The sequence below is a fragment of the Castellaniella sp. genome (assembly GCF_034675845.1).
In the GTDB taxonomy this organism is placed as follows: Bacteria; Pseudomonadota; Gammaproteobacteria; order Burkholderiales; family Burkholderiaceae_B; genus Castellaniella.
Window position 1 is genome coordinate 1,496,944 of the sequence record NZ_JAUCCU010000001.1, and the last position, 113,684, is coordinate 1,610,627.

115 protein-coding genes, 4 tRNA genes and 5 pseudogenes (2 of these 124 only partly in view) are annotated in these 113,684 nt (G+C 58.1%); 43 read left to right on the forward strand and 81 right to left on the reverse strand.

Annotated elements, in window-relative coordinates:
- The 28 genes and pseudogenes from VDP81_RS07195 to tatC all read left to right on the forward strand — a co-directional run.
- Positions 1-1,170, forward strand: the 3' end of a protein-coding gene (locus tag VDP81_RS07195) for an amino acid adenylation domain-containing protein (RefSeq protein ID WP_323011930.1). Its footprint begins 2,814 nt before the window's first position; only the last 1,170 of its 3,984 coding nucleotides appear in the window; its start codon lies off the left edge, out of view; its stop codon occupies positions 1,168-1,170.
- 26 nt (positions 1,171-1,196) lie between these two features.
- Positions 1,197-2,309, forward strand: a complete 1,113-nt coding sequence (locus VDP81_RS07200) for a YncE family protein (RefSeq protein ID WP_323011931.1) — start codon at positions 1,197-1,199, stop codon at positions 2,307-2,309.
- A 2-nt stretch (positions 2,310-2,311) separates the two neighbouring features.
- Positions 2,312-3,478, forward strand: a complete 1,167-nt coding sequence (locus VDP81_RS07205) for an isochorismate synthase (RefSeq protein ID WP_322995705.1) — start codon at positions 2,312-2,314, stop codon at positions 3,476-3,478.
- A complete protein-coding gene (locus VDP81_RS07210; protein WP_323011932.1) occupies positions 3,475-4,110 on the forward strand; it encodes an isochorismatase family protein in 636 nt (211 codons plus the stop codon). Before VDP81_RS07205 ends, VDP81_RS07210 begins: the two co-directional genes overlap by 4 nt.
- Positions 4,111-4,143: 33 nt before the next feature.
- On the forward strand, positions 4,144-4,959 hold the full coding sequence (gene dhbA, locus VDP81_RS07215; RefSeq protein ID WP_323011933.1) for a 2,3-dihydro-2,3-dihydroxybenzoate dehydrogenase: 816 nt from the start codon (positions 4,144-4,146) through the stop codon (positions 4,957-4,959).
- 275 nt (positions 4,960-5,234) lie between these two features.
- Positions 5,235-9,932, forward strand: coding sequence for a glutamate synthase-related protein (locus VDP81_RS07220; protein ID WP_323011934.1), 4,698 nt, complete (start codon positions 5,235-5,237; stop codon positions 9,930-9,932).
- Between the two features lie 11 nt (positions 9,933-9,943).
- On the forward strand, positions 9,944-11,407 hold the full coding sequence (locus VDP81_RS07225; protein ID WP_322995709.1) for a glutamate synthase subunit beta: 1,464 nt from the start codon (positions 9,944-9,946) through the stop codon (positions 11,405-11,407).
- A 68-nt stretch (positions 11,408-11,475) separates the two neighbouring features.
- Complete coding sequence (locus VDP81_RS07230; protein ID WP_323011935.1) at positions 11,476-12,297, forward strand: ABC transporter ATP-binding protein; 822 nt, start codon at positions 11,476-11,478, stop codon at positions 12,295-12,297.
- Positions 12,294-13,082: a lipid asymmetry maintenance ABC transporter permease subunit MlaE gene (gene mlaE, locus VDP81_RS07235; RefSeq protein ID WP_322995711.1), complete on the forward strand. Its 789-nt coding sequence runs from the start codon at positions 12,294-12,296 to the stop codon at positions 13,080-13,082. Before VDP81_RS07230 ends, mlaE begins: the two co-directional genes overlap by 4 nt.
- Positions 13,083-13,124: 42 nt before the next feature.
- Positions 13,125-13,607 (forward strand): outer membrane lipid asymmetry maintenance protein MlaD, encoded by a 483-nt coding sequence (mlaD, locus tag VDP81_RS07240; RefSeq protein ID WP_323011936.1) that lies wholly within the window; start codon positions 13,125-13,127, stop codon positions 13,605-13,607.
- Positions 13,608-13,668: 61 nt separating this feature from the next.
- Complete coding sequence (locus VDP81_RS07245) at positions 13,669-14,505, forward strand: VacJ family lipoprotein (RefSeq protein WP_323011937.1); 837 nt, start codon at positions 13,669-13,671, stop codon at positions 14,503-14,505.
- Between the two features lie 44 nt (positions 14,506-14,549).
- The gene (locus tag VDP81_RS07250) at positions 14,550-15,200 is read left to right on the forward strand and encodes an ABC transporter substrate-binding protein (protein WP_323011938.1); all 651 of its coding nucleotides are present in this window, start codon (positions 14,550-14,552) and stop codon (positions 15,198-15,200) included.
- 50 nt (positions 15,201-15,250) lie between these two features.
- Positions 15,251-16,042, forward strand: coding sequence for an ABC transporter ATP-binding protein (locus VDP81_RS07255; RefSeq protein ID WP_322995715.1), 792 nt, complete (start codon positions 15,251-15,253; stop codon positions 16,040-16,042).
- A gap of 29 nt (positions 16,043-16,071) precedes the next feature.
- Entirely contained in the window at positions 16,072-16,830 is a 759-nt protein-coding gene (locus tag VDP81_RS07260) for an ABC transporter permease (protein ID WP_322996413.1), read from the forward strand.
- Positions 16,831-16,838: 8 nt separating this feature from the next.
- Positions 16,839-17,090 carry a BolA family protein gene (locus VDP81_RS07265; RefSeq protein WP_323011939.1) on the forward strand — a complete coding sequence of 84 codons (252 nt, stop codon included), beginning with the start codon at positions 16,839-16,841 and terminating at the stop codon, positions 17,088-17,090.
- On the forward strand, positions 17,083-18,336 hold the full coding sequence (gene murA, locus VDP81_RS07270; protein ID WP_323011940.1) for a UDP-N-acetylglucosamine 1-carboxyvinyltransferase: 1,254 nt from the start codon (positions 17,083-17,085) through the stop codon (positions 18,334-18,336). The genes VDP81_RS07265 and murA overlap by 8 nt, the downstream gene beginning before the upstream one ends.
- A gap of 10 nt (positions 18,337-18,346) precedes the next feature.
- On the forward strand, positions 18,347-19,018 hold the full coding sequence (hisG, locus tag VDP81_RS07275) for an ATP phosphoribosyltransferase (protein WP_322995718.1): 672 nt from the start codon (positions 18,347-18,349) through the stop codon (positions 19,016-19,018).
- Positions 19,019-19,054: 36 nt separating this feature from the next.
- Positions 19,055-20,372, forward strand: a pseudogene (gene hisD / locus VDP81_RS07280) (histidinol dehydrogenase).
- A gap of 30 nt (positions 20,373-20,402) precedes the next feature.
- A complete protein-coding gene (gene hisB / locus VDP81_RS07285; protein ID WP_322995720.1) occupies positions 20,403-20,990 on the forward strand; it encodes an imidazoleglycerol-phosphate dehydratase HisB in 588 nt (195 codons plus the stop codon).
- 42 nt (positions 20,991-21,032) lie between these two features.
- Positions 21,033-21,674 carry an imidazole glycerol phosphate synthase subunit HisH gene (hisH, locus tag VDP81_RS07290; RefSeq protein WP_323011941.1) on the forward strand — a complete coding sequence of 214 codons (642 nt, stop codon included), beginning with the start codon at positions 21,033-21,035 and terminating at the stop codon, positions 21,672-21,674.
- Positions 21,675-21,724: 50 nt separating this feature from the next.
- A complete protein-coding gene (gene hisA / locus VDP81_RS07295; RefSeq protein ID WP_322995722.1) occupies positions 21,725-22,504 on the forward strand; it encodes a 1-(5-phosphoribosyl)-5-[(5-phosphoribosylamino)methylideneamino]imidazole-4-carboxamide isomerase in 780 nt (259 codons plus the stop codon).
- Positions 22,501-23,301, forward strand: a complete 801-nt coding sequence (hisF, locus tag VDP81_RS07300; protein WP_322995723.1) for an imidazole glycerol phosphate synthase subunit HisF — start codon at positions 22,501-22,503, stop codon at positions 23,299-23,301. The genes hisA and hisF overlap by 4 nt, the downstream gene beginning before the upstream one ends.
- Positions 23,298-23,735: a phosphoribosyl-AMP cyclohydrolase gene (hisI, locus tag VDP81_RS07305; RefSeq protein ID WP_323011942.1), complete on the forward strand. Its 438-nt coding sequence runs from the start codon at positions 23,298-23,300 to the stop codon at positions 23,733-23,735. The genes hisF and hisI overlap by 4 nt, the downstream gene beginning before the upstream one ends.
- Before the next feature lie 51 nt (positions 23,736-23,786).
- Entirely contained in the window at positions 23,787-24,140 is a 354-nt protein-coding gene (locus VDP81_RS07310) for a phosphoribosyl-ATP diphosphatase (protein ID WP_322995725.1), read from the forward strand.
- A 147-nt stretch (positions 24,141-24,287) separates the two neighbouring features.
- Positions 24,288-24,656, forward strand: coding sequence for a histidine triad nucleotide-binding protein (locus VDP81_RS07315; RefSeq protein ID WP_322995726.1), 369 nt, complete (start codon positions 24,288-24,290; stop codon positions 24,654-24,656).
- Positions 24,657-24,665: 9 nt separating this feature from the next.
- Positions 24,666-24,899 (forward strand): Sec-independent protein translocase subunit TatA, encoded by a 234-nt coding sequence (gene tatA, locus VDP81_RS07320; RefSeq protein WP_322995727.1) that lies wholly within the window; start codon positions 24,666-24,668, stop codon positions 24,897-24,899.
- 26 nt (positions 24,900-24,925) lie between these two features.
- Positions 24,926-25,441, forward strand: coding sequence for a Sec-independent protein translocase protein TatB (gene tatB / locus VDP81_RS07325; RefSeq protein WP_323011943.1), 516 nt, complete (start codon positions 24,926-24,928; stop codon positions 25,439-25,441).
- A gap of 8 nt (positions 25,442-25,449) precedes the next feature.
- Positions 25,450-26,256 (forward strand): twin-arginine translocase subunit TatC, encoded by an 807-nt coding sequence (gene tatC, locus VDP81_RS07330; protein WP_322995729.1) that lies wholly within the window; start codon positions 25,450-25,452, stop codon positions 26,254-26,256.
- A 20-nt stretch (positions 26,257-26,276) separates the two neighbouring features.
- Here the strand turns inward: tatC and dsbD are convergent, their stop codons facing one another.
- The 21 genes from dsbD to VDP81_RS07435 all read right to left on the reverse strand — a co-directional run bounded on the left by dsbD (position 26,277) and on the right by VDP81_RS07435 (position 39,720).
- Positions 26,277-28,283, reverse strand: coding sequence for a protein-disulfide reductase DsbD (dsbD, locus tag VDP81_RS07335; RefSeq protein WP_323011944.1), 2,007 nt, complete (start codon positions 28,281-28,283; stop codon positions 26,277-26,279).
- A gap of 113 nt (positions 28,284-28,396) precedes the next feature.
- Complete coding sequence (gene cutA, locus VDP81_RS07340; RefSeq protein WP_322995731.1) at positions 28,397-28,792, reverse strand: divalent-cation tolerance protein CutA; 396 nt, start codon at positions 28,790-28,792, stop codon at positions 28,397-28,399.
- A 119-nt stretch (positions 28,793-28,911) separates the two neighbouring features.
- Positions 28,912-29,292 carry a 50S ribosomal protein L17 gene (rplQ, locus tag VDP81_RS07345; protein WP_323011945.1) on the reverse strand — a complete coding sequence of 127 codons (381 nt, stop codon included), beginning with the start codon at positions 29,290-29,292 and terminating at the stop codon, positions 28,912-28,914.
- A 143-nt stretch (positions 29,293-29,435) separates the two neighbouring features.
- The gene (locus tag VDP81_RS07350; protein ID WP_322995733.1) at positions 29,436-30,434 is read right to left on the reverse strand and encodes a DNA-directed RNA polymerase subunit alpha; all 999 of its coding nucleotides are present in this window, start codon (positions 30,432-30,434) and stop codon (positions 29,436-29,438) included.
- Between the two features lie 175 nt (positions 30,435-30,609).
- Complete coding sequence (rpsD, locus tag VDP81_RS07355; RefSeq protein ID WP_322995734.1) at positions 30,610-31,233, reverse strand: 30S ribosomal protein S4; 624 nt, start codon at positions 31,231-31,233, stop codon at positions 30,610-30,612.
- Between the two features lie 10 nt (positions 31,234-31,243).
- On the reverse strand, positions 31,244-31,642 hold the full coding sequence (gene rpsK, locus VDP81_RS07360; RefSeq protein WP_322995735.1) for a 30S ribosomal protein S11: 399 nt from the start codon (positions 31,640-31,642) through the stop codon (positions 31,244-31,246).
- Positions 31,643-31,654: 12 nt separating this feature from the next.
- Complete coding sequence (gene rpsM / locus VDP81_RS07365; protein WP_322995736.1) at positions 31,655-32,020, reverse strand: 30S ribosomal protein S13; 366 nt, start codon at positions 32,018-32,020, stop codon at positions 31,655-31,657.
- A gap of 33 nt (positions 32,021-32,053) precedes the next feature.
- Complete coding sequence (rpmJ, locus tag VDP81_RS07370) at positions 32,054-32,167, reverse strand: 50S ribosomal protein L36 (protein WP_003805360.1); 114 nt, start codon at positions 32,165-32,167, stop codon at positions 32,054-32,056.
- A gap of 28 nt (positions 32,168-32,195) precedes the next feature.
- On the reverse strand, positions 32,196-32,414 hold the full coding sequence (gene infA / locus VDP81_RS07375; protein ID WP_043678924.1) for a translation initiation factor IF-1: 219 nt from the start codon (positions 32,412-32,414) through the stop codon (positions 32,196-32,198).
- A gap of 6 nt (positions 32,415-32,420) precedes the next feature.
- On the reverse strand, positions 32,421-33,743 hold the full coding sequence (gene secY, locus VDP81_RS07380; RefSeq protein ID WP_322995737.1) for a preprotein translocase subunit SecY: 1,323 nt from the start codon (positions 33,741-33,743) through the stop codon (positions 32,421-32,423).
- Positions 33,744-33,752: 9 nt separating this feature from the next.
- On the reverse strand, positions 33,753-34,193 hold the full coding sequence (rplO, locus tag VDP81_RS07385) for a 50S ribosomal protein L15 (RefSeq protein WP_323011946.1): 441 nt from the start codon (positions 34,191-34,193) through the stop codon (positions 33,753-33,755).
- Between the two features lie 14 nt (positions 34,194-34,207).
- Positions 34,208-34,393, reverse strand: coding sequence for a 50S ribosomal protein L30 (gene rpmD, locus VDP81_RS07390; RefSeq protein WP_043678932.1), 186 nt, complete (start codon positions 34,391-34,393; stop codon positions 34,208-34,210).
- Positions 34,394-34,396: 3 nt separating this feature from the next.
- Complete coding sequence (gene rpsE / locus VDP81_RS07395) at positions 34,397-34,918, reverse strand: 30S ribosomal protein S5 (protein WP_323011947.1); 522 nt, start codon at positions 34,916-34,918, stop codon at positions 34,397-34,399.
- A 9-nt stretch (positions 34,919-34,927) separates the two neighbouring features.
- Positions 34,928-35,293, reverse strand: a complete 366-nt coding sequence (rplR, locus tag VDP81_RS07400; RefSeq protein WP_322995741.1) for a 50S ribosomal protein L18 — start codon at positions 35,291-35,293, stop codon at positions 34,928-34,930.
- A gap of 21 nt (positions 35,294-35,314) precedes the next feature.
- The gene (rplF, locus tag VDP81_RS07405) at positions 35,315-35,848 is read right to left on the reverse strand and encodes a 50S ribosomal protein L6 (RefSeq protein WP_322995742.1); all 534 of its coding nucleotides are present in this window, start codon (positions 35,846-35,848) and stop codon (positions 35,315-35,317) included.
- A gap of 14 nt (positions 35,849-35,862) precedes the next feature.
- Entirely contained in the window at positions 35,863-36,258 is a 396-nt protein-coding gene (gene rpsH, locus VDP81_RS07410; protein WP_322995743.1) for a 30S ribosomal protein S8, read from the reverse strand.
- An 11-nt stretch (positions 36,259-36,269) separates the two neighbouring features.
- On the reverse strand, positions 36,270-36,575 hold the full coding sequence (rpsN, locus tag VDP81_RS07415) for a 30S ribosomal protein S14 (protein ID WP_322995744.1): 306 nt from the start codon (positions 36,573-36,575) through the stop codon (positions 36,270-36,272).
- Positions 36,576-36,584: 9 nt separating this feature from the next.
- Positions 36,585-37,124 carry a 50S ribosomal protein L5 gene (rplE, locus tag VDP81_RS07420; RefSeq protein ID WP_322995745.1) on the reverse strand — a complete coding sequence of 180 codons (540 nt, stop codon included), beginning with the start codon at positions 37,122-37,124 and terminating at the stop codon, positions 36,585-36,587.
- 10 nt (positions 37,125-37,134) lie between these two features.
- Positions 37,135-37,455 (reverse strand): 50S ribosomal protein L24, encoded by a 321-nt coding sequence (gene rplX / locus VDP81_RS07425; RefSeq protein WP_322995746.1) that lies wholly within the window; start codon positions 37,453-37,455, stop codon positions 37,135-37,137.
- Positions 37,456-37,465: 10 nt separating this feature from the next.
- On the reverse strand, positions 37,466-37,834 hold the full coding sequence (gene rplN / locus VDP81_RS07430; protein ID WP_322995747.1) for a 50S ribosomal protein L14: 369 nt from the start codon (positions 37,832-37,834) through the stop codon (positions 37,466-37,468).
- Between the two features lie 335 nt (positions 37,835-38,169).
- Positions 38,170-39,720 (reverse strand): EAL domain-containing protein, encoded by a 1,551-nt coding sequence (locus tag VDP81_RS07435; RefSeq protein WP_322995748.1) that lies wholly within the window; start codon positions 39,718-39,720, stop codon positions 38,170-38,172.
- Between the two features lie 231 nt (positions 39,721-39,951).
- Here VDP81_RS07435 and VDP81_RS07440 point away from each other — a divergent pair, with 231 nt between their 5' ends.
- The 4 genes from VDP81_RS07440 to VDP81_RS07455 all read left to right on the forward strand — a co-directional run bounded on the left by VDP81_RS07440 (position 39,952) and on the right by VDP81_RS07455 (position 44,631).
- Positions 39,952-40,710 (forward strand): TetR/AcrR family transcriptional regulator, encoded by a 759-nt coding sequence (locus VDP81_RS07440; RefSeq protein ID WP_322995749.1) that lies wholly within the window; start codon positions 39,952-39,954, stop codon positions 40,708-40,710.
- 173 nt (positions 40,711-40,883) lie between these two features.
- Positions 40,884-42,224, forward strand: a complete 1,341-nt coding sequence (locus VDP81_RS07445; RefSeq protein ID WP_323011948.1) for an OmpP1/FadL family transporter — start codon at positions 40,884-40,886, stop codon at positions 42,222-42,224.
- Positions 42,225-42,312: 88 nt separating this feature from the next.
- The gene (locus VDP81_RS07450; protein WP_322995751.1) at positions 42,313-42,939 is read left to right on the forward strand and encodes a chalcone isomerase family protein; all 627 of its coding nucleotides are present in this window, start codon (positions 42,313-42,315) and stop codon (positions 42,937-42,939) included.
- A gap of 30 nt (positions 42,940-42,969) precedes the next feature.
- Positions 42,970-44,631 carry an AMP-binding protein gene (locus VDP81_RS07455; RefSeq protein ID WP_322995752.1) on the forward strand — a complete coding sequence of 554 codons (1,662 nt, stop codon included), beginning with the start codon at positions 42,970-42,972 and terminating at the stop codon, positions 44,629-44,631.
- A gap of 1 nt (position 44,632) precedes the next feature.
- Here VDP81_RS07455 and VDP81_RS07460 read toward each other — a convergent pair whose 3' ends face one another.
- The 18 genes and pseudogenes from VDP81_RS07460 to rpsL form a co-directional block, all read right to left on the reverse strand.
- Positions 44,633-45,043, reverse strand: a complete 411-nt coding sequence (locus VDP81_RS07460; RefSeq protein ID WP_322995753.1) for a ribonucleotide reductase subunit alpha — start codon at positions 45,041-45,043, stop codon at positions 44,633-44,635.
- Positions 45,044-45,058: 15 nt separating this feature from the next.
- The gene (locus tag VDP81_RS07465) at positions 45,059-45,322 is read right to left on the reverse strand and encodes a zf-TFIIB domain-containing protein (protein ID WP_322995754.1); all 264 of its coding nucleotides are present in this window, start codon (positions 45,320-45,322) and stop codon (positions 45,059-45,061) included.
- 65 nt (positions 45,323-45,387) lie between these two features.
- A complete protein-coding gene (gene ggt, locus VDP81_RS07470; RefSeq protein WP_323011949.1) occupies positions 45,388-47,157 on the reverse strand; it encodes a gamma-glutamyltransferase in 1,770 nt (589 codons plus the stop codon).
- Positions 47,158-47,427: 270 nt separating this feature from the next.
- Positions 47,428-47,709, reverse strand: coding sequence for a 30S ribosomal protein S17 (rpsQ, locus tag VDP81_RS07475; RefSeq protein WP_322995756.1), 282 nt, complete (start codon positions 47,707-47,709; stop codon positions 47,428-47,430).
- Between the two features lies 1 nt (position 47,710).
- Entirely contained in the window at positions 47,711-47,902 is a 192-nt protein-coding gene (rpmC, locus tag VDP81_RS07480; protein ID WP_066454649.1) for a 50S ribosomal protein L29, read from the reverse strand.
- 11 nt (positions 47,903-47,913) lie between these two features.
- Complete coding sequence (rplP, locus tag VDP81_RS07485) at positions 47,914-48,330, reverse strand: 50S ribosomal protein L16 (RefSeq protein WP_322995757.1); 417 nt, start codon at positions 48,328-48,330, stop codon at positions 47,914-47,916.
- Between the two features lie 2 nt (positions 48,331-48,332).
- A complete protein-coding gene (rpsC, locus tag VDP81_RS07490; RefSeq protein ID WP_322995758.1) occupies positions 48,333-49,118 on the reverse strand; it encodes a 30S ribosomal protein S3 in 786 nt (261 codons plus the stop codon).
- A 9-nt stretch (positions 49,119-49,127) separates the two neighbouring features.
- Positions 49,128-49,457, reverse strand: a complete 330-nt coding sequence (gene rplV, locus VDP81_RS07495) for a 50S ribosomal protein L22 (protein ID WP_322995759.1) — start codon at positions 49,455-49,457, stop codon at positions 49,128-49,130.
- A 3-nt stretch (positions 49,458-49,460) separates the two neighbouring features.
- A pseudogene (gene rpsS, locus VDP81_RS07500) lies at positions 49,461-49,737 on the reverse strand (30S ribosomal protein S19).
- A gap of 12 nt (positions 49,738-49,749) precedes the next feature.
- A complete protein-coding gene (gene rplB, locus VDP81_RS07505) occupies positions 49,750-50,577 on the reverse strand; it encodes a 50S ribosomal protein L2 (RefSeq protein WP_322995760.1) in 828 nt (275 codons plus the stop codon).
- Entirely contained in the window at positions 50,578-50,874 is a 297-nt protein-coding gene (gene rplW, locus VDP81_RS07510) for a 50S ribosomal protein L23 (protein WP_322995761.1), read from the reverse strand. It lies immediately after the preceding gene.
- The gene (rplD, locus tag VDP81_RS07515) at positions 50,871-51,494 is read right to left on the reverse strand and encodes a 50S ribosomal protein L4 (protein ID WP_322995762.1); all 624 of its coding nucleotides are present in this window, start codon (positions 51,492-51,494) and stop codon (positions 50,871-50,873) included. The genes rplW and rplD overlap by 4 nt, the downstream gene beginning before the upstream one ends.
- 2 nt (positions 51,495-51,496) lie before the next feature.
- Positions 51,497-52,186, reverse strand: coding sequence for a 50S ribosomal protein L3 (gene rplC, locus VDP81_RS07520; protein WP_322995763.1), 690 nt, complete (start codon positions 52,184-52,186; stop codon positions 51,497-51,499).
- A 294-nt stretch (positions 52,187-52,480) separates the two neighbouring features.
- Positions 52,481-52,792 (reverse strand): 30S ribosomal protein S10, encoded by a 312-nt coding sequence (gene rpsJ / locus VDP81_RS07525; RefSeq protein WP_013743964.1) that lies wholly within the window; start codon positions 52,790-52,792, stop codon positions 52,481-52,483.
- Between the two features lie 55 nt (positions 52,793-52,847).
- A complete protein-coding gene (tuf, locus tag VDP81_RS07530; RefSeq protein WP_322995764.1) occupies positions 52,848-54,038 on the reverse strand; it encodes an elongation factor Tu in 1,191 nt (396 codons plus the stop codon).
- Positions 54,039-54,105: 67 nt separating this feature from the next.
- Positions 54,106-56,208, reverse strand: a complete 2,103-nt coding sequence (gene fusA / locus VDP81_RS07535; protein WP_323011950.1) for an elongation factor G — start codon at positions 56,206-56,208, stop codon at positions 54,106-54,108.
- Between the two features lie 30 nt (positions 56,209-56,238).
- A complete protein-coding gene (gene rpsG, locus VDP81_RS07540; RefSeq protein ID WP_322995766.1) occupies positions 56,239-56,709 on the reverse strand; it encodes a 30S ribosomal protein S7 in 471 nt (156 codons plus the stop codon).
- 147 nt (positions 56,710-56,856) lie between these two features.
- Complete coding sequence (gene rpsL, locus VDP81_RS07545; RefSeq protein WP_322995767.1) at positions 56,857-57,231, reverse strand: 30S ribosomal protein S12; 375 nt, start codon at positions 57,229-57,231, stop codon at positions 56,857-56,859.
- 416 nt (positions 57,232-57,647) lie between these two features.
- On the opposite strand from rpsL, the gene aroQ reads away from it, so the two are divergent.
- Complete coding sequence (gene aroQ / locus VDP81_RS07550; RefSeq protein ID WP_323011951.1) at positions 57,648-58,094, forward strand: type II 3-dehydroquinate dehydratase; 447 nt, start codon at positions 57,648-57,650, stop codon at positions 58,092-58,094.
- On the opposite strand, the gene aroE is transcribed toward aroQ, so the two are convergent.
- The 19 genes from aroE to VDP81_RS07645 all read right to left on the reverse strand — a co-directional run bounded on the left by aroE (position 58,066) and on the right by VDP81_RS07645 (position 77,655).
- Positions 58,066-58,872, reverse strand: a complete 807-nt coding sequence (gene aroE / locus VDP81_RS07555; RefSeq protein ID WP_323011952.1) for a shikimate dehydrogenase — start codon at positions 58,870-58,872, stop codon at positions 58,066-58,068. The two genes, aroQ and aroE, sit on opposite strands and share 29 nt — an antisense overlap.
- A 171-nt stretch (positions 58,873-59,043) precedes the next feature.
- Positions 59,044-63,300: a DNA-directed RNA polymerase subunit beta' gene (rpoC, locus tag VDP81_RS07560; protein ID WP_323011953.1), complete on the reverse strand. Its 4,257-nt coding sequence runs from the start codon at positions 63,298-63,300 to the stop codon at positions 59,044-59,046.
- Entirely contained in the window at positions 63,300-67,403 is a 4,104-nt protein-coding gene (gene rpoB, locus VDP81_RS07565) for a DNA-directed RNA polymerase subunit beta (protein ID WP_322995771.1), read from the reverse strand. The genes rpoC and rpoB overlap by 1 nt, the downstream gene beginning before the upstream one ends.
- 203 nt (positions 67,404-67,606) lie before the next feature.
- A complete protein-coding gene (gene rplL / locus VDP81_RS07570; RefSeq protein WP_322995772.1) occupies positions 67,607-67,981 on the reverse strand; it encodes a 50S ribosomal protein L7/L12 in 375 nt (124 codons plus the stop codon).
- A 73-nt stretch (positions 67,982-68,054) separates the two neighbouring features.
- Positions 68,055-68,579: a 50S ribosomal protein L10 gene (gene rplJ / locus VDP81_RS07575; protein WP_322995773.1), complete on the reverse strand. Its 525-nt coding sequence runs from the start codon at positions 68,577-68,579 to the stop codon at positions 68,055-68,057.
- A gap of 218 nt (positions 68,580-68,797) precedes the next feature.
- A complete protein-coding gene (gene rplA, locus VDP81_RS07580; protein WP_322995774.1) occupies positions 68,798-69,499 on the reverse strand; it encodes a 50S ribosomal protein L1 in 702 nt (233 codons plus the stop codon).
- Between the two features lie 2 nt (positions 69,500-69,501).
- The gene (gene rplK / locus VDP81_RS07585) at positions 69,502-69,936 is read right to left on the reverse strand and encodes a 50S ribosomal protein L11 (RefSeq protein ID WP_322995775.1); all 435 of its coding nucleotides are present in this window, start codon (positions 69,934-69,936) and stop codon (positions 69,502-69,504) included.
- A 140-nt stretch (positions 69,937-70,076) separates the two neighbouring features.
- Positions 70,077-70,610: a transcription termination/antitermination protein NusG gene (gene nusG, locus VDP81_RS07590; RefSeq protein ID WP_322995776.1), complete on the reverse strand. Its 534-nt coding sequence runs from the start codon at positions 70,608-70,610 to the stop codon at positions 70,077-70,079.
- 14 nt (positions 70,611-70,624) lie between these two features.
- Positions 70,625-71,005, reverse strand: a complete 381-nt coding sequence (secE, locus tag VDP81_RS07595) for a preprotein translocase subunit SecE (RefSeq protein WP_323011954.1) — start codon at positions 71,003-71,005, stop codon at positions 70,625-70,627.
- Between the two features lie 40 nt (positions 71,006-71,045).
- Positions 71,046-71,121 (reverse strand) — tRNA-Trp (locus VDP81_RS07600).
- A gap of 83 nt (positions 71,122-71,204) precedes the next feature.
- A complete protein-coding gene (tuf, locus tag VDP81_RS07605) occupies positions 71,205-72,395 on the reverse strand; it encodes an elongation factor Tu (protein WP_322995764.1) in 1,191 nt (396 codons plus the stop codon).
- Positions 72,396-72,438: 43 nt separating this feature from the next.
- A tRNA-Thr gene (locus VDP81_RS07610) sits at positions 72,439-72,513 on the reverse strand.
- A 33-nt stretch (positions 72,514-72,546) separates the two neighbouring features.
- Positions 72,547-72,620: transfer RNA gene (locus tag VDP81_RS07615), tRNA-Gly, on the reverse strand.
- A 52-nt stretch (positions 72,621-72,672) separates the two neighbouring features.
- Positions 72,673-72,759, reverse strand: a tRNA-Tyr gene (locus VDP81_RS07620).
- A gap of 56 nt (positions 72,760-72,815) precedes the next feature.
- A complete protein-coding gene (locus tag VDP81_RS07625; protein WP_323011955.1) occupies positions 72,816-73,748 on the reverse strand; it encodes a ParB/RepB/Spo0J family partition protein in 933 nt (310 codons plus the stop codon).
- A gap of 33 nt (positions 73,749-73,781) precedes the next feature.
- Positions 73,782-74,594, reverse strand: coding sequence for a ParA family protein (locus VDP81_RS07630; protein ID WP_323011956.1), 813 nt, complete (start codon positions 74,592-74,594; stop codon positions 73,782-73,784).
- Positions 74,581-75,261, reverse strand: coding sequence for a 16S rRNA (guanine(527)-N(7))-methyltransferase RsmG (gene rsmG / locus VDP81_RS07635; RefSeq protein WP_323011957.1), 681 nt, complete (start codon positions 75,259-75,261; stop codon positions 74,581-74,583). The genes VDP81_RS07630 and rsmG overlap by 14 nt, the downstream gene beginning before the upstream one ends.
- Positions 75,258-77,174, reverse strand: coding sequence for a tRNA uridine-5-carboxymethylaminomethyl(34) synthesis enzyme MnmG (gene mnmG, locus VDP81_RS07640; protein WP_322996414.1), 1,917 nt, complete (start codon positions 77,172-77,174; stop codon positions 75,258-75,260). Before mnmG ends, rsmG begins: the two co-directional genes overlap by 4 nt.
- A gap of 274 nt (positions 77,175-77,448) precedes the next feature.
- On the reverse strand, positions 77,449-77,655 hold the full coding sequence (locus VDP81_RS07645) for a cold-shock protein (protein WP_322995781.1): 207 nt from the start codon (positions 77,653-77,655) through the stop codon (positions 77,449-77,451).
- A gap of 222 nt (positions 77,656-77,877) precedes the next feature.
- Between VDP81_RS07645 and VDP81_RS07650 the strand changes: the two genes are divergently transcribed.
- Positions 77,878-79,095, forward strand: a complete 1,218-nt coding sequence (locus VDP81_RS07650) for a methionine aminotransferase (RefSeq protein ID WP_323011958.1) — start codon at positions 77,878-77,880, stop codon at positions 79,093-79,095.
- Positions 79,096-79,748: 653 nt separating this feature from the next.
- Here the strand turns inward: VDP81_RS07650 and VDP81_RS07655 are convergent.
- Positions 79,749-80,798, reverse strand: coding sequence for a metallophosphoesterase (locus tag VDP81_RS07655; RefSeq protein WP_322995783.1), 1,050 nt, complete (start codon positions 80,796-80,798; stop codon positions 79,749-79,751).
- A gap of 70 nt (positions 80,799-80,868) precedes the next feature.
- Between VDP81_RS07655 and VDP81_RS07660 the strand changes: the two genes are divergently transcribed.
- Positions 80,869-81,492: a Fic/DOC family protein gene (locus tag VDP81_RS07660; RefSeq protein WP_322995784.1), complete on the forward strand. Its 624-nt coding sequence runs from the start codon at positions 80,869-80,871 to the stop codon at positions 81,490-81,492.
- Positions 81,493-81,506: 14 nt separating this feature from the next.
- Here VDP81_RS07660 and VDP81_RS07665 read toward each other — a convergent pair whose 3' ends face one another.
- The gene (locus tag VDP81_RS07665) at positions 81,507-81,701 is read right to left on the reverse strand and encodes a hypothetical protein (RefSeq protein WP_322995785.1); all 195 of its coding nucleotides are present in this window, start codon (positions 81,699-81,701) and stop codon (positions 81,507-81,509) included.
- A 132-nt stretch (positions 81,702-81,833) separates the two neighbouring features.
- Between VDP81_RS07665 and VDP81_RS07670 the strand changes: the two genes are divergently transcribed.
- Entirely contained in the window at positions 81,834-82,499 is a 666-nt protein-coding gene (locus VDP81_RS07670) for a class I SAM-dependent methyltransferase (RefSeq protein WP_322995786.1), read from the forward strand.
- A 94-nt stretch (positions 82,500-82,593) separates the two neighbouring features.
- Here the strand turns inward: VDP81_RS07670 and VDP81_RS07675 are convergent, their stop codons facing one another.
- From VDP81_RS07675 to VDP81_RS07690, 4 genes and pseudogenes are all read right to left on the reverse strand, one after another.
- Positions 82,594-83,202, reverse strand: coding sequence for a PIN domain-containing protein (locus VDP81_RS07675; protein WP_323011959.1), 609 nt, complete (start codon positions 83,200-83,202; stop codon positions 82,594-82,596).
- A 12-nt stretch (positions 83,203-83,214) separates the two neighbouring features.
- Positions 83,215-84,367, reverse strand: a pseudogene (locus VDP81_RS07680) (MFS transporter).
- 301 nt (positions 84,368-84,668) lie between these two features.
- Positions 84,669-84,878, reverse strand: coding sequence for a cold shock domain-containing protein (locus VDP81_RS07685; protein ID WP_323011960.1), 210 nt, complete (start codon positions 84,876-84,878; stop codon positions 84,669-84,671).
- A complete protein-coding gene (locus tag VDP81_RS07690) occupies positions 84,871-86,040 on the reverse strand; it encodes a reverse transcriptase family protein (protein ID WP_323011961.1) in 1,170 nt (389 codons plus the stop codon). The genes VDP81_RS07685 and VDP81_RS07690 overlap by 8 nt, the downstream gene beginning before the upstream one ends.
- 745 nt (positions 86,041-86,785) lie before the next feature.
- On the opposite strand from VDP81_RS07690, the gene VDP81_RS07695 reads away from it, so the two are divergent.
- From VDP81_RS07695 to VDP81_RS07705, 3 genes are read left to right on the forward strand one after another with little or no spacing between them, the layout of a single operon-like run.
- Positions 86,786-86,944, forward strand: coding sequence for a hypothetical protein (locus VDP81_RS07695; protein ID WP_323011962.1), 159 nt, complete (start codon positions 86,786-86,788; stop codon positions 86,942-86,944).
- Entirely contained in the window at positions 86,941-87,147 is a 207-nt protein-coding gene (locus VDP81_RS07700; protein WP_323011963.1) for a hypothetical protein, read from the forward strand. Before VDP81_RS07695 ends, VDP81_RS07700 begins: the two co-directional genes overlap by 4 nt.
- A complete protein-coding gene (locus VDP81_RS07705) occupies positions 87,144-87,317 on the forward strand; it encodes a hypothetical protein (protein ID WP_323011964.1) in 174 nt (57 codons plus the stop codon). The genes VDP81_RS07700 and VDP81_RS07705 overlap by 4 nt, the downstream gene beginning before the upstream one ends.
- 188 nt (positions 87,318-87,505) lie before the next feature.
- Here VDP81_RS07705 and VDP81_RS07710 read toward each other — a convergent pair whose 3' ends face one another.
- From VDP81_RS07710 to dnaA, 17 genes and pseudogenes are all read right to left on the reverse strand, one after another.
- Positions 87,506-88,498, reverse strand: coding sequence for a hypothetical protein (locus VDP81_RS07710; RefSeq protein WP_323011965.1), 993 nt, complete (start codon positions 88,496-88,498; stop codon positions 87,506-87,508).
- Positions 88,485-90,968, reverse strand: a complete 2,484-nt coding sequence (locus VDP81_RS07715) for a hypothetical protein (RefSeq protein WP_323011966.1) — start codon at positions 90,966-90,968, stop codon at positions 88,485-88,487. Before VDP81_RS07715 ends, VDP81_RS07710 begins: the two co-directional genes overlap by 14 nt.
- A 203-nt stretch (positions 90,969-91,171) precedes the next feature.
- Positions 91,172-92,065 (reverse strand): DUF2971 domain-containing protein, encoded by an 894-nt coding sequence (locus VDP81_RS07720; protein WP_323011967.1) that lies wholly within the window; start codon positions 92,063-92,065, stop codon positions 91,172-91,174.
- Positions 92,066-92,134: 69 nt separating this feature from the next.
- Entirely contained in the window at positions 92,135-92,785 is a 651-nt protein-coding gene (locus VDP81_RS07725; RefSeq protein WP_323011968.1) for a hypothetical protein, read from the reverse strand.
- Positions 92,782-94,098, reverse strand: coding sequence for a GIY-YIG nuclease family protein (locus VDP81_RS07730; protein ID WP_323011969.1), 1,317 nt, complete (start codon positions 94,096-94,098; stop codon positions 92,782-92,784). Before VDP81_RS07730 ends, VDP81_RS07725 begins: the two co-directional genes overlap by 4 nt.
- A gap of 12 nt (positions 94,099-94,110) precedes the next feature.
- The gene (locus tag VDP81_RS07735; RefSeq protein ID WP_323011970.1) at positions 94,111-96,186 is read right to left on the reverse strand and encodes an ATP-dependent helicase; all 2,076 of its coding nucleotides are present in this window, start codon (positions 96,184-96,186) and stop codon (positions 94,111-94,113) included.
- A 1-nt stretch (position 96,187) separates the two neighbouring features.
- Complete coding sequence (locus VDP81_RS07740) at positions 96,188-98,929, reverse strand: DNA methyltransferase (RefSeq protein ID WP_323011971.1); 2,742 nt, start codon at positions 98,927-98,929, stop codon at positions 96,188-96,190.
- A 126-nt stretch (positions 98,930-99,055) separates the two neighbouring features.
- Positions 99,056-100,843, reverse strand: coding sequence for a TniQ family protein (locus VDP81_RS07745; RefSeq protein WP_323011972.1), 1,788 nt, complete (start codon positions 100,841-100,843; stop codon positions 99,056-99,058).
- Positions 100,830-101,267 (reverse strand): hypothetical protein, encoded by a 438-nt coding sequence (locus tag VDP81_RS07750; protein WP_323011973.1) that lies wholly within the window; start codon positions 101,265-101,267, stop codon positions 100,830-100,832. The genes VDP81_RS07745 and VDP81_RS07750 overlap by 14 nt, the downstream gene beginning before the upstream one ends.
- Positions 101,268-101,849: 582 nt before the next feature.
- Positions 101,850-102,254: pseudogene (locus VDP81_RS15345) on the reverse strand (TniQ family protein); the annotation flags it as partial.
- Positions 102,251-103,189, reverse strand: a complete 939-nt coding sequence (locus VDP81_RS07755) for a TniB family NTP-binding protein (RefSeq protein ID WP_323011974.1) — start codon at positions 103,187-103,189, stop codon at positions 102,251-102,253. The pseudogene VDP81_RS15345 and the gene VDP81_RS07755, both read right to left, overlap by 4 nt.
- Positions 103,189-105,171, reverse strand: a complete 1,983-nt coding sequence (locus VDP81_RS07760) for a Mu transposase C-terminal domain-containing protein (RefSeq protein ID WP_323011975.1) — start codon at positions 105,169-105,171, stop codon at positions 103,189-103,191. The genes VDP81_RS07755 and VDP81_RS07760 overlap by 1 nt, the downstream gene beginning before the upstream one ends.
- Positions 105,134-105,817 carry a TnsA endonuclease N-terminal domain-containing protein gene (locus VDP81_RS07765; RefSeq protein WP_323011976.1) on the reverse strand — a complete coding sequence of 228 codons (684 nt, stop codon included), beginning with the start codon at positions 105,815-105,817 and terminating at the stop codon, positions 105,134-105,136. Before VDP81_RS07765 ends, VDP81_RS07760 begins: the two co-directional genes overlap by 38 nt.
- Before the next feature lie 226 nt (positions 105,818-106,043).
- Entirely contained in the window at positions 106,044-106,307 is a 264-nt protein-coding gene (locus VDP81_RS07770; protein ID WP_323011977.1) for a helix-turn-helix domain-containing protein, read from the reverse strand.
- 483 nt (positions 106,308-106,790) lie between these two features.
- Positions 106,791-109,245 (reverse strand): annotated as a pseudogene (gene gyrB / locus VDP81_RS07775) (DNA topoisomerase (ATP-hydrolyzing) subunit B).
- A 37-nt stretch (positions 109,246-109,282) separates the two neighbouring features.
- The gene (gene dnaN, locus VDP81_RS07780; protein ID WP_322995793.1) at positions 109,283-110,392 is read right to left on the reverse strand and encodes a DNA polymerase III subunit beta; all 1,110 of its coding nucleotides are present in this window, start codon (positions 110,390-110,392) and stop codon (positions 109,283-109,285) included.
- A gap of 6 nt (positions 110,393-110,398) precedes the next feature.
- On the reverse strand, positions 110,399-111,805 hold the full coding sequence (dnaA, locus tag VDP81_RS07785) for a chromosomal replication initiator protein DnaA (RefSeq protein WP_322995794.1): 1,407 nt from the start codon (positions 111,803-111,805) through the stop codon (positions 110,399-110,401).
- 237 nt (positions 111,806-112,042) lie between these two features.
- Here dnaA and rpmH point away from each other — a divergent pair, with 237 nt between their 5' ends.
- The 4 genes from rpmH to yidC all read left to right on the forward strand — a co-directional run.
- Positions 112,043-112,177 carry a 50S ribosomal protein L34 gene (rpmH, locus tag VDP81_RS07790; RefSeq protein WP_043679136.1) on the forward strand — a complete coding sequence of 45 codons (135 nt, stop codon included), beginning with the start codon at positions 112,043-112,045 and terminating at the stop codon, positions 112,175-112,177.
- A 47-nt stretch (positions 112,178-112,224) separates the two neighbouring features.
- Positions 112,225-112,584, forward strand: coding sequence for a ribonuclease P protein component (locus tag VDP81_RS07795; protein ID WP_322995795.1), 360 nt, complete (start codon positions 112,225-112,227; stop codon positions 112,582-112,584).
- Complete coding sequence (gene yidD, locus VDP81_RS07800; RefSeq protein WP_322996415.1) at positions 112,581-112,823, forward strand: membrane protein insertion efficiency factor YidD; 243 nt, start codon at positions 112,581-112,583, stop codon at positions 112,821-112,823. The genes VDP81_RS07795 and yidD overlap by 4 nt, the downstream gene beginning before the upstream one ends.
- Positions 112,824-112,919: 96 nt before the next feature.
- On the forward strand, positions 112,920-113,684 hold the 5' end (the start) of the coding sequence (gene yidC, locus VDP81_RS07805; RefSeq protein ID WP_323011978.1) for a membrane protein insertase YidC. 951 nt of this gene lie beyond the right edge of the window; only the first 765 of its 1,716 coding nucleotides appear in the window; it begins with the start codon at positions 112,920-112,922; its stop codon lies beyond the right edge, outside the window.

A 113,684-nucleotide genomic window follows, 5' to 3' on the forward strand; every position in this document is an offset into this window, starting at 1 on the left:
ATGGTGCCCAGTGCCTGGGTGCAATTGCCTGCGCTGCCCACCACCGCCAACGGCAAGCTGGACCGCAAGGCCCTGCCGCGCCCGGCATTCAGCCACCGCGACCACGGCCATGCCCCGCGTACGCCCACCGAGCACCGCGTTGCCCAGGCCTTCCAGGCCGTCCTGGGTCTGGACAATATCCCCGCCATCGAAGATGACTTCTTTGCCCTGGGCGGCCATTCACTGCTGGCGGCGCGCCTCGCGCTACAGCTGCGCGACCCCTGGGAGGTCTCCCTGGGCACAATTTTCCAGCATCCCACCGTCAGCCGCCTGGCCCGCCATCTGGATGCCCAGGCCGACTGCACGGCAGACGCGACCCAAGCGGGCTTTGGCCCGATAGTCACGCTGCGCGAGGCCCCCGGCCTGCCAGCCCTGTTCTGCCTCCACCCGGCAGGCGGCTTGTCCTGGTGTTATGGCGCACTGGCGCGCGCCCTGTCCCCGGCTCGCAGCGTGCATGGCATTCAGGCGCCCGCCCTGGCGGGCCAGCCTACCCCAGACAGCCTGACGGAACTGGCCAGCCACTACGCCGATCTGATGCTTGCCCTGCAAGCGGACGGTCCCTATCACCTGGCAGGCTGGTCCGTCGGCGGTATTCTGGCGCAAGCCATTGCGGTTGAACTGCAGCAACGCGGACACGCCGTCGGGGTGCTTGCCCTGTTGGATGCCTATCCCAGCGAGGTCTGGCGTGATCGCCCCGAGCCCGCCGCAGACGATCTTTACAAGGCCCTGCTGCACATTGCCGGGGCTGACCCACAGGCCTTGCCGCACACACACCTGAATCGTGCCGGCGTGATTGGTTTTCTGCGCAGCAAAGGCCACCCGCTGGGCGAGCTGTCCGATATCCGTCTGGATGCGGTTTTCGATACGGTCGGCCACACCAATCAGCTCGTGCGCCGCCACTGGCAGCTTCACTATGACGGTCCGGCGCTGCACTTCCAGGCCGCGCTGGATCACAGCGACACGGGCCTGGACCCGCAGGCCTGGCAGCCCCATGTGACCAGCCTGGCGATTCATGCCATTCCCGCCACCCACGCCAGCCTGCCCGGTGCCGATGCCATCGCCCGGATCGCCCCGATCCTGAATACCTGTCTGGTGGCTGCCGATACGGCAATCAAGCCCGCCATCCACTAATTCCCCCCAAGAAAAAAGGAATCCACATGAAGCCCACCCCGGCCCAAGGCCGCCTGTACGCACGCAGCGCAAAATTCATCTGCGCCAGCGCCATCCTGGGATTGGCCGCTGGCTGCGCAACACAGCCACCCAGCGCCTCGGCCACCGCGCCCGCCGCCCCGACATGGACCTTTGTCGCCCAAGCCACCGACCTGCTGCCGGGCGTCTACCAAAGCGCCTATAGCACCAAGACCGGGCAACTCTATATCACCAGCGCGGTCGGCCGCCCGCCCGTGCGCGAGTCCCATCTGATGGCTTTCGATCCCGCCACCCAGCGCCTCGGCACCCAGGTCAGCCCTGCGGCACAAGCCAGCAAACAAGATGGCCAGTTGCAGGCCGTCTACGGCATTGCCGTGGACGATTTGCATGGACAGGTCTGGACCACCAATACCCGCAGCGGCTCAGTGGCGGTCTACGCGCAAAACAGTCTGGCTCTGACCAAGCAGTTCCCGGACAACGCCACCCCGCATGCGCGTGATGTCGTGGTGGATACCGCCCAGCAGCGCGCCTACGTGTCCTCACCCGCCAGCGATCTGATTTCCGTGTTTGACACCACCACGCTGACCCCCTTGCCCAGCATCCCCCTGAAAGGCGTCGGCGAAACGCCAAAACCCATGAGTCTGGCCCTGGATAGCGCCCACCAACGACTGTATAGCGTCAGCCTGAACACCGCCGAAGTCTTTGTCATTGACACGGCGACGGGCAAACAGATCGCCAGCCATCCCATCCCGAATGCCCAGGGCGGAGCGGGTATTGCCGTCGATAACCAGGCGCAGCAGCTATACGTCGCGGCCCAGAAATCCGGCAACCTCAGCATCATGGATGCCTTGAACGGCCAGATCCTGCACCAGATTCCCACCGGGGCAGGCGCCCTGAATGTCGCCTTCGACCCGGTCAAGCGTCTGGCCTATGTCGCCAATCGCAGTGCGGGCACGGTCACGGTGGTCAATACCGCAGGCGTGATTCAGGCGCAGATCGACACCGGCTCCTTTCCCAATCACATCACCATGACACCAGACGGCACGGCTTGGGCCTTGGTGAAGAAAAACAAAGACGATCCCCGCCTGGACCGCATTGTCCGCATCGAGGCCCGCCGCTAATCATGGATATGCTGACACGCATTCAGCCCAAGCAGGCCGACCGGCCCTGCCCAGATCCTGACTTTCTTCCGGGGGACAGCCTGTTCGCTTCTCGGGAGGGGGTTTTTCACGGACGCGGCTGCCTGCTGCACACGGAGCCACTGGGCGATATCAGCCGCCAGGCGACCAGCCTGCTGGCCCAGGCAGCGGACACCCAGGCGGCGCCTGTGCTACTGGGTCTGCTGCCCTATGACCCAGCCCAGCCGGCGCAACTGCGCATCCCCCGGACAATCCACTGCCCCCACCCACCCACCCAAGCATCATCCGCCACGCCCCCGGCCCGCGTTCTGCAGGCCCGCGAATACCCCTCCCGCACACAATACGAACAGGGAGTGCGCGATGCCCTGCGGCGCTTGGACCAAGAATCTGCCTTGCGCAAGCTGGTGCTGTCCCGCACGCTGCAACTGAGGCTGGCGCAGGACATCGACCTGCACACGGTCATCCAGCGCCTGTGGCAGCGCAATCCACACGGCTACACCTACGCCATGCCACTGGGCGACGATCAGCATTACTTTATCGGGGCCAGCCCTGAACTGCTGATCCAGCGCCACGGCCGCCGGATCACCGTGCACCCGCTGGCGGGCACCGCTGCCCGTCACGCAGATCCGCAGGCTGACGCCGACAGCGCCCAGGCCCTGTTGGATTCCCCGAAAGACCTGCACGAACACGCCATCGTGGTCGAGGCCATCGACACGATCCTGCGCCCCTTGTGCCGCCATCTGAACATTCCCGCCCGACCCAGCCTGACCTCCACGACCCGACTATGGCATCTGGGTACGCCTATCCAGGGCGAGCTGGCCGATCCTGGCATCACCGCCCTGGACCTGGCCATTGCCCTGCATCCCACCCCGGCGGTCTGCGGCCTGCCGACCGCCGACGCACGCCGGGCCATTGCCGATATTGAGCCCTTCGAACGCGGCTATTTCGCCGGCGCCGTCGGCTGGTGCAATGCCCAGGGTGATGGTGTCTGGTCAGTGGCGATCCGCTGCGTCCAGAGCGCAGGTCGCGACCTGACTCTCTATGCCGGCGCAGGCATCGTGCCCGGCTCGGTGCCCGAACAAGAACGTATTGAAACCGGAAATAAGCTGCGCACCATCCTGGATGCGCTAGGGATCGAGTTCACGCCATGAGCATCCCCAGCCTGCCCTCTTATCCCATGCCAGACCAGCCGGTGAACAATCGGGTCAATTGGTCGCTTGAGCGCGCCCGGACTGCCCTGCTGATCCACGACATGCAGGATTATTTTCTGGGTAAATTCGATACCACCCAAGCGCCCATTCCGGAGCTGCTCAGTACCATCACGCGGCTGCGCGCACGCTGCCATACGTTGGGTATCCCGGTGTTCTACACCGCCCAGCCGCCCGTGCAGCCCGCCGCCGACCGTGCCTTGTTGAACGATTTCTGGGGACCTGGCTTGACCGACCCAGCGCAGCAAGCGGGCGCCGGGGTGGTGTCCCCGCTGACCCCTGGCCCGCAAGACACAGTACTGACCAAATGGCGCTACAGCGCCTTCCAGCGCTCTGATTTTCGCCAACAACTGGAAAACCAGGGGCGCGATCAGTTGCTGATTACCGGCGTCTACGCCCATATTGGCTGTCTCAGCACCGCCCTGGAGGCCTTTATGCAGGACATCCAACCCTTTCTGGTCCTGGACGCCTGCGCCGACTTCAGCCTGGACGACCATCAGATGGCTGTCCGCCATGTATCGCGCTGCTGCGGCATGAGCCTGACCACCGCTGAAACCCTTCAATCCCTGGCCTGACACGGCCCCTCTCTCTGGCCAACGCAATCTCTGATGAATACTGCTCTCGATTTCCAAGATCGCCACATCCTGGTCACTGGCGCGGCCAGCGGCATCGGTGCCGCCGTGGCTCGCCAGTTGCTGGTTCGGGGTGCCCGCGTTTCCGCAGTCGACCTCGACGAGCAGGGCCTGCAGCAACTGCGCATTGCCGCCGTTCATCCTGCGCCTGCGAAAGGGCTCGCGGATCACCAGCGTCTATGGCTGGCCCACCTGGATGTGCGGGACGCCGCTGCCGTCAACCGCATCGTCGACCAGGCCCAGGCCGCCCTGGGCCCGCTGGACGGTCTGGCCAGCGTGGCGGGTGTGCTGGAAATGGGCAATATCATCGATCTGGACGACGCCCAATGGGCGCATTGTTTTGATGTGAACGCCACCGGCGTATTTCATGTCTGCCGATCCGTGGCCCGACAACTGCATCAACGTGGATCAGGCGCGATCACGGTGGTCAGCTCTAATGCAGCCACGACGCCACGCGCCGGGATGGCAGCCTATGCAGCCTCCAAGGCCGCCGTGACACAGTTTGCGCGCTGCCTCGGGCTGGAGCTTGCCCCACACGGCATCCGGGTCAATATCGTGTCGCCTGGCTCTACCGACACAGCCATGCAGCAGGCCATGTGGGCGCGAGGCAGTTCGCTGTCCACCGTCATCCAGGGAGATGCCGTCCACTGGCGGCTGGGCATCCCCCTGGGCAAGATTGCCACACCGGACGAAATCGCGACATCCGTGCTGTTTTTGCTATCGGACCACGCCAGCCACATCACCTTGCATGATTTACGGGTAGACGGCGGCGCAACCCTGGATCAAGGGTGACCCGATGACGCGGGCAAGACACATGCCTTGCCGGGCCTGAACAGAAAATTTCCGTCATCGACAGCATGGTTTTTATTTCAAACCAAAAGACATCAGAAAAAAATGAATTGAATTTCAATTTAATTGATCCGTCCCTATTTTTAAACCCATAGAACATAAGCCCTATTAAATAGGGACGGATCAATTAAAAAATGATTGTCAGCCAGGCATGAGCAGCGTAATTTTTCGATTCCACCCGCCGTGCGTGGAATCTTGCATTACCTGACGAGCCTGCCATGACCCATTCTGCTTCCTGTCCTCCCGGCCATCCGGCCGCCCAGGGCTTATACCACCCCGAATACGAACATGACGCCTGCGGCGTCGGCTTTGTCGCCCACATCGAAGGGCGCAAAAGCCACGCAGTCATCCAGCAGGCCCTGAAGATACTGGAAAACCTGGACCACCGGGGTGCCGTGGGGGCGGACGAGCTGATGGGCGATGGCGCCGGCATCCTGATCCAGATCCCGGATCAGCTGTATCGCGAAGACATGGCCGCCCAGGGGGTCACGCTGCCGCCCCCCGACGACTATGGGGTCGCCATGGTGTTTCTACCCAAGGAAACCGCCTCCCGGCTGGCCTGCGAACGCGAACTGGAACATGCTGTGCGCGACGAGGGCCAAGTCGTGTTGGGCTGGCGTGATGTTCCCATTGCCCACGATATGGCGATGTCGCCCACGGTACGGGCGTGCGAACCCGTGATCCGCCAGCTGTTTATCGGACGGGGGCCAGACATCATGGTGCCCGATGCGCTGGAGCGCAAACTCTACGTTATCCGCAAAACCGCCAGCCATGCCATCCAGCGCATGCAACTGGCGCATGGGCAGGAATATTTCGTGCCGTCGATCTCGGTACGCACCGTAGTCTACAAAGGCTTGCTGCTGGCCAGCCAGGTCGGCGTGTACTACCGCGACCTGACGGATACCCGCGTGGCGTCGGCGCTGGCGATGGTCCACCAGCGGTTCTCCACCAACACCTTCCCCGCCTGGCCCCTGGCCCACCCCTATCGCATGATTGCGCACAACGGCGAAATCAATACGGTCAAAGGTAATTTCAACTGGCTCAGGGCGCGCGAAGGCGTGATGACTTCCGCCGTGCTGGGCGAAGACCTGGGCAAGCTCTACCCCATCGTCTACGAAGGCCAGTCGGATACGGCAACTTTCGACAACTGCCTGGAACTGCTGGTCATGTCCGGCTATTCTCTGGCCCATGCCATGATGATCATGATCCCGGAAGCCTGGGAACAGCATGCGGACATGGACGAGTCGCGGCGCGCCTTCTACGAATATCACGCCGCCATGATGGAGCCCTGGGACGGCCCCGCCGCCGTGACCTTCACGGATGGCCGCCAGATCGGTGCCATGCTGGACCGCAACGGCCTGCGTCCAGCCCGCTACCTGATCACCGACGACAAGATGGTGGTCCTGGCATCCGAAGCCGGCACCCTGCCGATTCCCGAACACCGCATCATCAAGAAGTGGCGCCTGCAACCCGGCAAGATGCTGCTGATCGACCTGCAACAGGGCCGCATCATCGAAAACGAGGAAATCAAGTCCCAGCTGGCCAATGCGCACCCTTATCCGCAATGGATCGAGCGCCTGCGCATGAAGCTGGAAGATTTGCCGACCCTGAAAGCCGACGATCTGCCCGAGTCCAGCGCCAGTCTGCTGGATCGACAGCAGGCTTTTGGCTGGACCCAGGAGGACTTCAAGTTCATCCTGGAGCCGATGGCCAGAACCGGCCAGGAAGATATCGGGTCCATGGGCAACGACGCCCCCTTGACCGTGTTGTCGGATCGACCCAAGCCTTTCTACAGTTATTTTCGCCAGATGTTTGCCCAGGTGACGAATCCGCCGATTGACTCGATCCGCGAACAGTTGGTGATGTCACTGGTTTCCTTTATCGGCCCCAAGCCCAATCTGCTGGACATCAATAACGTCAACCCTCCCCTGCGCCTGGAAATCAACCAGCCGGTGCTGAATCAGGCCGCCATGGCGCAACTGCGCCATATCAGCCGCCAGACCAACGATAAATTCCGTTGCAGCGAACTGGACATTACCTATCCGGCGGCCTGGGGACCGGAAGGCATCGAAGCCAGCCTGGCCTCGCTTTGCGCCACGGCAGCCGACGCCGTGCGCAGCGGCAACAACATCCTGCTGATCAGCGACCGCAAGGTGGACGCCGAACGCGTGGCCATTCCGGCCCTGCTGGCGACTTCCGCCATCCACCAGCACCTGATCCGCGCCGGTCTGCGCACTAAAACCGGCCTGGTGGTGGAAACCGGATCGGCCCGTGAAACACACCATTTCGCCCTGCTGGCCGGCTATGGGGCGGAGGCAATTCACCCCTGGCTGGCCCTGGAAACCCTGGCCACACTGGAAGAAACCATCCCCCAGGCGATTGATCATTACATTCATGCCATCGGCAAGGGGCTGAAGAAAGTGATGTCCAAGATGGGCATTTCCACCTATATGTCCTATACCGGGGCGCAGATTTTCGAGGCGGTCGGTCTGCACAGCAGCCTGGTGGAAAAATATTTCAGCGGCACTGCCAGCAACATCGAGGGCATCGATATCTTCCAAGTGGCGGACGAAGCCCTGCGCACCCATCAGGCGGCCTTCGGCACCAACCCCGTGCTGGCCAACCAGCTGGACGAAGGCGGCGACTACGCGTTTCGTATCCGGGGCGAAGCCCACCTGTGGACACCGGACTCCATCGCCAAGCTGCAGCACGCGACCCGCGCCAACAACTACTCCACCTTCAAGGAATACGCCCAGCTGATCAATGATCAGTCGCGGCGTCACATGACGCTGCGCGGCCTGTTTGAATTCCGCGTGGACCCTGCCCAGGCCATCCCCCTGTCCGAAGTCGAGCCTGCCAAGGAAATCGTCAAGCGCTTTGCCTCCGGCGCCATGTCGCTGGGATCGATTTCCACCGAAGCCCACACCACGCTGGCCGTGGCCATGAACCGCATCGGCGGCAAGTCCAATACCGGCGAAGGCGGCGAAGACGCCCTGCGCTACCGCGACGAAATGCGCGTCGGCAAGCCCACCGTGCGCAAGGGCGACACCATCGCCTCGGTGCTGGGGCCTGACCGCATCGTCGCCGACATTCCTCTGATGGCAGGTGATTCCCTGCGTTCCCGCATCAAGCAGGTGGCATCCGGCCGCTTCGGCGTGACCGCCGAATACCTGTGCAGCGCAGACCAGATCCAGATCAAGATGGCCCAAGGCGCCAAGCCCGGCGAAGGCGGCCAGCTGCCCGGCCACAAGGTCACGGACTATATTGCCCAGCTGCGCTACTCCGTGCCCGGCGTGGGCCTGATCTCGCCCCCGCCGCATCACGACATCTATTCCATCGAAGACCTGGCCCAACTGATCCACGATCTGAAAAACGTCAACGACCAGGCATCGATTTCCGTCAAACTGGTGGCCGAAGTCGGCGTGGGCACCGTTGCCACCGGCGTGGCCAAGGCCAAAGCTGACCATGTCGTCATCGCCGGTCACGACGGCGGCACTGGCGCCTCGCCGCTGTCCTCCATCAAACACGCCGGCATTCCCTGGGAACTGGGGCTGGCCGAAACCCAGCAGACGCTGGTGCTCAACCGCCTGCGCAGCCGCATCCGCGTGCAGGCAGACGGCCAGATGAAAACCGGGCGCGACGTGGCGATCGCCGCCATGCTGGGCGCTGACGAAGTTGGTTTTGCCACCGCGCCGCTGATCGTCGAAGGCTGCGTCATGATGCGCAAATGCCACCTGAACACCTGCCCGACCGGCGTGGCGACCCAGGACCCGACGCTGCGCAAAAAATTCAACGGCAAGCCCGAATACGTGGTGAATTATTTCTTCTTCGTTGCCGAAGAAGTCCGCGAAATCATGGCGCAACTGGGGATTCGCACCTTTGACGAACTGATCGGACGGGTGGACTTGCTGGACATGCGCAAAGGCATCAGCCACTGGAAAGCCCACGGGCTGGATTTCAGCCGCATTTTTCATCAGGTGCCCACTGACGAGCCGGTGCGCCACATCGAGAGCCAGGATCACGGCCTGACCCACGCCTTGGATCACCAATTGATCGAACGCAGCAAGGCCGCGTTGGAACGCGGTGAAAAGGTCTCATTCATCACCCCGGTACGCAACCGCAACCGCACCATCGGGGCAATGCTGTCCGGCGAAGTGGCCCGCCGCCACGGCCATGAGGGCCTGCCGGACGACACCATCCACATTCAATGCAATGGCTCGGCCGGCCAAAGCTTCGGCGCATTCCTGGCGCACGGTATCACCCTGGATCTGGTGGGCGAGGCCAACGACTACGTCGGCAAGGGTCTGTCCGGCGGGCACCTGATCGTGCGCTCCCCAAATGATTTTCGCGGCTATGGTCCGGACCACATCATCGCGGGCAACACCGTGCTGTATGGCGCCACCGGCGGCGAAGCCTATTTCAACGGCGTGGTGGGCGAGCGCTTTGCCGTGCGCAATTCGGGCGCTGTCACGGTGGTGGAAGGCACGGGCGACCACGGCTGCGAATACATGACGGGCGGCACCGTGGTGGTGCTGGGCGAAACCGGACGCAATTTTGCAGCCGGCATGTCCGGCGGCATTGCCTACGTCTGGGATCCGGCCGAGGCGCTGGCCAAGCGCTGCAACACCGATATGGTGCAGTTGGCCCCCCTGCCCCTGCACGAGGCCCAACAGCAGGCAGGCGATATCCAGCACTGGCACCATCAGACGCACGACAGCGAACGGGAAACCGACGAAACCATTGTGCGCCGCCTGGTGGAAAACCATTTCCGCCAGACCGGAAGCTTCCGCGCTCGGGAAATCCTGGATGACTGGCCGCAGGCGCGCCGGGCCTTTGTCAAAATCACCCCCACCGAATACCACCGCGCCCTGGGCGAGTTGTGGCAAGCCACCCAAGCCCGGTCATTGGCTGCCTGAAGGAGCACATCATGGGAAAAATCACTGGATTCATGGAGTTTGACAGGATCAAGCCCGCCTACGAAGCCCCCGAGACACGGCTGCGCCACTGGAAAGAGTTTGTTTCCCCCCTGACGAGCGAAGAAGCGCGCGTGCAAGGCGCCCGTTGCATGGACTGTGGCGTGCCGTTTTGCACCCATGCCTGTCCCGTCAATAACATCATCCCCGACTGGAATGACCTGGTCTACCGCCAGGACTGGAAACGCGCCCTGGACACGCTGCTGTCGACCAATAATTTTCCGGAATTCACCGGGCGTATCTGTCCGGCTCCCTGCGAAGCCGCCTGCACCCTGAACCTGAACGATACCGCCGTCGGCATCAAGTCCATTGAGCACACCATTATTGAACGCGGCTGGCAGGAAGGCTGGGTGACGCCCCAGCCGCCCAGTCGCAAGACTGGTAAAAAAATTGCCATCGTCGGCTCTGGCCCGGCGGGCCTGGCCTGCGCCCAGCAATTGGCCCGGGCAGGCCACAGCATTACCGTGCATGAAAAAAGCAATCGCATCGGGGGGTTGTTGCGCTATGGCATTCCGGACTTCAAACTGGAAAAACTGCACATCGACCGACGTCTGGCGCAAATGGAGGCCGAAGGCGTGGAATTCCTGCCATCCACCTATGTCGGTCAGGCCAGCGATGCCGAGGACGGCCTGACAGTCATCACCCCGGATGAACTGCTGGCCCACTACGACGCCGTCGTGCTGGCCGGCGGCTGCGAACAGCCACGCGACCTGCCTGTGCCGGGGCGCGACCTCGACGGGGTGCATTTCGCCATGGACTTCCTGCGCCTGCAAAACAAGACCAACCATGGTGACCGCATTGCCCACCCCATCAGCGCCAAAGGCAAACATGTCGTGGTAATTGGGGGGGGCGATACCGGCTCCGACTGCGTCGGCACCAGCAATCGCCAGGGGGCGGCCTCGGTGACGCAATTCGAATTGATGTTCCGCCCCCCGGAAGAAGAAGACAAGCTCCTGACCTGGCCCTACTGGCCCATTCGTCTCCGTACCTCGTCCTCGCACGAGGAAGGCTGCCAACGTGACTGGGCCATCGGCACCCAGGCCTTCGAGGGCCGGGACGGACGGCTGGAAAAGCTGATCGCCACTCGCCTGGAATGGGTCAAGGACAAGGCCACCGGCCAACTGAAAATGCGCGAGATCAAGGATTCCCGCTTCGAAATCCAGGCCGACCTGGTGCTATTGGCCATGGGGTTTGTTGCACCAATGCGCCCGGTACTGAATGCCTTCGGGGTGGACGTCACGCAGCGCGGCAACGTGCAAGCCAATACCGATGACTACTGCAGCTCGCAGGCCAAGGTCTTTGCGGCCGGCGACATGCGGCGCGGACAGTCCCTGGTGGTCTGGGCGATTCGTGAAGGCCGCCAGTGCGCACGGTCCGTGGATGAATACCTGATGGGGGCGTCGCAACTGCCACGCTGACAGCCAGTCTGACGAGGCGCTATAGCAGGTACAATCCCTTATCATAGAAAGAGGCCCCTCCCATCCCCATGACCACGCCCCCCGACCCCCTCGTGACCTTCGCCGGCGTCTCGCTGGGTTACGGCGAATTCACGGTACTGCGCGGTATCGACCTGCAAGTCATGCCGGGACAGGTCGTGGCCATGATGGGCGGCTCCGGATCGGGCAAGACCACCTTGCTGCGTGCCGTCACCGGCCAGCTGCCGGCCCAGGCGGGCAACATCACGGTCTTTGGCCGTCACATGGCCGAACTCCACGGCGAATCGCTGCGCGAAGTCCGCCAGCGCATGGGGGTGCTGTTCCAGGGCGGCGCCCTGTTCACCGACCTCGACGTCTTCGAAAACGTCGCCTTTCCGCTACGCGAACACACCTGCATCTCCGAACAGCAAATCCTGGAAAAAGTCCTGGATAAACTGCAGGCAGTCGGCCTGCGGAATGCGGCTCACCTGCGCATCTCGGAAATCTCCGGCGGCATGGCGCGGCGCGTCGCTCTGGCCCGCGCCATCGTGCTCGAACCCGAGCTCATTCTCTACGACGAACCCTTTGCCGGCCTGGACCCGATCTCGTTGGGCATCACGGCACAGCTGATCCGCAACATGACTGACCAACTGGACTGTGCCTCCATCCTGATTACCCACGACGTGGCCGAGTCCTTTGCCATTGCCGATCAGGTCTATTTGATCGGCCAGGGTCGCCTGATGGCCCAGGGTACGCCAGCCCAGCTTTCTGCCGCTCAAGACGACTACCTGCAGCAATTCCTGCAGGGCCGCCCGGATGGCCCCATCGGCTTTCACTATCCACAAACGCCCGCCTTCGACCGCTGGCTGGCCGCCCAACGAGGGATTGCATGAACGCCTTTTTGCGCCGCATTGCTGCCCTGGGACGCGGCTTTATCGCCATGTTGACGAACCTGGGGGCCTTTGCCCGCCTGTTCACCGCCATCCTGGCGCGCAGCAGCATCCTCTGGCGCCGTCCCCGGCTGGTCTCTCAGCAGGTCCATTTCATCGGCAACCACTCCCTGCTCATCATCGGGGTATCCGGCCTGTTTGTTGGTTTCGTGCTGGGTCTGCAGGGCTACTACACGCTGAACCGCTATGGCTCCGAAGAAGCCCTGGGCCTGCTGGTGGCGCTCTCGCTCACCCGCGAACTCGGCCCCGTGGTCACTGCCCTGCTGTTTGCCGGGCGCGCCGGTACTTCCCTGACCGCCGAAATCGGTCTGATGAAGGCCGGCGAACAAATCTCCGCCATGGAAGTCATGGCGGTCGATCCCATCCGCCGGGTGCTCGTCCCGCGCTTCTGGGGGGGTGTCATTGCCATGCCCGTCCTGGCGGCAGTCTTTTCCATGGTCGGTATCCTGGGGGGCTGGTTCGTCGGCGTGGTGCTGATCGGCATCGACCCCGGTGCCTTCTGGTCCCAAATGCAAGGGGGCGTCGATGTCATCAACGACGTGCTGAATGGCGCGATCAAGAGCCTGGTATTTGGCATCGTGGTCACCCTGATCGCCCTCTACCAGGGCTGGACCGCCAAAGCCACCCCCGAGGGCGTCTCGCGCGCCACCACCCGCACCGTCGTCAACGGCGCCCTGGCCGTGCTGGGGCTGGACTTCCTGCTGACCGCCCTGATGTTTGCCCACTAACCACACCCCTGCGCGCGCGCCCCGCCCCAAGGAAACTCACTTATGACACGCGAAAAAACCGATTTCTGGGTTGGACTATTCATCCTGTTGGGCCTGATCGCCCTGGTGTTTCTGGCCCTGCGCGCCGGTAACATGAGTTCATTCTCCTTTGCGCCTACCTATCAGGTGCAGGCTTATTTCGATAATGTCGGCGGCCTGAAGGTCCGTGCGCCCATTAAAAGCAGCGGGGTCGTCGTCGGCCGGGTCGCCGCCATCGGCTTCGACAACCAAAAATTCCAGGCCAGCGTCGTCCTGGACTTGGAAAAATCATACGAATTCCCCGCTGACTCCTCCGCCTCCATCTTGACCTCCGGCCTGTTGGGCGAGCAATACATCGGCCTGACCCCTGGCGGCGAAGACAAGAACCTAAGCGACGGCAGCACCATACAAATGACCCAATCCGCCGTCGTGCTTGAAGACCTGATCAGTAAATTCTTATATGACTCAGCCGAAAAAGAAGGCGCCAGCCACGCCTCGCCAAACTAAACCCGAAGGCTACAATACCCAAAACAGCCAATTGGGCCATCTTCCATCCTGATCATTCCAAATGACCACATCCATACTCGCCCCCGCCTCGCGCCGTCCCTCCCGTCATGCCAGCCGCACTCTGCTGGCGGTGGCCGCTGCGGTCCTGCTGGCCGGGTGTGCCCAGGTTCCCACCCCTTCCGCCAACGACCCCTGGGAATCCTATAACCGCGGCATGACCCAGTTCAACGACGCCGTCGACCGCGCGTTCCTGAAGCCCATTGCCACCGGCTACGAGACCATCACCCCGCGTCCGGTACGCACCTGTGTCCACAATATCTTCGGCAACCTTTTTGACGTCTGGTCTGGTGTCAACAGCCTGCTGCAGGGTCGCGGGCGCGATTTCGTCGATACCTTCGGACGCGTGCTGTTCAATAGCACCGCAGGCCTGGGTGGCTGCATCGACGTGGCCTCCATGCACGGTGCCCGCCAAATCCCCAATGACTTCGGCATGACCCTGGGTGTCTGGGGCTTCAATCACGGCCCCTATCTCGTCCTGCCCTTCTTCGGCCCCAGCACCGTGCGCGACGGCGTCGGCACTGCCGTCACCCTCACGGCGCCGGTCACGCCCACGGCCGCCGTCTTTGCCATCGACAATATCCCGGTTCGCAACAGCATCCTGGGCTTGTATACCGTAGATACCCGGGCAAACCTCCTCGAGGCCGACCGCCTGGTCGATCAGATTGCCCTGGATAAATACAGCTTTATCCGTGACGCCTACCTGCAGCGCCGCAAGGCCATGCTGGACAGCCGACAACAAGGCGAACACGCCAGCACCACCGACGCGCTGGGCCAGTCGCAGACTCAGCCCGACAGCCTGCCGGTCTATGACGACCCGGACTCACCGGACAGCCATTAAGCCATTCTGCCCCCGGCCAGCGCCGGGGTCCATCGGAACCCTAGATGATTTCTGATCACATGACCGCCCTGACCCGATTTTCTCGCCTTCTGCTGCTGGGCCTGGCCCTGAGCCTGGGCGCGCTGACCATGGCCCACGCTGAGCAAAGCGTGGACGCCAATGCCACCCCCGACGTCTTTCTGGAGGCCGTCGCCAACAATATGCTGGGCGCCGTCAAGGCCAGCCCTCAGGCCCTCAAGGGCGAGGCCGACGCGATTGCGGACCTGGTGCGCCAATATGCGCTGCCCTACGTCGACATGAACAAAACCACCCGTCTGGCAGCGGGCCGCCACTGGAAACAGGCCACCCCGGCCCAACAAGACGCCCTGACCCAGGCCTTTACCGGCACGCTGATTCGCACCTATAGCGGTGCCTTTACCCGGGTCACCGTGGATACACGCATCACTTTGCAACCTTTTCGGGGCGATCCGAACGCCGACGACGCCGTCGTCCGCACAACTGTCTCGCAGCCCAACAGCGCCCCCATCGGGGTGGACTACCGCCTGGAAAAAACCCCAAGCGGCTGGAAAGTCTATGATCTGAACGTCGAAGGCATCTGGCTGATCCAGAACTACCGCAACCAGTTCTCCCAGGAAATCAGCCGCAACGGCATCGATGGCCTGATCAAAGCCCTCAACTCAAAAAGCGGGCAATAATTAGCCGCCTATAATGTTGGATGGTGCCTCAATAGGCGCCATTACCTGCCATGCCCGCCTTAGAACTACAAAATATCTCCAAAATCTACGCCCCACCACGGCTATCGCTGCGCGACCGCCTGACCGGTCGCCCCGCACCCACTGGATTCCAAGCCCTGAACAATGTCAATCTGACAGTCGAACATGGCGAGTTCTTTGGCCTGCTGGGCCCCAATGGGGCAGGCAAGACCACCATGATCTCCATCCTGGCCGGTCTGGCGCATGCCACCCACGGCAGCGCCCGGGTCTGCGACTACGACGTCGTGACGGATTTCCGGCAAGCCCGCCAGTCGCTGGGCGTCGTCCCCCAGGAAATCGTCTACGACCCTTTTTTCACGGTCCGCGAAACCCTGCGTCTGCAATCCGGTTACTTCGGTTTGCGCAACAACGACGACTGGATTGACGAAATTCTGTCAAATCTCGGCCTGCTGGACAAGGCCGAAGCCAATATGCGAGCCCTGTCTGGCGGCATGAAGCGCCGTGTGCTGGTCGCCCAGGCACTGGTGCACCGCCCACCTGTCATTATTCTGGACGAACCCACCGCAGGGGTCGATGTGGATCTGCGCCGCACCCTGTGGGATTTCATCACGCGCCTGAACCAGGCTGGCCACACCATCTTGCTGACCACCCACTACCTCGAAGAAGCCGAAGCCCTGTGCGGGCGCGTGGCTATGCTCAAAGCGGGCCACGTGGTGGCGCTGGACACCACCCAGGCCCTGATGGCGCGCTTTGGCGGCGCCGATCTCGAAGACGCCTTTGTGCACATCATGCACGACGACTCCATCCTGGAGGCCGAGCTGTGATCCGCCCTACCACTCAAGCCCGCCCCGCCATGGGATCGGGTTTTCCGACCCTGCTGCATAAAGAACTCATGCGCTTCTGGAAGGTCGGGCTGCAGACCATCGCCGCGCCTGTGGTCACCGCCTTGCTGTACCTGCTGATTTTCTCGCATGTGCTCGAAGACCGCGTCCAGGTTTACGGCAGCCTGTCCTACACTGCCTTTCTGATTCCTGGCCTGATGATGATGAGCATGCTGCAAAACAGCTTTGCCAACCCTTCATCCTCCCTGATCCAAAGCCGCATCACGGGCAATCTGATCTTCGTCCTGCTGCCGCCGTTCTCGCACCGCCAGATATTCACCGCCTATCTCGTCGCTGCCGTAGTGCGCGGCCTGAGCGTCGGCGTATGCATCTGGATCGTCGCACTGTTCTTTGTGGCATTGCCGGTGGCCGCCCCGCTATGGATGCTGGTGTTCGCCATCCTGTCCTGCTGGATTCTAGGCACCCTGGGCCTGATCGCCGGGCTCTGGTCCGAGAAATTCGACCAGCTTGCCGCCTTCCAGAACTTCCTGATCATGCCGGCCACCTTTCTGTCCGGTGTGTTCTATTCCATCCACAGCCTGCCGCCCTTCTGGCAGGCCGTTTCCAGCTGGAACCCCGTTTTCTACATGATCGACGGCTTTCGTTACGGCTTTTTCGCCGTTTCCGACGTCTCCCCCTGGCATGGACTGGCCGTCGTGCTGGCCGTTGCCATTGCCCTCAGCCTGTTTGCCCTACGCCTGTTGGCGACCGGCTACAAACTCCGGAGCTAAGTCACCCTATGCAGCCTACCCCCGACCACGTCCGCCAATATATTGCCGATCACCTGGACTGTGAACACCTGGAAGTCTATGGCGACGGTGCCCACTTCGAGGCCCTGATCGTCAGCGCGGCCTTTGAAGGCCAGAACACCCTGGCGCGCCACCGCACGGTCTACCAGGCCCTGGGCGATCGCATGCGTGCCGAAATCCACGCCCTGTCGATGCGCAATCTCACCCCAGCCGAATACGCCGCCACAAAAAACAATGGATAAACTGCTGATCCAGGGCGGTCGCCCACTCCAGGGCGAGGTCACCATTTCCGGGGCCAAAAACGCCGCCTTGCCGATTCTATGCGCGGCCTTGCTAACCGACGAGCCCCTGGTGCTGGATAACGTCCCGGCCCTGCGCGACATCAGCACCACCCTCAGCCTGCTCGAACGCATGGGGGTCCAATCCCAGCGTCCCGGCCCCCAACAAGTCACCTTGCACGCCCACCAGGTCCACAGTCAGGAAGCCCCCTACGATCTGGTCAAGACCATGCGCGCCTCCATCCTGGTGCTGGGGCCGCTGGTGGCGCGCTTCGGCCAGGCGCGCGTCAGCCTGCCAGGGGGCTGCGCCATCGGCCAGCGCCCCGTGGATCAGCACATCAAGGGCCTGGCCGCCATGGGTGCCAGCATCCACATCAACCATGGCTTTGTCGTGGCCCAGGCGCAGCGCCTGCGTGGCGCCAATATTCTCACCGACATGGTCACCGTCACAGGCACCGAAAACCTGCTGATGGCGGCGACGCTGGCCGAAGGCCGCACCGTGCTGGAAAATGCCGCCTGTGAACCCGAAGTCATCGATCTGGCTCAGGTCCTGATCGCCATGGGCGCCCACATCGAAGGCCATGGCACCGACCGCATTGTCATCGAAGGCGTAGAACGCCTGCACGGTGCCCACCACCAGATCGTGCCCGACCGCATCGAGGCCGGTACCTTTCTATGCGCCGTGGCGGCCACCGGCGGCGACATCACCCTGCGCCGGGTTGCGCCCGACACCCTGGGCGCCGTGCTGGATAAGCTCCGCGACGCCGGCCTGCACATCACCACCGGCCCGGACTGGATTCGCGCCCGCATGTCGAACCGCCCCCGCGCCACCGGCTTTCGCACCAGTGAATACCCCGGTTTCCCCACCGACATGCAGGCCCAGTTGATGGCGCTCAATACGGTTGCCGAAGGCACTGCCGTCATCACCGAAAACATCTTCGAAAACCGTTTCATGCACGTGCAGGAACTCTGCCGCATGGGGGCCGACATCGAAATCGACGGCCACACTGCCGTGGTCCAGGGACACTCCGGACTGCTCGGAGCCACCGTCATGGCGACTGATCTGCGCGCCTCGGCCAGCCTGGTCATCGCCGGCCTGGCCGCCCAGGGCCAGACCACCGTCGAACGCATCTACCACCTGGATCGCGGCTACGAACACATGGAACACAAGCTCCAGGCGCTGGGCGCCGACATCCAACGCATTCAATAGGCACCTTGACATGGCACAGACGCCGCTGACCCTGGCCTTATCCAAAGGCCGCATTTTTGAAGAAACCCTGCCCCTGCTGGCAGCGGCAGGCGTCGGGGTGCCGGAAAGCCCGGAATCCTCGCGCAAACTCATCCTGCCCACCGACTCGCCCGATCTGCGCATCATCATCGTGCGGGCCTCCGATGTCCCCACGTACGTACAGTACGGCGCGGCGGATTTCGGCATCGCCGGCAAGGACGTTCTGCACGAGCACCTGGCCCAACACCCCGGCGGCCTGTACCAGCCCATCGACCTGAATATCGCCCACTGCCGCCTGTGCGTGGCCGGCCCCGAGGGCTTTGACTACCAGGCGGCCGTGCGTCAGGGCTCGCGCCTGCGCATCGCCACCAAATACGTACGCGCCGCTCGCGAGCACTTTGCCGCCAAGGGCGTGCATGTGGACATCATCAAGCTCTACGGCTCTATGGAACTGGCCCCGCTGGTCGGCCTGGCCGACGCCATCGTCGACCTGGTGTCCTCCGGCGGCACGCTGCGCGCCAACCGCCTGGTCGAACTGGAAGAGGTCAGCCACATTTCTTCGCGCCTGATCGTCAACCAGGCCGCCCTGAAGATGCACGCGCCCCGCTTGCAGCCCTTTCTCGACGCTTTTGCCCTGGCATCCAGCGACATGGGACAGGCCTGAAGTAAGATAGGCATTTACGCACTCGCTTTTGCTGCCATGTCTCTGATCAACCGCCTGGATGCCCGCTCTGCCGATTTTGATGCGGCCCTGACCCATTTGCTGGCTTACGATGCCTCGCAGGACGAACGCATCGAATCCACGGTTCGCGATATTCTGCGCGATGTGCAGTCGCGTGGCGACGCCGCCGTGCTGGACTACACCGCCCGCTTTGATCAGGTACAGGCCAGCCGTCTTGCCGACCTGGAAATCCCCCTGGCTGAATGCCGCGCCGCCCTGGCGGCACTGCCCGCCGACCAGCGCGCCGCGCTGGAATCCGCCGCCGAACGCGTCCGCCGCTACCACGAGCGCCAGCGCGCCGAGACCTGGACCTACACCGAGCCCGATGGCACGATGCTCGGCCAGCAGATCACGCCGCTGGACAGCGTGGGTCTGTATGTACCGGGCGGCAAGGCCGCCTACCCCTCCTCGGTGCTGATGAACGCCATTCCCGCCAAGGTCGCGGGGGTGCCGCAGCTGATCATGGTCACCCCCACCCCAGGCGGCACGCACAACCCCATGGTGCTGGCTGCCGCCGCCCTGGGCGGGGTGGACCGCATCTTTGCCATCGGCGGAGCGCAGGCTGTCGGGGCGCTGGCCTACGGCACCCAAACCCTGCCCGCCGTCGACAAGATCGTCGGCCCAGGCAATGCTTACGTGGCTGCCGCAAAACGCCGGGTATTCGGCACGGTCGGCATCGACATGATTGCCGGACCCTCCGAAATCCTGATTCTGGCCGACGGCAGCACGCCAGCCGATTGGCTGGCCATCGACCTTTTTTTCCCAAGCCGAACACGACGAACTCGCCCAGGCCATCTTGCTGTGCCCGGATGCCGCCTACCTGGACGCCGTATACGCCGCCATCGAACGGCTACTGCCAAGCCAGCCACGCGCCGACATCCTGCGCGTCAGCCTGGCCAATCGCGGTGCGCTGATCCAAACCAGCAGCCTCGAACAGGCCTGCGAACTCGTCAACCGCATCGCCCCCGAACACCTGGAAATCTCCACCCGAAACCCGCAGGCCCTACTCCCGCTCATCCGCCATGCAGGGGCGATTTTCCTGGGCGCCTACAGCTCCGAATCCCTGGGCGATTATTGCGCCGGACCGAATCACGTCCTGCCCACCGCCCGCACAGCACGCTTTTCATCGCCGTTGGGCGTGTATGATTTCCAGAAACGCAGCAGCCTGATCCAGGTCTCCGCCGCCGGAGCGCAGGTATTGGGCCGCATTGCCGCCACCTTGGCCACCGGCGAGGGCCTTCACGCCCACGCCGCCAGTGCCGCCGCCCGGCTGGATACCAGCAGCCAACCCGCTTGATTTTCTTTTGCAGGACTCTGACTCGTTACCATGCGCACCGCCACGATCGAACGCAATACCCAGGAAACTCGCATCCGCGCCACCATCAACCTCGATGGCACGGGCGCACGCACCCTGAACACCGGGGTGCCTTTCCTGGATCACATGCTCGACCAGATCGCCCGCCACGGCCTGTTTGATCTCGATATCCAATGTGATGGCGACGTTCACATCGACGACCACCACAGCGTCGAGGACGTGGGCATTACCCTGGGCCAGGCCTTTGCCGTCGCCGCCGGCAACAAGGCCGGCCTGCGCCGCTATGGCCATGCCTACGTGCCGCTGGACGAATCCCTGTCGCGTGTGGTGATTGATCTCTCCGGGCGTCCCGGCCTGTACTATCACGTCGATTACGCCCGCGCCCTGATCGGGCGCTTCGATGTCGATCTGGCCCGCGAATTCTTCCAGGGCTTCGTCAACCACGCCCTGGCCACCGTGCACATCGACAATCTGCGCGGCGAAAACGCCCACCATCAATGCGAGACCATCTTCAAGGCCTTTGGCCGCGCCCTGCGCATGGCCACAGAAATCGACCCGCGCGCCGGCAATACCATCCCTTCCACCAAAGGCGCCCTCTAAGCACCGCGATACTTCGTCTCCCGCCCTCAGGACTACTACATCGTGACTCGCATCGCCATCGTCGATTACGGCATGGGTAATTTCCACTCAGTGGCACGCGCCCTACAGGCCGCCGCGCCGCAGGACACGATCAGCATCGTGCGCGATGCCGCCGGCATACAGGCTGCCGATCGCATCGTCTTTCCCGGCCAAGGCGCCATGCCAGACTGCATGCACACCTTGGATGCGTCCGGACTGCGCCAGGCCATCCTGCAAGCGGCCCGCGAAAAACCCCTGCTGGGGATCTGCGTCGGCGAACAAATGCTGTTTGACGCCAGCGACGAAGGCGACACCCCAGGGCTGGGCCTGTTTGCCGGCCAGGTGCGCCGCTTCAGTGGCGCGCCCTTCCAGCCAGGACCGGCAGCCATGCGCCTGAAGATTCCACACATGGGCTGGAACACCGTTACCCGCACCCGCCCCCATTCGCTCTGGGAAGGCATCGCGCCCGACACCCCTTTTTACTTCGTGCACAGCTATTACGCCGACCCGGCGGATACCTCCCTGATTGCGGCCACCAGCCGTTACGGGCACAAGTTCTGCTGTGCCGTTGCAGCCGACAACATTTTTGCCGTACAGTTTCACCCAGAAAAAAGCGCCGCACCCGGCCTGCAGCTCTACCGCAACTTCACCCGCTGGCAACCCTGACTTATGCCCACGCCCGGTTTTTTCATTTCACCTGCACTGACACGACAACCATGCTTCTGATCCCCGCCATCGACCTCAAAGACGGACGCTGCGTGCGCCTGCGCCAAGGCGACCTGGCTGACGCCACCGTCTTTTCCGAAGACCCTGCCGCCATGGCCATCCAATGGGTTGACCAAGGCGCCCGCCGCCTGCACCTGGTAGACCTGAATGGCGCCATCGCCGGCAAGCCCCGCAACGGCGCTGCCATCCAGGCCATCGTGGACGCCACCGACGAGGACGTCCCCATCCAGATCGGAGGTGGTATCCGCGATCTGGACACGGTGGAATACTATCTGGACAACGGCATCTCCTACGTCATCATCGGCACCGCCGCCGTCAAGGACCCCGGCTTCCTCAGCGACGCATGTTCCGCCTTTCCCGGCCACATCATCGTCGGCCTGGACGCCCGCGAAGGCAAGGTTGCCACCGACGGCTGGTCGAAACTCACCCGCCACGACGTCATCGACCTGGCCCGCAAGTTCGAAGACTACGGCTGCGAATCCATCATCTATACCGATATCGGCCGCGACGGCATGCTCAGTGGCGTCAACATCGAAGCCACCGTCCGCCTGTCCCAGGCCGTGCATGTGCCGGTCATCGCCTCCGGCGGGGTCGCCTCGCTGGACGATATCCGGGCCTTGTGCGCCGTCGCCAAAGAAGGCATCGACGGTGCCATCCTGGGCCGCAGCATCTACGAAGGCACCCTGGACTTCACCCAGGCCCAAGCCCTGGCAGACTCGCTGTGCGAGCCTGAAGACGGCCCCGACAACGACGCCGAGCCCGCCGCATGAGCACCACCCCCGACCAGATCTCCGATCTGTGCTGCCGCATCATTCCCTGCCTGGATGTCAATGCAGGCAGGGTCGTCAAGGGCGTCAATTTCGTCAATCTCGCCGACGCTGGTGATCCTGTTGAAATCGCCCGCCGCTACGACGAGCAAGGTGCCGATGAAATTACCTTTCTGGACATCACGGCCACCTCCGACGACCGCGACCTGATCCTGCCCATCATCGAAGCCGTGGCCAAGCAGATCTTCATCCCCCTGACCGTGGGTGGCGGCGTGCGCCAGGTGGCCGATATCCAGCGCCTGCTGGACGCCGGGGCCGACAAAGTCTCCATCAACAGCGCCGCCGTGGCCCATCCCGAACTCGTGGCCGAGGCCGCCCGGCACCACGGTTCGCAGTGCATTGTGGTGGCCCTGGACGCCCGTCGCGTCTCGGCGGATACCGAGCCCCCACGCTGGGAGATCTTCACCCACGGTGGGCGCCAAGGCACCGGCCTGGACGCCATTGCCTGGGCGCGCCGCATGGCCGACGCCGGCGCCGGCGAGTTGCTGCTCACCAGCATGGACCGCGACGGTACAAAATCCGGTTTTGACCTGGCCCTGACCCGTGCCGTGGCCGATGCCGTCCCCGTGCCTGTCATTGCCTCGGGCGGTGTAGGCAATCTGCAGCACTTGGCCGATGGCGTGCTGCAGGGCCACGCCAGCGCCGTCCTGGCTGCCAGCATCTTCCATTTTGGCCAGCACACCCTGGCCGAGGCCAAGGACTATCTGGCGGCCCAAGGCATCCGGGTACGACGGCCATGATCGCAGCCACGGATTCCTCGGGTGTCAGCCCCGCCTGGCTGGCCGAACTCACCTTCGACGCCCAGGGCTTGATCCCGGCCATCGCCCAGGATGCCGACAGCGGCACCATCCTGATGGTGGCCTGGATGAACGCCGAAGCCGTCCAGGAAACCGTGCGCACCGGCTGTGCCGTTTATTACTCACGCTCACGCCAGCGCCTCTGGCGCAAAGGCGAAGAATCCGGCCACATCCAGCAGGTACACGACATCCGGCTGGATTGCGACGGCGACGTGTTGTTGCTGAAAATCACGCAGATCGGCGGCATTGCCTGCCACACCGGTCGCCAACGCTGCTTCTACCGCCATCTGGATCTGGCTGCCCAGCCACCACAGTGGCTGATTCAGGACCCGATCCTGAAAGACCCGCAATCCATTTACGGCACCCCAAAGTCCTGAAAACCACCCTATTTCAGACCCCTGCACAGGCGCTCTTACCTTATCTCTGCCATGTCCACCACCCTGAATTCAGCTCCCTCCGACATCCTGACCCGCCTGGCTGACACACTGGCGGCCCGCCGCCCAGACCATGGCGGCGACCCGGCCACCTCCTATACCGCCAAGCTCCTCGCCCGTGGCCCGGACGCCTTTCTGAAGAAAATCGGCGAAGAAGCCACCGAACTCGTCATGGCCGCCAAAGACGGACAAGCAGACCGCATCGTGGCCGAGACCGCCGACCTCTGGTTCCATTGCCTGGTCGCCCTGACCCACTACAACCTACGCCCTGAAGACGTGCTGGCCGAACTCGCCCGCCGTGAGGGCCTCTCGGGCCTGACTGAAAAGGCTGCCCGCCCAAAATCCTGACGTACGCACCCATTTATCCAGCGCAAGGCCTAGGACATACCCGAAGCCAGGACCAAATCCTCACGCCCTCAGCACGGCCTCCAACAAAATGTGGCAACATACGGGACTGAACGGGCCGATGTCCGGCCCCACGTAGTCATTGTCCCCATGAGTCACGATTGTCTGTTCTGTAAAATCGCCCGGCACGAAATCCCCGCTAAAATCGTGCACGAGGACGAAGAATTTCTGGCCTTCCACGATATCAATCCGGCTGCTCCAGTACACCTGCTGCTCATCCCAAAGCATCACATCGCCTCATTGGCCGACATCACCCCGGCTGATCATGCGTGGTTGGGCCGCATGCTGCAGCTGGTCCCTGGTTTGGCGGCTGATAACGGCTGCCATCCCCTGCCTGAAGGCGGCTTTCGGCTGGTGGCCAATACCGGCACCGAAGGCGGCCAGGAAATCCATCACCTACATTTTCATATCCTGGGTGGCACACGCCCCTGGTCTAATCGCGCGGCACCTGCCGCCTAAGGAGCTCTCATGGGTAGTTTCAGCATCTGGCACTGGCTAATCGTCCTGGTCATCGTTGCCCTGGTCTTTGGCACCAAAAAACTGCGTAATATGGGCGAAGATCTCGGCGGCGCCGTCAAGGGCTTCAAAAAGGGCATGAAAGAAGCCCAGGACGACACCCCCGACGCCAAACCATCCGTCACCCAAAAGGTCCAGGATGCCAATACCGTGGACGTCCAGGCCCGCGAAAAATCCGATATCTGATGATCGCCATCTAAACCGGGATCTCCATGTTTGATGTCAGTTTCACCGAGCTGATGCTGATCGGCGTGATCGCGCTGATCGTCATTGGCCCCGAACGCCTACCCAAGGTCGCCCGCACCATCGGCCACCTGCTGGGTCGTGCCCAGCGCTATGTCAATGAAGTCAAAACCGATATCCAAAAAGAAATCGACATAAAGGAAATCGGTGATATCAAACACCAAATGGAGGACGCTGCCCGCTCGGTACAGTCCTCGATGTCCAGTTCGGTCGACGATCTGAAGGCAGCCGTCACTCAGCCCACCCAGGCCTTGAAGGACTCCCTCGCCGAAGCCCGCCAGGCCCTGGACATCAGCGCCGTTGCCCCCGGCTCCGACAGCACTGCACCTGTGGCGGACAGCAATGCCGCTGAAAAACCCGCCGCCAACCCGATCCCGGGCACGCCTGCGACACCAGACTCTGCGGCGACTGCAGCACCAGCAATCACCGTCCCGGACGTCACTCAGCCTGTCCGCCAGCCCACCCCCACTGAATCCAGCCACTGACGCACCGCATGACTGACGCATCTGACGCCTCCTCCCAGGACTCCTTCATCTCCCACCTGATGGAGCTGCGCAACCGCCTGCTCAAGGTCGTCGGCGTCGTGCTGGGAATTTTTGTGGTGCTGTTTCTGTATCCGGGTCCATCCGCCATCTATGATGCGCTGGCACAGCCCATGCTGGCTTCGCTGCCTGCCGGCACCCGCATGATCGCCACCGGGGTGATTACGCCGTTCATGGTGCCCATCAAGGTCACCTTGCTGGCGGCCTTTGTGCTGGGCCTGCCGGTCGTGCTGTACCAGACCTGGGCCTTTGTGGCCCCTGGCCTGTACCGCCACGAACAGCGCCTGGCCCTGCCCCTGATCGTTTCCAGCACATTCCTGTTTTTGCTGGGCATGGCATTTTGCTACTTCGTCGTGTTCCACACGGTATTCAGCTTCATTGCCGGGTTTTCTCCTGAATCCATCACGCCAGCCCCTGACATCGAGGCCTACGTCAATTTCGTCATGACCATGTTCCTGGCTTTCGGGGTCACTTTCGAAGTTCCGGTCGCAGTCATTCTGCTGGTGAAAACCGGCATGGTCACCGTCAAGAAACTGCGTGAAATCCGCGGCTATGTCGTCGTCGGCGCCTTTATCCTGGCGGCCATCGTCACCCCGCCCGACGTCCTCAGCCAGATCCTGCTGGCCGCACCGCTGTGCCTGCTGTACGAACTGGGCATCCTGGCAGCCGTCTTCATCGAAAAACGCCAACCCCAGGAAGCCGACCCCGCCGATCAGGCGCAGGCGGTCACCCAGACCGACGACAAGGCCCAGCCCTGATTTGGCACCCGGCTGGCCAGCTACCCCTGACCAGCCAGCACCTGATCCTGCACGGCCAAAAAGGCATCGGCCTTTTTGAAGCCCACCACCCGCGCCTGGGGCAGTAACTGACCTTGACGGTCGAAAAACACAATGCCGGGCGGGCCAAACAAATTGAATCTGGCCAGCAGGGCCTTATCGTCTGCCGTCATGCGGGTCACATCCGCCTGCAGCAGCAACATCTGCCCCATGCGCTGGGCCACGCGCGCATCACTGAATGTGAATTTTTCCATTTCCAGGCACGACACACACCAATCGGCGTAGAAATCCAGCATCACCGGACGATCCGTGGCCTGCAAGCGGGCATCCAGATCCGCCAAAGACACCACACGCACGAATTCGGACCGGGCAACAGCAGTCACATCAAGCCCTGCCGCAGTGACCTGGCCCCCACTGAACGGGCCCAACGGGCGAAACATATCGCGCCCACCAGCCAGCAAGCCAGCCCCTTGGGCCAGCCCCCACAGGGCCAGCAGCAGCGCCAGCGCTCGAACCAGCAAGCGCATCGGCCCCGCTTGGCCAGCCGCTGCCGTCATACTGGCCCCCCAGATCATCAGGGCAGCCCAGAAGGCCAGCACGATCCAACCCGTTACCGCCAGCACAAAGCCCAACAGCGGCTGGGCCATCCACCAGGCAGTGGCCAGCAGCAGCACGCCGAAAATAGACTTGAGCGCTCCCATCCAGGCACCCGCGCGTGGCAACAGAACACCCGCGCCAACGCCGACCAGCAGCAGCAGCAGGCCCTCGCCCCAGGCCAGGGCAAAAAGTGCGCTGGCCCCGATCACAACATCTCCCGTCTGGGAGATGAACAGCAGCACCCCCGCCAGCGGCGCAGCCACGCACGGCCCAACGATCAGGGCTGACAACATCCCCATCAGGAACACCCCGCCGATCTGCCCGCCCGGCAAGGCCTGCTGCCAATTCAGCAGGCGCGACTGCATACCCACAGGGGCTTGAATGGTGAATACATCCAGCATGGCCAGCGCGAACAGCGCCAGCAACACGGCGAAACTGCCCAGCACCCAGGGCGACTGCAACCACGCCGCCAGCCCCGCGCCCAGCAACCCGGCAGCCACGCCCAGCACCGTATACACCAGTGACATGCCCAGCACATATACCGCCGCCAGACCCAGGCCACGCCCTCGGCTGACCTGTTGACCATTCTTGCCCGCAATAATCGCCAGCAGAATTGGCACCATCGGCAGCACGCATGGCGTCAGTGACAACAACAGGCCCAGCAAAAAACTCAAGCCCAGGATCTGCCATAAGGGGGCGTGCTGCAGCCACGCTGCCATGCCTACGTCCCCCAGATCCAGCCAGTCCGTCGCCGCCGCTGCCGGAAGCTGCGCAGCGGCGGTAGTGGTAGTCGCCCCTCCCGCCAGCAAGTTCAAGCCTGTGCCGGATGTCGGCAACTGCGCACTGCTCTGCGATAATTCATCCTGCGGCGCCGGCACCTGATCGCGCACCAGCGCACCCGCCGCCTGATACCCTCCGGCCACGGCCGTCAACATAAAGTCCTGGGACATGGGCGGATAGCACAAGCCCTTATCCGAACAGCCCTGGCCAGTGACACTGACCCGTAGCGGCGCAGGGGCCCCTGGCTGCAAGGGCACCCGCACCGTCACCCCGTTATGGAAAACCTCCATGTCCTGCTCGAAGGTCGGGTCGTATTTGACCTGGCCTTTAGGCAACAGCACCGGAGGACCCCAGGCAGGCAGGCGCGTTTCCACGTCCTCGGGGGTCAAGGCCGAGCGCAGAAACAGCAGCAACTGTCCCTGCGCATCTTCGACGCGCACCTCGAAGCGCTCTTGGTACATGTAATACCCAGGCGCAATCTGATAATGCACATCCAGCGTCAATGGGTCTGGTGTTGCCACGGTCATCACAAACGCGACTTCCGGGTCCAGGAAATCTTCTTCGGCATGCGCGGGTCCGAACAGCCCGAGCAGCACCAGGCTCGAAACCAAGATCACCAGAAATTTATTCATCCACAACATCAGCTATCCAATAAGCATATCTGTCGCACCTGCCCATGGCGCAACCGTGTGTTCCTCTGTCTATTCAGCGGCAGACACAGGACTTGATCAAACATGCCAGGCTGCTAATCAGAAGGCCGCACATTGCCGCGCACCCACTGCTGATAGGGCTGGCTGACGGCGGCGATGCCCTGGATCAGAAATTCGGGGATTTCGTAGGGATGCAGCTGGCACAGGCGCAGATACAGGGCGGGAACCAGGGTCGCCGTGGTCTTGAACGTCAATGGGATTTCCGTACTGCCTTCCAGCTTGCCTTGCCATAAGTACATGGAGGTCATGGGGCTGCCCACCTGGGCGCACGCCACCAGGGATTCTTCGACCAGAATGTGGGCAATGCGTTTGGCCAGCATGACATCGGGGGCGTTGCTCAGGACCAGCACCACGTCGTCGGGCTGGCTGTCCTGATGCGTCAGGCCAGCCAGAGCGCCGGGCTTTTCCTCGGGATCGAATGCGTCCACCATCAAAACTCAATAGGTCAAAACCCTTTGATTTTACACACAAAAAAGCCCGACACACGAATGCGTCGGGCTTGATCCTGGAACAGCCGGTCAGTGCGGCGTTCTATCGGCTTGCACCTGCTTTATTCAGCAGCTGCATCGGCCTCGGGGCGGTCCACCAGTTCCATATAGGCCATCGGAGCATTGTCGCCCTGACGAAAGCCCATTTTCAGAACACGCGTGTAGCCGCCGTTGCGCGCAGCAAAGCGGGGTCCGATGTCGTTGAACAGCTTGGTCACCACATCGCGGTCGCGCAGACGGGCAAAGGCCAGGCGGCGATTGGCCAGCGTGGGGTTCTTGCCCAGGGTGATCAGGGGCTCTACCACGCGGCGCAATTCCTTGGCCTTGGGCAGCGTGGTTTTGATGGCTTCGTGGGTCAGCAGGGACACCGCCATGTTGCGAAACATGGCCAGGCGATGGCTGCTGGTACGGTTCAGTTTGCGAAGACCGCTACGATGACGCATGATAATTTCCTTGTTTGAATCTAAAACCCGGATCTTCTATCGCACAAGGCGCGGCCCGGGTGGGTTGAAAGCGCATGCCCGGAATCCGGACAGGCGCGAGATTTTAGCACGAGCGGAGCTGCCCCCGCCCCATGCCGGTCGAATTAAGGACGTTCCAGGCCCACGGGCGGCCAGTTTTCCAGCTTCATGCCCAGGGTCAAGCCGCGTGCAGCCAGCACTTCCTTGATTTCATTGAGCGACTTGCGACCCAGGTTCGGGGTCTTCAGCAACTCGTTTTCGGTGCGCTGGATCAGGTCGCCGATGTAGTAGATGTTTTCGGCCTTCAGGCAGTTGGCCGAACGCACCGTCAGCTCCAGATCATCCACCGGACGCAACAGCACCGGATCGATCGGGGCCAGTTGGCCGCCCATCGGGGAGCTGGTGGTCAGTTGGCCGGCATCCTTGTCGGCCAGCGACACGAACACGGAAACCTGGTCCATCAGAATACGAGCAGACTGGCGCACGGCTTCTTCAGGGCTGATGACACCGTTCGTTTCAACGTCCAGAACCAGCTTATCCAGGTCGGTGCGCTGTTCCACACGGGCATTTTCCACCGCGTAGCTGACACGGCGCACCGGGCTGAAAGAAGCATCCAGCACGATCTGGCCAATAGTGGCGGAACGGTCATCGACCAGGGCACGGACATTGCCCGGCACATAGCCGCGGCCTTGCTCGACCTTGATCTGCATTTCGATGCGGCCGTTATCGGTCAGCGTGGCGATCAGATGATCCGGATTGATGACTTCCACATCATGCGGCAGATCGATATCGCGGGCGCGGATTTCGCCAGGGCCCTGTTTATTGAGCTGCAGCGTGACTTCTTCGCGGTTATGCAGCTTGAACACCACGCCTTTCAGGTTCAGCAACATGTCCACGACGTCTTCACGCACGCCCGTCACGGTGGAGTATTCGTGCACGACACCGCTGATCTGCACTTCGGTCGGCGCATAGCCGGTCATCGAGGACAGCAGGATGCGGCGCAGCGCATTGCCCAAGGTATGACCATAGCCCCGTTCGAAGGGCTCCATGATGACCTTGGCGTGATTCACCCCCACCAATTCGACATTGATGGTGCGCGGCTTGAGAAAACCTTGTGCGGACATATGTATTCCTTTTCAATACCCTCGGCTCGTTACACCGATAAGGCTGACGTACAGATGAAGACCGGTGACTGAACCGGCAAGACCACAGCCCACCCAAGGCCAGGCTTGGTGTGGGCTGAGATTCGGGCAGCCCGCAGGCTGCAGCCGAAGGCGGCGCAAAGCCGCCCGAAACCTATTAGCGGGAATACAATTCCACAACCATGGATTCGTTGATGTCGTGGGCGACATCAGCACGATCCGGGGCTTGTTTGAAAACACCCGAGAGCTTGCTTGCGTCGACTTCGACCCACTGGGGCAGACCGCTGCCGCTGGCCAGATCCAGAGATTCCTTGATGCGAACCTGGGACTTGGCTTTTTCGCGGATCGACACCACGTCGCCGGCCTTGACCAGCATGGAGGCGATATCCGCCGTATGGCCATTGAGTTCGATGGCGCGGTGGTTCACCAGTTGGCGAGCCTCGGCACGCGTCGAGCCAAAGCCCATGCGATACACGACGTTGTCCAGGCGGGATTCCAGCAACTGAATCAGGGTCTCACCCGTGTTGCCGCGACGACGCTCGGCTTCCACGAAGTAGCGGCGGAATTGCTTTTCCAGCACGCCATACGTGCGCTTCAGCTTTTGCTTTTCACGCAGCTGCAGACCGAAGTCGGAAGTGCGCGAACCCGAAGTACGGCCATGCTGACCGGGCTTGGATTCGAGCTTGCATTTGGAGTCCAGCGAGCGGCGGGCGCTCTTCAGGAACAGATCAGTGCCTTCGCGACGCGAAAGCTTGCATTTGGGTCCAATATAACGAGCCAAGATGTTCCCCTTAGATACGACGACGCTTGGGCGGACGGCAGCCGTTGTGCGGCACTGGCGTGATGTCCGAGATACTGGAGATCTTGATCCCCAGGGCATTCAGGGCGCGCACAGAAGATTCGCGGCCAGGACCGGGGCCCTTGATGCGGACTTCCAGCGTCTTGATGCCATATTCCTGGGCCACACGGCCTGCGGACTCGGCAGCCACCTGAGCAGCAAACGGCGTCGATTTACGCGAACCCTTGAAGCCAGCGCCACCGGACGTCGCCCACGACAGGGCATTGCCCTGGCGGTCGGTGATGGTGATGATGGTGTTGTTGAAGGAAGCGTGGACGTGTGCAATCCCGTCAGAAACGCTTTTCTTGATTTTCTTGCGGACGCGCGACGCGCCGGCTTGTGCTTTAGCCATATTGGTTCCTCTTTATTTCTTCAGGGACGCTGCTGCACGACGCGGGCCCTTGCGGGTACGCGCGTTGGTGCGGGTACGCTGACCACGCACAGGCAGGCCACGCTTGTGGCGCATGCCGCGGTAGGTGCCCAGGTCGATCAGACGCTTGATCGACAGCTGTACTTCACGACGCAGGTCACCTTCGACAGTGAAGGAGTGCACCTGTTCGCGGACCTTTTCCAGTTCTGCGTCGGACAGATCCTTGATTTTCTTTGAGTACTCGATGCCGGTCGCTTCGCAGATCTTGCGTGCGCGTGTGCGTCCGATACCGAAAATCGCCGTCAAGCCGATTTCAGCGTGTTGGTGCGGCGGGATATTAATGCCAGCAATACGGGCCATGACTATTCCTCGTGTAATCCGTGATGCCCGGCCTTAGCCTTGGCGTTGCTTGTGACGCGGGTCGGTGCAGATGACGCGCACCACCCCGTGACGTTTGATGATTTTGCAGTTGCGGCAGATCCGCTTTACCGATGCCATTACCTTCATGGGATTCTCCTGGTTTTTGACCGGCCGCCTATTTGGAGCGGAAAACTATCCTGGCGCGCGACAGATCATAGGGCGTGAGCTCCACTGTGACCTTGTCACCCGGAAGGATCCGGATATAGTGCATACGCATCTTGCCTGAAATATGGCCCAATACCATGTGGCCGTTTTCCAGCTTGACACGAAACGTTGCGTTAGGAAGGTTCTCAATGACCTCCCCTTGCATCTGGATGACGTCGTCCTTGGACATGATTTCTTAGCGCATAGGAAGACCCGCACCCTTGAAGTTGGCCTTCCGGAGCAACGAATCATATTGTTGAGACATCATGTAGGCCTGAGCCTGCGCCATGAAATCCATCGCGACGACAACAATAATCAGCAGCGACGTACCACCGAAATAAAATGGAACATTCCAGCGCATCTGCATCAGTTCTGGCAACAGACAAACCAAAGTCACATAGATGGCCCCTGAAAGCGTCAGACGCATCAGGATCTTATCGATGTAGCGGGCAGTCTGGTCGCCAGGACGAATCCCAGGAACAAAAGCACCACTTTTCTTCAGATTATCGGCTGTCTCGCGGCTGTTGAATACCAAGGCCGTATAAAAGAAACAGAAGAAGATGATCAAGCCGGAATACAGCGTTACATACAGAGGCTGACGCGGCGACAGCGCAGCAGCCAGGTCACCCAGCCAACGCATGTTGGGGTTGCTGGAGAACCAGCTGGTGATGGTAGCCGGCAGCAGAATGATGGACGACGCGAAGATCGGCGGAATGACACCCGACATGTTGAGCTTAAGCGGCAGATGGGAAGATTGCCCACCATAAAGCTTGTTGCCTACCTGACGTTTGGCGTAATTCACCGTGATTCGGCGCTGACCGCGTTCGACATAGACGACGAAGTACGTGACCGCCACCACCAGTGCCAGAATGAACAGCACCGACAGGATGGACATCGAGTCCGTACGGACGAGATCCAGCATGCCACCCAGCGCACCGGGCAGTCCCGCCACAATCCCTGCGAAAATTAACAGAGAAATGCCGTTGCCCAAACCGCGTTCAGTGATTTGCTCGCCCAACCACATCAAAAACATCGAGCCTGTGACCAGCGTGACAATCGTGGTGAAGCGAAACAGCAGACCAGGATCAATGACCAGGCCAGGCTGAGACTCCAGCGCGACTGAAATGCCGACCGCTTGGAACAGAGCCAGAAACACCGTGCCGTAGCGGGTGTACTGCGTGATTTTGCGCTGCCCTGCCTGGCCTTCTTTCTTGATGGCCTCGAGGGTAGGCACCACCACTGCCAGCAACTGCATGATGATGGCTGCCGAGATGTACGGCATGATCCCCAGGGCCAGCACGGAAAACCGTTCCAGAGCCCCGCCAGAGAACATGTTGAACAAGCCCAGAATGCCACCCTGATTCTGCTGGAACAAATCAGCCAAGGCGTCTGGATTGATGCCTGGCACAGGGACGTGCGTCCCCATGCGATAGACAATCATGGCCAGCACGAGAAACAGGATGCGGCGCTTCAGATCGCCGTATCCTGCGCTGGGCTTGTGTGCCTGAGCTTTGGCCACTGCTACCCCTTACGCCAGCGAACCGCCGGCGGCTTCGATCGCGGCGCGAGCGCCGGCCGTCGCATTGATCCCCTGCAGGGTGACCTTGCGGGTGAGTTCGCCGGTCTTGATGACCTTGACGAAACGCACCAGATCACCGACCAGGCCAGCAGCCTTCAGCACCTGCACATCGATTTCGTCGATCGGCAGAGCCTGCAGATCAGACAGGCGGATCTCAGCCGACAGGTGACGACCCAGCGGGGTGAAACCACGCTTTGGCAGGCGGCGCTGCAGCGGCATTTGACCGCCCTCGAAGCCGACCTTGTGGAAGCCACCGGCACGGGATTTCTGACCCTTGTGGCCACGGCCACCGGTCTTGCCCAGGCCGGAGCCGATACCACGGCCCACGCGGCGGCGAGGGCGCTTGGAGCCTTCGGCGGGAGCGAGCGTATTCAGTTGAATTTCGGACATCTGATTTCCTTTAATCAGGCTTCCGAGACGGTGACCAGATAATCCACTTTACGGATCATCCCACGCACCTCGGGAGTGTCGACCAGGACGCGGCTGCTGTTGACCTTGCCCAGACCCAGGCCGCGCACGGTAGCGCGGTGGGACTTATGCGTGCCAATGACAGAGCGCACGAGCGTGACTTTGATTTGCTTCTGTGCCATGTCTTACCCCAGGATCTCTTCGACGGACTTGCCGCGCTTGGCAGCAATTTCCGACGGGGTGGAGCAGGCGCGCAGACCATTCAGCGTGGCGCGCACCATGTTGTAGGGGTTGCTGGAGCCGAGGCTTTTGGCCACGACGTTACGCACACCCATGACTTCGAAGATCGCGCGCATCGGGCCGCCGGCGATAACGCCAGTACCTTCAGCAGCCGGCGAGATCAGCACCGTGGAGGCGCCGTGCTTGCCGACCACGGAGTGGTGCAGCGTGCCGTTCTTCAGAGCGACCTTGACCAGACCGCGACGAGCCTGTTCCATCGCCTTTTGAACAGCGACCGGAACTTCGCGAGCCTTGCCCTTGCCCATGCCGATGCGACCATCGCCATCACCGACCACGGTCAGTGCTGCGAAGCTCATGGTGCGACCACCTTTGACGACCTTGCTGACGCGGTTGACCGCAATCATCTTTTCGCGCATGCCGTCATCGCGTTCCTGCTCGGCGGCGTGCTTGCCTTGTGCTTTAGCCATGTGATTCCCTTAGAACTTCAAGCCGGCTTCACGCGCGGCTTCGGCCAGCGCCTTGACGCGGCCATGGTAACGGAAGCCCGAACGGTCGAAGGCGACGAGTTCGATGCCGGCAGCCTTGGCCTTCTCGGCCACGCGCTTACCGACCAGACCAGCTGCAGCAGCGTTGCCGCCGTTAGCCTGCTGGCTGGCGAGTTCCTTGCGGATCTCGGGCTCGAGCGTGGAGGCGCTGACGAGCACCCGGTCGCCTTCCGGCGAAATGATGTTGGCGTAGATGTGCAGATTCGTGCGGTACACCGACAAACGGTGCACGCGCAGTTCGTGAATCTTGCGGCGGGTAGCCGCAGCACGACGCAAACGGGAGAGTTTCTTATCCATGATTCGTCCTTGCCTGCGTGCTTATTTCTTCTTGGTTTCCTTCAGGATGACGCGCTCATCCGCATAGCGCACGCCCTTGCCCTTATAGGGCTCGGGTTTGCGATAGGCTCGGATGTTAGCGGCCACCTGACCGACGACCTGCTTGTTGGCACCCTTGACCACGATCTCGGTCTGTGAAGGGCACTCGATCTTGATTCCCTCAGGAATCTCGTGCAGGATGTCGTGGGAAAAGCCCAACTGCAGCTTCAGCTCGTTGCCTTGGACCTGAGCGCGGAAGCCCACGCCAACCAGGTTCAGACGACGTTCGAAACCAGCACTGACGCCCGTGACCATGTTGTTGACCAGCGCACGAATGGTGCCGGACATCGCATTGGCTTCGCGAGAGTCATTGGCGACGGCAAAGTTCAGGTTGCCGTCTTCCTGGTTGATGCGCACATTGCCGTCCAGGGACTGTGTCAAAGTGCCCAGCGGGCCTTTGACTACGATCTGACCGGCGCTGATGCTGGCTTCGACGCCCTTGGGCAATGTAACGGGGTATTTGGCGATACGTGACATAGTGTTTTACCCCCTTATGCCACGTAGCAGAGCACTTCGCCGCCCACGCCATTGGCACGGGCCTTGCGGTCCGTCATCACGCCACGGGGTGTGGAGACAATCGCCACGCCCAGGCCGTTCATGACCTGAGGAATGGTGGTGCTGCTCTTGTAGATACGCAGGCCAGGACGCGAAACGCGGTCGATGCGTTCGATCACCGGGCGGCCGGCATAATATTTCAAGGTGATTTCCAGCTGGGGCTTGGCGGTTTCGCCAGCCACGCGGAAATCTTCAATATAGCCCTCGTCCTTCAGCACAGCTGCAATAGCAGCCTTAAGCTTCGAGGAGGGCATGGAAACCGACGTCTTGTTGACCATTTGTGCATTACGCACGCGGGTCAGCATATCGGCGATGGGATCGCTCATGCTCATGTGTGATTCTCCTACCAGCTGGCCTTGGTCATGCCGGGGACTTCGCCGCGCATGGTCATTTCACGCAGTTTATGACGGGTCAGCCCGAACTTGCTGTACACGCCGCGGGCGCGTCCCGTGACCACGCAGCGACTGCGCTGGCGGGTGGGGTTAGCGTTACGCGGCAGTGCCTGCAGCGCCAGGCGAGCCTGGTAGCGTTCTTCGTCAGATTTGGACTGGTCGGCAATGATTGCCTTCAGTGCGGTGCGCTTCGGGGCAAATTTCTCTGCCAGTTTGGCGCGCTTGATGTCGCGATTGATGAGGGAAAGTTTAGCCACGTCAGCCCCTTAGTTGCGGAAGGGGAAGCTGAATGCGCTCAAGAGCGCCTTGGCTTCCTCGTCGGTCTTTGCGGTGGTGGTGATGCTGATGTTCATCCCGCGCACGGCATCGATCTTGTCGTACTCGATTTCCGGGAAGATAATCTGTTCCTTCACACCGATGTTGTAGTTTCCACGGCCATCAAAGGCACGACCGGAAACACCACGGAAGTCGCGCACACGCGGCAACGCCACGGCGATGAGACGATCGAGGAATTCGTACATGCGTTGACCACGCAGGGTAACCATGCAGCCGATCGGATAATCCTCGCGGATCTTGAAGCCGGCGATGGCTTTGCGGGTCTTGGTGATCACGGGTTTTTGGCCTGCGATCTTGGTCATGTCGCCAACGGCGTTCTCAATGACCTTTTTATCGGCAACAGCCTCGGATACACCCATGTTCAGGGTGATCTTGGTGATGCGCGGTACCTGCATGATCGACTGATAGCCGAACTTTTCTTTCAGGTCCACGGCAACTTTGTTGCGGTAGAAATCTTGTAAACGAGCCATTTATTGCCCCTTATGCCTTCGCACCAACGACAGCGCCGTTGGAACGGAAAATGCGGACCTTGGCACCGTCCACGACCTTGACGCCAATGCGGTCGCCCTTGCCGGTTTCGGGATTGTAGATAGCCACATTAGAGATATGGATCGGCAATGTCTTGTCGATGATGCCGCCTGGCGTGCCAGCCATGGGATTACCCTTGGCGTGCTTCTTGACGACATTGATGCCTTCGACCAGTACGTGATCTTCGTCGACACGGGCCACCACGGTGCCACGACGGCTGCGATCGCGGCCTGTCAGGACAATGACTTCGTCGCCTTTGCGAATGTTTTGCATGATCTGCTCCTTACAGCACTTCGGGCGCCAGGGACACGATCTTCATGAACTTTTCGGTACGCAGTTCGCGCGTGACCGGTCCGAAGATACGGGTACCGATGGGCTCAAGTTTGGCATTGAGCAACACGGCCGCATTACCGCCAAAGCGGATCAGCGAGCCATCTTTACGGCGCACGCCCTTGGCGGTACGCACCACCACAGCGTTGTAGATTTCGCCTTTTTTTACGCGCCCGCGAGGTGCCGCTTCTTTGACGGTCACCTTGATGATGTCACCAATGGCGGCATAGCGGCGCTTCGAGCCGCCCAACACCTTGATGCACATGACTGAACGCGCACCTGTGTTGTCGGCCACGTTTAGCGTGGTCTGCATTTGGATCATGATTTTTCCTGTTCCAACTTAACAACGAACCCCAGAGCATTTACTCAAGGCCACGCAGTCAGTTTTGGTCCCGTCAAGCCGACGCACCTTGCTGCGCGTAGGCTCTGGGTTGAAATTCCTGTTAGTGCAAATGATTTTGCACTGAAACCAGATTACCAGTTTGACCATGACCTGGCGCTTTTACGCGGCATTCATGCATGTGCCATCTTCTGTATGACTCATGCGATTCCACGTAATTCGCACCCGGCAAGTAGGCCAAGAACGTGATTATAGACTAAAGCACATAAAAAACCAAATACTGCCCAGCCATCATCCAGCGGCGTTGGGTTTATGCATCAGCTCTGGCGCGGCAAGGCGCCGTATTCCAGCACCATGGCACGCGTGGCCTGGTCATCGGCATCATCCACATAGACCCGCACCCCCATGCCGATGGCAGTCTCTGTGACAGCAACCATCATTTGCACGCCACCGGGGCTGGAGAGCAGCTCGCGCACGAACGACCCCCCGAGCTTGACGTAGCTGACGTTGATTTCATGGATCTTGCGCAAAGCATCGGGCTGTTGGTCGAGGCCGCGCAAGCCCACCGGGATGCCGACCAGAGCAAGCCCCTGCGTAAAGGCCTTGAAGGCCTCCAGGTGGCGCGTCAGGCCATAGGCATCCAGTTCGATGACCACACGCCTGAGCAATTCCGGGTCAGCAAAGGCGCAGATCCGACGGACCTCGTCCAGATACTGCACATTCAGCAGGGACGACACCGACATCCGCACAATCAATATACCGGAATGCTCGCCCAGCCAACTGAGCGCCAGTGCCAAGGCACGCATATCGCAATCCGACGACAGGCCCAGCCGCGCAGCGGCAGGCATGAACAGATAGCCCGACATGGGCGGCAGTTGCAGGCTATCGTCCTCGCGCAGGTTCAGCGTGGCCTCATGGCGCTCAGTCAGGTCGTCACCCTCGTAGACGACCGGGCGCACATCCAGAGACAGACGGTCCTCGTCCAATGCCTGGGAGATCAGCGTACGCCAGGAAGCTTCCCCCATGCGCAGTTCACCGGTTTCCCGGTCGGCATGGGAAAGGAACTCGACCTCGTCGTGACCGGCGCTTTCGGCACACATCAGGGCCAAATCCAGCCGCGTCAGGACCTCCTTGGGGGAGCACTGGACGGTGTAGTCCGTCAGGGCAAAGGCCCAGCGCGACAGATTCTGGCTATCGAGATTGACTCTCAGGGTCTCGAATAGCTCGTGCAGTCGCTGAATCGGGCGCATGACCTCGGGGCCTCCACCCACCGGCAGCAGCACGGCAAAGTCCGCCCCATTCAGGCGGGCTGGAAGCGCCTTGGCCTGCGGATATTCAGTCAGGACCTCGGTGACCCGGGTACCCACAAGATGCAGCCAGTCATCGATCTCCTGGCGGTCGCTTTGATTTTGCAGGCGCGCCATATCGCGCTGACGCACCAGCAGCACATAGCCGCTGACCGCTCCCTGCCGCGAATCATCGCGCAGGACGCGCTTGAGTTCGTTGAGAAAGAATGCGCGGTTGGCCAATCCCGTGACCGGGTCGCGATTGAGTTCAAGCTCAAGCTGCTCGATGCGCGCCATCTGCTCATCCATCGTGGGCGACACCCGCTCTCGAACCTCGTCGAGAAGCTCGGCATTGTCAGTGGCTTCGGGGGGCTTGACCTTGATCTCGGGGCTGGCGGCGAAAGAGCCTGCAACCCTGGCCTTATGCAGCGTGATCAGCAGGATCAACAAGAACAGTGCCCAGAAACCAGCCACGCTCGCCACCAGCCAGGTCTGCGACGCCCCGACGGCAGGCACGCCAATCAGAATTCCCGCCATGACCAGCGTTGAAATCACCAGCAGCCAGCGCACCGATGCCATCATGCTTCCCTATTACGATTCATGTAACCATGAAAGTGTATCCTCTGCTCGGAAAAACCCCAACACGTATCTACGCATTCTTCGACAAGGCCAGCGTCGACAGGAGCAAAACCTCGCCTTAAGTCCATCAAAGATTACAGAGAATGACGCTGCCCCATCAGCATCTAAGGGGTAACACGGATACCTTTTTCTTTGGGCTTGTGTATAGTTTTAAAACAAACGTTTGAACTACAAATGACACTATCTCGATCCACACTCACTCGCGATGCCATCCTGGATGCTGCCGAACACTTGTTCGCCGGGCAGGGGCACGACAAAACATCCATGCGCCAGATCACCAAGGCGGCTGGGGTCAACCTGTCTGCGGTCAACTACCATTTTGGCTCGAAGGACGCGCTGATCGAAGCGGTATTTCAACGCCGCCTGACCGATCTGAACGATGAGCGCCTGGCCATCCTGGATGCTCTGGAAGCCCAGGCGCATGGCCAGCCCCTGAAGCCCTCCGCCATTGTAGAGGCCTATTTTGGTCCCCTGGTGCGGCATGCCTGCAGCGCCGGCGCCGAACGCCGGGCCTTCATCCCCCTGCAAAGCACCAACCAGTCCGACCCCAATGGCGCCATCACGGCCCTATTCGAGGCCGAACGCTCTATCGTGGCCCATCGGTTCACCAGAGCCCTGCTGGCCTCTTTGCCCGGGGTTCCCGAAACCGAAATCGTCTGGCGCTTTCACTTCATGTTGGGGGCGACCGCCTACGCCATCATGGGGGCCGAAAGCTCCAACCAAATCCTGAACCTCAGCGGCGTCAATGACCTCGACGCCCCTGCCTTGCTGAGCCGCCTGATGGCATTTTTATTGGGCGGCCTGCGCGCACCACTACCCGCCCAGTCCGTTTCGGCCAACAAAACCAGCCTCTCGCACATAGACCCGGCCACGACAGACCGGCCCAGCTCATCCTCACCAAAGGGGGCTTCCATGCAAGCAAACGATGGATAAGCCCACGCTACAGCCGGTCTGACCCCGGCACTTCCCTAAATACCCAGTAACGCGGCGCCTACCGACGCCGTGTGGGTTTTTGCACGCCTAAATAGCCGCACCACCCCGGTCGGCAGGGGTTTTTGCGCGCCTGAATTCTGGCAGGCCATCCCCATTACTTTGGAGTAGACACCATGAAACAACAATACCCGACCCGGATACTGTCGGCTCTCATTATCGGCTTGGGCAGCGTCAGCATCGCCCACGCGGCGGGATTCCAGCTGCTGGAACAAAACGCCAGCGGCATCGGCAGCTCTTATGCCGGCTCTGCCGCCATTGCCGAAGACGCCAGCACCATTTATTTCAATCCCGCCGGCATGACCTTACTGCCCGGCATGAACGTCAGCGCAGGCGCGGTTGCCATCAAGCCGAATTTCGAATTCTCGGATGGTGGCACCACTGGGCCGACCACCTTTGGCGGCGCCCCGTTGGGCCCGCTGGGCGGTCGTGCCACCGGTGGTGGCGACGGGGGCAACGCCGGCTCCTGGGGCGTGGTCCCCAATGCCTACTTCAGCTGGCAAGTTGCAGATCGCTGGTGGCTGGGACTTGGTGTGGGCGCACCTTTCGGCCTGATGACCGACTATGAAAAAGACTGGGCCGGTCGCTATCACTCTGAAAAATTTTCTATTGAAAGCATCAACATCAACCCCTCTATCGCCTTTAAGGTCACCGATACCTTGTCGGTGGGCGCCGGCGTGAACTGGATGCAATTGAAAGCCGACTACCGCAAGGCACAGTTCGTGCCCGGCCTGCTCGGACCTGGCTCTGGTGGCGACCTGAATGCCAAGGTCAAGGCCAAAGGGGACGGCTGGGGCTGGAACGTCGGCCTGACCTGGCAGGCCACCCCAGCCACCCGCCTGGGCCTGTCCTATCGGTCCAAAGTCCGGATCGATGCCGATGGCACCACCGAGATTTCCAACCGCAACGTCGGCGCGGCCATCAGAATCCCGGCTATTGGAGGGCTGCAGGGCTCGTATGATGCCGATGCCTCGATTGAGCTGCCCGATACGGCGATCTTCAGCCTGGTCCACCAGCTCAATGAGCGCTGGACGCTGCTGGGTGATGTGTCCTGGACGGGCTGGAGCAGCATCCCCGAACTGCAAATCAACAATGCAGGCATACCGGACGCCAATCTGGATCTGCGCTTCAAGGACGCCTGGCGCGTCGCCCTGGGCGCGCACTACCGCTATAGCGACAGCTGGACCTTCAAGGGCGGCGTCGCCTGGGATCAATCCCCGGTGCGCGATGCCGCCTACCGCCCATCGGCCTTACCTGACAACAACCGTTATTGGGTCTCGCTGGGCGCGAAATACAACTTCAATAAATCCACCAGCGTGGATGTCGGCTACGCCCACCTGTTCGTCAAGAGCACGTCGGTGGATAACAGCTCGGCGACTTCCACGGCAGGCACGTTAAAGGGCGACTACAAGAGCAGCGCAGACCTGATTGGTGTGCAGTTCTCGCATCGCTTCTAAAGCCACCACCGCATGCGTCCTGGCTGGCCGATCCATTCGGCCCCAGGACGCATCATTTGGATGAAGTCTGAATTTGGAGTCGCCACACATGAATTTCGATCAAAAGCCGCTTGGATTCCTGAGCAATAAACGCATCGGACTGGCCTCGGTGGTACTGGCTGCCGCTGGCTTGTGGGCAATGCCTCCCATGGCTCAGGCAGTCACGGTCGCCTCGGTGGACGTCCCGGCGGAACAAAGCCTGGACGGCACCGCGCTGGTGCTCAATGGGGCAGGCCTGCGCCAGCGTTTTGTCTTCCAGGTGTATGTTGCTGCCCTGTACGTGCCGCAGAAAACACAGGATGTTCAGGCTATTCTAGATAGCCAGGCACCCCAGTTGCTACGCCTGACGCTGCTGCGCGATATCACCAGCAAAGCCCTGACTGATGCCCTGAACGATGGCCTGAAGGCCAACAACACCGAAGCCCAACTGGCCGAAATGAGCAATACGATCCGCGACTTTGAAGCATTCATGCAGACTGGCGGTGAAGGCGTGTCCGGTGACCGGGTGGATATCCGTTTCAACCAGGGGAAGGTATCGGTATCATTCAAGGACAAGGCACTGGGCGAGGTTTCGGACCCACGTTTTGCCAGCGCCTTGCTCAAGGTCTGGCTTGGGCCGGAGCCCGCCCAGGCCTCTCTGAAACAAGCCCTGCTGGGCCAGGCACCAGCCAACTGACTTTTAGCGACTGCATTAAGGAAACCCACCATGGAACCCATCTGGTTGGAACATTACCCTCAAGGGGTGCCGACTGACATCACCGACCAGGCGGCCACCTATGCCTCACTGGCGGATCTGTTCGAGAACAGCTGCCGGGAATACGCCCACAACACGGCGTATATCAGCATGGGGGTCTCCATCACATATGCGCAGACGCAACAAAAAGCCAGGGATTTTGCCGCATGGCTGCAATCCCAGGGCGTCAAAAAAGGCGACCGTGTCGCCCTGATGATGCCCAATCTGCTGCAATATCCCATCTGCCTGTTTGGCACCCTGATGGCCGGAGCCGTGGTGGTCAACACCAACCCGCTGTATACCGCCCACGAACTGCATCACCAACTGAGCGATTCCGGGGCCACGACCGTGGTGGTGGCCGAGAATTTCGCGCGCACCCTGCAGGACGCCATGCCGGACACTGCTGTCCAGCGTGTGGTGGTAACAGGCCTGGGCGATATGCTGGGCTTTCCCAAAGGCCTGATCACCAACCTGGTGGTGCGCCATCTCAAAAAGCTGGTGCCTGCCTGGAATCTGCCGGGCGCGCAGCGCTTCAACGATGTTCTGGCGGCTGGTCAGCGGGCTGCTTTCCAGCCCATCGCCCTGTCGCATGACGATCTGGCCGCCCTGCAATACACCGGCGGCACCACCGGGGTGGCTAAAGGCGCCATGCTCAGCCACGGCAATCTGGTGTCCAATGTGTGCCAGGCATACAGCTGGGTAAAGCCCTACTGCAAGGGCGAAAAAGAATGCGTCGTCACGGCCCTGCCGCTATATCATATCTTTGCCCTGACCGCGAACTGCCTGACCTTCATGAAGCTGGGCGCCAGCAATCTGCTGATCGTGAATCCACGCGATATTCCCGGCTTCATCAAAGAACTGGGCACGGTCAAATTCACCGCGCTCACCGGGGTCAACACCTTGTTCAATGCCCTCTTGAACAATCCCGATTTCGCCAAGCTGGATTTCAGCAATCTGCACACATCTCTGGGCGGCGGCATGGCGGTCCAAGAGGCCATCGCCCAACGCTGGCTGCAAATCACCGGCAAGCCTATCGCCCAGGCTTATGGGCTGACGGAAACCTCGCCGGCAGTCACCATCAACCCGCTGGACAAGGTCGATTTCAATGGTTCCATCGGCCTGCCGGTGCCATCCACTCTGGTGGCGATCCGCGACGACAATCGCAGCATGGCGATTGGCGAGTCCGGAGAAATCTGCGTCAAAGGCCCACAAGTCACATCCGGCTATTGGAACCGCCCAGAGGAAACCGCCAAAGTTTTTGATGCCGACGGCTGGCTGCTGACCGGCGATATCGGCTACATGAACGACAAGGGTTATATATTTTTGCTGGACCGCAAAAAAGACATGATTCTGGTGTCGGGATTCAATGTCTACCCCAACGAAGTCGAAGCCGCCGCCATCGAACACCCCGGCATCCTGGAGGCTGCCGCCATCGGCGTGCCCAGCGGGCATTCAGGCGAGGTCGTCAAGCTGTACGTGATCCGCAAAGACCCCACACTGACCGAGGCCGAGGTCATCGCCCATTGCCGCAAGCTGCTGACAGGCTATAAGGTGCCGAAATTCGTGGAATTCCGCGAGGACCTGCCCCGCAGCAACGTGGGCAAGATCCTGCGCAAGGAACTACGCGGCAAATAGGTCAGGCGGCACCAAACATCAGCGGGTCGCCCTGGCGGTCAAAAGCCAGCAGCGACCCGATGGTGCCGTATTTGATCATCTGGGTCATGCGCTGAAAGGCCTGGTCCACGTCCTTATTATCAGGCAAAAAGGCCGTCTGATCCGCCATGGCCGCCACAAACACCACCTGCCAGTCCTGACCTGTCTGGCGGGATTCCTGAACCAGCGCCGCAAAATCCGTGATTTCGGCCGGGGTCTTGTCCACGCATAGCAATGGCGTCAGTTCTCCGCCTTCGCCACGCGCATGGCTGGCCTTCTGGGCCGCAGTGGCGTCGTCTGGCACCCCGCTGGAGGCAAAGACAAACAGCAGGCGCTGCGGTTCAGGCTGCTGGCGAGCAGCCTGCAGCAGATCATTGAAACAGGTGATGTCCATGGAAATCAGGTCCTTCTAATCAAAGATTTCGTGCCAGAAAGATTTTTTCCGGTAATGTTTGTCATGGTAGCGCGGAGCATCGCGATATTGGCCACCAGGCGACGGCTGGACAGGGGCTTGTCGTTCTGGGGTTGAAACCTCCTGGACGCTGCGTTCAATCAGCTTATCCAGCTCGCCGCGATCCAGCCAGACGCCTCGGCACTGAGGACAATAGTCTATCTCGATATTTTGGCGTGAGGACATGGAAAGATCGACATCTCGGCAGGCAGGGCATTTCATGATTGAGGACTCCGTATTCATTCAGGAAATTGTCAGGTTCGATGATTTTAAACTAGCGGTCCACCTCAGGGAACCCCCAAAGCCGCCCCATCCGGGCCACGTGGATCGGATGCGCCGTATTGCACCCCATCGCGGATCTGGATGGTCTGGGTCTTGCCCATCGTGGGCTTGACGACGATTCGGTGACCATACTGGCGCAACAAATCCAGCGTATCCGGGCTAAAGCCTTTTTCCACACGCAGCTCGTCGGGCCACCATTGGTGATGAAACCGCGGTTGGGCGGCGGACTCAGCCGGGTTCAGCCGGAAATCAATCGCATTGGTAATCGTTTCCAGCACGGTGGTGATGATGCGTGCCCCGCCGGGGCTGCCCGTCACCAGCCAGGGCGCGCCATCGGCCAATACCACCGTAGGGGTCATGGATGACAAGGGGCGCTTGCCGGGCTGAATGGCATTGGCTTCACCGCCGATCAGGCCATAGACATTGGCCACCCCTGGTTTGGCGGAGAAATCATCCATTTCGTTATTCAATAAGATCCCCGTGCCGGATGCCACAATGCCGCTGCCGAAATTAGTATTCAAGGTATAGGTGACCGCCACCGCATTGCCGCTGCCGTCCACCACAGAATAATGGGTGGTCTGGTCACTCTCGTAGGCCTGCGGTTGGCCAGGGCGTATATCGGTCGAAGGCCTTGACCGCAGGGGATCGATGTGGGCCGCCAGCTGCTTGGCATAGGCCTTTGAGACCAGGCCCGCCACAGGCACTGGCACGAAGTCCGTATCCCCCAGATATTCGGAGCGATCCGCGTAGGCCAGCTTCATGGCCTCGGCCATGTGGTGCACCGTCTGGGCGCTGCCCGCGCCCCACTGATGCATGGGCCAGTTCTCCATGATGTTCAGCAATTGCACCAGATGGATACCACCCGAGCTGGGGGGCGGCATGGTAATAATTCGATAGCCGCGATAGGTGCCGCTGATGGGCGCACGCTCGACTGCCCGGTAGTCGGCCAGATCCTGGGCCTGGATCAGTCCACCATGACGGGCCATCTCGACCACGATCTGTCGGGCTATCGCGCCCTGGTAAAACGCCGAGGCGCCATCCCGGGCAATCAAGCGCAGGGACTGGGCCAGGTCTTTTTGTACCAGCCAGTCGCCCGCCTGCAAGGCTTGCCCATCACGCCAGAAAATCGCCTGAGTCGCCGGCCATTGGCCCATGACACGGCTGTTTTTAGCCAAGGCATCTGCCAGCGCCGGACTGACGGCAAAGCCACGCTCGGCCAGGCGGATCGCCGGCGCCATGACCTGGTCCAACGGCAGACTGCCCCAACGCTGCAAGGCATGCGTCAGACCCGCCACAGAACCAGGTACACCCACGGCCAAATGGGTAAACAAGGACCGCCCATCGACAACCTGGCCGTCCGCCCCCACATACATGTCGCGGCTTGCCCGCGCAGGCGCGGTCTCGCGGAAATCCAAGGCATGGTCCTGATTGTCTTGGGCGGTATGCAGCACCATAAAGCCGCCGCCCCCCAGATTGCCCGCATTGGGCAGCACCACCGCCAAGGCAAAGCCTACCGCCACGGCGGCATCCACCGCATTGCCGCCCGCCTGCAGCATGGCCAATCCGGCTTGGCTGGCGAGCTTGTGCTCTGTCACCACCATGCCATGGTGCGCAACGACGGGATGGAAAATATCCATGCCACTGTCGTAGGCTGCTGCAGCGGCCTGGGTGATCGAGGGGATGGCAACTACCGCAGGGGGCGCAGGCGAGGCGCAGGCAGCCAGCACAACGGAAAGCAGAACGGCTGGTATTGAGGTTTTCAATGCTTGCTTCATGTGGATGGCTCCGTTCTGGTTATCCATGCAGGCCCAAGGCCAGCCTCTATTCTTGCCTATATCAGGAATTCCTGCCCTTGGTACAGACCGACCAGCAGGCGCTGCACGCAGTCGTCGAGGCGGCCACTCATCCAGCTAATGCCTGACTGAAACCTCTGCCGCACTAATGCGGCGCACAAAACAAACAACCCCGCCGAAGCGGGGTTGTTTGTTTTGTGCAGAGCCTGTCAGCCTTTCAGGAACTGAGACAGCCCTGAAAGGCCTGCATCATCAGATGATGCGCACAGCCTCGACCAGGCGGACTACCGTCCAGGACTTGGACTTGGAGATAGGCCGACCTTCGGCGATTTCCACCGTATCGCCCTCGTTGATCTGGTTGGTTTCGTCGTGCGCCTTGTATTTGGCAGTGCGGTTGACGAACTTACCCAGGACGGGGTGCTTTACGCGGGTCTGGACGCTGACGACAATCGTCTTGTCCATTTTGTTGCTGACGACCTTGCCGACCAGCGTGCGCTGACGCTTGGTGCTGTCTTTTTGAGTTTCGGTTGTCATATTACTTTCCTGCGTTCTCAGTCATGATGGTGCGGATGCGCGCGATATCGCGACGCACCTTGCCCAACTGGCTGGTGTTGGAAAGCTGCTGGGTGGCACGCTGCATACGCAGGTTGAAATGTGCCTTCAGCAGGCTCTCGAGCTCGGTTTGGAGCCCGGCGGCGTCTTTTTCGCGCAGTTCACTGGCTTTCATGTATATACCCCTTAGGCGCCCACGCGACGCGACACAAAGGTCGTGCGCAAGGGAAGCTTGGCGGCAGCCAGACGGAATGCTTCGCGTGCGACTTCTTCAGACACGCCTTCCATTTCGTACAGTACCTTGCCAGGTTGGATTTCAGCGACCCAGAACTCTGGATTGCCCTTGCCCTTGCCCATCCGGACTTCGGCGGGCTTTTGGGAAATGGGCTTGTCCGGAAAAATCCGGATCCAGATACGGCCGCCGCGCTTGATGTGACGGTTGATGGCACGACGAGCGGCTTCGATCTGGCGTGCCGTGAGGCGACCCCGATCGGTGGCCTTCAGGCCGAACTCGCCAAACGACACATCGACGCCGCGCGTAGCCAGACCGGTATTGCGGCCTTTTTGCTCTTTGCGGTATTTCCTGCGAGAGGGTGACAGCATAGTTATTCTCCTTCAGGCGCGGGCGCAGCCGATGAAGCATCACGACGCGGACCACGACCACGGCCACCGGGGCGGCCAGGACGATCACTACGCGGAGCACGGCGCGGACGGCGCTCGTCATCACGCGGACCAGCAGCGGTTTCAACGGGGAAATCGCCGTTAGGCTGCATATCGCCCTTGTAAACCCAGACCTTGATCCCGATGATGCCGTACGTGGTTTGGGCTTCGGCCGTGCCGTAGTCGATATGGGCGCGCAGGGTGTGCAGGGGCACACGGCCTTCGCGGTACCATTCGGTACGGGCAATTTCGATCCCGTTCAAGCGACCTGCAGACATGATCTTGATGCCCTGAGCGCCCAGACGCATGGCGTTCTGCATGGCGCGTTTCATGGCGCGGCGGAACATAATGCGTTTTTCGAGCTGTTGGGCGATCGAGTCGGCGATCAGTTGAGCGTCGGTTTCCGGCTTGCGGATTTCCTCGATGTTGACGTGCACGGGCACGCCCATCAGACGCTGCAGATCAGCCTTCAGGTTCTCGATGTCCTCGCCGCGACGGCCGATGACCACACCCGGGCGAGCCGAGTAGATGGTGATGCGGGCGTTCTTGGCGGGGCGCTCGATGATGATGCGACCGACGGAAGCCGATTTCAGTTTCTTCTTCAGGTATTCACGCACACGAATGTCTTCGGCCAGCATGCTGCCGTAGACCTTGTCGTTGGCGTACCAGCGAGAAGTCCAGTTGTGGTTGACCGCGAGGCGGAACCCGATTGGGTGGATTTTCTGTCCCATAGCGACTCCTTAGGCCCCGACCTTGACCACAATGTGGCAGGTCTGCTTTTCGATGCGGTTGCCGCGGCCCTTGGCACGAGCCGAGAAACGCTTCATGGACTGGGCTTTGTCGACATAGATGGTGGTGACCTTCAGTTCGTCGATGTCGGCACCATCATTGTGCTCGGCATTGGCAATCGCCGACTCGAGCGCTTTTTTCAGAATGACCGCAGCCTTTTTAGGACTGAACGTCAAGACATTGAGCGCCTGCGCCACGGATTTCCCACGGATCAGATCCGCCACCAGGCGAGTCTTTTGGGCGGAAATATGCACGCCGCGAATGATTGCGGTAGTTTCCATGGCTTACCTCTTGGCCTTTTTGTCCGCCGCGTGACCCTTGAAGGTACGCGTCAGGGCAAATTCACCGAGCTTGTGGCCGACCATATTCTCGTTGATATAAACGGGAACGTGCTGGCGGCCGTTATGCACGGCAATGGTCAACCCAATGAACTCGGGCAAAATGGTAGAACGACGCGACCAGGTCTTGATCGGCTTTTTTTTCCTTGCCCCCAACGGCGGCATCGACCTTTTTGATCAGATGCGCATCGACGAATGGGCCTTTTTTGATCGAACGTGACATAGTGTTCGCCCCTTATTTGCGCTTGCGGCGCGAGACAATCATATTGTCTGTGCGCTTGTTACGACGGGTCCGATAGCCCTTGGCGGGAGTACCCCACGGACTGACGGGTTCACGGCCTTCGCCGGTGCGACCTTCACCACCACCATGCGGGTGATCCACCGGGTTCATGGCAACGCCACGAACGGTCGGGCGGATACCACGCCAGCGCATGGCGCCTGCCTTGCCGATTTGGCGCAGGCTGTGATCGCCATTGCCGACTTCACCGATGGTGGCACGGCAATCGATGTGCACGCGACGGACTTCGCCAGAGCGCAGGCGAACCTGAGCATAGACGCCTTCACGGGCCATCAACACAGCCGAAGCACCAGCCGAACGTGCGATCTGGGCACCCTTGCCAGGCTGCATCTCGATGCAGTGGATGGTGGAGCCAACAGGAATGGCACGGATCGGCAGCGTGTTACCGGCACGGATCGGCGCTTCGGGACCCGAAACGACGGTCGCGCCGACTTCCAGGCCACGCGGTGCAATGATGTAACGGCGTTCGCCGTCGGCATAGCACAGCAACGCCAAGTGCGCGGTGCGGTTGGGGTCGTATTCCAGACGTTCGACGCGAGCGACGATGCCGTCTTTGTTGCGACGGAAATCAACAACACGATAGTGCTGTTTGTGGCCACCGCCACGATGACGCACCGTGATGTGACCGTTGTTGTTACGGCCAGAATGGCGCGACTGGGGTTCCAGCAGGGGGGCATAGCCCGGACCCCTGTGCAGCTCGGGGTGCACGACCTTGATCATGCCCCGGCGACCGGCGGATGTAGGTTTGACTTTTACCAGCGGCATTTAGTTCACCTCCGAAAAGTCGATTTCCTGGCCGGCCTTGAGCGACACATAGGCCTTGCGTTCGTTGCGGCGACGACCCATGAATCGGCCGAAGCGCTTTTCCTTGCCCTTGCGATTGGCGACCTGCACGGAATCGACCTCGACCTTGAAGAGGAGTTCGATGGCGGCCTTGATCTCGGGCTTGGTGGCATCAGCCACGACACGGAAAGCGACCTGGTTGTTTTTTTCGGCAATCATCGTGGCTTTTTCAGTAACCACGGGTGCCAGAATGACTTGCATCAGACGTTCGGCATTCATCCCAGCAACTCCTCGAGTTGGGCGATCGCCGATTTGGTGACCAGTACTTTTTTGTAGTGGACCAGGGACAGCGGATCGGCGTAGCGCGTTTCGATGACTGCCACGTTGGGCAGGTTGCGCGTCGCGAGATAGACGTTCTCGTCCATGGCATCAGTGATGATCAGGACGGATTCGGTAATGCCCAGATCCTTGAGCTTGGCGGCTGCCAGCTTGGTCTTGGGGGCTTCCAGGGTGAAGGTTTCCACCACGGCCAGGCGGTCTTCGCGCACCAGCTGCGAGAAAATGGCGCGCAAACCGGCGCGGTACATTTTCTTGTTGACCTTCTGGCTGAAGTTTTCATCCGGCGAGTTCGGGAACGCACGGCCACCCCCACGCCAGATCGGCGAGGATGTCATACCCGAACGGGCACGACCGGTGCCTTTTTGGCGCCACGGCTTCTTGGTGGAGTGCTTGACGGTTTCGCGGTTCTTCTGAGCGCGGTTACCCATGCGTGCGTTGGCCTGATAGGCCACGACGATCTGGTGCACCAGCGCTTCGTTGAATTCTCGACCGAAGACCTCATCGGCACCAGCAACGGTGGCCGAGGACTGACCCTGATCATTCAGGAGCTTGAGTTCCATGATTAGGCTCCTTTCTTGGGCGCGGCCTTGATGGCCGGACGCACGACGATGTCGGCATTTTTGTGACCGGGAACGGCACCACGGACCAGCAGCAGACCGCGTTCGGCGTCTACGCGCACGACATCGAGGTTCTGTACGGTGGTGATGGCAGCACCCATATGGCCGGCCATTTTCTTGCCGGGGAACACGCGACCGGGGTCTTGTGACTGGCCGATGGAGCCAGGAACGCGGTGCGAACGCGAGTTACCGTGAGAAGCGCGCTGAGAACCGAAGTTGTGGCGCTTGATCGTGCCGGCAAAGCCTTTACCGATGCTGGTGCCAGTGACGTCGACCTGTTGACCAGCCTGGAAGATGGATTCCACGGCCACCACGGAACCAGCCGTGAACTCGGCGGCGGTGGCGGGGTCCAGACGGAATTCTTTCAGGATGGAACCGGCTTCGATGCCGGCTTTGGCATAGTGGCCAGCTTGGGCTTTGGCCACGCGTGATGCGCGACGGGAGCCGTAAGCCAGCTGCACTGCTGCATAGCCGTCGATTTCAGGCGTCTTGACCTGGGCGACGCGATTGTCGGACACGTCCAGCACAGTTACCGGGATGGAATCGCCTTCCTCGGTAAAAATGCGGGTCATGCCGACTTTTCGCCCCACAAGCCCGAGGCGCCAGGCCGCGGGCGTAGGTGTCGAATTCGACATTGTTTTCTCCGGGGCATTAAAGCCCTTAAGCTTGATTCCCGACTGCGATTGGCCGGGGCTGTTTGCTACTGCTTATTACTGCTTGCTACTACTAATTTGCTACTTAGGTACTACTGACATGACCGAAAACAGGCAATGGGTGTGTTTACACCTATTGCCAATATATGACCAAGCCTTAGATTCTAGCATTTGCTCAATGATTGATCAAGGCCGAATACAAAACACCCCGACAGAAACCTGTCGGGGTGTTGTTCGAGCAAGGAAGGCTTGCAAGCAAAGCTTCCTTGGTCGGATTTATTGCAGCGCGATTTCGACATCCACGCCAGCCGGCAAGTCCAGACGCATCAGGGCGTCCACGGTCTTGTCGGTGGGGTCGACGATATCCATCAGACGCTGGTGCGTACGCATTTCGAACTGATCCCGCGAAGTCTTGTTGACGTGCGGCGAACGCAGCACGTCATAGCGACGAATACGCGTGGGCAGTGGCACGGGGCCACGAACCACGGCGCCGGTGCGCTTGGCTGTTTCGACGATTTCAGCAGCGGATTGGTCGATCAGCTTATAGTCAAACGCCTTCAGGCGAATGCGGATTTTCTGGTTTTTCATGGGAATCCCTAAAGAACGAGTCTGGGCGGGGGCCACACCCCCGCCAGCGCATCAATTACTTGATGATTTTGGCAACGACGCCGGCGCCGACAGTGCGGCCGCCTTCGCGGATGGCAAAACGCAGACCTTCTTCCATGGCGATGGGCGCAATCAGGCAGACCTTGATGGAGATGTTATCGCCTGGCAGGACCATTTCCTTGTCTTCGGGCAGCTCGATCGTGCCGGTCACGTCCGTCGTGCGGAAGTAGAACTGGGGACGATAGCCCTTGAAGAACGGCGTGTGACGGCCACCTTCGTCCTTGGACAGAATGTAGACCTCGGCGTCGAAGTCCGTGTGCGGGCGGATCGAACCGGGCTTGGCCAACACCTGACCGCGCTCGACTTCTTCACGCTTGGTGCCGCGCAGCAAGATACCGACGTTATCACCGGCCTGACCCTGATCCAGCAGCTTGCGGAACATTTCCACGCCCGTGCAGGTGGTCTTGAGCGTGTCATGGATACCCACGACTTCGATTTCTTCACCAACCTTGATGATGCCGCGCTCGATGCGACCCGTGACCACGGTACCGCGACCGGAGATCGAGAACACGTCTTCCACAGGCATCAGGAAGGCACCGTCAATGGCACGTTCCGGCTGGGGAATGTAGGTGTCCAGCGCTTCGGCCAACTGCATGATGGCCTGCGAGCCCAGGGGGCCTTCGTCGCCTTCAAGCGCCAGCTTGGCGGAACCCTTGATGATGGGGGTGTCGTCGCCCGGGAAGTCGTACTTCGAGAGCAGTTCGCGCACTTCCATCTCGACCAGTTCGAGCAGCTCTTCGTCGTCGACCATGTCGCACTTGTTCAGGAACACAACGATGTAAGGCACACCCACCTGGCGGGCCAGCAGGATGTGTTCACGCGTCTGGGGCATGGGGCCGTCAGCGGCCGAGCACACCAGAATCGCACCGTCCATCTGGGCGGCACCGGTGATCATGTTCTTGACATAGTCAGCGTGACCCGGGCAGTCAACGTGGGCATAGTGGCGGTTGGCCGTCTCGTATTCCACGTGCGACGTGCTGATGGTGATGCCACGCGCCTTTTCTTCGGGCGCGTTGTCAATCTGGTCGTAGCCCTTGGCTTCGCCGCCCATTGCCTTGGCCAGCACCGTCGTGATTGCCGCCGTCAGAGTCGTCTTGCCGTGGTCAACGTGCCCGATCGTACCCACGTTGACGTGCGGTTTGGTCCGTTCAAACTTACCTTTTGCCATGATAATTCCTGTGATTTCCTAGGAAATGAAAGAGGGATAGTCCCGACCATCAGGCCGGGACGGATAATTATTTGCCGCGAGCGGCGATGACTTCGTCGGCCACGTTGCGCGGGGCCTCGGCGTACTGCTTGAATTCCATCGTGTAGGTAGCACGACCTTGAGTCTGCGAGCGCAGGCTCGTGGCGTAGCCGAACATTTCGGCCAGGGGAACCTCGGCCTTGATGGTCTTGCCGCCGCCTGGGATGTCATCCATACCCTGAACCATACCGCGACGTGAGGACAGATCGCCCATCACCGTACCGGCATAATCTTCGGGGGTTTCGACTTCCACGTGCATCATGGGCTCGAGCAGCACAGGGTTAGCCTTGCGCATGCCTTCTTTGAAGGCCATGGAACCGGCCATCTTAAAGGCGTTTTCGTTCGAGTCCACATCGTGGTAAGAACCGAAGAACAGCGTGACCTTGACGTCGACCACAGGGTAGCCCGCCACCACCCCGGCCGGCAAGGTTTCCTGAATGCCCTTGTCCACCGCAGGGATGAACTCGCGCGGCACCACGCCGCCCTTGATGGCATCGACGAATTCATAGCCGCTGCCGGGCTCCATGGGTTCGAGCTTGAGCACGACGTGACCATACTGGCCGCGACCACCGGACTGCTTGACGAACTTGCCTTCGACTTCTTCGCAGACCTTGCGAATGGTCTCGCGGTAAGCCACCTGGGGCTTGCCGACGTTGGCTTCGACGTTGAACTCGCGGCGCATGCGATCGACCAGCACTTCGAGGTGCAGTTCGCCCATGCCGGAGATGATGGTCTGACCGGACTCTTCGTCGCTGTGCACACGGAAGGAAGGATCTTCAGCAGCCAGTCGGGACAGGGCAATGCCCATCTTTTCCTGGTCGGCTTTGGATTTTGGTTCCACGGCCTGGGAAATCACGGGCTCGGGGAATTCCATCTTTTCGAGCAGAACGTGATCGCCCACATCACACAGGGTTTCGCCCGTCGTGACGTCTTTCAGGCCCACCACGGCGGCGATGTCACCAGCCACCACTTCCTTGAGCTCGGCGCGGTTGTTGGCATGCATCTGCAAAATACGGCCGATCCGTTCTTTTTTGCCCTTGATGGGGTTGTAGACGGTATCGCCGGACTTCAACACGCCGGAATACACACGGATGAAGGTCAGCTGGCCCACAAACGGGTCGGTCATGAGCTTGAATGCCAGCGCGGAGAGCTTGGCACCGTCATCGGCCTGACGGCTGATGTCATTGCCTTCGTCATCCGTGCCCTTCACCGGCGGAATATCCACAGGCGACGGCATGTAATCGATGACGGCATCCAGCATGCGCTGCACGCCCTTGTTCTTGAAAGCGGTGCCGCACAACATCGGCTGGATCTCGCCGGCGATGGTGCGCAGGCGAATACCCAGGTCGATTTCCTGCTCGGTGAGTTCGCCGGATTCGAGGTACTTGTTCATCAGTTCCTCGTTGGCTTCAGCAGCGGCCTCGACGAGGTTTTCACGCCATTTGGCGACTTCTTCGGCCATTTCGGCAGGCACGTCGATGTATTCGAACTTGGTGCCCATCGAGGCTTCGTCCCAGATGATGCCTTTCATCTTGGTCAGATCGACGACGCCCTTGAAGTTGTCTTCGGCACCAATCGGAATGACGATAGGAACCGGATTGGCCTTCAGACGCAGGCGCATCTGCTCGTAGACCTTGAAGAAGTTGGCACCGGTGCGGTCCATCTTGTTCACGAAGGCCAGACGGGGCACGCCATACTTGTTGGCCTGACGCCAGACGGTCTCGGACTGAGGCTGCACGCCACCCACGGCGCAATACACCATGCAGGCGCCATCAAGCACACGCATGGAACGTTCGACTTCAATCGTGAAGTCCACGTGTCCCGGGGTGTCGATGATATTGATGCGGTGTTCGTCGTACTGGTGCTCCATCCCGCTCCAGAAAGCCGTGGTGGCCGCCGACGTGATGGTGATGCCGCGTTCCTGCTCTTGTTCCATCCAATCCATGGTGGCAGAGCCTTCATGGGTTTCGCCAATCTTGTGGTTGACGCCGGTATAGAAAAGAATGCGCTCGGTGGTGGTGGTTTTTCCGGCATCAATATGCGCGGAAATACCGATGTTGCGGTAGCGCTGGATAGGGGTCTTGCGAGACATGATGTATTTCCTGGTGAATGACCGGTCGGATTACCAACGGAAGTGACTGAAGGCCTTGTTGGCTTCTGCCATCTTGTGGGTGTCCTCACGCTTCTTCATGGCACCGCCGCGGCCTTCGGCGGCATCCATCAATTCGCCTGCCAGACGCAGGTCCATTGATTTTTCACCGCGCTTTTTCGCGGCTTCACGCAACCAACGCATCGCCAGAGCCAGTCGGCGCACAGGGCGGACTTCGACTGGAACCTGGTAATTGGCACCACCCACGCGGCGGGATTTGACTTCGACCACGGGCTTGATGTTGTTGATGGCGGTATTGAAGATTTCGATGGGCTCCTTCCCGGTTTTGGCCTGGATCTGGTCAAAAGCGCCGTAAATGATGCGTTCTGCCACGGCTTTCTTGCCGGACAGCATGACGACGTTCATGAATTTGGCCAGCTCGACACTGCCGAACTTGGGATCTGGGAGGATTTCACGTTTTGGTACTTCGCGACGACGAGGCATTTCGATTTCCTGGTGACGATTCAGTTGAGCCGTTGATTCACGGCCTCGGCTTCCATAGGGGAGAGCCACTTACCTGCCAAAGCCAAATGGCCCTGGCTGCACGTTTTTGATCGCAGGGCGATCAATGGGGGACGGCAGAGCTGCGGATTATTTCTTAGGCCGCTTGGCGCCGTATTTGGAGCGGGCTTGTTTGCGGTCCTTGACCCCTTGGAGGTCGAGGGAACCACGCACGATGTGATAACGCACACCCGGCAAGTCCTTCACGCGGCCGCCACGCACCAGGACCACAGAGTGTTCCTGGAGGTTATGGCCTTCGCCGCCGATGTACGAGATGACCTCGTAGCCATTGGTCAGGCGAACCTTGGCGACTTTGCGCAGGGCAGAATTAGGCTTTTTAGGGGTGGTGGTGTATACACGGGTGCAGACGCCGCGGCGCTGGGGGCAATTTTCCAGCGCGGGGCTCTTGCTGTTTTCGCGGCTAACCTGGCGCGGTTTGCGCAACAGTTGAGCAATAGTAGGCATGACCTTTACGCATCCTTTGTACTTGCGTACGTTTTACGTCGATGTTCAGGTGACATGTACAAAATCCGCCTGACACGAATACGTAAAAGAGCGGGTCTTGCACAAGCTTGGTCCAGAAATCTTCTGCTGCAATTCTTCTGCTGAAGTTTTCGCCGCAGTTTCCGGGTTGTTTCCAGTTACTTAAGTAGGACGATGGGGCCTAGGCGCATACCTTGCCCAACCGTCTTAATTCGGTAAGCCAATCAGTGTAGCACGCACCTGTTTTTAAGGGCAAGCACTTTTATGCACCTTTTGTGGGTGCGCAAAATCGGCACAACACAGCCTGGATCAATTCAGAATCGCAGCCTGGACAGACCCACCGGCCATGCGTCAGAATCCGGCGGTAGCGCTCTTTTCCACCAGCAACCAGGGAAATCATGAATATCCTCGTCCTGCACGGCATCAACCTGAATATGTTCGGCAAGCGCGACCCCGCGCAGTACGGCACCGCGACTCTGGCCGAGATTGACCAGCAGCTACAGACGCTGGGCGCCGACCTGGATGCCGATGTGGCTTGCTTCCAGAGCAACTGCGAAGGTGCCATGGTCGAACGCATCCACCAGGCGCATACGGATGGCACGGATGCGCTGCTGATCAATGCCGGGGCCTGGACGCATTACAGTTATGGCATCCGGGATGCCCTGGCGATATTGACCATCCCCATCATCGAAGTCCATATGTCCAATATCCACGCCCGCGAGGCCTTCCGCCACGAATCCGTGCTGGCCCCCATCGTGCGCGGCCAGATCTGCGGCTTCGGGGTAGACAGCTATCTGCTGGGACTGCGGGCCGCGATCACCTTAGTTGATTCAGCATCTGAGTAACATCCGGCATGACGCCGCGCCAGAGGCGGAATGATTCCGCCGCCTGCCCGACCAGCATGCCCAAGCCATCGGCTACCACCGCAGCCCCCTGAGCGCGGGCATCCGCCATGAATGCAGTCTCGCGTCCGTAAACCATTTCGTAAGCCAAGGCGCCCGGCGCATATAAATCCTGGCCCAGGTCCAGAACACTGTCGGACAGGCCGGCCGAAGTTGCGTTGATGACCACGTCGAATCGCCCGCCTCGGGCCGCAGCAAATCCACCTGCCGCAATGGGCTGGTCATGCTTCCAGGGCTCGATCAAAGCCTGAGCCTTGTCCACACTGCGATTGACGACCAGCAAACTGGCAGGGCGGGCGCGCAACAGCGGCAACAGGACGCCACGGGCCGCGCCCCCTGCCCCAACCACCAGAACACGTTGATCCGCCAATAGCCTGCCCAGGCAGTGCTGGATATCAAAGACCAAACCAAAACCATCCGTGTTGTCGCCCTGTATGCCATCCTGAGTAAAGCTCAGGGTATTCACAGCCTGGGCTGCCCGCGCCCGTTCGCTGAGATGATCGGACAGCATCAGGGCTTCCAGCTTGAATGGTGCCGTGACATTCATGCCCTTGCCACCAGCCGCGATGAAGGCCCGCACGGTTCGCTCGAACGCATCCGGTGCGGCCAAAATAGCCTCGTAGTGGATGTCTTGGCCGAATTGTCGGGCAAACGCCATATGGATCACAGGGGATTTGGACTGGGCAATCGGATTGCCAATGACAGCATAGCGATCAGTCATGGGGGGTCGGCGTTGTGGTGAGAAAGGCCTTAGCGTAACAAATGCGCCACGACCATGTCTGCGCGACGTCTAGGGACCCCAGAAAAAACCCCTGCCCGGGATGACTTCCGGACAGGGGTTTTTTTACATCATCGGCGTATTGCCGACCTTGGATCAGACCAGCAAAGTGGTTTACTCCTCGGACGGGGTATCCAAATCCGCAGCGGGTGCGGCATCCATTTCGTCGGAACCCGCGTGCGCCATTTCCGACGGATCGGTAAACGGGTTAGCGAGTTCGCGTGCGGCGGCGCGTTCGGCAGCCTCGAAGATTTCGCGGTCGTGACGGGCGATGTGATAAGACATGCCTGTCCCTGCCGGGATCAAGCGACCCACAATGACGTTTTCCTTCAAGCCACGCAGATCGTCGCGTTTGCCCATGATGGCGGCTTCGGTCAGCACCCGGGTGGTTTCCTGGAAGGAAGCCGCCGAGATGAACGAGTCCGTGGACAGCGAGGCCTTGGTGATGCCCAGCAAAACGTTGTCATAAGAGGCCGGGAGCTTGCCCTCGGCTTCCATCTGATCATTGGCATTCAGCAATTCGGCGCGTTCGACCTGTTCGCCCGTGATGAAATCGGTATCACCCGGGTTGGAGATATTCACGCGGCGCAGCATCTGGCGCACAATGACTTCGATGTGCTTGTCGTTGATCTTCACGCCCTGCAGACGATAAACGTCCTGGACTTCGTTGACCACATAAGACGCCAGAGGCTCGATGCCTTGCAGACGCAAAATATCGTGCGGATCTGCCGGACCATCGACCACCAGTTCGCCCTTGTTGACCACCTGGCCATCGTGCACCAGCACCTGCTTTTCCTTGGAAATCAGGAACTCGTGGCTGACGCCTTCCATGTCGGTAATCACCAGGCGCTGCTTGCCCTTGGTGTCCTTGCCGAAAGATACCGTCCCAGTGACTTCGGCCAAGACGCCGGCGTCCTTCGGGGAACGGGCTTCGAAAAGCTCGGCCACACGCGGCAGACCCCCGGTAATGTCGCGGGTCTTCTGCGATTCCTGCGGAATCCGGGCGAGGAAATCCCCCACCCCGACGGTCTGGCCATCACGCACGGTGATCAGCGCGCCCACCGGCAGCGAGATCGCCACAGCGTGTTCGGTACCGGCCACCTTGATTTCCTGGCCCAGCTCGTCCAGCAACAGAATCTGCGGCCGACCCCCTGCACCCTTGGTGCCGCGGGTCTTGGGCGTAATCACCACCAGCGTGGACAGGCCGGTGATTTCGTCCACCTGCTTGGCCACGGTCACGCCTTCTTCGACGTTGGCAAAGCGAATGGCACCCGTGTATTCGGAAACGATAGGACGCGTCAGCGGATCCCACGAGGCCAGCTTCGTACCGGCCTTGATGCTGTCGCCATCGCCTACCAGAATCGTGGCGCCGTAGGGGACTTTATGGCGTTCGCGTTCACGGCGGTTATCGTCGTAAACCACGATTTCACCAGAACGCGACACTGCAATGCGGTCACCCTTGGCGTTGGTCAGATAACGCAGACCAATGGCAAAGCCCACCGCGCCAGCGGACTTGGTCTCGATAGAGCTGGCCATGGCCGAACGCGAGGCCGCACCACCGATGTGGAACGTACGCATCGTCAGCTGAGTGCCCGGCTCACCGATGGACTGGGCCGCAATCACACCGACCGCCTCGCCCTTGTTGACCAGGGAACCACGGCCCAGATCGCGTCCATAACAGTGGGCGCATAGACCATGGCGGGTTTCGCAGGTCAGCGGCGTGCGGATCTTGACCTCGTCGATATTCAGCTGCTCGATGAGCTCGACAATGTCTTCGTCCAGCAGGGTGCCGGCCGTAATGACGGTTTCCTGGGTGTCGGGGTTGACCACATCGATGGCGGCAACACGACCCAGGACGCGGTCGCCCAAAGCTTCGACGACTTCGCCGCCTTCCAGCAATGCCTTCATGACATAGCCGTGCGAGGTGCCGCAATCGTCTTCGGTAATCACCAGATCCTGGGTCACGTCGACCAGGCGGCGCGTCAGGTAACCAGAGTTGGCCGTCTTCAGTGCCGTATCCGCCAGACCCTTGCGCGCCCCGTGCGTGGAGATGAAGTACTGCAGCACGTTCAGGCCTTCACGGAAGTTGGCCGTGATGGGGGTCTCGATGATCGAGCCGTCAGGCTTGGCCATCAGGCCGCGCATACCGGCCAACTGACGAATCTGGGCGGCAGAGCCTCGGGCCCCGGAATCGGCCATCATGTAGATGGAGTTGAACGATTCCTGGCGCGTTTCGTTGCCGTGGCGATCCAGCACAGGCTCGGTGGAGAGCTGCTCCATCATGGCCTTGCCGACGCGATCGCCTGCCTTGCCCCAGATATCCACCACGTTGTTGTAGCGTTCCTGGGCGGTCACCAGACCGGAGGAATACTGGCGGTCGATTTCCTTGACCTCGGTAGAGGCCTGGGCCAGGATGTCGCGCTTGGCGGCAGGCACCACCATGTCGCCCATGGCAATGGAAACCCCGGCGCGCGTGGCCAGGCGGTAGCCGGACTGCATCAGCTTATCGGCGAAGATCACCGTGGCCCGCAGGCCGCAGCGACGGTACGACATATTGATGAGCTTGGAGATTTCTTTTTTCTTCAGGGCTTTGTTCAGCACGTTGAACGGCAGGCCCTGCGGCAGAATCTCGGACAGCAAGGCACGGCCAACCGTCGTCTGGTGGCGGATGACCTGCTCGTGCCACTCACCGTCCTCGCCCTTGGTGTACTCGGGCACCCGGGTGGTAATGCGCGTCTGCAGCTCGACTTCGTGGTTGTCGTAGGCGCGCTGGACTTCGGCCAGATCGGCCAGGAACATGCCCTCGCCCTTGCCGTTGATGCGTTCACGCGTGGCGTAGTAAAGACCCAGCACGATATCCTGCGACGGCACGATGGCGGGTTCGCCGTTGGCCGGGAACAGGACGTTATTGGAGGCCAGCATCAGGGTGCGGGCTTCCAGCTGGGCTTCCAGCGACAGCGGCACGTGCACAGCCATCTGGTCGCCGTCAAAGTCAGCGTTAAAGGCTGCGCAAACCAGCGGATGCAGCTGGATGGCCTTGCCCTCGATCAGCTGCGGCTCAAAGGCCTGGATACCCAGGCGGTGCAGCGTCGGGGCGCGGTTCAGCATGACGGGGTGTTCTCGAATGACTTCTTCGAGAATATCCCAGACGACAGGTTCCTGGCTTTCGACCAGTTTCTTGGCCGCCTTGATGGTGGTGGCCAAACCCATCATTTCCAAGCGATTGAAAATGAAGGGCTTGAACAGTTCGAGCGCCATCAGCTTCGGCAGACCGCACTGGTGCAGACGCAGCTGCGGGCCCACCACGATCACGGAGCGACCCGAGTAGTCGACGCGCTTGCCCAGCAGGTTCTGACGGAAACGCCCGCTCTTGCCCTTGATCATGTCGGACAGGGACTTCAGCTGGCGCTTGTTGGCGCCCGTCATGGCCTTGCCGCGACGACCATTGTCCAGCAGCGAATCGACGGATTCCTGCAGCATGCGTTTTTCGTTGCGCAAAATGATGTCCGGGGCCTTGAGTTCCAGCAGGCGCTTCAGACGATTATTGCGGTTGATGACGCGGCGATAGAGATCATTCAGGTCCGAGGTGGCGAAACGCCCCCCGTCCAGCGGCACCAAGGGACGCAGGTCCGGCGGCAACACCGGCAGCACTTCCATGATCATCCAGTCGGGCTTGATGCCGGACTTCTGGAAGCCCTCCAGAACCTTCAGGCGCTTGGAGATTTTCTTGATCTTGGCATCCGAGCCCGTGGCCTTGAGTTCGGCGCGCAGGCGCTCGACTTCGGAATCGATGTCGATGGTGCGCAGCAGTTCGCGCACGGCTTCCGCACCCATCAGGGCATGGAAATCATCGCCGTATTCCTCGGTCTTGGCCAGATAGTCATCATCGGACATGATCTGACCGCGCTTGAGCGGCGTCATGCCCGGTTCGATCACGCACCAGGCCTCAAAATACAGTACGCGCTCGATGTCGCGCAACGTCATGTCCAGCACCATCCCCAACCGCGACGGCAGGGATTTCAGGAACCAGATGTGTGCGACCGGGCTGGCCAGCTCGATATGACCCATGCGTTCGCGGCGGACCTTGGCCACCGTGACTTCGACCCCGCACTTTTCGCAGATCACACCACGGTGCTTCAGGCGCTTGTACTTGCCGCACAAGCACTCGTAATCCTTGATCGGGCCGAAGATTTTGGCGCAGAACAGACCGTCACGTTCGGGTTTGAACGTGCGGTAGTTGATGGTCTCAGGCTTGCGAACTTCGCCGAAGGACCACGAACGAATCTTTTCCGGCGAGGCGATGCCGATCTTGATGGCGTCGAATTGTTCGTCCTGGGAGACTTGCTTAAAGAGATCGAGTAGCGCTTTCATTATTTACGCTCCAGATCCATGTCCAGAGACAAGGATCGAATTTCCTTGACCAGCACGTTGAAGGACTCGGGCATGCCCGCATCGATCACGTGATCGCCCTTGACGATGTTCTCGTAGACCTTGGTACGTCCGGAGATATCGTCGGATTTCACAGTCAGCATTTCCTGCAGGGTATAGGCAGCGCCATAGGCTTCCAGCGCCCAGACTTCCATTTCCCCGAAACGCTGACCCCCGAACTGGGCCTTGCCGCCCAAAGGCTGCTGCGTGACCAGCGAGTACGGGCCGGTGGAACGCGCGTGCATCTTGTCGTCGACCAAGTGGTGCAGCTTGAGGAAGTGCATATAGCCCACGGTGACGGGCCGCTCGAATTCCTCGCCCGTGCGACCGTCGATCAGCCAGGCCTGCGTGCGACCGCTGGTGAGCTTCAGGCGCTCGGCGATGTCATCCGGGTAGGCGACTTCGAGCATGTGGGTAATGTCTTCTTCAGCGGCGCCGTCAAACACCGGCGTGGCCAGTGGCACACCCCGGCGCAGGTTATTGGCCATCGACATGATTTCGTCATCGGACAGCTGGTTCAGATTGACGGTGCTGCCGTAAATGGTTTCCAGCAGCTTGCGCACGGTTTTGACTTGTGCGCCACGTTCTTCGTCCAGCATGTCGGCCACCCGCTGGCCCAGGCCCTTGGCGGCCCAGCCCAGGTGAACTTCAAGCACCTGACCGATATTCATCCGTGAAGGCACGCCCAGGGGATTCAGCACGATGTCGACTGGCGTGCCATCGGCCATGTGCGGCATGTCTTCGACCGGGGTGATGCGCGAGACTACACCCTTGTTACCGTGGCGACCGGCCATCTTGTCGCCCGGCTGCAAGCGACGCTTGACGGCCAGATAGACCTTGATCATCTTCAGCACGCCCGGCGGCAATTCGTCGCCCTGCGTGAGTTTTTTGCGCTTTTCTTCGAAGGCCAGATCGAACTGGTGGCGTTTCTGCTCCAGGGCGTCCTTGACCTGTTCCAGCACAACGGCAGCGTCTTCGTCGGCCAGGCGGATATCGAACCACTGCCAGCGATCCAGATCATCCAGATACTCGGCCAACAGTTCCGTCCCCTTGGCCAGCTTGCGCGGACCACCATTGACCGTCTTGCCCAGCAACTGTTTGCGCAGGCGATCGAAGGCATCGTTTTCAACAATGCGCAACTGGTCATTGAGGTCTTGACGATAGCGACGCAGTTCGTCATCGATGATGGACTGGGCGCGTTTGTCGCGGTCAATGCCCTCGCGGGTAAAGACCTGAACGTCGATCACCGTGCCGATCATGCCCGAGGGCACGCGCAGCGAAGTGTCTTTGACGTCGGAAGCCTTTTCACCAAAGATGGCGCGCAGCAGTTTTTCTTCAGGGGTCAACTGGGTCTCGCCCTTAGGCGTGACCTTACCCACCAGCACGTCGTCGGCACGGACTTCAGCGCCGATGTGCACGATGCCGGAATCATCCAGGCGATTCAGCTGGAGTTCGGCCAGATTGGAAATATCGCGGGTGATTTCCTCGGGTCCGAGCTTGGTGTCGCGCGCCACGACGGTCAGTTCCTCGATGTGGATCGAGGTATAACGATCATCGGCCACGATACGCTCGGAAATCAGCACCGAGTCCTCGAAGTTGTAGCCGTTCCAGGGCATGAACGCGATCAGCATGTTCTGACCCAGGGCGAGTTCGCCCAGGTCGGTCGATGCGCCATCGGCCAGCACATCACCACGGGCAACCAGGTCGCCACGCGACACGATGGGGCGCTGGTTGATGTTGGTGTTCTGGTTGGAACGCGTGTATTTCTTCAGGTTGTAGATGTCCACACCGACTTCGCCGGCGACGTTTTCTTCGTCGTTGACCCGAATCACGACCCGCTCGGCATCGACGAAATCGACGATCCCGCCACGCGTGGCCTGCACGGTGGTGCCCGAGTCAACCGCCACGGTGCGCTCGATGCCTGTGCCCACCAGCGGCTTTTCAGGCCGCAGGCAAGGCACGGCCTGGCGCTGCATGTTGGCCCCCATCAGCGCCCGGTTGGCGTCATCGTGTTCCAGGAACGGAATCAGCGAAGCGGCCACAGAAACGATCTGGGATGGCGCCACGTCCATGTAATGGACGTTTTCCGGCGCCGTCAGCATGGTTTCACCGGCCTCGCGGCAGGCGACCAGGTCATCCTCGAAACGCCCTTCGTCATCCAGGTGTGCATTGGCCTGGGCAATGACGTATTTGTTTTCTTCGATGGCCGACAGGTATTCGATCTGGTCGGAGACCTTGCCGTCGATGATCTTGCGATACGGGGTTTCCAGGAAACCGTATTCATTCAGGCGGGCGTACAGCGCCAACGAGTTGATCAGGCCGATGTTCGGGCCTTCAGGCGTTTCGATGGGACAAACACGGCCATAGTGCGTGGGGTGCACGTCGCGCACTTCAAAGCCGGCCCGCTCGCGCGTCAGGCCACCAGGTCCCAGAGCCGAAATCCGACGCTTGTGCGTGATTTCCGACAGGGGGTTCGTCTGGTCCATGAACTGCGAAAGCTGGCTGGAGCCAAAGAATTCCTTGATGGCGGCAGAGATCGGCTTTGAATTGATCAGATCGTGCGGCATCAGGTTTTCGGTCTCGGCCTGACCCAGGCGTTCCTTGACGGCACGCTCAACACGCACCAGACCGGCGCGGAACTGGTTCTCGGCCAGTTCGCCCACGCAACGCACGCGGCGATTGCCCAGGTGATCGATGTCATCGATCTGGCCACGGCCATTGCGCAGTTCCACCAGTACCTTGATCGTGTGCAGAATGTCGTCATCCGTGAGGGTCAGCGGGCCAGCATTGCCCTCGTTCAGACCCAGGCGGCTATTGACCTTCATGCGGCCCACACGCGACAGATCGTAAGAATCCTCGGAGTAGAACAAACGATGGAACAGGGCCTCGACGGCTTCTTCGGTGGGGGGCTCGCCCGGGCGCATCATGCGATAGATGGCCACGCGTGCCGCCATCTGATCGGCGGTGTCGTCAGTGCGCAGCGTCTGGGAAATATAGGCGCCTTCGTTCAGCTCGTTGACATAGAGCGTCTCGATGTCGCGGACTCCCGAGGTACGGAATTCAGCCAGCAGCGTTTCAGTGATCTCGGCATTGGCCTGGGCCAGCACTTCGCCGGTATCCGGGCTGATGACATTTTTAGCCAACACGCGGCCCAGCAGGTAATCTTCGGGCACAGAAATATGATCGACCTTGGCGGTGGTCAGGTCGCGCAGGTGCTTGGCATTGATACGCTTGTCTTTTTCGACAATGACATTGCCTTGTTTGTCGGCGATATCAAACCGCGCGACTTCGCCCTTCCAGCGCTCTGGCACGAATTCCAGCATGCCGCCTTCGTTGTGCAAGGCAATATGATCAAAACTGGAGAAATAGGCCAGGATCGCTTCGGGCGTCATGCCCAAAGCCTTCAGCAGAATCGTGACGGCCATCTTGCGCCGACGGTCGATCCGGAAAAACAAAATGTCCTTCGGGTCGAACTCAAAATCCAGCCATGAACCACGGTAAGGAATCACCCGGGCGGAAAACAGCAGTTTTCCAGAACTATGGGTCTTGCCGCGATCATGCTCAAAGAAGACTCCGGGCGAGCGGTGCAGCTGCGACACAATGACGCGCTCGGTGCCATTGATGACAAAAGAACCCGTGTCCGTCATGAGCGGGATCTCGCCCATGTAGACTTCTTGTTCCTTGACTTCCTTGACGGTGGGTTTGCTGACTTCGCGGTCCATCAGCACCAGACGAACCTTGGCGCGCAGCGGCGACGCGAAGGTCAGTCCGCGCAGCTGGCATTCCTTGACGTCGAACGCCGGCGTACCCAGCACATAGCTGACGAACTCCAGGCGTGCCATCTGATTGTGGCTGACGATCGGGAAAATCGAATTGAAGGCCGCCTGAAGCCCTTCATCTTTGCGTTTAGCTGGTGTAGTATCCGCTTGCAGAAAGGTCTTAAACGAATGCAATTGCGTTGCCAGCAGATAGGGGACGCTTTGAACGTCCGCGCGCTTGGCAAAGCTCTTGCGTATGCGCTTCTTTTCGGTGTACGAATAAGGCATGAGCACTCCGACTCGAGGGTTGCTTAGGCCGTTAACCACGGCCATGGTTTACGACTCCAGAAAACCAGGCTCTGGTGCCGGATTTGGCACAGAACACAGGTTTTCTGGAAACGCAAAAGCCCGGGAAGGCTTTAGGACACACAAATCAAGCGCAGGGCCCGAACCGCATGCCCCGGGGCTCCCCGGGCGCGACAGACAAGGTCTTACTTCAACTCGACCTTGGCGCCGGCTTCTTCCAGCTTTTTCTGAGCGTCTTCAGCAGCAGCCTTGTCCACGCCTTCCTTGACGGGCTTCGGTGCGCCATCGACCAGGTCCTTGGCTTCTTTCAGGCCCAGACCGGTGATTTCGCGAACAGCCTTGATGACGCTGACCTTGTTGGCGCCGACTTCGGCCAGAACGACCGTGAACTCGGTCTGCTCTTCAGCAGCAGCAGCGCCTGCAGCCGGGGCAGCAGCCACGGCGACAGCAGCGGCAGCAGCCGACACGCCGAATTTCTCTTCCATTTCTTTGATCAGCTCGGACAGTTCGAGCACGCTCATAGCGGCGATCGCGTCCAGGATTTCAGCTTTAGTTGCCATTTTTAGAACTCCAGATAATTAAATAAGCCAGGTTTGGTTGTCGCTAGTCACAGCGAAGACGTCCACAAGAAGCTTATGCAGCTTCTTTTTGGTCGCGCACGGCCGCGAGGCCACGAACGAACTTGGTGGGGACTTCGTTGAGCGTACGCACAAACTGAGCGATAGGTGCCTGCATGGTACCCATCAACATCGACAGCAATTCATCGCGTGACGGCATCGTGGCCAGAGCCTTGACACCATCCTGATCCAACAGGCTGTTGGGCAATGCCCCACCTGTAATGGCCAGTTTGTCGTTGGTCTTTGCGAAATCGGCCAGGACCTTGGCAGCTTTGACCGGATCGCTGCTGATTGCATAGATCAGCGGACCGGTCAGCTGGGCGGATAAACCTTCAAAAGGCGTACCAGCCAGGGCGCGGCGTACCAGCGTGTTTTTGAGAACACGCAGGAACACACCCGATTCTCGCGCAGTTTTGCGCAATACGGTGACGGAAGCGACGTCCAGACCACGGTACTCGGCAATGACGATTGATTGGGCGCGACCGATTTCGGCCGAGACTTCCTCAATGACCACCGCCTTTTCTTGGCGATTGAGACTCATGGTTGAACACTCCTTCTAACGATACCGAGGAAACCCCCGGTATCAACCGAATGCGGCGCACCTGGACGAGTTCATGAATGAAATCTTCCTGGGCGCCGTCTACGCTGGATCCGGCATGTACCGGGATTAAGCCATCTTCCTGTCGAAACAGAGGTCGGGCTCCAGCGGTCTTTGACAGCGGTGACTGGTCCGAAAACCGGTCACGGCCCAAAGTTCTGTTAAGCCTGCGCAGTCAGCGAGGCAAGCTCGACGCGTGCACCGCCACCCATGGTGGAGGACACAGCGACCTTGCGCAGGTAAATACCCTTGGCGGCGGCTGGGCGGGCTTTGTTGAGGGCCTCGATCAAGGCACCCAAGTTGCTTTGCAGCTTTTCGACATCAAAAGAAGCACGGCCAATGGTGGCGTGGATGATGCCTGCCTTATCGGTACGGTACTGAATCTGACCGGCCTTGGCGTTTTTCACGGCAGTGGCGACATCGGGTGTCACGGTGCCGACCTTGGGGTTAGGCATCAGGCCACGAGGACCGAGTACCTGGCCCAGGGCACCGACCACGCGCATCGTGTCGGGCGAGGCAATAACGATATCGAAATCGATATTGCCGTCCTTGATGCTGGCTGCCAGATCGTCCATACCGACGATATCGGCGCCGGCTGCTTTGGCGGCCTCGGCCTTTTCGCCTTGGGCGAACACGGCAACGCGGACGCTTTTGCCGGTACCGGCAGGCAGCACGACGGAGCCGCGCACCAGCTGATCGGATTTACGAGCATCGATGCCGAGTTGCACGGCCACGTCGATGGATTCATCGAACTTGGCGGTTGCGGTTTCCTTGACCAGGGCCAACGCGTCAGCCACCGGGTAGAGTTTCGTGCGATCGATCTTGGCAGCGATCGCTGCGGCGCGTTTGCTGAGCTTTGCCATGATTACACCACCCCTTCGACATCAATGCCCATGCTGCGGGCGCTACCGGCGATCGTCCGAACAGCGGCGTCCAGATCGGCAGCCGTCAAATCAGGTTCTTTGGTCTTGGCGATTTCTTCGGCCTGGGCACGCGTGAGCGAGCCAACCTTCTCGGTATTGGGGCGCGCAGATGCCTTCTGGATGCCAGCAGCCTTCTTGATCAGAATGGTGGCCGGCGGCGTCTTCATGATGAAGGTGAAGCTCTTGTCGGCAAAAGCGGTGATCACCACCGGAATCGGCAGACCTGGCTCCAAGCCTTGCGTCTTGGCATTGAAGGCCTTGCAGAATTCCATGATGTTCAGACCGCGCTGACCCAGCGCCGGACCGATCGGGGGGGAAGGATTGGCCTTACCAGCTGGTACTTGCAGCTTGATGAAGCCGACGATTTTTTTCGCCATGCGATGCTCCTGTCGGGTAGTTGCGCCCAGCTGATGACAGATGGGCTCCCCGGGTTAATAAACGCCCCACGCGGCACCTTCGGCTTGCTGCTCCCGAGGGAGCGCTTTTTACCTTGGGCTGCGGCCTGGCGGTTAAATAATCAGACCTTTTCGACCTGACTGAAATCAAGTTCGACGGGAGTGGCACGACCAAAAATCGTGACCGAAACCCGGACCTTGCTTTTCTCGTAGTTGACTTCTTCGACATTGCCGTTGAAGTCTGCAAATGGGCCTTCTTTGACGCGGACGGTTTCGCCGACCTCGAAGAGGACTTTGGGGCGGGGTTTTTCCACGCCTTCTTCCATTTGGGATAGAATCTTTTCGACTTCGCGCTCGGAAATTGGTGCCGGACGATTGCCAGAACCACCCAAGAATCCAGTGACACGGTTGGTGCTTTTGACCAAGTGCCAGGTTTCGTCAGTCAGTTCCATCTCGACCAGAACATAGCCTGGGAAAATACGTCGTTCGGTGATCGACTTACGACCATCCTTGATTTCGACGACTTCCTCGGAGGGAACCAAAATCCGCCCGAACGCATCCTGCAGCTCAGCACGCTCGATGCGTTCTACCAAAGCCTTGTGGACGCTTTTTTCCATGCCGGAATAGACATGGACGACGTACCATCGTTTGCTCATGCGGTGATTTTTCCTTAGTTCCAGCCCAGCAGCAGGCCGTAGATAACCCAGCCCAACAGCTTGTCTGCCACCCACAGCAACGCACCCATGGCAACCACGAACGCAAACACGATCGCTGTCATGCGGGTGGTTTCCTGGCGCGAGGGCCAAACCACGCGACGGGTTTCGTTGTAGGCTTCGCGGCCAAAGGCCAAGGTGCGACGACCTGTATCGCTGAACCCCGCGATCAGCGCAGCGATCACCAAACCGGCGATAAACACCGCGACACGGAGATAAATGGACTGATCAGCCAGAACCGAATAAGCCACAATGCCAGCGGCCAGAATCAGCACGGCCAGGCCGAGCTTAAGACGGTCAGCGGTTTTATTGACGGTTACTACGTTCTGATGAGACATGTTATGGCGGCTGACACCGCCTGTGCGGTGAGATGAATTGTGGCAGGGGCAGAAGGAATCGAACCCTCAACCTTCGGTTTTGGAGACCGACGCTCTGCCAATTGAGCTATACCCCTAGACCCGAAAAACGGAGGTGCGTTGCCACACCCCGTTTTTTTAAAACTATATAGTGAACGGCCAGCCCACTATTATACATCAATTACTTGATGATTTTGGCAACGACGCCGGCGCCGACAGTACGGCCGCCTTCGCGGATGGCAAAACGCAGACCTTCTTCCATGGCGATGGGCGCAATCAGGCAGACCTTGATGGAGATGTTATCGCCTGGCAGGACCATTTCCTTGTCTTCGGGCAGCTCGATCGTGCCGGTCACGTCCGTCGTGCGGAAGTAGAACTGGGGACGATAGCCCTTGAAGAACGGCGTGTGACGGCCACCTTCGTCCTTGGACAGAATGTAGACCTCGGCGTCGAAGTCCGTGTGCGGGCGGATCGAACCGGGCTTGGCCAACACCTGACCGCGCTCGACTTCTTCACGCTTGGTGCCGCGCAGCAAGATACCGACGTTATCACCGGCCTGACCCTGATCCAGCAGCTTGCGGAACATTTCCACGCCCGTGCAGGTGGTCTTGAGCGTGTCATGGATACCCACGACTTCGATTTCTTCACCAACCTTGATGATGCCGCGCTCGATGCGACCCGTGACCACGGTACCGCGACCGGAGATCGAGAACACGTCTTCCACAGGCATCAGGAAGGCACCGTCAATGGCACGTTCCGGCTGGGGAATATAGGTGTCCAGCGCTTCGGCCAACTGCATGATGGCCTGCGAGCCCAGGGGGCCTTCGTCGCCTTCAAGCGCCAGCTTGGCGGAACCCTTGATGATGGGGGTGTCGTCGCCCGGGAAGTCGTACTTCGAGAGCAGTTCGCGCACTTCCATCTCGACCAGTTCGAGCAGCTCTTCGTCGTCGACCATGTCGCACTTGTTCAGGAACACAACGATGTAAGGCACACCCACCTGGCGGGCCAGCAGGATGTGTTCACGCGTCTGGGGCATGGGGCCGTCAGCGGCCGAGCACACCAGAATCGCACCGTCCATCTGGGCGGCACCGGTGATCATGTTCTTGACATAGTCAGCGTGACCCGGGCAGTCAACGTGGGCGTAGTGGCGGTTGGCCGTCTCGTATTCCACGTGCGACGTGCTGATGGTGATGCCACGCGCCTTTTCTTCGGGCGCGTTGTCAATCTGGTCGTAGCCCTTGGCTTCGCCGCCCATTGCCTTGGCCAGCACCGTCGTGATTGCCGCCGTCAGAGTCGTCTTGCCGTGGTCAACGTGCCCGATCGTACCCACGTTGACGTGCGGTTTGGTCCGTTCAAACTTACCTTTTGCCATGGCGCAGACTCCTGTGTGAAATAAGAGAGCTGATATAGAAATGTGGTGCCCATGAAGCGGATCGAACGCTTGACCTCTCCCTTACCAAGGGAGTGCTCTACCACTGAGCCACATGGGCGTAAATCGTGACTGACTATCAGCTGGAACCCGCTGGAGCGGGTGAAGGGAATCGAACCCTCGTCGTAAGCTTGGAAGGCTTCTGCTCTACCATTGAGCTACACCCGCGAGTTTATTCCCTGCTGACAGCGTTTTCTGTGTGGACAGAAAACTAAAGCTTTGGTGGTGAGGGTTGGATTCGAACCAACGTAGGCGCAAGGCCAACAGATTTACAGTCTGCCCCCTTTAACCACTCGGGCACCCCACCTAAAGCGAATTGCGAATTATGAAGATGTTTTGAGCCTGTGTCAAGCGACTGTGGTTTTATTCCTGCTCTTCCAGGACTTTTGATAGTCCTTGACGCTCCAGCAAGGCATCCAGATGCACCCAATCTGAAAAATCAATCACCAATTGGCCGCCCTGACGGGCGCCGAATTTGATTCGCACCCGGGTAGCCAGGTGGTCGGAAAGCGCTTTTTCAAGGCGCTCAAGATCGCCGTTGCCGGGCTTGAGGCCGGATTTGGCGACGCGCCCAGCGCGGGTGGAGATGACTTCGTCATCGTCGCGCAATGCGCGGGCGACTCTTTTTTCCGTATCACGCACGGACAGGCGTCGGACGATGACTTCCTGGGCCAGGAGAATCTGTCGTGCCGCATCGGCAGCCAGCAAGGCGCGCGCATGGCCCATGTCGATATCGCCAGCCAGCAGCATGGTCTGCACAGGTTCGGCCAGATTCAGCAGACGCAATAGATTGCTGGTGGCCGAACGCGAGCGCCCAATGGCGGTAGCCGCCTGTTCGTGGGTCAGCCCGAATTCATCCAGCAAACGACGCACCCCTTGGGCTTCTTCCAGGGGATTGAGGTCCTCGCGCTGGATGTTTTCAATCAAAGCCATGGCCGCCGCGTGCTCGTCGGCCACCTGGCGCACCAGCACGGGGACATCCGTCAGGCCCACGATCTGCGCCGCCCGGTAGCGGCGCTCGCCGGCAATGATCTCGTATTGCCCTGGCTCTTGTTCCAACGGCCGAACCAGGATCGGTTGCATGATGCCCTGGGCGCGAATCGAATCCGCCAGATCGTTCAAGGCTTCTTCGTCCATGCGGGTACGGGGCTGATAGCGTCCAGCCCGCAATACCGCCACAGGCAGCTGGCTGGGCGCGGCTGGGGCGTGACCGGCACCCACGGCATCCAAGGCCCCGCGATCATCACCCAGCAGCGCATCCAGCCCGCGGCCCAAACCTTTTTTTCGTGTCGCCATATATTCAAATCCTGTGTCGTTATCGTGGCGTAATCAGGCGGCGCGACGACGCACCCGGCCCCCTACGCGACGAATGAGTTCTTCGCCGAACTGCAGATAAGCCTTGGCACCCCGGGAAGATTTGTCGTACACCACGCCGGGCATGCCATGACTAGGCGCCTCGGCCAGACGTACATTGCGGGGAATGACGGTTTTGAAAACCTTGTCGCCAAAGTGCGAAATCAGCTGTTCAGATACTTGTTGTTGCAAAGTCACGCGCTGATCAAACATGACGCGCAGCAAACCGATGAGTTCAAGCGATGTATTCAGATTCCGGTAGATGCGCTTGATGGAGTTGACCAGGTCGGACAGGCCTTCCAGCGCAAAGTATTCGCATTGCATGGGAATCACCACCCCATGAGCACAGGCCAAGCCATTCAGGGTCAACAGAGATAAAGTCGGCGGACAGTCGATCAGAATGAAATCGTATTCGTCGCTGACCTGGGCCAGAGCACTTTTCAGCTGCATTTCTCGATTTTCCATGCCCACCAGGTCGATTTCCGCCCCGGAAAGATCACGATTCGACGGCAGCACATCGTACCGACCCGTCTCAGAACGCAGTCTTGCGTCTGCCACCCGAGCTTCGCCGATCAGGACTTGATACAAATTGACCGTCGCCAGGTTCTTGTCAATGCCACTGCCCATGGTGGCATTGCCTTGGGGGTCGAGATCCACCAGCAAGACGCGTTGGCCATAAATGGACAAGGCAGCAGCCAGATTGATGGCTGTCGTAGTCTTGCCTACGCCGCCTTTTTGATTGGCGACGCAAAACACGCGGGCGGAAGGGTTCTGGCTAGCGGTAGTCATGGGATTCCTTGGGTCCGAGTTCCAGCAAACAGCGCTGTGCTGATAATTGAGGAACTTGCAAAGTTGTATTCGAAACCACAGCCCAGCGGCCGGTAGCCTGGAGCTGACGAATTTCATCTTCGGGGTGCTGGCCCTTCATGGCCCACAATACGCCATCATCGGCCCGATGATGCGCCGATATCTCGACAAAATCCACCAGCGAAGCAAACGCCCTGGAGACCACAATATCGGCCTGCAAGCTTTCCATGGCTTCGATGCGGCCATGCAATGCCCGGACGTTGGGCAAGCCCAGCGCACCGGCGGCCTGCCGGATAAAGGCTGTTTTCTTGCCCACGGCGTCCACACAAACAATGCGCCAGTCAGGCTGGCATATGCCCAGGATGATCCCTGGCAAGCCTGCGCCCGAACCCATATCTGCGACCAGCGTGTCACGTCCGTGACGATGTTGCCGCAAAACTGGCACGACCGCGAGGCTATCGAAGACGTGCTGTATCAGCATGTCTTCGGGCTTGCGGATGGCCGTGAGGTTATAAGCTTTGTTCCAGTGCTGCAGTTGTTGCAGGTACGCCAGCAGCAAATCTGCCCGGCCGACATCGCTCGTCATGCCCAGCTGCTCAAGGGCAGCCAACAGGGCAGGTTTGAATTCAGTAAAGGCGTTGCTGCTCATGCGGCTTTCTTACTGCGTTGCAGTCTCTTGAGATGAACCAATATCAGAGAAATGGCGGCTGGCGTTACACCAGAGATCCGGCCGGCCTGGCCAATAGATGTCGGCCGCGCAGTTTGCAGGCGTTGACGAACTTCGGTGGACAGGCCGGGAATCGCTTGATAGTCAAAATCCAGTGGAATGCTTTGGTTTTCCTGGGCTTGCTGACGATCAATATCCAGGCGCTGGCGCTGCACGTAGCCGGCATATTTGACCTGAATGTTCAGTTGCTCGGCATAGTCCGGTGCCTGCAGACCAGGGCCAGCCAGGAGATTTCCTTGTGTGTCGCGCAAGGCCATGAGTTGCAGATAATCAAGCTGAGGACGTTTCAGCAAATCCAGCAGGCTGGGATGCCGGTCTGGGTGCTGAATCGCCAACTGCTGCTGGTCATGAGCACTGAGGACTGCCGGGTTGACCCGGGTTTCCTGCAAACGCTGCAACTCTGCCGCAACCGCATCACGTTTGCGGCTAAACGCATCCCAGCGGTCATCGTCCACCAACCCGAGACGTCGGCCGATTTCGGTCAGGCGCTGATCCGCATTGTCCTCGCGCAGGCTCAGACGATATTCCGCACGAGAAGTAAACATTCTGTAGGGTTCTGTAACTCCTTTAGTTACAAGATCGTCGACCAACACCCCCAGATAGGCTTCCTGACGCGAAACCAGCCAAGGCTCCTTATTCTGCGACCTTAAGGCTGCGTTGGCTCCAGCCAGCAAGCCTTGAGCCGCTGCTTCTTCATAGCCCGTTGTGCCATTAATCTGACCGGCAAAAAACAAGTTTCTGATGGCCTTGGTTTCCAGGTAGGCATGCAAGTGGCGTGGATCAAAATAATCGTACTCGATCGCATAACCAGGCCGCATAATGCGGGCATTTTCCAATCCAGGCAGGCTCCTAACCAACTGATATTGAATATCAAAGGGCAGACTGGTGGAAATTCCATTAGGATAAATTTCACAGGACGAAGCGCCCTCGGGTTCTAAAAAAACCTGATGACTGGTTTTATCTGCAAACCGATGAATCTTGTCCTCGATCGAAGGGCAATACCGAGGACCAACGCTGTCGATTGTTCCGACGTCGCTGTACAAGGGCGAACGATCCAGCCCAGAGCGGACAATCTCATGAGATTGGGCGGTGGTATGCGTAATCCAACAAGGGACTTGTTCCGGATGCATATCCGCCGTACCGAGATAAGAAAATACAGGAACAGGGTCCAGATCACCAGCCTGAGCCTGCGTCTTGCTGAAGTCTATGGTTTTGGCATCGATACGCGGTGGTGTACCTGTCTTAAGTCGTCCCTGTGGAAGTTTAAGTTCCTTCAGCCTCTGCCCCAAACTGGTGGCGGGTGGATCTCCCGCACGTCCAGCAGCATGGTGAGACAGGCCAACATGCATCAGGCCGTTTAAAAAAGTCCCTGCTGTGAGGACAACCGTTTTGGCTCGAAAAACCAAACCAATTTCCGTTTTGGCACCAACAACCCGATCACCTTCCAGAATCAGATCATCAACCGATTGCTGAAAAATCATCAGATTCTTTTGACCCTGCAAAATCATCCGAATAGCGCGTCGATATAAGGAACGATCGGCCTGTGCTCGTGTTGCTCTGACAGCGGGGCCTTTGGATCGGTTCAGTATCCGAAATTGAATTCCTGCAAGATCTGTCGCCCAGGCCATCGCCCCACCCAGGGCATCAATCTCCTTGACTAAATGGCCTTTCCCTATGCCTCCAATGGATGGATTGCAGGACATTTGTCCTAGTGTTTCCATATTGTGAGTCAGTAAAAGGGTAGATGCACCCATGCGGGCAGCGGCTAGCGCAGCTTCAGTCCCGGCATGACCACCGCCAATCACCAAGACGTCAAATTCTTCAGGATAATTCATGTGCGTATTCAAAAGAGACTGTCGCCATTATAGGCGGTCAATGCGATGGGTATGTTTCACGTGAAACACTAATTGTTGTGTGCGCGTGTAATCGTTTGCTTGCACGCAATGTTCCACGTGAAACATCAACCCATGTTTCCTACACAGGTGCACGCGTGAAAACAGCATCAACTGCTGTTGGGGATAAACCTGTGGACAACATCAGGAAAACCGGGTAAAACTTTTAGACGAAAAAAAGCACCCCGAAGGGTGCCCGCAAAATCAGCCGCCTAAATTACATGGGGCGGATTTCTGCAGCCTGAGGGCCCTTAGGGCCATCTTTGACTTCAAATTGAACTGCTTGCCCTTCGTTAAGGCTGCGGTAGCCGCGGCCTTCGATAGCGGAGAAGTGTGCAAACACGTCAGAGCCGCCTTCGTCAGGAGTAATGAAGCCGAAACCTTTTTCAGCGTTAAACCATTTGACTTTGCCCGTTTGAGCCATGATCAGGTACGTCCTAAATAAAATAAAAGAAACAACAATGAATCAAGAACGCGAACCGGAACAGATCGTGCCTGAGTAGCCAATAGCGACAGAGGGCAAGCCTACTGCGAGACGTGCGTGCTGCTTGAATTGCATTGCAACAGGGAGAATAACTACGCAGCAACTAAAGTCAAATCATAGTTTTCCCTAAGACGGATTGTATCCGTGCTAGAGGCTTTATGCATGAATACGTCTAGAAAACAACAGATTTTTGTAAAAACCAAACAAATGCCAACATTACTCTCAAAACTGCCCAATGTGGGCGACACCATCTTCAGCCAAATGAACGCAGTAGCCAATGAAGTCCAGGCAATCAACCTGGGTCAAGGGTTCCCTGATTATCAACCGGACAGTGATTTATTGGACGTGGTATGCCAGGCAATGATGCGTGGTCCAAACCAGTACGCCCCCATGATTGGCGTTCCTGCATTGCGTCAGGCCATTGCCAATAAGGTATTAGCGCTGCAAGGCAGGCAATACGATGTGGATCAGGAAATTACGGTGACTTCAGGCGCTAGCGAGGCCCTGAGCGCGAGTATTTTGGCCCTGGTTCATCCCGCCGATGAGGTGGTGCTGATCGATCCTGCCTACGATCTCTATGCGCCCATGGTGACACTGGCTGGTGGCAAGACAGTACGGGTGGCCATGACACCCCCAGGGGGGGGCCAGTCAAACTTTGCATTGGACTGGGATGCAATCGCTGCAGCAATCAACCGCAATACCCGATTGCTGGTACTGAACTTTCCTCATAATCCCAGCGGATTGACCTTACGCGACGCAGACCTGGATGCGTTGGAGCAACTTGCAGCACAGCATCCGTTTTTGATTCTTTTGGATGAGGCTTATGAACACATTGTGTTTGATGAGCGAGCTTATTGCAGCCCTGTTGCCAGACCACAATTGGCCGAGCGTTGCGTGCTGGTTTCGTCCTTTGCGAAAACGCTGCAGATCACTGGTTGGAAAATTGGTTACTGCTGCGCACCGGCTGCAATCAGCAAGGAAATCCGCAAGGTGCACCAGTACATGGTTTTTTCTGTCAATACCCCGCTGCAGCAGGGGATTGCGACTTACCTGAGCCAAAGCAATGCAACCCAGACGCTATCGCCATTGTACCAGCGTAAACGGGACCGCCTAGTGCAGGGCTTGAGCAAGACCCGTTTGCAGCCATTGCGCTGCGAAGGGACTTTTTTCTTGTTGGTCGATACCAGCAAGCTGGGTGATCAACAGGAAAGACAAATGGCCATCAGGCTGGCCAGAGAAGCCGGGGTTGCCACGATTCCTGTGTCTGCATTTTATGAGAACCCACAGGCTGCGGAAGCCAACCATCAACTGCTGCGTTTCTGTTTTGCCAAGCAGGATGCAACCTTGGACGCTGCAATTGAACGCCTTTCGGTCTTGTAGTGCGTGGCAAGTGGTGAGTTCTTGTTTGTATTACTGATTTCTTTTATATAAAACTGATAAAACTAATGGATGCCTGTGGGTAAGTGGTACAAGTCAAATTTCAATTAATTTTCAATGACTTGTATTATTTTTTTCAGTGGATTGTTCTGTGACTGAGAGTGGCACAGATTGGGGACATTTTTTTTGTTGCCTGGTAAATCCAGGGTTTTGCACGGTGCATCCACATGCAATGCACATCTGCATGTCATAGAGCTTATCCACAGGGCAGACTTTTCCCTGGCGTGAAGATCAAGTCGGTATTTATGTTTTTGTTTGGAAGCCGGCAAATTTCGTTGTTTTTTGTCAGACAGGTTTGCTGTCAAAAAAACATGACTGCCACCATCATTTCTTATTAACTTCAATATCTATATAAGAATAATAATGGGTGTCTGTGGATAAGTAGAACATCTCTATTTTTTCTTATTTGTCAGAGGCTTACAAGGATTTTTCCTGTGGCTGACAATGTGGACGACTGAGGGACGATTTGTGGATGCATTCAAAACTTGGACATGGAAATGACCTTGTCACCAAGTTATCCCCTGGATATGCACGTCATTGCTGCTTAGTGCTTATCCACAGGGTGTTTGCTTGGAAATTTCAGGTTTTAGTTGATTTCAGGTGGTTTTCAAGCACTGCCCGTTGTCGAATACCAGTTGGTTTTCGGGCCATAGCAGGGCAGCCAGGCGATAGTGGGCAGGGTCGATTTGCTTCCCCTGACGACGTTCGCTCCAGCGGCCGCCGACGGAATAGTCGATACAGAAGGCTTGTTGGTGAGCACCATGCCAAGCTGTGGGGCCGATATCCCGAAACAAGCGGCTGTAGCGCCAGGCATCGAGGTGGTTTGGTGTTTGAAAAAGCCGCCAGTAGTGTCCGATGACGACAGGCGTAGGGTCTTGATCCTGATCCCACCATGCAATGCGATCGGAATAGCGCCAGCGGTGGCCAGAATAAAAGGGTTGTGGGCTGCGGGCTTCTATGCCGGATGTCATGCGTTTGATGGGGTTGAATCGCTGCTGCAGGGATTCAAAATCAGCCACAGCATCCAGATAGGGGGGAGGGTTGTCCGGGTCTTCCAGCTGTTTTGCCCATCGTTCTCGTTCGGCCAGGTAGCGTGCCTCCAGGTCGTTTTCCTGGGCAAGACGCTGGATGTGCAGGTCTGCGTCGTGGATCAGTTCCAGAATGCTTCCCAAGGGGATTTTTGCGACGGCCTCGACCGAGGCTGCGTCCCAGGCCGCGTGTACGATGCGTAGGCCGGGCATGCGGATAGCCAGGGGAAGATGGCAGAAAAAATCGCGGATTTCCGGGCGTTGACTGGCATTGGCCCTGGCAAAAGGAGCGTAATGTGGGGTATCTGGCGCGACGCGGCTATCGAAAAACCAACCAGATCCATCTTTTGCATCGTTGGCCAGAAGATTGATTTCGTGGTTGCCTAGAATCGCCAGCGCACGGCCTTGGTCGATCAGTTCGCGGACCCGCTGGATGACGGCAACACTGTCGGGACCGCGATCGCAGAGATCGCCAATAAAGACCAGCCGACGGGTTTTGGTCTCTGGATTGTGATCCAAGTGTTCCAGCAGCTCGTCCAGCGCCTGGATCTCGCCGTGGATGTCGCCGATAATGGCCAGAGGCTGTTGAGTTAGGTTAAGGACTAGTGTTGGGTTCATGTCCCTATTTTCCTTCGCACCGGGATTAAGGACAATGGGCATTATCCGGGGGTATCCAGGGGGCACTCTGATGAACCGATATCAGGTCAGCGGCTGGCAGAACACTAACCAGGAAGGTTCTGGTGGCGAGGTCTTGAAAAATAGATTGGACATCGTCACGCGAGACGATATGGATCATGCCGAGCTGATGCTGCTGCATAAGCTCTACGAGGAGGTTCTACGTTCGCCGCCGGATAGTTCTATCACGGTGCGACTGATCCGCCAGTGGCATCGACGTTGGCTGGGTAATGTGTATACCTGGGCGGGCTACGAGCGCTCGGTCAACATGAGCAAAAACGGATTCCCTTTTGCGGCAGCCGACCGAATCTCGGCCTTGCTGGATGAGTATGACCAGCGTTACCTGGCGCGTTATACGCCGTGCACAGGCATGCAAAGGGCCGACTTGATCGAAGCCATTGCCTTGACGCATGTGGAATTTATTTTGATACACCCTTTTCGGGAAGGCAACGGGCGAATTTCTCGGTTGCTGGCCGACGTGATGGCTGTGCAGGCGGGTCTGGGGCCTTTGGACTACAGTCCCTGGGAGGCTCACCGGACGGATTATATTCAGTCGATTCAGATGGGGCTGATGGGGGATTATCAGCCGATGATGTTCTGGGTGGACAGAATTGTGCCGTCTTTGCCACAGGCCTGATGCAGAGGATGCAATCAGACCAATGCAGGCGAGGCGAGATCCAGGGCAGGAAAGCGGCTGGTGGATCGAAGCTGGGTTTCTATGTCCTGGATGGACTGGCCGGTTTCAATCGCGGTAGAACTGGCGACAGCACGAATGATGCGGCCCGGACTGATGACAGGGGCCGCAGCAGGAAGATTTTGGGCGAGAGGCAAGGCATACGAATGCATGGCTCATTATACTGTGTCGTTGATAAAGCCGCCGATTTTGTTTCAAAGTTTTTCTGTCATAAACAACCATGTAATTCTGATGTATTGTCGCCGACATGGGTATAGCAATATTGCCTGCCTACGGAGATCTGCATGTCGAAAAACCGATTCATCGGTGCCATTCCTCTGGTGCAAAATTTGCGCCAATATCATGCCCGTTATCAGGCGGACATCCAGCGATTCACCGGATTCGCCCAGACATCGTCGCCTGTCATTTTTCTGCGTGAATGGTTGGCACGTCCTGGAACTGTGGGGGCTGTGTGGCCTAGTTCACGCCAGCTTGCCTGCCGCATGGCAGATCAGGTGCCGCTATCGGGCGATGGGCTGGTCATTGAACTAGGCGCTGGTACGGGGGTGGTTACCCAGGCCTTGCTGGATCGTGGAATTTCTGCTGGGCGACTGTGGGTGGTGGAACGCTCGCCGACATTTGTACAGCATTTGCGACACAGGTTTCCTGCCCTGACGGTAGTAGGCGGCGATGCAGCCAATCTGGAATCCCTGCTGCCGACCAATAAAAAAATCGATGCCATCGTATCAAGCCTGCCGCTGCGTTCGTTGCCGCCGGATGTGGTCAGTGCCATCGTGCAGCAATGGCGTACCTGCTTGGCGCCTGATGGCCGCCTGGTGCAGTTCACTTATGCATTATGGGGTCAGAATACCGAGCTTTTGGCTGGATTTATTCCAGAACCCAGCCACTTTGCCTGGCTTAATACACCACCCGCGCGGGTCTGTGTGTATCGGCGGGCCGAATCCTGTTGATATCCAGAAAAATTGGCTAATTATTTGCAAATAATTAGCCAATTTTTTCGTCCTCATTACACATCGACACGGATCAGAGTCACAGACATTACGATCACTGAGGCCTTGTCGTGGACACACCACTTAACAGGCGCTTGAGGCGATGCAGCCGTTCGCGCTGCAGGGTATCGGCCAGCGGTTCGGGCGCATGCCCCAGTGCAACAGAATCAGCGGCCACGGCCTGCACGGCAGCGTCCAGGCACGATGATTCTGCCCGCCACCAGTCGGCCAGCAATTGATCGGGGGAATACGCATCCAGTCCCTGGCGTCGCAATTCGGATCGATTGAAATCTTTCAGATTCCATGTCATGACTTGCACGACAAGGGGGCGCTGCAAGCCGCAGCGTGCTCGCCGCGCCAGGCCGGCTGCAATCACGTGAAAATCCTTGGGGTCGCTGTAGCGCAACCCGACTTCGTAGGGAGTGGTGTTGGATTCCATTGCGCTGGGGAAGCGCTGGTTCATGGCGCTCCATTGTTCTGCCAGTTTTTCAGACGGAATCTGCCACAAACGCGCTGCGTTGCGGCGCCATTCTTCGCCGATGCGTTCGGTCCAGATCGGTTGGAATATGCCCTGATCGGCCACACGCAGCAGTAATTGGCGTTGTACCGTGGACATCAGCACACAGGCATCGAGAACGACGAAGGGAGGGACGGGGCTGGACATGGGCGCAACAAGTCAGGTTGCAATGAAGTTGGCGGATTTCCACTGCAACCCCAATGCCACCACCGCCAGCACCAGCGGTACAAACGAAACCCACAGCACCATATCCCAGTCGTAAGCTGCCAAAATCCCGCCGGATGCAAACGACCCAATCGCCATCGTCCCAAAAACAATGAAGTCATTCAGCGACTGAACCTTGGTTTTCTCTTCAGGCCGATGGCATTCCAGCACCAGCGCCGAGGCACCGATAAAGCCGAAATTCCAACCCAGTCCAAGCAAAATCAGCGTCAGCCAAAAATGGGTGATATCAATACCCATCAGGCCCACCGCTGCAGACAAGCCGCTTAGCAGCAACCCTGCCATCACAACCCGTCCAGCGCCAAAGCGCGCAATCAGTCGGCCGGTAAAGAAGCTGGGTGCATACATGGCGATGACGTGCCACTGCAGGCCCAGGTTCGAGTCGACCTGATTATGGCCGTACAGCTGCATGGCCAGCGGGGCGACCGTCATCAGAAAGTTCATGAGCATGTACGAAACGGCGCCGCAGATGACCGCAGTCGCAAACAGGGGCTGTTGCGCGATGACGCGTATCGGTCGGCCCCCTGCGCGTTCTGCGGCTGTCGGCATGGGCAGCTTGACGCCGTACAGCACGACGGCGGATAGCGCCGCCACGATGGCTTGTGCGATGAAGGTGGCGGCGAACAGATGGGGCGGCCACATGTCCATGGTGTAAGTGACCAATTGCGGTCCGACGATGCCCGCAGCAACGCCGCCTCCCATGACGAAGGACAGAGCGCGTGGCCTGGCCGCCGGGCTGACGCCATCAGCGGCGGCAAAGCGGAACGACAGCACGACCGCCGCGTAGGCGCCGCCAAATAAGGTGCCGAAACAGAACAGCCAGAACGAGCCGATCAGCACCGCCAGTGTCGCCAGCAGGCCTACCAGCACGCCGCAAGCAGTCCCGGCCAGAAACGCCGCGCGACGGCCATGGCGGCGCGCAATGGCGCTGGCTGGGCAAGATGCAGGCCGCCATGCCCACGACGAAAATGGAAATCGGCAGGGTGGCCAGCGTCTTGTCCGGGGACAGCATATTGCCGATGATGGCGCCAGTGGCATACACCACGATGGCGTTTGCGCCGGCCAGCGCTTGCGCCACGGTCAGGCGCATGATGTTGCCGCGCTGATCTTGGGCGGATGGCTCAGAGGGCTCTATATGCGCAGCTGTGGATTCTGTGTTTGCCAAGGGGATTTTGCATCATCATGTCGAGTCTCACAATTCCTGAAAAACGGTCCATTGATTTCAAAGGGCTTTTTCACTAATTGTGAGACTACAAGCAGCCATGTTCTCATAATTACTGAAAAAACGCGGAATTTTTCTCACAATTGCTGAAAATTTTCGAGAGGCCTCTGGCTGTACTGAACATCAAGGTGCTGCATTCTTGGATGAAAACAAAGATTTGTGTCGAACGCTAGGCGACTTCAACTGGATTTACGTTGATGGCTCGTCGGCTTTTGCCTTGGCCCACGATTTGAAATCTGACCAGATCCCCTGTCTTCAACTGTAGGATGCTAGCAGAACAGTTGCTCGCATGGAAAAACACTTCACGCCCCTTCATCGGGGTGATAAAGCCAAACCCTTTCAAGATATCAACAACTTTGATTGTGCCGGTTTCATCCATTTGATGTCGCCTTTGCATATGAAGTACGCATAATTTTGCGAAGGGCACTTGCTTTATGGGGTCTTGTTCTGTGCAAAATTGTTAGACAGTGCATCAGTACATGGAAGCGGCGAGTAAGCATGGCTACCGAGTTTGGACGCATTTTTATTGCAAGGTCTTCGCACGCCCGTTCCAATTGTCGAGCCTTCTTGGAACTATATATTGGCATGCATGAACGTAAATCTTCCGCATAGGCATCTGCACATTTATATTTCAGTCTTTTCAACAGCGTGACATCACCTAAAGCAGAATTATGGAGCTGGTGATACCCGGCTGAGGTTTGCTGACCTGCTGCGTACCGTTGCACGCAATGATGTACTTTCGCTCGTGTTTTTTCTCTATAAGCTGGTGGCAACCCTGCTCTACCATTCCTTATTGATATGCCAGTAACAATCGCCGGGTTTGGAGATTTTTCTAGAGAGTGGATTCTTTGTTTTCCGTCATGGAGCTTAAAGCCCTTCTCGGAACACATTACTCGGACTTTGCCGATCACATTTCTCTTCAGTTTTTCACTTGAGAAACGATTGGAGAAGCTAAGCGTAATGTCGTCTAATAGCCTAGTGTAACGGACTCCTGACCGAACAAACTCTTCGACTAGTTTTGGTTCTCGGTCGTAGAAAACCATATTCGCTATAAAGCTACTTGTAGGTGCGCCTTGTGGTACAGAGCCGTTCAAAGTTACTAATGAAGTGAGTGAGTCCGCCACTTCGTCAGTAAACCTAAGCAAATACTTGAATATCTTGAAGACTTCTTCCCGTTTAATGGAAGGGTAAAAGTTTCTAATATCAAGAGTTATTATGTGGTTTGCTGCTATGTGTTCGCTCGCATTAGTCAGGAAATCTCTCGGTGCGTCGATGTCCTTGATGGAGCCATGTAAATAGCGAGGAAATTTGCAGCCCGAAAAAATTCGCGAATTTATGCGCCGCTGAATCTGCATCAGTGCGGGTTTTGGTGCTGTTATGCTTCGCTTTCCATCACCATGCTTCTTCGGTCTTTCAAAGAACTGGTAACGCGACCCTGCGTTCTTTTCAAAATCGAGAAGAACGTGTTTATCTATGCTTAGAGCTTTTGCTAAAGCCTCTCTTGAAGCAATTGACGTCGAGGCAAAAATAATTCTATCCATACGACTCGAAGAGAGAAAGGGAGGTGAGTCGGTTAATTCAATAAATTGAATAAACCACTCAGGAATAAAACGATGCGTGATACACGCATACTAATCCCGAGTCGCACATTAAAACCGGTTTGCATCATCATGTCGCAGTTTTCCAAGCTACGACACTGGCTGTCCCAACGAACATCAATAAAGCACTTCATAGTTAATACTCCAAGTTAATGTTGCAGCACCATGCTGACAACTGCCATTCAGAGTTCACTAATGAAGCTAAAGAAAGAGCGGAAGTACCGGTTATAACGCTAACTCACCACCATTTATGCCTGACAACAGAAGCAGGTAGGGCGAGGGGCGCTGATACGTCTACGCCGGGGCGACCTCCCTGGTAGCGATCCGAAGATCGTTGCGAATGCAACACGGACGCTCTAACACTGTGTTGGAATAATGACAGCGCGCAACTGGGAGAACCTCCCAGACGAGACAAGATTAAACCAAACGTATCTTAATTGCAAGGGGACTACCACGGGGTTATGTCAGACAGAGTATGGCTGTAGTAATACCTAGTTTGGTGAAATAGGGCATCCAGAGTTGCTCGGGACAGACTCATTGAGTGTTGGAGCTTCAGCGTACTCAAGGAACGCTTGCCCTCATGGCGATGAGGCCCGAAAATATGAGTACAGCTAGATACGCGTGGGTGATCTACTGCCAGCACTTCTGCTTGATAGCAGGACGCTGACAATAGGGGAGAGGACGACCTATGACTTTGACGATTTCCTCGATAGGAGTGGCGTTCGTGCTGGGCCTGATGGCCCTTGGTGTTTTGCTTGCCCAATGCGGTAGCCAGATAGGAACGTGGCTGATCGTCACCGCCGACAAAATCGAACAATGTGGCGAACGATGGAGGGTTCAGCGATGACAGCAAAGTTTCCATGGGGGGCTATCATTGCCTGGTGCGTAGGGCTAGCCCTGCCGTTGGGTGTGATGGTCTGGCAGCAGCCGACTGAGATGCAGGCGATCTACCTGTTGATGGCGCTCACCGTGTTCTACGGTGGTGGTGGTTTGGTTGGATTTTTTGCCAGCGATTGGGCGCAGGAGCGGTGGGGAGGTGAAGCGATATGAGCCTGACGGAAGGTTTTATCTGGGGCACGTCCATCATGATGCTGGGATCAGTGGGACTGCTCGCATTCGCTATGTGGATACGAGTCCAGGATGAACGGTGGCGGGAAAAAGAGGCTCAAGACGCAGAGCGCCAGGCCTTCAGAAAGGCTTTCACGATCCATCAGCACTGACACACTGGAGACTGCGTATCACAGCGAAGCGGACATCGATCGGCCCAACTGACGTTGGTGTCCGCCTTGGTGACTTCAAACCACCGCCCTTTCCGCAGTGTCATCCATTCATCCCTTGCTGTCGAATAGGAATTTACCATCGAGTTTTTCGATCAGTTAGTTTGGCTTGTAAGTACAGAGATTATCTTTCAGCGCTTGAAACAATAGTCGGTGACCTCAATAAATCCAACCTCTTCTCGTTCTAGCTTTGTCTCCAGTTCGTTCAGGTGAGAGATGCTCGGTAATTTATCTGTTCCAGATATCGAGACTGAAAAATCGGCGTTGTAGCGCTTCCCAATTTTTGAAAGTTCATGGCTAAGCTGTTCTAGGATGCTGTCTCTTAATAAAAGCTGATTCCTACGAAACCGGATCAGGCGATGGCAGTCAAAGAAGTCTGAGCGTTTTGTTGAGTCATACTTTCTACCATTCCAACCCGTGCTTCGTGTGGCGCGATATAAAGCGCGTTCTTGGGTATCGTTCCAGGCACTAAAGTCAAAATGGTTTATCGGATTCGGATTTTCGTATGTGGCCGTAGGAGGGAAGCCGACGTTCTCAAATCTATGCTTGTCGAGGGTATATAGCATTTTATTTTGGATGGAAAGTAGTTTTTTTATGGCTTTAGGTATATCGAAGCGCATGACTTTGCTGGCGTCCAATATTCTTATTTCCCTTGGGTGCTCTTCGTTGTCCCGGTCCCAGTGATTTTCTCTGCGTTTCGGTACCCATTGAATGTACCTGCCAAAGAGGGCGATCACTCCCTCAGGTCTGAATGATGCTATATGGATTTCGTCTTGCTCGGTATTTTCGTAAAGAAAATAGTAGGCCCTGCCGAAGAAGACTAGCGACTTGGCTACCTTTTCCACTAGTTGGATTATTGTTTTTTCAATCGAGCGTGAAGAATATCTCGTTCTCACGTTCGATAGTAGCTTTAGCGTGAGAGGCTCGTCGGTCGATTCTATCTTGAAGCTATCCCCATCATGCTGATTCAGTGACGATAGCAATCTTGCAAAGTCCTCATCGAACATTCGACGATTAAAACCAGGGTGTAGCTTTTCTTCAGGGCAAAAGAGTCGATCTATGCCTACTTTGTTTCTTTCGATGAACGAAGGCCGATAAAAAGGTTCAGCTTTAAAGATCTTCATGCTGATCCCCCCTGTTATCACGTAGAGTCTCGGAAAGAGACGTGATGTGGTAATCGAGCTTAAGCTCAGTGGGCTCGATTTGGGGCAATACTTGCGTAGCAAAAAATAGGTGGGATGCTTCCGAAAAATTACTTAGCAATGCATTTACTATCTTGTTTTGGTGCTTTTTTCCCCTTGTCATAGAAAACTGGTCTTCGAATCCATCGTCCCGAGCTTTCTGTTCGAAAGCTATCCTCCAATTTGTCCGAATCAGGGTCCGGGGTGAAGCCGCAATACTAAAGTTGGAGATGTCTGAGAGTCCTATCATCCTTTCGAGATACTTCTGCTTATTGGTGGTGTGATCCAGAAAGGCATTGAAGCGGCCAAGGGCAAAGTCTGCCATCTTGTTGTTGTCGTAATACGCCCCGTACAGGATGGCATAGCCTAAAACTGAGGCCAAATCGTTAACTACTGTCGACATGAGATGCAGACGGAATTCTATGTCTAGGTCTGGGTGTTCCTCTAGGATTTTTGAATCTGCTAGTATTGCTAGAGATAAGAACATAGGGAAAACTTTTTCTAGCGTGCTTTGATCATTTTCCTCAAGTGCGCTGACGCATGCCTCTGCTAGTTCGAAGTAGATTTGCCCGAAATGATCTGGGAGAGCGTCATTGTGTTTTGACTCAAATATATGTTTGACGATATCCGGATTTCCTAGTCTAGTAATTGCGTCCTCCCGGGCAGAGGTTAGTCGCTGAGAGAGTGCTTGGATATCAATTTCAGGCAGGGCATATTGTTTTTCGGTGTAGTGCTGAAACATCCGATATCGACTCATTAACTGGTCGATATCGTCAAACCAATTTGGTAGTTTCCAGTGGCTATGTAAAGAGCTTAAAACGACTTGTGTTGCGGGCTCTGACATTTTTAGCTTGACCAATGTATCAACGAAATCAGGAATCGCCTTTTGATGAAAATCGCAGATTAAAGGAAGTATTTTTGCGTAATGCTGCATCAGTTTCTGTACTGAGAGCTGTTGAACATATTTGGGTTTGGATAGGCGTCTCCCTTCGATCTCTTTCTCGAATTCAATACGGTCGACAATGATTGAGAGTTGCACTTGTAGAAAAGCAGGTAGACTACGGAGAGAGCTTTCAGTCCATTCATCCTTTTCAAAGAACTGCTTTAGCTCTTTCTCGAAGATGATCATTCGACGTAAGGTTTCTAGGCAGAGGGTGCTGCCCAGCGTGGCCCATGTGTCTGCGATAGCTACTTTTAAATTAGGGGCTTCCGTATCTGCTATCAGTTCTGCTGAAACTAAGTATTTTTCGATAATGCTCTTGAGCCTTCCCAGTTCTTGCATTCCAATGTCGAATTGAAATTGCTTCGCATACGAGTCAGCGCGAACTGAGAATCTATTGAGTAACCTCAGGGCCAGGTTGAAGTCGCCAATTTGGAACGCTAGCTCGATATGACTAAGCAATCTATCGATAATTTCGTTTTCAAGCCATTGATAGTCGGTTTTTTGCTCCATCAATGTTTGCTGACTACGTGTTTGTAAAGCGAGGGATGTAGCACTGTCTCCGGCTAAAAACCATTGCTTGTATTTCGGCTTTCGTGGAAACCAATAGCTTTTCTGATCTATTTGATGCTTTTTCTGGAGATAATGAAGCAACAAGATCGTATAGCTCCTGTTCAGAGCGGGGAGGTTGTCTTTTAACCCCTCATTGTCTTTTTTTATACGGTCATCGATGTAGGAAAGTTGTTCAAGCGCTTGCTGTGCTTGCTTGGAATGGTGGTTGGCCAGAGTGTTTGAGTTGCGTGGATTTGCTGCGCTTTCGATGTGGCGTGCGATTTTAGGGAGTACTTCGTTCTCGATCAGTAGCTTGAGGTCAAAGAAGTTGAACAGTCTTTGACCAAGTGGGAACAAAGCTAATGCACTAAGTACTGTCAAAGCCGTACCGACTGAATAGACTAGCAGGCCAGGATCTATTCCAAACGCGGGCAGGGCCGTTGCTGATAAGCAGAACATTGCAGCAAGCACCAAAATCTTTGAGTACACACTGCCTACATGTTCATTGGTGAGCATGTAGATGATGTCCCGGCGTAGCCTAGTGTAGCCGGAGCTTAGAATGATTCCTATGGTGGCGAAGTAGATCGAGAAAATCGCGGTGAGCAGCTGGGCGTATAGCCTGAGCTGTTCGATATTGAAGTTTTTATCTTCTGCATTGAGTGATGGGAGCCCTGATGAGTCGTTCCCAATAGACTTTTCACAAAAAACTAGCCCAGCCAGGAGCAAGGCTACCCAGAGCAGACTTTTCACTCCAATCCAGGCAAAAGCGCCAAAAGTACGGACATTGGCTTTCGTTTGTCGAATTGAAGAGTCTTTCTTGTACAAGACGTTATCGGAGATAAGTTCAACTTGTCTCAGTTTCGTCCTGAGCTTCCAGTACCAAGGCTTGGAGTTCATCCAGATTTTCAGTCGATCAATCACGCACTCTCGCCCAATATTTAATACACCCGGTCTAGCAGGTCTGATCTGTTCCCCAACGAGGGTAGGTAAGGCTCAGAATTCAGGTTTTCCTGTGAGGGTGCGGATATGCCTGTTGCCCTGGATGAGGGCATCACTGTGTCTTTCCAACTCAATCTGCACAACCATCCCGTGACAAGCGGGGTTTGGCATCTCGAAAAAAGCCCTCACAAAATCTTGTTAACCAGTTGACTAGCTGGATGCTTCTCAAGCATCCAACGAGCCATCTGGCCCAGATCGCCATCATCATCGACAAAGATATGCGCTGTTCTTGGACTCACAATAGGACTAGATTTCGGGTAGGGGTTTTCGAGTTTTATTATTTCATTTCGGAATCCGTACCCATAATTAGAGATAGCTGCCAACGAAAGAGCAATTTTGGAATCCTTGACGGCTTTCCAAATCTCTCTTTGGTGTTCGGCACTCGCCCGCTCCCCTAACGTTATGGATTTTATACACTCCACTGGTATTGACATGACATAAACGGGAAATTTTGAGTCATTCGAAACTCTATGGCAATTTGATAGACTACGAACCAGTCTTACTTCTTGTTCGTACCGCCACTCTTCTGGTTTCGTACATAGTTCAGCAATTGGAACGGGATTTCCATCAGAGATATATGCGGTTATATCTTTCTTTGGCCGCACACTCTTATACTCCACCTCTATTTTCCCATGGAAAAATTCATGGGAGTCATCGAATTCCACCACGGCCCCAGCATACTGATCCGCGTAATGAGACCACATCAAAAGAGAATCTCTAGCCTTGGATAAGCAGAGAATCCCAATCGATTCATTTAACTCATATAAAATATCCCGCGAGTTGAGATCATTGCAGAAATCAGACTCAAAACCATTCGCCAAAGAACCGTCACCCTGAAGCCTTCTCTCAGAGAACAAGTCAAATTGAATAGCAATTTTGTTGGCAGAAAAAGATTGGGGAACATGTAATTCAGGCAGCATCTCGAATGGATCATTAAATGCTCCTGGTTGGGTGAGGCGAATGTTCCCATTCAAAATTTTCTTCAACGTATCAATAGAAACGTATTTATATAGTGACATAAACACCTCGCATCACAACGAAGCAGGCCTCAACCGGCCTGGCCGACATTGATGTCCGCTTTGTTGGTATCAAACCTTCAGCTTCAAATCCTCTTGCATGGTCTCGCATTCCGCGAGCCACTGCTCCCGACCATAGCGATACCCAGGAAACTCCTGCTCCAGCGTAGTTTTCCCCTGCAGTAGCCGCTTTCCAAGATCAGCCAAAACCCGGAGCTCGGCCTCATCGCGCACCTCTAGCGGCACGACGAGATGGACGCTCGTGGACCATGACAGTCGCTCACGGCGGTAGCTGGCGTGAACGTCGAAATCAATGCCGTCAGTCCGCAAGGTGTTGGTGATGGCATCAACCTTGTCGTAATACGCGCCTAGTTCGCCCTGCGGCGTTGGCTGTGTGTAGCTCGCAATTCGCTTGCGTGAACGGCCTGCCTGTTGATAGTTGGGTATGAAGTCGGCAAAGATATCGTGCTGCGGGGGCTCCCCCGCCTGGTTCCAGGCCCTCTCCTGGGTTTCATCTTCGTAGACCATGCGAGGATGTCTCCACCGAACCATGACGCGCCGATCACCCAGAATGAAGCCTACGTCGTCCCACCATGACAACGCGGTGCGGCGGCTTTCCTCATACACATGCGGAATAAAGAGCCCGTCTTTCATGACCCATTGGCAGCGGCGATGGTAGTTCCGCTGCGATTCGCGCATCTGTTCAAGGCGTTTGATTTTCACGTCACGTCTCCCACCTTCTTGACCAGCCGGTTCGTGGTGTTGTCCATCCGGTACTGGACGATGCTGCCATCAATGATCCGTCGGACCACCTCACGGGCGGTATCCAGGGGGACTGAAAACCATTCCCTGGGTTGGTGGGTTTTTCCGTCCCGACTGTTCAAGGTGATGTTGAGTCGTTGCGTATGCAAAAAGCCGTGGATCAGCGTCTCGAACTTGTTGGGGTTCATGTTGTAGCACTCGACGCATGCCAGAATCCTGATGGGCGCTTCGAGGAAGGCTACGTCCCGCACAGCGTTTTTGGTCCGATCTTCCACTGTCTGCTCGGTATACCCGATCTTCAGCAAGTTCGGGATGGCCTTCAACTGAGGATCGTCGCTGAGCGTGGTCACAAAGTAAATTTGCCCGGCCCGCTTGTCCCGGTGCGAGATGTTGTTAAAGGCATCGACCACAGCGTCGGCCTCTCGAATGATGCGGCGGCCCGTCTCGTCAGCGAACAGACGCTTTGCCAGGGACTGCAGCAGATGATTAGATTCAGTGCCGTTCTCAAAGATGACGCGCAGCCGGGGGTCATACCGGCCTGTGCTATCAAGGCGGTACTCGCCGATCTTGTCGATCAGACACAGCACACCTTCCAGAATGAAGGCATCGCCTTCTTGCACCTGTGAGGACTGCTGAAAACGTATGGTTTGCACTTCACCAGATTTCAGGCCTTCGTGCAGATCGCGGAAGATGTGCTCGAATTCGTAGAAGTCGTCGCATACCCTGCGCTGGGCGATTTCATCGGGGGCCTCTCTGTCGGACACCACTGGCACATGCTGGATGTCGAAGATCTCCTGGTCCCCCGGGTCCAGTTCACCAAAATCTGCGCTGGCAAAGATCTGATCCAGGGAGGTGATGTTTTCGGCTGCGGCGACCGCCGCCGGTGTTTCGGCCACCGTTTCATCAGATGAGGGGGCGGGCGGGGATTCCCCGGTAGGGGCCTGCTCTCTTTTGCCCGGTGCGTCTTCCGGCTTGGCTAACAGGCCGTGACGATCATAGGGGCGCAAGGCCTCGTGCAGGCTGACATTTTCTGCATAGCCCGCAAGGCGTCTGGCAAGCAGCTTTTCGGACAGTTCGCCCTGATCGCTGGGCAAGCGACGGTGTTGATCCACGAACGCGCTGATTTCCTCAAAGTGGGCGAACTCCAGCGGCGCATGCTTGCCGATTCGCTTTGCGGCGACATCCAGCAGGCCGAACTCGTCGGGGCCGCTGAAGATGTCATCCAGTGATGGGCGGGTTTCAGCCTTGCCCTTATTGTGTCGAATCGCAGCCATGAGCCGTCCCTATTAGGCCTGTTGCGCTTTGCGTTCCTGGGCCTTGCGCTTGATGTAGATAAGGCCTTCGGCCAACCGCCGTTCGTATTGATCCCCGGAGGTGGCCGAAGGCTCCCGACCCTGTTCCTTACGGAACTCGACGATGCGGGGCCAGAGGATTACGGCCTCTTCTTCCGACATCTGGGAGCGCATGCCTACCACGGTTTCCTGAATTGCCTTCAGGACCGCAGGCGTCACCGCCTTCGAGAGAATCTCATAGGCCCCCTGAAACGGGTTGATCTGGCGGATGAGATCAACGTTCAGGTGCTCGATGTTGATGAACTTGTTGCCGATCAGCACGAACTTGCGGTTGGGTTTCGGATTGCTGGGGTCAGGAGCCGAGACTGGCGTCCTGCCGGTGCCTGTCGCATCGGCGGTGGTGTCAGACGGAGTGGCCGACGCACCTTCAGCACCAGGCGGCACCATGATTTCAGCGCCTTCGGGCAAGTCCGCCTCATCAAACAACCCACCCGTCGATTGAATGCCCAGAGAGGTATGTACCGCCTCGGAAACCGTCATGACCTCGCTGGGCTCCAGGTCCGGATAGAGCTTTTCCACGATCTTGGGGATTTCGACCGACCCCAGGACCTCGGGATCGGGATCGCCGGTCACAGCCGGGGCGATGACTTGGGGTGTCTGGAGGATAGCCGCCTTGATGTTGTCCATGTTCTCCAGGGCTTTGACCACCTTGTCCGAGACGGGGGCAGCCGTATCATCAATGATGACCGTCCCCGGGGCAGCAACCTCGCCAGGAGCCATGCGTGAGCGCGGCTTGAAACTGACCGAAGGGGCCAGAACCTGTTCCATCAGCAGCGATACCGTGATGGCCTTGAGCATGTTGTTGACCGAGATCTTTACGTCGTCATCTTCGGCATCGGGCTGCGCAATGAGGTTGGTGAACTGCGCATGCGACTTGCCTTCGCAGTCGCGTGTGGCACGCCCGATGATCTGGACGATTTCCGTCAGCGACGAGCGATAGCCGATAGTCAGGACATGCTCGCACCAGGGCCAGTCAAATCCTTCTTTCGCCATCCCCAGCGCGATGATTATGTCCATCTCATCGGCTTTGGTCACGTTGCGCAGGTAGTTCTGGACCCCTACCCGCAGGGGGTTGTCGTCTACCAGATCGGCGACCTTCAATAGGCGGCCGCTTTTTTTATCCCGGACGGTGATGATGCCGGTGTCCATGTTCTTTTCGACCACTTCGCCAATGGCGTCAAGAATGTAGTCAACCTCGGAATACTTGTCCTTGGTGGACTCAATCGAGTTCACATTGGGGATGTGGATGATGGTCTTTTTGGAGGTGTCCAGCACCTCAGGCAGCGCATCCAGGTACTGCCTGGTGTAGAAGTGATAGCCGATGCCCAGGGACTTCAGATATTTGTAGCCGTTGAGCTGCTCGTAATAGGAATACGTGACCTGGGTGAACTTCTCTTCGTCCTCGGGCAACAGGATAGGAACGGCATCGCCCCGGAAGTAGGAGCCTGTCATGGCAATGATGTGTGCGTTGGAGCCAGCCATCACACCATCAATCAGCTCGCCCAGACGGTTTTCTTCGCCAGCAGAGGCATGGTGGAACTCGTCGATGCCCAGCAGGACTTCATTTAAGTCCGAAGGCTGCAGCGACTGGTACGCAAATCGCAGCGTGGCATGGGTGCAGACCAGCGCTTTCGCGTTCGGGTCGGACATGAAGCGCACGAAGGTATTGACCTTCTGAGCCTCACCGCCCGGAATACACAGGTTGTAGCTAGGTTGCACGGCCCAATCGGCAAAAAAGCCGTTCGCCGTGAGCTTGGTGTCCTTGAACGAGCTGCCGATGGACATTTCCGGCACGGCCACGATCACTTTTTTCAGGCCCTGCTGGTGCAGCTTGGCGAGGGCAAGGAACATCAAGGCACGCGATTTGCCCGAGGCTGGCGGGGCTTTCAGCAGGAGGTACTGCGCATGACGCGCCTCATAGGCCCGAGCCTGCATCTCCCGCATGCCCAGGTCATTGAGGTTTGCGCTCTTTCCGGTTTGCTTGTAGTTGACGGTCAGCAAATTCGCCATGTCACTTGCCTCCTCGGGCTTTCTTGACCGGAGCTTTTGCTTGCTCTTCGGTAATGAGCTTCTCGTAGCGATTGAACAGATGCTCCAGCCGTTCCGATGCGTCGCGGAAAGGCCGGTCACGGTACAAGGCCTCCACCGCACGATCCAGGGTCTTGTGCGCGGCCAGCAGCGGCGCGGGCATCTTGTCCGGGTCGTACAGATCCGCCAGGGACTTATCCGGGTAGTCTTCGCGGATCAGCAGTACTTCTTCGGCCAGGGACTCGATGTGCTTGCGTTTGGCCTCAGAGGCGTCAGGCCAGGGGAAGGTGTTGTAGACCAGCGTGGCAGAGTAGCGATAACGGCTTTCAAGGCGCCCTGCCACGGCCCGCATCCAGTCATTGTGCATTTCCGACGTGAGGATGCCGAATTCGTAGAGGGTGGCATTGGGGATCATCATATTCAGATTACTTGAAATGATGTCCGCACTTTGGAAGCCTATGGGTACATAGGCCCTGCGTTCAGAAGACACGCTGGGCACCAAAATGTAGTGGCCGTCCTTAGGTTGTGCGACTTGGAGAAAAGTATGCGGCCTTTCAGCGCCCTTCAGGGCTGCAGCGTGTCCAGCCGCCACTCTTAAATCTCTAATTTTCTTGCAACGCTCGGCGACCTCGGGAATGGTCATTACCTCGTCAAGCGGAACATCCACCAGCCAGAAGCACCAGCGGTAACCTCCGTTGATAAATTCGCTCGCGCCTACTATTTTTTTGATCCAGTTAACATGCTGTGGGTGTTTGTTTATGAAGTCCTGTTTTTCTTGTTCTGAAAGATAAAAATTTCCACCGTCCGTAGGCTTGTTGCCAAAAATCATTCGGCTTACTTGAGCCAATGGTTTTGTTCGAGGGGCGATGCAAAGGTTTGAGCCCGGGGTTAGATATGGGCTTATGTTTTCTACTTCGCTCACCCGGAGCTCCTTACCCAATATTTCAAAAATTTTTGGGGCTGATCTAAGGTCGTTACTGTTTTTCAACCCAACGATGATGACATGCACCGCCGCTTTTCCCTTGGCATTATTGCTCCAAGGAAAGGTTTGATAGCAGAAGTCGATTGATACCATCAAGTCAAAAATTGGCCGCCAAAGCAGAGATACTTGGTCGCCCTGGCAAACGGAGTTTGTTGACACGAATGAACACTTCGCGGTCTTTCCCCGGATATAGTTTGCCCCTTTCCAAAACCAAGCGGCAACAATATCCAAATATCCTATGGACTTAAAGGAAGAAAAAACGTATTTCATGTCGGCGGACTGTTTTTCCGTTCGCTCTGTCGTGCCCAGAAACGGCGGGTTCCCGCAGATATACACTTCGTATTCATTACCCTGCTCATCTTTTGGGGGGCACACTTCCTCCCAGTTTCGGCGCAGGCTGTTGTCGCAAATAATGTTGCCACCGTCGCGCAGTGGCAGGGCCGCCTCGGCATAGCCAAACTTCTCTTTGAACGCCAGGTTCATCTGGTGTTCTGCCAACCAGAGAGAAAGCGTGGCGACCTCATGGGCGAAGTCATCAATCTCGATGCCGTAGAACTGGGTCAGCTTGATACCCGAGTAGTACATCTCGCCTTGTTTGCCCAGCACATTCAGCGCATTGATGATTTCCATCTCCAGCTTGCGCAATTCCTTGTAGGCAATGATCAGAAAGTTGCCTGAACCGCAGGCCGGGTCGAAGATGCGCAGGTTCTGCAGGCGCAGTAGCAGCTCCTTGAGCCGCTTTTCACTCCGACGAGACTTCTCCAATTCGGCATACAGGGTATCCATGAACAACGGCTGGATCACCTTCATGATGTTCGAGACCGAGGTGTAGTGCTGGCCCAGGTTGCCGCGCTGTTCCTCATCAATCACGGCCTGGAACATCGAGCCGAAAATGTCGGGATTGATCTGCGACCAGTCCAGCGACCCACAGTCGAGCAAGATCCGGCGAGCCTTGCGCCCGAACTCGGGAATGGGCTCATCGGCGCGGAACAGGCCGCCGTTCACATACCTGAACTGGCGGAAGTGCTCCGGCATGCGCTGGCGCTCGGGTGACTGATCCGGCAGGTTCAGCACGGTGAACAGATCACTGAAAAACAGGTCTACGTCCGAGCCGTCCTCTTTCGTGCAGGCTTGCAGGGTCGAGGTCATCTGGCGTTCTGCGAAGATGCCGGTGTCTTCGGCATAGAAGCAGAACAGCAGACGGGTCAGGAACACATTCAGCGCGTGGATGTCCTCTGGCTTGGACAGGTCGTTGCGCTCGCGGATCAGGTCAAACAACTGCCCCATCTTTTCAGAGGCTTTCAGGTCGGCCTGGTGCTCCGAGTGCATCACGGCCTTTTCATACCCGGCAAGAGGCAGGAAGAAGGCGTAGTTCTTGCTTAGCTCGCCCAGGCTGGTTTCCAGACGCTCGTCGGCACTCAGGTCAAATGCCACCAGCGTCTCAAAGTCGGTAGCGATCACGAACCGGATGTCGTTACGGCCAACGATGTCACTATCTTTGAGCGCTTCGGCCTCGGCAACCACATCGCCACCCGTCGGCACGACCCGGAAGTACAGTTTTTTCTTGAGCCCAATGTCATTGCCTTGGCCAACGTTGCGGCTATCGCCGCCATTGCGGAGTCGAGTGATCGTGCTCTTGGGGAACCCATACGCATCCAAGAAAGAGAAAATGAACTCATCCCGATTCAAGTCGGAATACATTTTCTCCAACGCCTGCATGATGCTTCCCTGACCGACCGCCATGTATTTAGTCCTTGCTCTAGCAGAGTGCTACCAATGTCCTATACCCGTGAAATATTCGCACAAATATTGAAACCTTGCGACTACACTGGCCGGTTGCTTACTGGATTTATGGCTATGGGTCATTCCTCAGGTCTCTCTGCGGGCCATGAGATCAGCAATCCGGTAAAAATATTGCCGTGTCCCATCCACAGTAGGGCCAGTCACCGGCTCGCAAAGCAGCTTGCCCAAAAGGGCCTTTGGTGAGGTTTTCTGGCGGCGGGCCAACTCGGCCAGTGAGACATAGGTGCGCTGAAAATCCTGCAGATCGACGTTGCGCACACGCACCTCTGTACGGTTTGGCACTTGATAGCTTGTCAACAGGCCCTGGTGGACGAGCTGATACGCCACCTGCTGTTTGATGCCCAACACTGTCGCAGCTTCGTCAACGGACACCGATCCGTTCTTGCTGGCCCGTTGTTGCAGGCGCCAGCGCCGTAGGTCTTCGCGGCTCAGCTCAATCAGCCCCAGCGGGATGTTGTCATCGCAGGGGAGATTGACCGCATCGAGTTCCTGAGCCAGCAATGCCTTTGTCAGGTCGATAAACTCCGCCTCACTCAGCTTTCCATAGTGCAATACATGGTGCAGCGCCACACCTCCCTCTTTTTGCCCGGTGGAGTGGAAAAACAGACGACGAAGGTGCTCTTCTGAAATGAACCATGCAGAAGCGGAGGTGCTGACGGGGGAGATGTCTGGCTGGATGACATCGGCCGCGATCAGCCCGCGAATGCGCCGTTTTGGGAGGTGCAGTCTATTAGCCGCTTGCGTCAGGGTCACGCCCTTGATCTGAGGCAGATGGCTTGATTCCAGCGTGTATAGCCGCCGACCGGACGGGAATGCGATCTCGTGCGCCTGCAGCCTGGGGCGCATGCGTTTTAGTTGCGCGGGCGTAGCGTCGGCCAGGCGTGCCGCTTGTCTGAAGGTCATGCGTGGATGGCTGCGGCGAGTCTGCTCTGAGAGACGTTTGTTTCGCGCGCTGAGCATGCCTGCCCAGTGGGCGTTCACATAGTTTTCAAACGTGTCTCGCAGGAATTGGTACGCCTCTCCCTTCAACGAGCGGTACAGAACGACGTACAGATTCCCAAAATCACGCTGCAGACTGTTGGTGGCCGGTACGGTCTGTACCAGCGCCAGCATCGTGACGAAAGTACTCGGCCAGCGTGTGAGGACGCCGGATGCCGCGTTCATCAGTAGCCGGTCGTGTGGCATTCTGCGTGACGAAGCATTCTCCTGGAGGGAGCCCTGACGGCCACTGCACGCCAGGATGCCCAGATAGTGGGCCAGCTTCGCGGCTTGGTAGTAGTTGAGGTTGAAGAGTGCGGGGTGCTGCTGGCCCTGGACGAGCGCTTCGTCAAGCCAAGTTTGCAGTTGGAACAGCGGTTCAGGCACATCATCGCTGACAGGCCTGCAAATCGATGCACCGCACTCGCCACAGGTAGCGGTAAATTCCGAAGCCCTCTGTGGGGCGTGGCAGTGTGGGCACTCATCACGCATGAAGCAGTCATGCAGGGTGCAAACGACGGTAGTCCGATACAGCCAGCGGCCCAGGAGGACAGGTTCTTGTTCGACGCACTGCGGGCACCAGCGAATGCGGGGAGTCAGGAGAATTTTCACATCCTCCTGTGCCTGTGAAATATCAGAGCTGGGTTCGGTCAGCCTAGCCAGTTCATTGGCGGATAGACCGACCATGTGCTGCAGGAAGGCCCGGACCTCTACCGCATCGCTCTCCCCGTCATGCAGGCTACGCAGCGAACTGTGACCATTGGCACGGAGGACGCGATGCAGGTAGGCCTGCAATAGCTCCCCGGGCACTGGCCTGGGTCTGCAGGGGAAACAGGCATCGAGCGCCTCCATGGTCGCCAGATCATCGGAGCGCATCACAAAGCTCCTGATGCCGCTGCGCCAGATCCGCCTCGATCTGTGTATTCCAGGTGGTGAGTTCTGGTAGTGGACAGGTCATAAGGTACGCCGTCAGCCGTTTGTATATAGGCCTGCGCGTGTTGGCTGGCAATGACCGGGGCAAGATGAAGGAGGAACAAAACCCCTGCAGATCATGGGCGTTAAACATCATGCATGCGGCGAACAGTAAACGGTCCAGCAGCGTAACCACTGCGGTTTCGACCCGCATCCGATGCGCGGCGGTCTGACGGCGCTTCGGCGTGTGGGCATCCCGCCCGTCGAGACCGTGACGGCTAAGGAGTCCTGCCGCTTTGGCTGCTTGAACAGTTTCCGGCCACCAGTGGTCAAGGCAACTGAGCGCTGACAGCCCGACTGACCTGGGAACAGCTTCATTCAGTTTCACCAATATATGCGGCAGTTGCATGACCCGATGGGCGTAAAGAGACTCTGCGGTGGCTGAGGTGCGTTTCCTCTGTCGTTGCTGGGATGTGTGGGTGCGGGTCGGCCGTCGTCTCGCCACATGGCTAAGGACCGTCAGCGGCATAGGGATATGTGCCCCGAGCGGTCTCATTACGATGCGCCAGAGATATACCCAACGCAGGAATGCATGGGACAGGGGAACTGCACTGACATTAGCAGGTTCCGGTTTTAGTGGTGCCGGATTGTTCGCTGTAGCACGGGGTCGAGGCAGGCTAAGCCCCCATGCCGCTCCGACCCTCCTGGGGGCCGTGACCCAGTAATATGCGACATGCATTTCATGAATGGTCGCGTCATCTCGATACCGCTCAAGCAGTGGCTTAGCCCCACCATCGAAAGCAAAATGGTGATGGATGGAAAATAGCCGGTCGCGGGCGGCGGATTTTTCGGCTGCCATGGGTTGTACGTCGTAGACGACATGCCCTCTGGCACATCGCCACCCCGCCTGCAGAGTGGTCCAGGTCAGGGCCCCGCCACACACCCCACAGCAGGCGCTCAGCGACACGCCATGCCGAGGACATGTGTTTGCCAGGGGGAGAGTCCAATACTCACGATGAAATGGGTTTTCTTGCATGCATAGTGGGCATAGCCACGGGCTATCTGCCCGCAGTTTTGGAAAACTGAGACCTGCGGGGTTTCCACCCGAATACAGCATGCATAGGCGCTCTTCCCAGAACTTGGAGTCCTGATATGTCGAATCACCAATAAACTCAGATAGTTGCTGCAGAGGCTCTCGGGATCGCGTCAAATCCCCACGATAGAGCTGCTGCACCGCCCGATAATGCCCCCCTGCAGAAATGGCGTGTCCGTTAGCGGACATCAGGCGATATACGTATCCAACTAAACTCTCCCCATTCTGGCGCTGGGGCCTACACGGGAAATCTCGGTACGTGATGAACCTGCTCATCGTCATGCTGTACGGTCCCCCGCGAATGGCTCGCCCACACGGTCCAGCCGCCTATAGACGAAATCTCGGCTGAACGGATTTAGGCTGCCCACACCCTCGCGCCAAATGTGGGTAAATGCATTCTCCAGTGTGTCAAGGGTGATTTCGTTATCATCGTTCTCCCATGCCCCTTGGAGAGCAATGGACAGGAGTCGTTTTAGGTATCCGACTCGCCCATCCGTTGCAAAATAAATTCTCTGGGTTAAATCGGCAGGCGTGATTTTTCTCAGCGAGAGCGGAATTGGTAATGCCGGTGCTAGAGCGTTAATTACATCGAAGTTTGCATCCAGAAATCCAATATCGCTCGGGCTCCCAATAGATAATTCCATAGGCGCGGCAAATCGCCGTCGTAGCTGGACGTTGACTTCCAAAATATTTTCGAGGCGCGGAATTCCAAATAGGCTGACAGGGATTTCTATCCCATTGATCAGCGTTTTGAGCCAATCTGCAGTAGCGTATTGGGTTTTACTCCGTCCTCGATCATAAATATGCTGTGCCTCGTCCAGGATGAGCATTTCGGTTTTACAATTCCGTATCAGAACCTCGATCCGGGCCGTCTGATCTGCGACGCGACCTTTCTCCGGGTAGGGATCTCCCAGCGCCCGGAGAATGGCGTGTGCTACTGCCCCCACGGTGCCTAGAGAGGGTACCTCCACCAGCAGTACCGGCGTGATCGTTTGTTCCGCGAGATGAGCTTTGGGGTATCGCATTTGAAATGCTCGGGCCAGACTGGTTTTGCCGCAACCGCTTTCGCCTGTAACGAGCAGATTTCTTACCATGCCCGTATTTCGGGATAGGTCGAGTATCTGCTCCATCTCTGTGATGATTTTTCCGAATGACGAAAAATTGACATACTCGTTATCAAATGCCCGAAGGGCGTTATAGAACTCGCCCTTGTCCATTACATCACCCCTGGGTTGTGCATTTTGAATGTGCCGATTCTTGGCCGGTTTCCTGCATCTAAAGCCGACTTTTTGAAAGACGGAGATGTTTTGGGGGTGGGCTTTTCAATGACGGATCTGGCTATCCTAGGCTTAGCTGATTCAACCTGTTTTTGCGCTCCACGTAGGCGTGCGGCCAAGCGCCTTTTCGAGTGTTTTTTGCTGACGGCAAGTTCCGCTATTTTTTCCCGGAGCGCCTGCTTTTCCTGCTCCAGCTCAACTGGGTCTTCTGCGGATCGTCCCTGGCGCACGAGTTCCTGGCGAATCAACCGATGCTGATTGAGCGAGAGTCCGTTGGCGTAGTAAAAATTTTTTGCGTAGGCGGTGTATGCAATTTCGTGCGAGACGGGATCAAAAACCCGAATCGACCCGAGATCACTGGGGTCGTAGGAGAGGGTGAGTTCTGTTCCAGGCCCAAATTTACGTAGAATCGGAGCTAAATCCTCACCGCTGTAATAGATGCCGTGCAGCCGGAGACCGTCATGTCGTAAATGTCGCGTGCAGGGTATACCCATTTCACTGATCAGCTTCTGAGCGGATTCAGGCAGTTTGGGGATGTAGCTTTTTGCGCTAGAGGTCCATTTTTCCAGCGGTGTCGTTCCTAGGGTGCTGTGAACGGTTTTTGCATATACGTCAATAAACCATTTCTCCAGCAATTCCTGAAATTCACCTAGGGTCAGCACGGCATGTTCCTGAGGGTCGTAGTCCCCCCGTTCATAGTATTTAGAAAATGACGTGCCTGGTACGAGATGCGTGAACGAGTAGTTGATCGTTTTTAAGTAGCGCTCAACGCACCCCTTAAACTGCGGTTGTTTTTTAGGACAATACTGAATACGCATTCCCAAGGTGAATGCCAAAAATTCCAGCGCTTGGCTATGAAATTCCAAGCCGTTATCGACGACGAGTGTTTCTGGAATGCCGTGACACGGCCAATCACCTTTTATCTCTAACCCAATACTCGACTGCTGTTTTTTTTTGGGCAGGATGGCATGGCGCAATGCGGCTAAAACTGCCGCCGTAGAGGGCGCATTGAATCCCAAATAATAACCAAGAGGCATGCGGCTATAGTGATCCAGCAGCATAGTCAGCGTAGGTCTGCCCAGCGGCAACTGGGTTTTTTCGTCGATCAAAAATAAATCAAGTGGAGTATGGTCCAGCTCCGCCCGTTCGAGAATTCGAGAGGTTTCGGCACCTTTTCCAGAAAGTTTGAATTTCCGCATAGCGATTCTCTTTCCTTCGCGTAAAACAGATACCTGATATTGATCTAGTCGTGAAAAAAGGCGATAACAGGTTGATTTTCCGGGGATTCTGTATTGTTGATTTTTCGGGCGTAGAGAATTTTCTTTGCTTATTAACGTGAATAGCTCTTCCCGCACTCTCTTCACGGTGGCTTGAGGGCTACTGCCGAAAGCCCGTTCTGCTGCCTCTTCAAATAGCTCTACGACTCGTGAGGGCTGTCGAACATTTTTCGGCCCACGGCGGTCGTAGCGCGGTATCAGTGCCCTGAAGTCACGCTGCAGTGCGGCACAGCCTACCCACCGATAAATGCTTGTGAAGCTTGGCGGCTTCGGGTCAGCAATTTTTCTCGCTACGGCATCCCGTATCGGCATGATTGATTCCGGCGTCATGCTGTCTGGAGACGCATCCCGTATTGCCGCCACATAGGCGAGCCTCCTATCCAGCTCGGCTCGCGTGAAACCGTTTAGCTCAGAGATGGGCCTCTGACATAGCGGAGGCTCATCACCATTTGATGCAGCGTTCAGAAATCGGAGGTTTCCATCACCGAAGGCGTTTAGAAGGTCGTTGATGTTTAGACAGAAAATCTGTCCATCAATGATGCGCTCTGCCACAACACTGGTCTGGTCAGGGTTAATTCGCTGCACCTTATATTCCTCGCTATGGTGCTCAAAGCGAGAGTTCTTTTGAAAGCTGAATCCAGTCATAATCACGCTCCTCGCTGATGGAAACCAGTGTTGAAGAATTCAACGGCTGTGTTAAATCACAGGTCATATATCCACCTGCAAAGAGGTCAAAGGCGGATATCTTGTGAGGCCTCAGTATTGAGTTGACCAAGTGAATGCTCGGGTTCTGTAGAGCAATAAGCTGAGGTAGGAAGCTCTCCAGGCGTGCTTGTGAGGGACTGTGTGCGGCCAGTGCTCTATAAGCAAGGTGTAGATTGCTGAGGCGCGGCTCCCTCCGTATGCATTCGTCAGTAAGGATGCTGAATGGCTGGTCGTCGCGCTGCATGTGGCCAGAGATCAGGTCATATTTCTGGCGAATTTCTGGGCGAGCCAGAATGGCAGCAAGTTTTACTTCGACGAGTACGGTATTACCGTCGTCGAGAACCAACTCAAAGTCAGGGGTGTAGACGCGTAGGCGGTCATTGTCCGCGTACTGGATTTTCGGTGGCTGCTCTTGGTACGAGATGACACGCGGCGAGAGTTCAAAAAATAGACATGCCCCAAGCTCCAAGAGGCCTTCGTGGTGGACCATCCGGGCTGCTTTCCGGCTAGGGAATTTCCCTCTTACGATTCCCCCAGATGGGGTGATCACCGTGCGTGATCGCGGGGTTTTTGGTGTATTGGACATGCTGCTGCTCCAGTTTTTGGGTGAAAGAGTCCCCAGTGCCTAGGCCGACCGTGCAGGAAGGAGGCGCAAGAACACCCGCCCTGCGCCTGGACGCAGGGAAACGAAGTGTTACTTTTGAGGAATCTCGGCTTGACTTAAGCCACTGGAAGCAGCAATACTGTATTTACGAGATGCAGTATTCTCCCTTCCCAGGGGCAAAAGCCGAGCGACGAAAGTTGTTCGGCTTTTATTTTTCTGGCTGGCATTCCTCCTTCGAGTCAGGGCGTGTGCCCGCGTTGCGAGGTTGTGGTCGGTCTTTATAACGATCCGGCCAGAGTTGGTGTGCATCGACCCCGATCACTGCAGCGATATGGGAGGCGACTCGCAAGGACGCGCCTCTGTCATGAATGACGTCGTTCACCACGCCGCGGCTGACCCCCAGCTCTTGGGCTAGGCTTACTTGGGTACGCCCGGCACGCTTCAGTCGATAGATCAGCTCGATAACGTCCATATGCATGCCGGGTTCAGGCAGTTTGTAAAGGGTTTCAGTCTATGCAATCCGATCTAGCAGGACAAGTCCTGAACTATCAATTTTCTATTTTCGATAGCTAACATGAATTAAATTAACTCATGCGCTAAAATACTCTGGCTGAATATTTTCCAATAAAATCAACAACATAGATTTTATTGACCAGAGCGACTCCCAAAAAAGGCATTTGCTGTTTTTGTTCACTTCTATATTTATTTTGAAACTATATGTGTCTTATGAATATAGCGAGACTGAACTCCCGAACACGAGCCTCTTAAAAGACGCTTCGATTGACTTCTTGGCTTGGCCGAGCGACTGCCTCGATATACGTGACCAAAAAAACGGGCTCCGCTGTAAGTATCGGAGCCCGCCTGCAAATCTGCACTGCTACAGATTTTTCACTAATTATGGGAATCGATTTTCATTAATTGTCGGAATTTTTCATTAATTATGGGAATCGACACATCAAACGTCGATGTTCCCCGCCTGCAGGGCGTGGGTTTCGATAAAGGCGCGGCGGGGTTCTACGTTGTCGCCCATCAGGGTGACGAAGATTTCGTCGGCGGCAATGGCGTCTTCGATCTGGACGCGCAGCAGGCGGCGTACGGCGGGGTCCATGGTGGTTTCCCACAGTTGGCTGGGATTCATTTCCCCCAGGCCTTTGTAGCGCTGCTTGCTGATGCTGCGTTCGGCTTCGGTGCGCAGCCACTGCATGACTTCGCGGAAGTCCGAAACGGGCTTTTCTTTTGCTTTGTCGCCGGTTCCGCGGCGGACCAGGGCGCCGTCGCCCAGCAAGCCCATGAAGGTCTTGGCAGTGCGGGCCAGCACGGCATAGTCACCGCCACGCACGAATGCGCGGTCGAAGATACTGACGCGTTGGTTGCCGAAGTGGGGGCGGATGACGGCCAGTTGCCAGGAGTCTTCGATGTCGTCGTACTGGGCTTCGACGTGCACACCATGGGTGTCAGCCGGATCATGCAGGGCATTTTCCAGAGCCTGGGCGCTGGCGCGGGCAGCAGCTTCGTCGACCAGGCTGATCTGTACGCCTTCGGCCATGGCGGACAGGGCTTCGATGTCGAGAACGCGCGATAGGCGGGCGATGATGTTGTCAGCCAACACATATTGGCGGGCCAGATCCATCAAGGCGGCGTCGCGGATAGGGGCCGCATCGGCGTGAGGGACGAGTTCGGTGTCCTTTAGAGCCAGTTGCAGCATGAATTGGGCTTCTTCGGCATCGTCTTTCAGGTAGCGCTCTTCGCGGCCAACCTTGACTTTGTACAGGGGGGGTTGGGCGATGTAGATATAGCCGCGCTCGACCAGTTCGCGCATTTGGCGATAGAACAGCGTCAGCAGCAAAGTGCGGATGTGGGCGCCGTCGACGTCCGCGTCAGTCATGATGATGATGCGGTGGTAGCGCAGTTTATCCACGTTGAAATCAGGCCCGATGCTGGTGCCCAGGGCGGTGATCAGGGTGATGATCTGTTCGCTGGACAGCAGGCGGTCGAAGCGGGCTTTTTCGACGTTCAGAACCTTGCCGCGCAGCGGCAGGATGGCTTGAAATTTACGGTCTCGGCCTTGTTTGGCGGAGCCGCCAGGCCGAGTCCCCTTCGACAATATACAGTTCGCACAGGGCGGGGTCTTTTTCCTGGCAATCGGCCAGTTTTCCGGGTAGGCCGGCACCTTCCAGCACGCTTTTGCGGCGCGTCATTTCGCGCGCCTTGCGGGCGGCTTCGCGGGCGCGGGCCGCTTCGACGATTTTCGAGCACAGGGCGCGGGCGTCGTTGGGGTTTTCGAGCAACCAGGTTTCCAGGGTGCGACTGACGGCTTCCTCGACGGCAGGGCGGACTTCGCTGGAAACGAGCTTGTCTTTGGTCTGGCTGCTGAATTTTGGCTCGGGGACTTTGACGGACAGCACGCAGGCCAGGCCTTCGCGCATATCGTCGCCGGTGGTGTCGACCTTGGCTTTTTTGGCCAGCTCGTTATCGGCGATGTATTTGTTCAATACCCGGGTCATGGCGGCCCGCAGGCCGGTCAGGTGGGCGCCGCCGTCGCGTTGCGGGATGTTGTTGGTGAAGCACAGGACGGTTTCGGTATAGCTGTCGTTCCATTGCATGGCGACTTCGACACCGACGCGCACGCCCCCGGCGTCTGAATCCGTGGAGACGGCGAAGACATTGTCGTGCAGGGCGGTCTTGGATCGGTTGATGTATTGAACAAAACCTTTGACCCCGCCCAGAAAGGCCAGATTTTCGTCCCGGCCAGTGCGCTCGTCGACCAGGCGGATTTTGACGCCGTTATTCAGGAACGAGAGCTCGCGCAGGCGGCGGGCCAGAATATCGTAGGTGTAATCGATATTGGCGAAGATTTCGGGATCGGCCTGATAGTGCACCAGGGTGCCGGTGCGATCGGAATCTCCGACCACGGCCAGGGGGGCGACGCGGTCACCTTGGCGGAATTCCATGTGGTGTTCGTGGCCGTTGCGCCAAATGGTCAGGCGCAGCCATTGGGACAGTGCATTGACGCAGGACACCCCGACGCCGTGCAAGCCGCCGGAGACCTTATAGGAATTTTGGTCGAACTTGCCCCCGGCGTGCAGCTCGGTCATGACGATTTCGGCGGCGCTGCGGTGGTGTTCGTCGTCTTTGTGGATGGCCGTGGGGATGCCCCGGCCATTGTCGGACACCGAGATGCTGTTGTCGGCGTGGATGGTGACGACGATGTCATCGCAGTAACCAGCCAGGGCTTCGTCGATGGCATTGTCCACGACCTCGAAGACCATATGGTGCAGGCCGGTGCCGTCGGATGTGTCGCCGATGTACATGCCGGGGCGTTTGCGTACCGCCTCCAGGCCCTTGAGCATCTTGATCGAGTCGGCACCATAGCCGGGCGCCGGCGTATTCGGGGTAGTGGGTTCTGACATGAAAATCCTGTAATTGAATCAGTCGGGTGATGAGGGATCAGATGCGCATGGGCATGACGACGTATTTGAATTCGTCATCATTGGGCACGGTGATCAGGACTGAAGCATTGACATCGGGCTGGACGGACCAGCAGATGGATTCGGTTTTGGTGTTGCCCAGCACGTCCAGCAGATAGCTGACGTTAAAAGCCACGTCCAGGGGTTCTTGGGCGTAATCGACTTCAATTTCTTCGCGGGCTTCTTCTTGTTCGGCGTTGGACGAGGAAATACGCAGCAGATTGTCGCCTAGTTGCAAACGCACGCCTTTGAGCTTATCGGTGGTCAGAATGGCGGCACGTTGCAGGCTGGCCTGCAGGAGTTCGCGGGAAATCTGGATATGGCGCGTGTAACCCGCAGGGATGACGCGTTTGTAGTCAGGAAATTTGCCCTCGACCAGTTTGGAGATGAGTTCGATCTGGTCGAAGCGAAAACGGATCTGGCCGGGGGCCAAGTCGACGAGCACCGGGGTGTCGTCATCGGCCAGCAGGCGCAGCATTTCGTGGATGGTCTTGCGCGGGATGATGGCGTCCATCTGGGTATCCAGGCCGTCAACTGCCATGCCGCTGTGGGCCAGACGGTGGCCATCGGTGGATACGGCACGCACAAAGCCGGGCTCGAGCACCAGCAGCAAGCCATTCAGGTAGTAGCGGATGTCTTGCTGGGCCATGGAAAAGTGCACCTGATTGAACAGCTGCCGCAGGGATTTCTGCGGCATGGAAAACGATGCTGTCCATTGCTCGGCCTGGGAGACCGTGGGGTAATCGTCGGCACTGAGGGTCTGCAGGGCGAAGCGGCTGCGTCCGGCCTGGACGGAGAGCTTGGCCTCGTCCAGCGACAGGCGCACATCGCTGGTATCGGGCAATGCCCGCAGGATATCGAGAAATTTGCGCGCGGCCACAGTGATGAACTGGGTTTCGTCGCCCACCCCGAATTCGGCCTGCGTGGTGATCTGGACTTCCAGATCGTTGGCCAGGAATGAGACCTGATTGCCTTGCTTGCGGATCAGCACATTGGCCAGAATGGGCAGGGTATTGCGCCGTTCGACAATACCCACCACGGTTGTCAGGGGCTTGAGCACGGCATCGCGGCTAGCTTGGATCAGTAGCATATTCTCTTATCCTTTGAGGGTTTGCTCGAGTACGTGAAGTTCGTGGTTCAGTTCGGTTTGCTTGCCGCGCAGGTCGGTGATTTTGCGCACGGCGTGCAGCACCGTGGTGTGGTCTCGCCCGCCAAACAGATCGCCGATTTCAGGCAGGCTTTTTTGGGTGAGTTCCTTGGCCAGGTACATGGCGATCTGGCGTGGCAGGGCGATATTGGCCGGCCGTCGCTTCGAGTACATATCGGCGACCTTGATTTTATAGAAATCAGCCACGGTTTTCTGGATGTTTTCCACCGTGATCTGGCTGTTGGACACCGATAGCAGGTCTTTCAGGGCTTCCTTGCAGACCTCGACGCTGAGAACCTCGCGCCCATGAAAGCGGGCATAGGCCGAGACCTTGCGCAAAGCGCCTTCGAGTTCGCGCACGTTGCTGCGCAGGTGTTTGGCAATGAAGAAGGCAACTTCCTCGGGCATGGTGATGCCTTCGGTCTGGGCCTTGCGCAGCAGAATCGCCACGCGCATTTCGAGTTCGGGGGGTTCGATGGCGACGGTCAGGCCGGAATCAAAGCGGGAAATCAACCGACTGTCGATGTTGGCGAGTTCTTTGGGGTAGGTGTCCGAGGTGATGATGATTTGCTTGCGCTGGGCCACCATGGCCTCGAAGGCATAGAAGAATTCTTCTTGGGTGCGGTTTTTTCCGGCGAAGAACTGGATATCGTCGATCAGCAGCAGATCAAGCGAATGGTAGTAGCGTTTGAAGTCATCGAAGGCGCGGCGCTGGTAGGCTTTGACCACGTCGGACACGTATTGGTCGGCATGGACGTAACGGATGCGTGGATTGGTGCCGCTGGCCAGCAAGGCGTTGCCGATGGCGTGAATCAGGTGGGTTTTCCCCAGCCCCACGCCGCCATACAGAAACAGCGGGTTATAGGACACACCGGGGTTTTCAGCGACCTGCATGGCGGCTGCGCGGGCCAGCTGGTTGGCCTTGCCGATGACGAAGTTGTCGAAGGTCAGGTCCAGATTGAGGCGCGAGCGGTCTTTGATGGCCTCGTCGGTGGCCGTGTGAACGGCGGTGACGGGCGCGCCGGGCGGTGGGACCGCCGGGCTGGCGGCGCCTGTGGCCTGAGCGGCGGGCGCAGCGGGCAGGCGTACGCCGGGGGCCGGGCGGGCCTGAGCGGCGTGGATCTCGACCTGAACCTGAACGGCCTGGGAGTACCAGTCGCTGGCCAGGGCCTCGATGCGAGTGCAATAGTTCTTGCGCACCCAGTCGAGCTTCATGCGATTGGGCGCACCGATGCGCAGGACGGCCAGTTCCGTGTCGTAACCGAGCGGAACCAGGGGTTTTATCCAGGCGCTGATTTGTTGGGGGGGAAGTTCCTGTTCCAGCTGCTGGAGACAGGCCTGCCAGAATTCATTCATAGGAGTCAACGTGCTAAACCTCGATTCTACCCTTTCCTGAGGGTAGTTATCCACAGATCAACCCTGGATAAGTGGGCAATGCGGGGGATAAGTCCCCAAGTGATTGACGGGATGCCAAAAATTTGTTGAAATAATGGGCTTTTCGATGCTTTGGGTGATTCGGGCCGGTTTTGGTCCGACAATGGTGCCCGGGCGGTCGAGCCTTAAAAACCATTCCCAAGCTCTTTTGGATTCGCCATGAAACGCACTTTCCAGCCTTCTGTTACCCGCCGCAAGCGCACACACGGATTTCGTGTCCGCATGAAGACGCGTGCCGGCCGTGCCGTCCTTAGCGCCCGTCGCGCCAAGGGCCGCAAGCGCCTGGCCGTCTAATTGTCGGATACGGTGCCTGGCTTATGCCAGACACCTGACAGACTGCCATGCCTTCCGATTTTCCTTCGGCGGCGCGGCTGCATCGCCCCTCGGAATACGCGGCGGCCTTAAAAGGCCGGCGTATTGCCCGAGGGGCTTTGTTCGTTGTGTCTCGCCCCCGCACTGTAGCGGATTCTCCGGCCCGTTTGGGCCTGGTCGTGCCTAAGCGCTATGCGCCGCTGGCAGTGACGCGCAATGCAATCAAGCGAGTGCTGCGCGAGGCCTTTCGTCTGCAGCGCAGTCATTTGCCCGATGGCGACCTGGTGTTTCGTCTGGTGAATCGGCCGTCTCCGGCCAGCCTGACGCAACTGAAACGCGACGTGCGTGCCGAGGCCGATCAGCTGTTGGGCAAGATCATGCGATGCTGATCCGCCAGATCTTTATCGCGCCGATTCGTTTCTATCGGTATTTTCTAAGCCCTTGGGTGGGCCAGCAGTGCCGCTTTACCCCGACGTGTTCAGCTTACACGATGCAAGCCATCGAGACCCATGGGGTGGGGCGCGGTATTTGGCTGGGTGTGCGGCGGATCGCACGTTGCCATCCAGGTTGTCCGGGGGGGCACGATCCGGTCCCGCCGCTGCGCAGGCCGCCGTCGGCACATGAATGAGCGCAGGCCACAGAACCGGCCTGCCAAGTTCCTGTCAGCAACCCTGCGTTAAACTGGTGGGCTTTTTGCTCTGACCTTATTCGAAAACAGGCGCCAATGGACATTCGACGCACCATCCTCTGGATGATATTTACTTTCTCGCTTCTGCTGTTGTGGAACAACTGGCAGCAGCACCATGGCCAGCCGTCCCTGTTTGCGCCGGCGCCTGCGCCTGTGGCTCAGACTGCGTCGGCGGATGCGACGGGTCGCGCCGATCTGCCTTCGGTTGCACAGTCGGGCGCGGCCAATGTGCCTGCCTCAGAGGCCCCGGCCGAAGGCCAGGAGGTGCATGTCAAGACTGCGGTTTATGACCTGACCTTCGATACCCTGGGCGCCCAGCTGGTGCGCTCGGAATTGCTGAAGTTCAAGAACGTGGACGAAACCACGGGCATTATTCCCTGGGTGAAGGGCTTGTTCGGGATTCATCCGCCCCAGAATGCCGGTCAGGTCATGTATCTGCTGAATGACCAGCCGGGCGATATGTATGTGGCCCAGACAGGCCTGGTAGGGGCGCCGCAAGGCCAGTCGTATCCCACGCACCTGACGCCGTTTGCGCTGGTGGGCGATGGTCCGGTGAACAAGGGTGACATCACCGAGATCGCCTTCGAGGCGACATCCGACCAGGTGCGCGTGGTCAAGACCTTTATTCTGTCCGAAAATAGTTACGACATCCGTGTGCGTACCGATATTTTCAATCTGGGTGATCAGCCAATTGATCCTTCCTTGTATCTGCAGCTGACGCGCGACGGCCATGAACCCGCCAGCACGTCGGGCTTCTACAGCACCTTTACAGGGGTGGCGGTTTATTCCGAGCAGGATAAG

Excerpts from the sequence above, each read along its gene's own strand:
- VDP81_RS07200 (WP_323011931.1), top strand. The coding sequence starts at position 1,197 with ATGAAGCCCACCCCGGCCCAAGGCCGCCTGTACGCACGCAGCGCAAAA.
- VDP81_RS07205 (WP_322995705.1), top strand. The coding sequence starts at position 2,312 with ATGGATATGCTGACACGCATTCAGCCCAAGCAGGCCGACCGGCCCTGC.
- VDP81_RS07210 (WP_323011932.1), top strand. The coding sequence starts at position 3,475 with ATGAGCATCCCCAGCCTGCCCTCTTATCCCATGCCAGACCAGCCGGTG.
- dhbA (WP_323011933.1), top strand. The coding sequence starts at position 4,144 with ATGAATACTGCTCTCGATTTCCAAGATCGCCACATCCTGGTCACTGGC.
- VDP81_RS07220 (WP_323011934.1), top strand. The coding sequence starts at position 5,235 with ATGACCCATTCTGCTTCCTGTCCTCCCGGCCATCCGGCCGCCCAGGGC.
- VDP81_RS07225 (WP_322995709.1), top strand. The coding sequence starts at position 9,944 with ATGGGAAAAATCACTGGATTCATGGAGTTTGACAGGATCAAGCCCGCC.
- VDP81_RS07230 (WP_323011935.1), top strand. The coding sequence starts at position 11,476 with ATGACCACGCCCCCCGACCCCCTCGTGACCTTCGCCGGCGTCTCGCTG.
- mlaE (WP_322995711.1), top strand. The coding sequence starts at position 12,294 with ATGAACGCCTTTTTGCGCCGCATTGCTGCCCTGGGACGCGGCTTTATC.
- mlaD (WP_323011936.1), top strand. The coding sequence starts at position 13,125 with ATGACACGCGAAAAAACCGATTTCTGGGTTGGACTATTCATCCTGTTG.
- VDP81_RS07245 (WP_323011937.1), top strand. The coding sequence starts at position 13,669 with ATGACCACATCCATACTCGCCCCCGCCTCGCGCCGTCCCTCCCGTCAT.
- VDP81_RS07250 (WP_323011938.1), top strand. The coding sequence starts at position 14,550 with ATGATTTCTGATCACATGACCGCCCTGACCCGATTTTCTCGCCTTCTG.
- VDP81_RS07255 (WP_322995715.1), top strand. The coding sequence starts at position 15,251 with ATGCCCGCCTTAGAACTACAAAATATCTCCAAAATCTACGCCCCACCA.
- VDP81_RS07260 (WP_322996413.1), top strand. The coding sequence starts at position 16,072 with ATGGGATCGGGTTTTCCGACCCTGCTGCATAAAGAACTCATGCGCTTC.
- VDP81_RS07265 (WP_323011939.1), top strand. The coding sequence starts at position 16,839 with ATGCAGCCTACCCCCGACCACGTCCGCCAATATATTGCCGATCACCTG.
- murA (WP_323011940.1), top strand. The coding sequence starts at position 17,083 with ATGGATAAACTGCTGATCCAGGGCGGTCGCCCACTCCAGGGCGAGGTC.
- hisG (WP_322995718.1), top strand. The coding sequence starts at position 18,347 with ATGGCACAGACGCCGCTGACCCTGGCCTTATCCAAAGGCCGCATTTTT.
- hisB (WP_322995720.1), top strand. The coding sequence starts at position 20,403 with ATGCGCACCGCCACGATCGAACGCAATACCCAGGAAACTCGCATCCGC.
- hisA (WP_322995722.1), top strand. The coding sequence starts at position 21,725 with ATGCTTCTGATCCCCGCCATCGACCTCAAAGACGGACGCTGCGTGCGC.
- hisF (WP_322995723.1), top strand. The coding sequence starts at position 22,501 with ATGAGCACCACCCCCGACCAGATCTCCGATCTGTGCTGCCGCATCATT.
- hisI (WP_323011942.1), top strand. The coding sequence starts at position 23,298 with ATGATCGCAGCCACGGATTCCTCGGGTGTCAGCCCCGCCTGGCTGGCC.
- VDP81_RS07310 (WP_322995725.1), top strand. The coding sequence starts at position 23,787 with ATGTCCACCACCCTGAATTCAGCTCCCTCCGACATCCTGACCCGCCTG.
- VDP81_RS07315 (WP_322995726.1), top strand. The coding sequence starts at position 24,288 with ATGAGTCACGATTGTCTGTTCTGTAAAATCGCCCGGCACGAAATCCCC.
- tatA (WP_322995727.1), top strand. The coding sequence starts at position 24,666 with ATGGGTAGTTTCAGCATCTGGCACTGGCTAATCGTCCTGGTCATCGTT.
- tatB (WP_323011943.1), top strand. The coding sequence starts at position 24,926 with ATGTTTGATGTCAGTTTCACCGAGCTGATGCTGATCGGCGTGATCGCG.
- tatC (WP_322995729.1), top strand. The coding sequence starts at position 25,450 with ATGACTGACGCATCTGACGCCTCCTCCCAGGACTCCTTCATCTCCCAC.
- dsbD (WP_323011944.1), bottom strand. The coding sequence starts at position 28,283 with ATGAATAAATTTCTGGTGATCTTGGTTTCGAGCCTGGTGCTGCTCGGG.
- cutA (WP_322995731.1), bottom strand. The coding sequence starts at position 28,792 with ATGGTGGACGCATTCGATCCCGAGGAAAAGCCCGGCGCTCTGGCTGGC.
- rplQ (WP_323011945.1), bottom strand. The coding sequence starts at position 29,292 with ATGCGTCATCGTAGCGGTCTTCGCAAACTGAACCGTACCAGCAGCCAT.
- VDP81_RS07350 (WP_322995733.1), bottom strand. The coding sequence starts at position 30,434 with ATGTCCGCACAAGGTTTTCTCAAGCCGCGCACCATCAATGTCGAATTG.
- rpsK (WP_322995735.1), bottom strand. The coding sequence starts at position 31,642 with ATGGCTAAAGCACAAGCCGGCGCGTCGCGCGTCCGCAAGAAAATCAAG.
- rpsM (WP_322995736.1), bottom strand. The coding sequence starts at position 32,020 with ATGGCCCGTATTGCTGGCATTAATATCCCGCCGCACCAACACGCTGAA.
- rpmJ (WP_003805360.1), bottom strand. The coding sequence starts at position 32,167 with ATGAAGGTAATGGCATCGGTAAAGCGGATCTGCCGCAACTGCAAAATC.
- infA (WP_043678924.1), bottom strand. The coding sequence starts at position 32,414 with ATGTCCAAGGACGACGTCATCCAGATGCAAGGGGAGGTCATTGAGAAC.
- rplO (WP_323011946.1), bottom strand. The coding sequence starts at position 34,193 with ATGTCCGAAATTCAACTGAATACGCTCGCTCCCGCCGAAGGCTCCAAG.
- rpmD (WP_043678932.1), bottom strand. The coding sequence starts at position 34,393 with ATGGCACAGAAGCAAATCAAAGTCACGCTCGTGCGCTCTGTCATTGGC.
- rpsE (WP_323011947.1), bottom strand. The coding sequence starts at position 34,918 with ATGGCTAAAGCACAAGGCAAGCACGCCGCCGAGCAGGAACGCGATGAC.
- rplR (WP_322995741.1), bottom strand. The coding sequence starts at position 35,293 with ATGGATAAGAAACTCTCCCGTTTGCGTCGTGCTGCGGCTACCCGCCGC.
- rplF (WP_322995742.1), bottom strand. The coding sequence starts at position 35,848 with ATGTCACGTATCGCCAAATACCCCGTTACATTGCCCAAGGGCGTCGAA.
- rpsH (WP_322995743.1), bottom strand. The coding sequence starts at position 36,258 with ATGAGCATGAGCGATCCCATCGCCGATATGCTGACCCGCGTGCGTAAT.
- rplE (WP_322995745.1), bottom strand. The coding sequence starts at position 37,124 with ATGGCTCGTTTACAAGATTTCTACCGCAACAAAGTTGCCGTGGACCTG.
- rplX (WP_322995746.1), bottom strand. The coding sequence starts at position 37,455 with ATGCAAAACATTCGCAAAGGCGACGAAGTCATTGTCCTGACAGGCCGC.
- rplN (WP_322995747.1), bottom strand. The coding sequence starts at position 37,834 with ATGATCCAAATGCAGACCACGCTAAACGTGGCCGACAACACAGGTGCG.
- VDP81_RS07435 (WP_322995748.1), bottom strand. The coding sequence starts at position 39,720 with ATGATGGCATCGGTGCGCTGGCTGCTGGTGATTTCAACGCTGGTCATG.
- VDP81_RS07440 (WP_322995749.1), top strand. The coding sequence starts at position 39,952 with ATGACACTATCTCGATCCACACTCACTCGCGATGCCATCCTGGATGCT.
- VDP81_RS07445 (WP_323011948.1), top strand. The coding sequence starts at position 40,884 with ATGAAACAACAATACCCGACCCGGATACTGTCGGCTCTCATTATCGGC.
- VDP81_RS07450 (WP_322995751.1), top strand. The coding sequence starts at position 42,313 with ATGAATTTCGATCAAAAGCCGCTTGGATTCCTGAGCAATAAACGCATC.
- VDP81_RS07455 (WP_322995752.1), top strand. The coding sequence starts at position 42,970 with ATGGAACCCATCTGGTTGGAACATTACCCTCAAGGGGTGCCGACTGAC.
- VDP81_RS07460 (WP_322995753.1), bottom strand. The coding sequence starts at position 45,043 with ATGGACATCACCTGTTTCAATGATCTGCTGCAGGCTGCTCGCCAGCAG.
- VDP81_RS07465 (WP_322995754.1), bottom strand. The coding sequence starts at position 45,322 with ATGAAATGCCCTGCCTGCCGAGATGTCGATCTTTCCATGTCCTCACGC.
- ggt (WP_323011949.1), bottom strand. The coding sequence starts at position 47,157 with ATGAAGCAAGCATTGAAAACCTCAATACCAGCCGTTCTGCTTTCCGTT.
- rpsQ (WP_322995756.1), bottom strand. The coding sequence starts at position 47,709 with ATGACAACCGAAACTCAAAAAGACAGCACCAAGCGTCAGCGCACGCTG.
- rpmC (WP_066454649.1), bottom strand. The coding sequence starts at position 47,902 with ATGAAAGCCAGTGAACTGCGCGAAAAAGACGCCGCCGGGCTCCAAACC.
- rplP (WP_322995757.1), bottom strand. The coding sequence starts at position 48,330 with ATGCTGTCACCCTCTCGCAGGAAATACCGCAAAGAGCAAAAAGGCCGC.
- rpsC (WP_322995758.1), bottom strand. The coding sequence starts at position 49,118 with ATGGGACAGAAAATCCACCCAATCGGGTTCCGCCTCGCGGTCAACCAC.
- rplV (WP_322995759.1), bottom strand. The coding sequence starts at position 49,457 with ATGGAAACTACCGCAATCATTCGCGGCGTGCATATTTCCGCCCAAAAG.
- rplB (WP_322995760.1), bottom strand. The coding sequence starts at position 50,577 with ATGCCGCTGGTAAAAGTCAAACCTACATCCGCCGGTCGCCGGGGCATG.
- rplW (WP_322995761.1), bottom strand. The coding sequence starts at position 50,874 with ATGAATGCCGAACGTCTGATGCAAGTCATTCTGGCACCCGTGGTTACT.
- rplD (WP_322995762.1), bottom strand. The coding sequence starts at position 51,494 with ATGGAACTCAAGCTCCTGAATGATCAGGGTCAGTCCTCGGCCACCGTT.
- rplC (WP_322995763.1), bottom strand. The coding sequence starts at position 52,186 with ATGTCGAATTCGACACCTACGCCCGCGGCCTGGCGCCTCGGGCTTGTG.
- rpsJ (WP_013743964.1), bottom strand. The coding sequence starts at position 52,792 with ATGAAAAACCAGAAAATCCGCATTCGCCTGAAGGCGTTTGACTATAAG.
- tuf (WP_322995764.1), bottom strand. The coding sequence starts at position 54,038 with ATGGCAAAAGGTAAGTTTGAACGGACCAAACCGCACGTCAACGTGGGT.
- fusA (WP_323011950.1), bottom strand. The coding sequence starts at position 56,208 with ATGTCTCGCAAGACCCCTATCCAGCGCTACCGCAACATCGGTATTTCC.
- rpsG (WP_322995766.1), bottom strand. The coding sequence starts at position 56,709 with ATGCCTCGTCGTCGCGAAGTACCAAAACGTGAAATCCTCCCAGATCCC.
- rpsL (WP_322995767.1), bottom strand. The coding sequence starts at position 57,231 with ATGCCTACTATTGCTCAACTGTTGCGCAAACCGCGCCAGGTTAGCCGC.
- aroQ (WP_323011951.1), top strand. The coding sequence starts at position 57,648 with ATGAATATCCTCGTCCTGCACGGCATCAACCTGAATATGTTCGGCAAG.
- aroE (WP_323011952.1), bottom strand. The coding sequence starts at position 58,872 with ATGACTGATCGCTATGCTGTCATTGGCAATCCGATTGCCCAGTCCAAA.
- rpoC (WP_323011953.1), bottom strand. The coding sequence starts at position 63,300 with ATGAAAGCGCTACTCGATCTCTTTAAGCAAGTCTCCCAGGACGAACAA.
- rpoB (WP_322995771.1), bottom strand. The coding sequence starts at position 67,403 with ATGCCTTATTCGTACACCGAAAAGAAGCGCATACGCAAGAGCTTTGCC.
- rplL (WP_322995772.1), bottom strand. The coding sequence starts at position 67,981 with ATGGCAACTAAAGCTGAAATCCTGGACGCGATCGCCGCTATGAGCGTG.
- rplJ (WP_322995773.1), bottom strand. The coding sequence starts at position 68,579 with ATGAGTCTCAATCGCCAAGAAAAGGCGGTGGTCATTGAGGAAGTCTCG.
- rplA (WP_322995774.1), bottom strand. The coding sequence starts at position 69,499 with ATGGCAAAGCTCAGCAAACGCGCCGCAGCGATCGCTGCCAAGATCGAT.
- rplK (WP_322995775.1), bottom strand. The coding sequence starts at position 69,936 with ATGGCGAAAAAAATCGTCGGCTTCATCAAGCTGCAAGTACCAGCTGGT.
- nusG (WP_322995776.1), bottom strand. The coding sequence starts at position 70,610 with ATGAGCAAACGATGGTACGTCGTCCATGTCTATTCCGGCATGGAAAAA.
- secE (WP_323011954.1), bottom strand. The coding sequence starts at position 71,005 with ATGTCTCATCAGAACGTAGTAACCGTCAATAAAACCGCTGACCGTCTT.
- tuf (WP_322995764.1), bottom strand. The coding sequence starts at position 72,395 with ATGGCAAAAGGTAAGTTTGAACGGACCAAACCGCACGTCAACGTGGGT.
- VDP81_RS07625 (WP_323011955.1), bottom strand. The coding sequence starts at position 73,748 with ATGGCGACACGAAAAAAAGGTTTGGGCCGCGGGCTGGATGCGCTGCTG.
- VDP81_RS07630 (WP_323011956.1), bottom strand. The coding sequence starts at position 74,594 with ATGACTACCGCTAGCCAGAACCCTTCCGCCCGCGTGTTTTGCGTCGCC.
- rsmG (WP_323011957.1), bottom strand. The coding sequence starts at position 75,261 with ATGAGCAGCAACGCCTTTACTGAATTCAAACCTGCCCTGTTGGCTGCC.
- mnmG (WP_322996414.1), bottom strand. The coding sequence starts at position 77,174 with ATGAATTATCCTGAAGAATTTGACGTCTTGGTGATTGGCGGTGGTCAT.
- VDP81_RS07645 (WP_322995781.1), bottom strand. The coding sequence starts at position 77,655 with ATGGCTCAAACGGGCAAAGTCAAATGGTTTAACGCTGAAAAAGGTTTC.
- VDP81_RS07650 (WP_323011958.1), top strand. The coding sequence starts at position 77,878 with ATGAATACGTCTAGAAAACAACAGATTTTTGTAAAAACCAAACAAATG.
- VDP81_RS07655 (WP_322995783.1), bottom strand. The coding sequence starts at position 80,798 with ATGAACCCAACACTAGTCCTTAACCTAACTCAACAGCCTCTGGCCATT.
- VDP81_RS07660 (WP_322995784.1), top strand. The coding sequence starts at position 80,869 with ATGAACCGATATCAGGTCAGCGGCTGGCAGAACACTAACCAGGAAGGT.
- VDP81_RS07665 (WP_322995785.1), bottom strand. The coding sequence starts at position 81,701 with ATGCATTCGTATGCCTTGCCTCTCGCCCAAAATCTTCCTGCTGCGGCC.
- VDP81_RS07670 (WP_322995786.1), top strand. The coding sequence starts at position 81,834 with ATGTCGAAAAACCGATTCATCGGTGCCATTCCTCTGGTGCAAAATTTG.
- VDP81_RS07675 (WP_323011959.1), bottom strand. The coding sequence starts at position 83,202 with ATGTCCAGCCCCGTCCCTCCCTTCGTCGTTCTCGATGCCTGTGTGCTG.
- VDP81_RS07685 (WP_323011960.1), bottom strand. The coding sequence starts at position 84,878 with ATGGATGAAACCGGCACAATCAAAGTTGTTGATATCTTGAAAGGGTTT.
- VDP81_RS07690 (WP_323011961.1), bottom strand. The coding sequence starts at position 86,040 with ATGGATAGAATTATTTTTGCCTCGACGTCAATTGCTTCAAGAGAGGCT.
- VDP81_RS07695 (WP_323011962.1), top strand. The coding sequence starts at position 86,786 with ATGACTTTGACGATTTCCTCGATAGGAGTGGCGTTCGTGCTGGGCCTG.
- VDP81_RS07700 (WP_323011963.1), top strand. The coding sequence starts at position 86,941 with ATGACAGCAAAGTTTCCATGGGGGGCTATCATTGCCTGGTGCGTAGGG.
- VDP81_RS07705 (WP_323011964.1), top strand. The coding sequence starts at position 87,144 with ATGAGCCTGACGGAAGGTTTTATCTGGGGCACGTCCATCATGATGCTG.
- VDP81_RS07710 (WP_323011965.1), bottom strand. The coding sequence starts at position 88,498 with ATGAAGATCTTTAAAGCTGAACCTTTTTATCGGCCTTCGTTCATCGAA.
- VDP81_RS07720 (WP_323011967.1), bottom strand. The coding sequence starts at position 92,065 with ATGTCACTATATAAATACGTTTCTATTGATACGTTGAAGAAAATTTTG.
- VDP81_RS07730 (WP_323011969.1), bottom strand. The coding sequence starts at position 94,098 with ATGGCTGCGATTCGACACAATAAGGGCAAGGCTGAAACCCGCCCATCA.
- VDP81_RS07735 (WP_323011970.1), bottom strand. The coding sequence starts at position 96,186 with ATGGCGAATTTGCTGACCGTCAACTACAAGCAAACCGGAAAGAGCGCA.
- VDP81_RS07740 (WP_323011971.1), bottom strand. The coding sequence starts at position 98,929 with ATGGCGGTCGGTCAGGGAAGCATCATGCAGGCGTTGGAGAAAATGTAT.
- VDP81_RS07745 (WP_323011972.1), bottom strand. The coding sequence starts at position 100,843 with ATGCGCTCCGATGATCTGGCGACCATGGAGGCGCTCGATGCCTGTTTC.
- VDP81_RS07755 (WP_323011974.1), bottom strand. The coding sequence starts at position 103,189 with ATGGACAAGGGCGAGTTCTATAACGCCCTTCGGGCATTTGATAACGAG.
- VDP81_RS07760 (WP_323011975.1), bottom strand. The coding sequence starts at position 105,171 with ATGACTGGATTCAGCTTTCAAAAGAACTCTCGCTTTGAGCACCATAGC.
- VDP81_RS07765 (WP_323011976.1), bottom strand. The coding sequence starts at position 105,817 with ATGTCCAATACACCAAAAACCCCGCGATCACGCACGGTGATCACCCCA.
- VDP81_RS07770 (WP_323011977.1), bottom strand. The coding sequence starts at position 106,307 with ATGGACGTTATCGAGCTGATCTATCGACTGAAGCGTGCCGGGCGTACC.
- dnaN (WP_322995793.1), bottom strand. The coding sequence starts at position 110,392 with ATGCTACTGATCCAAGCTAGCCGCGATGCCGTGCTCAAGCCCCTGACA.
- dnaA (WP_322995794.1), bottom strand. The coding sequence starts at position 111,805 with ATGAATGAATTCTGGCAGGCCTGTCTCCAGCAGCTGGAACAGGAACTT.
- rpmH (WP_043679136.1), top strand. The coding sequence starts at position 112,043 with ATGAAACGCACTTTCCAGCCTTCTGTTACCCGCCGCAAGCGCACACAC.
- VDP81_RS07795 (WP_322995795.1), top strand. The coding sequence starts at position 112,225 with ATGCCTTCCGATTTTCCTTCGGCGGCGCGGCTGCATCGCCCCTCGGAA.